This window comes from Streptomyces atroolivaceus, assembly GCF_000717025.1.
GTDB lineage: Bacteria > Actinomycetota > Actinomycetes > Streptomycetales > Streptomycetaceae > Streptomyces > Streptomyces atroolivaceus.
This window is the reverse complement of the sequence record NZ_JNXG01000011.1, coordinates 229,876-321,784: the sequence shown is the minus strand read 5'-3', so window position 1 is coordinate 321,784 and position 91,909 is coordinate 229,876. Positions and strand designations below refer to the sequence as shown.

Below are 91,909 nucleotides of genomic sequence, written 5' to 3'. Positions count from 1 at the left end.
ACGAGGACTTCGACGCCACCGCGGCAGCCGAACGCTCCATGGCCTTCGAAGCCCTCGACCAGCTCGCCATGGAACACCTCATCGGCGCCCGCTGACACCTGCCCGGGGGCACCCGGCGGACACCGCCGGGTGCCCCCGGCTCCAGCAGGACCGGTCGTCAGGCGTCCACGGACACGGGCGGGGCGTACGCGACCGGGTCGGCCAGCACGTCCTGCACCACCAGCGCCGCGGCGCCGCGCGCCGCGTCACCGGCGACGGACGAGGCTCGCAGCCTGCCCCCGCCACGGGACCACAGGCCGGACACCACCCGGCCCGTCAGCTCCTCGTCCGCGGGCGGCGAGAGCCACGGCATCAGACCGCGGTATATACCGCCGAGCACCACCGCGTCGGGGTCGAACAGATTGACGGCGCCCGAGAGCACCTGGCCCAGCATCCGGCCGGCGTCGGCCACGGCGGCCAGCGTCACGGGATCACCCGCCTGCGCACGACGCTCCAGCTCCATCACCCCTGCGGCCCCGCCCCCGGCCCCGCCGATTCCGGCGGCGCGCAGCAGCGCCGACTGGCCCGCGTACTGCTCCAGGCAGCCGCGCGAGCCGCATCTGCACTCCGGACCCGCGGGGTCGACCACCACATGCCCGATCTCCCCGGCGAAACCGTGCGCGCCGCGCAGCAGTTCGCCGTCGAGCACCAGGGCGCCGCCGACACCGATCTCGCCCGTCAGGTAGAGGAAGCTGCGGACCGTGTCGAGCCCGCCGAACCACAGCTCGGCCAGTGCCGCGAGGTTCGCCTCGTTCTCGGAGCGCACGGGCAGCGGTGCCGTGCTCGGACGCAGGCCGGCGAGCGCCTCCGCGAACAGCCCCTCGGCGGGTACCTGGTTCCAGCCCAGGTTCGGAGCCTGGCGCACCGAGCCGCCCGAGACGAGTCCCGGCAGCGCGAGCGCGGTTCCGACCGGGCACAGTTCCTGTTCCCGCGCCGAGTCGAGGGTGCGGGCGGCGATCCCCGCCGCGCGGGCCAGGACCTCCTCCGGCGGGGCACCGCGGTTGTCCAGGTGCTCGGTCTGCCGGACCCGGCCGGTGCCCGCCAGATCCACGACACACACCGACACGTAGTCGATGTTGATCTCCACGCCGAGCCCGGCGGGCCCGGTGCGCGCCACCTTGAGGGCCGTACCGGGGCGTCCCGCCTGACCGCTGAAGGTCTTGCCCGACTCCGTCAGGAAGCCGCTGTCCAGCAACTGCTCGACCAGTGAGGAGACCGCGGCCCGGGTGAGTCCGACCCGGGCGGACACCCCGGCCCGGGTCGCCTCGCCCGCCTCGCCCTCGTCCCGCACGGCGCGCAGCACGAGGCTCAGGTTGTGGCGTCGCACGGTGTCCTTGTCGGCCTTGGACCCCAGGGGCGTGAGGTAGCTCTTCATATCGTCGACGAGCCTATGCGATGTCCCTGGGGCCCCCGCCCCCGGCACGGAGGGCCCGGCCGGGCCCTACATGTCCGCCGCCTCCGTCACCGCGCCCAGGTCGACGAACTTGAAGCCGGTCGCCTCCCGGCCCTCCTCGCCACCCGACGCGGAGGTCTCGTGCCCGTCCTGGACCACGAGCAGCCCGTTCGGATAGCGGGAACCCAGAGGCTCGTTGAGCACCGCGGCACCGTCGCACTCCTCGCTGCCGTCGAGGTCGGCCGACACGGCGGTGACGCGGAAGCCGCCCTCGTACTCGTTGCCCTCGGAGACCTCACGGTCGTACAGGGCGAAGCTGTTGTCGCCCTGGCCGGACGCCATGAGGTAGCCGTCGCCACCGGACTCGCGGAAGAGGGTCAGACCCTCCACGTCGGCCGCCAGCCGCTTGCCGCCGAAGCCCGGGTCCGTGCCGGGCGCGCACTCCTCGGTCTCCGGGTCGTACGTCCCCGGGACGCCGTACTCCCGGACCTTGTCCACCAGGACCGGACGCCCGTTCAGCGCGGCCGGCAGGCGCCAGATGCCGACGTCCTCCTGGCCCGCGTAGAGCGTGCCGTTCTCCGGGTCGACGACCATGCCCTCGACCTGGGGAAGCTCACCGGGCTCACCGCACGGCGTCCACGACGTGCCGTTCGGGAGCCGGAAGGACGAGGGGAGCGAGAGGGTGCGCACCAGGCGGTAGCCCACCGTGCCCGCGGCGGTCGGCCGCAGCTCCAGCAGCGCCAGGTCCGTCGTGTTGCGCCGGCTGACGAGCGCGTACGAACGTCCCGTGGAACGGTCCTGCCAGGTGGCGAGGCCGTACGCCGTCCGCTGCTCGTTGATCTCGGCCTGACCGGACGAGAAGACCGGGGCGGCACCGGGATCCGTGACGTCCTTCAGCGGGCCGCCGGGCTGCGAGGGGTCGACACGGTAGATGCGGAGGCGGTCGTTGCCCCGGTCGCTGACCACGGCCACATCGGCGCGGCCGGACGGGGTGCGCAGCCCCGTCACCAGATCGACGTTGTTGAACCTTCCTGGGGCGTCGTCCTCCGCCGCAGGCGACGGTGGTGCGACCGTCTGGACCAGGGACGCGTCCAGACCGTAGACGCGCAGCCCGCCCTCCTTGGCGGTGGCGACGACGAGACTGCGGCCGGGATCGGCGTCGTTGCGCCAGATGGCCGGGTCGTCGGCGTTGGCGTTGCCGCCCGCCTCGTCGTCGTACAGCGCTGCCGTCTCGGCCGTCGGGCCGACGGACGGCAGGGACCGGGCGTGGGCGGGGGACAGCGGGACGAGAGTGATCAGCGCCGTGCCGAGGAGGGCGGTTGCCGCCAGGCGAGGGGAGCGGTGCATGCGCACGGATGCTTCCTGTCGTGAGAGGGACATGTCCATGACTCGTCAGGAAGTGTCGGGCGCTGGAGGGCTGCTGGGGTGTCGCGCCCATGAGGGGGACATGGGCGCCAGGTGAATTCGCGGTGCCGCGAGGGCGGGCGGGTCCGGCGGCATGTGCCACCGGACCCGCCCGTGCCGGCCCGTACCGGGGTCAGGGCTTCGCGCCCCTGGCCCTCAGCATGTCGGCCATGAGCGTGATCTCGGACTCCTGGGCCCGGACCATCCCCGCCGCCAGACCCCTGATCTCGTCCGTGCCCGCCGAGCCGGCCGCGGCCTGGGCCATGTCCGCCCCCGCGCGGTGGTGGACGGTCATCAGCCGCAGGAACAGCACCTCGGCGCTCCTGCCCTCCGCCGCACGCAGCCGGTCCAGCTCCGTGTCCGTCGCCATGCCGGGCATGAGGGAGCCGTCGGAGGGGGTGACCGGGTGGCCCATCCACTCCATGGGCGGCCGGTCCGAGCTCTTGGGCCTGTCCCAGACCTCCAGCCAGCCCAGCATCATGCCCCGCTGGTTGGCCTGGGTGTTGATGATGTCGTACGCGAGCCGGCGCACGTCCTCGTCCTCGGTGCGGTCCCGGACGAGGAACGCCATCTCCACCGCCTGCTGATGGTGGACCGACATGTCGCGGGCGAAGCCCACGTCGGCCGAGCTCTCCGTGGGGACGGAACCGGCCGCCCCCGACGAGGAGGCCGCGGAGGGCCGGACGACCATCAGCAGGACGAGTCCCATGGCGACGACGAACACGGCTGCCCCCGCCCACACCAGCGAACGGGGGGCGCGCGCGGGCGGTGTCACTTGGCGACCCCGCCGGAGCAGGCGGCTCCCGGCTCCGGGGTCTGTGCGCCCTGGACGTACTTGGTGAAGAACTGGGCGACCCGGGCGTCGGTGGCGCTCTTCACGGTGAGCTGCTTGCCCCAGGCGCTGAGCATCAGCGGGTCCTTCTGGTCGGCCACGGGGCTCATCAGCGAGTAGGGCGTCTTGGAGACGCGCTCGGAGAGCGCCTTCACGTCCGCTTCCTTCGCCTTGTCGTTGTACGTGACCCAGACGGCGCCGTGCTCCAGGGAGTGGACGGCGTTCTCGTTCGGTATCGCCTCGGTGTAGACGTCGGCGTCGCAGTTCATCCAGACCGGGTTGTGGTCGCCCCCGACGGGCGGGTTCATCGGATAGTCGACGGGAGTCTGGACGTGTTCCTGGGCCAGGTCGTCCCAGGTCTTCTCGCCGGTGACGGGCGAGGTCCTGGCCTGTTCCTCCGCCTTGTCCTGCTCGTCGGCGGCCGACATCAGGTAGCCGCCCCCGGCGACCAGGCCGGCGACCACGACGACGGCCGCCGTGATGGTGATGATGCGGCTCCGGCGCTCTCGGGCACGCTCCTTACGGCGGGCCTCCTCGAGCTTGGCGCGGCGCGCGGCGGCAGAGCTGTTCTGGTTCTTGGCGGAAGCCATGTCAGGTCCTCGGGTTCAGCGGAATCGCGTGCGCGGAAGGCGCGCCACGCGGGGGCGAAGGCGTACGGACGGCCCGTCTCCGGCGCTCGGGCGGCTCGGAGGCGGATCCGGGTGCGGCCTAGATCCGCTGGACCTGGAGGCGTAGCTGGTCGACGGCGCCCACGGCGTCGTTGGTGGGGCCCCGGATGGCCGCGGCTCCGGTGAGCGGGGCGGCCCGGAACGCCTCCGAGGGGCAGGGCAGGGCGAGGGGAGCGGGGTGGCCGGGCAGTACGACGGCTGTCGAGTGGTCAGCCGTTCCATGACAGGAACTGCCGACCCCTCGTTCGTCCGGGGCGTCGGCCACGACGACCGACACAGCTGCCGCCGGCGTCGGGGTGAAAGCCCTGACGGCGGTCGGGGAAGGGGCCTCGGCGCGGGGTGAGGCCGTTCCGGCCGGGGAGCAGCAGAGGAACACGGCCACGAGCATCAGTGCCCAGACCGGCGCGGCGGCCAGGGCGAAGCCGCCCCGTCGCCGGTCCGTCCGCCCGCTCGCTCTGGTCATCGCCGCCATCGTAGATGGTGTGTGAATGTTCAATGAGTTCAGCCCACAACTTGGCAGGATAGTGTGCCCCGGTGACGACGCAATCGAACATACCTGCGGGTTGGCATCCCGATCCCCACGGGGCGCCTCAGCTGCTGCGCTATTGGGACGGCGTCAACTGGACCGAGCACACCCACCCGGTTCAGGCACAGGCGCCGGTGGCCGCCCAGCCGCAGGGAGCCCAGCCGCCCACCGCCCAGCCGCCCACTGCCCAGCCGCACGGGGCGGTGCCGCCCCGGCAGCAGTTCGCTCCGCAGCAGGCAGGCGCTCAGCAGTTCGTTCCGCAGCAGGGCGCGCCCGGCGCCGGCTCACTCTTCGGTCAACAGGTCCTGGTCGTGAACCAGAAGGCCAAGCTGATCGAGCTCACGAACGAGTACAGCGTCTTCGACCAGCAGGGCAACACCGTCGGTTCGGTCGTGCAGGTCGGCCAGAGCGGCCTGCGCAAGGCGCTCCGGTTCGTCTCCAGCATCGACCAGTACCTCACGCACCGACTGGAGATCCGCGACGCCTACGGGCAGCCGCAACTGCTCCTCACCCGCCCGGCGAAGTTCATCAAGTCGCGGGTGGTCGTGCAGCGCCCGGACGGGCGGCCCGTGGGCGAGATCGTCCAGCAGAACGCCATCGGCAAGATCAACTTCGCCATGGTGGCCGACGGGCAGCGGATCGGTGCGATCAGGGCCGAGAACTGGCGCGCGTGGAACTTCGCCGTCGTCGACCACAACGGGGCCGAGATCGCGAGGATCACCAAGACGTGGGAGGGCCTGGCGAAGACCATGTTCACCACGGCGGACAACTACGTGCTGCAGATCCACCACCAGCTCCCCGAACCGCTGCTGAGCCTCGTCGTGGCGGCGGCACTGACCGTCGACACCGCCCTCAAACAGGACGCCCGAGGCTTCGGCTGATCCTCCGGCAGGCTGCCCCCTCGGCCGGCAGGATGATCCGTATGCCGGTTCCGGTGTCTCCTCGCGTCCCTCCGGGACGGCTCTCGTCGTCCCCGGATTCGAGCGCCTCGAGCTCGTGCTCTCGGTGCTGAACGAGGCGTCCTGCCGGGTCGCGGTCAAGCCCGGGTTCTCCTTCGAGGGCGTCCGCAGGCGCGGAAACCTGCACGCCGACGGATGGCACGACATGCACGTCCACGCCCGGGTGCGTGGTGACGGTCAGTCCGGCTGGACGCCGTCCCGGTCCGGCGCCTGAGCCGGCCCGTCCAGCTCCGCCAGCACCCGCTCGGCCACCGCGAACGCCGAGTTCGCCGCCGGGACCCCGCAGTAGACCCCCGTCTGGAGGAGGGCCGCGCCGATCTCGCGCGGGCTGAGACCGTTGCGTACCGCCGCGCGTACGTGCATGGCCAGCTCGTCGTGGTGACCGTGGGCGACCAGGGCGGTCAGCGTGATCAGGCTGCGCTCGCGCCGGGACAGGGTCGGGTCGGTCCAGATCTCGCCCCAGGCGTAGCGGGAGATGAAGTCCTGGAACGGTGCGGTGAACTCCGTGGTCCTCGCCTGTGCCCGGTTCACGTGCGCGTCGCCGAGAACCTCGCGGCGCACCGCCGTCCCGCTGCCGCGCTCCCGGGGCGCGAAATGGGCGCGCAGGGCCTCCCGTACGGCCTCCGGACGTTCGGCGGGCGCCAGGTGTGAGGCGCGCGGCAGCTCGGTCAGTGCCGCGCCCGGAATCCCGTCGGCGATCTCCCGGGCGTGCGCGGGCGGTGTCGCCGGGTCCTCGCGGCCCGCGACGACCAGCGTCGGCGCCCGCACCTCCGACAGCCCGGGCCGCAGGTCGCAGTCGGCGAGAGCGTCGCAGCACGCGGCGTACGCCGACGGGTCGGTGCCCAGGAGGTCGTCGAGCAGCCGGGGCTCGGTGAATCCCGGCGTGAACCATCGGCCCGCCGCGCTCTCCGCGACCCTGCCGAGGCCCTCCGCGCGCACGAGGGCGGCCCGCTCCCGCCACGGCCCCGGGTCCCCGAAGTGGGCGGACGAACAGACGACGGCCAGCCGGTCGACGCGTTCCGGGTGATGGACGGCGAGCCAGAGGCCCACCGCGCCGCCGAGCGAGACCCCGGCGTACGAGAACCGCTCCAGGGACAGCGAATCGGCGAGCGCCAGGACCAGGACGCCGAGATCGGCGATTCCCGCACCCGGGCCGATCAGGCCGGGCGCCGAGCCGCCGTGCCCGGGCAGGTCCCACCGTACGACCCGGTGTGCGGCGGAGAGTTCGGGGGCCACCTGGTCCCAGAGCGCGGTGGAGGTGCCGAGCGACGGGCCGAGCAGGAGCGGGGGAGCGCTCGCCGGCCCTTCGGCGCGGTGGTGGAGGAGACGGGCGGGTGTCGTGGTCATCGGCGCTCCAGAGCGCGGTCGGTGAGGGGCCCGGCGCTGCCGGTGTACCGGGCGGGGTCGGTCAGTTCCGCGAGATCCAGGCCGTCGAAGGCCGGCTCCCCGGCGAGGATCTCCGCGAGGGATCCGCCCTCGTCGCGGGCCCGGCCGGCCGCCCCGGTGAGAAGCTCCTTGGCACGGGCACGGCCGACCCGGTCGGCGGCGACGGCGGCCAGCCGTTCCGAGACGATCAGCCCGCCGGTCGACGACAGGTGGCTCCGCATGGCCGACGGGAACACCTCGAGCCCCTCGGCCAGCTCCACCGTGTCCCGCGCCGCGCCGCCGACCAGGCGCAACAGATCACGCAGCGGCTCCCATTCGGCGTGCCAGGCGCCGGCCGGCCGTTCGTCCCCGGCGACGAGCGAGCCGTACAGCGTGGCAGCCGCCCCGGGTGCGCGGCGGGCCGCGGCGGCGATGAGGGTGGCGCGGACCGGATTGGCCTTGTGCGGCATCGCGGAGGAGCCGCCACCGGATCCCTCCGCGAGCTCGGCGATCTCGGTACGGGACAGGATGAGGACGTCGGCCGCCGCCTTCCCGAGCGCGCCCGCGGTGAAGGCGAGCGCACCGGCCAGGTCGGCGACCGGGGTGCGCAGGGCGTGCCAGGGCAGCAGTGGTTCGGCAAGTCCCAGCTCCCGGGCGTAGGCGCCGACGAGTTCCAGGCCCGCCCCGTCCCCGCCGGCGGCCGAGAAGGCGGCCAGCGTGCCCGCCGCGCCGCCGAGCTGGACGGGGAGCGCGTCGCGCACCGCCCGCAGCCGGTCCCGCGCGTCGAGCGCCAGCGACCGCCAGCCCGCGGCCTTGAGGCCGAAGGTGGTCGGCACGGCGTGCTGCGTCAAGGTACGGCCGGGCATCGGGGTGTCGCGATGCCCGGCCGCAAGCCGCTCCCATGCCTCGGCGGAGCGTCCCAGGTCGTCGAGGAGGATCGCCAGGGTCCGGGACGCCACCAGCATCGCCGCCGTGTCCAGGATGTCCTGGCTGGTCGCGCCCTGGTGGACGAAGGGCCGCACGTCGTCGTCGACCGCCGCGGAGAGGGCGGAGACCAGTGGGATCACCGGGTTTCCGCCGGAGCGGGCCCGCAGCGCCAGGTCACGCACGTCGAACCGGCTCGCGTCCGCCGCCGCGGTGACCGCCCGACCGGCCTCGGCGGGTGCGAGCCCGGAGGCTGCCTGGGCCCGGGTGAGCGCGGCCTCGGCGTCCAGCAGCGCCTGCAGGAAGGCGTGGTCTCCGGTGGCGGCCTCGGCGGCGGAACCGGCCCGCCCGGGGGCGAGGAGCCCGGCATCGCTCTCGTGCATCAGCTGAACTCCAGGAAGACCGTCTCGTCGTCGCCCTGGAGACGGATGTCGAAGCGGTAGGTACGCGGATCGGTGCGTGTCGCGATCAGTGTGGCGCGCCGTTCCGCGTCCAGCGACTGCAACAGCGGATCGGCTGCCTCCGCGCCCTCGTCGAGCAGGTCGGGGAGGTACACGCGGGTGTAGAGGTGGTGGACCAGGCCGCGGGCGAACACGGCCGCGCAGAGGTACGGGACGCCGCCGGGCGGGAGCGTACGCACGAACCAGCGCCCCGCCGCGTCGGTCGGCGTACGGCCGAACCCGGTGAAGTCCACCCCGTCGCGTCCGATCACCTTGCCCGACGAGGGGTCGCGGCGCAGCGACCCCGGCAGGCCGGTGCGCGATCCGTCGGGCGCGGGCTGCCACGTCTCGACGATCGCGTCCGGCACGGGACTGCCCAGGCCGTCGAGCACGTATCCGTGCACCGTGACCGTGTCGGGGTGCCCGGCGGGGGCGACCTCGCTCCCGCCGGGGAACGGCAGCGCGTAGCCGTAGAAGGGGCCGACGGTCTGGGAGGGGGTGGGGGCGTGGGACATCAGGCGTCGCCTTCTTCCTCGGTCCAGGTGGCGCACGGTCCGTCCAGGACGATGTCCCAGCGGTAGCCGAGGGACCACTCGGGAACGGACAGGTCGTGGTCGTACGTCGACACGAGCCGCTCGCGGGCCGCCTGGTCCGTGACCGAGCGGATCACCGGGTCGTAGGGGAGGAGCGGATCGCCGGGGAAGTACATCTGGGTGACGAGCCGCTGGCTGAACGACGTGCCGAACAGCGAGAAGTGGATGTGCGCGGGGCGCCAGGCGTTGGTGTGGTTGCGCCACGGATAGGCGCCCGGCTTGACGGTGGTGAACGAGTAGCCGCCGTCGTCGTCGGTCAGGCATCGTCCGAACCCCGTGAAGTTCGGGTCGAGCGGCGCCGGGTGCTGGTCGAGCTGGTGGGCGTACCGCCCGGAGGCGTTGGCCTGCCACACCTCGACGAGCTGCCCCCGCACCGGCCTGCCGGCCCGGTCCAGCACCCGGCCGGTGACGGTGATCCGTTCTCCGAGCGGCTCACCGGCGTGCTGTGCGGTGAGGTCGCGGTCCAGCGCGGTCACGTCCGTGACGCCGAAGGCCGGCCCGGACAGTTCGACCGCCTCCGGGTCGCGCACGGGTATGAGCGAGCGGTGCGGATGGCGGAAGTGACTGCTGCGGTACGGGGGATAGTCGCGCGGGGGATGGTGGGCGCCCGGCTCGGCCGCCGCCTGGGCCCTGGCCACCTCGGAGTCGATCTCCTGCTGGCTCAAGCCGTCGGGCAGCGGATGTGCGGGAAGGTCACGTGCGGTCATGTCACGGCTCCGTGAAGTGTGGCAATGCTCAGTACACTGAGTAAAATGCGATGACCCTGAAGCTATACAGGCCCCGTCGTCAGGGTCAAGGCCCTCAGTACACTGTGTATCTTCGGTATCCCGGCAGAGACGGAGCCGGCGGACGGAGAGGGCGGTGCCGTGCAGGCGGTCGATCTGAGCAGCCACCCCGGGCATCTGGCCCGGCGTCTTCAGCAGGCACACCACCTGCTGTGGAACGCGATGGTCTCCCAGGAGATCACCTCCCCCCAGTTCGCCGTCCTCAACGCCCTCACCGCCGAACCGGGTCTCGACCAGCGGACGGTGGGGGAGCGCGTCGGCCTCGACCGGTCCACCGTCGCCGAGGTGATCACCCGGCTGCTGCGCCGGGAGCTGCTGGACAAGGAGCGCGACCCGGCCGACGGGAGGCGCTTCCTGCTCCGTCTCACGGACGAGGGTTCCCGCACCCACCGGCGGCTCGCCCTGCGCACGGTCGGGATGAACCGGGTCTTCCTGGGGCCGCTCTCCCCGGACGAGCAGCAGGCGCTCCTCGGCCTGATGCACAGGGTCGCGGACGCGGCCGAGGCCTTCCGTCTGCCGGAGGACGCCGGGTCGCCCGCCGGCCCGTGACGGCGGCCTCAGGGCGTGAGGAGGCCGAACCGCGCACCCTGGGCGTCACGGAGCGTCGCGACCCATGGCCCGCCCGGGACGCGGGTCGGTGGTGAGAGGGGCTCGCCGCCCGCGGTCAGGGCCCTGGCCGCGGTGGTCTCGGTGTCGGGCACCGTGAAGTAGGGCAGCCAGTGCGGCGGTACATCGGCCTGTTCGTCGTCGTCCTGCTCCTTCATGCCGCCGAAGTCGGCCCCGCCCACGCCCCAGTGGGTGAAGTGTGCCGAGACGTCGACCGTCCAGCCGAAGACGGCCGGGTAGAAGGCGAGGGCTGCTTGCGGGTCCGGGGTGCGGAGCTCGGTCCACCCCAGGGTCCCCGGCTCGTTGAAGCGCCCGGCGCCCGGGAAGGCCCGGGCCTGCCAGAGGGAGAACACCGCGCCGGACGGGTCCGTGGCCACCGCGAATCTGCCGTGGTCGAAGACGTCCGTCGGCCCCATCAGCACCGTGCCGCCCGCCGAACGCACGGCGTCGGCCGAGACGTCCGCGTCGTCGGTGGCGAACGAGACGGTCCAGGACGGGTGCTGCTCCGGTCGGTGGAGAGGGGTGAAGGCCGCTACGGCGTCCTCGCCGACGCGCGCCGTCGTGTACCCGCCGGCCTCGGGCCGCGGATCGGTCTCGGACCGCCAGCCGAAGAGTCCCGCGTAGAACGCCTGGGCGGTTCGCACGTCCGGGGTGCTCAGCTCGACCCAGCAGGGCCCGCCGGCAACCGGTTTCGTGAGCTCCATCTGATTCCTCCCGAGGCGTACCACCGGTCGCGTTCCCGCGCTGTTGTCCAGCACGCTAGGGCCGGACCGTGGTGGCTGCTACCGGGGCGGTCCGGTCCACGGGAGAATCTTTTACATGTGTAACACCTGTTAAAGTAAATGAGTGAGTGATACAGCCATACGACCCCGGAAGCCATCCGTCCACAGACTGCCGGTCACCGATGTCCTGCGGCTCAAGAGCCCCGCGGAGATCTGGTACAAGCCCGCGCTGAGCGTGGTGGTCGCCTCGGTCGTCCCGAATCTGCTGCTGTACTCCTCCGGCCGCCTCGACCTCATCATGTACACGATGGCGGGCTCGCTCTGTGCGCTCTACGGCCACAACCTGCCGTACGCCCGCAGGGCCCACACCGTCCTCCGCGTGGTCCTGGGGATGGCCGCGGGCCTCGCCGTCGCTCTGGCCACCGCCTCGGTCACCGACTCGACCGCCGTGCTGATCGCGGTCGGCGCGCTGCTCGCGGCCGTGCAGAAGACCTTCTGCGACGCGACCCGCATCGGCCCGCCCGGCAACGTGATCTTCGCCTTCGTCACCTCGGCCGCCCTCTTCGCCCCGCAGGAGCTCCGGCAGGTACCGGGGCACATGGCCCTGATGCTGGCCGCGGGCACCTTCTCCTGGCTGGTCACCACCGGCCCGGCCCTGTGGCACAGGGAAGGGCCCGAACGCCTCGCCACCGCCCGCGCGCTCGACGCCGCAGCGGTGTACGCGGCGGATCCCGACCCCCGGTCCCGGCACGCCGCGGCCGCGGCGGTCCAGGCGGCCTGGCAGGCACTGCTGGCCGCCGGACGCCCCACCCCCGTACGCCGGGAACTCGAGCGGCTGGTGGTCCACGCCGAGCGGGCCCTCGCCGCCACCTCGGGGGACGGTCAGGTTCCCCGCGCCGATCCTGCCGAACTGCACCGCTGGGCGACGGCTACGCGCGCCCGCGGCCCGGTGCCCGGCCCGGCGCCCGCACCGGGCACCGTCGAAGAGGTCTTCGGGATCGACGCCGAACGGGCCGGACGGCGTATGCGGCGGGGCAGGCGCGAGGCCCGGCGCAGGCTGCTGCGCGCACTCGGCCCCGGCTCCCCGGTGCTCCCGGTCGCCTTCCGCACCCTCGTCGGGTGCGCCCTGGCCGGCTATGTGTCCTCGGCCCTCGGTGTCGGCCATCCGTACTGGGCCGTCGTCACCGCGGCCTCGGTCTACCAGCCCAACCTCGCTCTCTCCTGGAGCAGGGCCCTGCAGCGCACCGTCGGCAACCTTCTCGGTGTGCTGGTCTTCGCGGCCGTGATCCCGCTCGCCCGGGTCGGTCCTCTCGTCCTCGTCCTGTGCGTCCTGTTCTTCAACTTCGCCGCCGAGGCCCTGATCACGCGCAACTACTGGCTCGGTTCCGTCGCCGTCACCCCGATGGCCCTGCTGATCCTGGAATTCGGCGGTCTCCAGCCGGCGGGCGAGCTCATCGCCGACCGCGCCCTGGACACCCTCGTGGGTGTCGCGGTCGGATTCCTCGCCGCGATCGCCGTCACCAACCGCAGGGCGTCCGGCCGTGTGGAGCGGGCCCTCGCTTCGGCGGGGGAGGCCCGGGACCACGCCGAACGGGCGGTCGCCGACCCGGAGGCCGGCGCCCTGGCACTCGAAACGGCCCGCAGGAGGCTGACCGCGGCCCTCGTCGAGCTGCGCGACGCCAGTGACGTCGCATCGGGTGAATGGTGGCAGCGCGCCCTGCCCGAGGAAGAGCTGCTGACGGCCGAACAGGCGGGACACCGTACGCTCGCGGCGACAGCACAACGGCAGGGGCTGATCACCCTGCCCCCGGCGAACGGAGCGGTGTGACCGACGACATCGTGGCCTCGGTGGTACGGCAGTGGCAGGCCGTCAACCCGGGGCTCGACACCGGACCGATGGAACTCATCGGCCGCATCAACCGCTGCGCGGCCCTTCTCCAGCAGGCCGAGGACGCCCCTCTGCGGGCCGCCGGGCTGAACCGCGCCGAATTCGATCTGCTCGGCGCGATGCGGCGCACCGACCGCGAGCTCACCCCCGGGGAGCTGGCCCGGGAGACGTTCTCGTCCGGAGCGGCCGTGACGAAGAGGCTGCGCGCCCTGCAGGAGTCCGGCCTGATCGGCCGCCGCAGCGATGCCAGGGACCGCAGGGTCGCCCACGTCGGGCTGACGGAGGCGGGGCGTGACCTGGTGGACCGTCTGCTGCCCGAACAGCTCGCCTACGAGCGGTCGGTGCTCTCCGGGCTCGACGAGGAGACGCGCAGCGGGCTCAGCGGACAGCTCGGTGAGCTGCTGGTGCAACTGGAGGGCCGCCTCGGCGGCGGCCGTCGCTGAGGACGCGCCCCTCCGGCGGACGGAGGGCCCGCCGGACCCTTTTCCGGCGGCTGGGCGGTCCGCTCGGCCGGGGCGGCCTCACTGACGGTGAGGGACGCGGGAGGCGGGGATCGGGCGCGCCCTCGGGGGACCGGCGACCGGTGACGCCGCGCTGCGGCACCGTGGGTTGGGTGCCGAAACATTCGTACACTTGTCCGTCGCTCAGGAAACTGCGCCTTTCGATCCGATTCGATCGCATGTGCCCCTGTCCCTCTCTGAGGTGCGTAGGCGTGTGAACGTGTAGACGATTTCCGTTCGTACGTATGCAGGATTCTCTGTCTGTCCTGGAGATCGAGGGTCTTCGGGTGCGCCTCCCTGAGAGCACCGTCCCGCACAGCGGGACATGAGCGTCCACTTTCTCCCGATTCCCTCGTTGCGTCACTCCCTGCACACGCTCGGCGGCGGTGAGTGCGAAAACTGGCGAGTGTATTACCGCCGTCGCGCTCGCGCAGGGGGTTGGGTGAATATGCCGAAGCTCTGTTCTGATCTGGCTAGGCTCACGCGCAGTGAAGTCGAGTTGCTACGAATTCGAGCACTTGCCCACAACTGTCCGCGCAAGTGCGTATACCTCCCGAATCAACCGCCAGAGGGTTTAGATGGTCCGTGTTGAATCACCGCCGACCAACAGAGACATCCCCGCAGTCCGCGCCGCGCTCCTGCCCGTAGTGCTGATGGCCGGCGCCACAGCCGCAGGCGCGGTGCCGGTCACCGGCGCCACGCGGGCCGCAGTCGTCTGGTGCGGTGCGATCGCCACAGTGGTGGTCGCCGCGCTCGCCGTCGTACTGAACCGCCGACGACGGGCGATGCGCGTCCAACGCGCCCAGTACGAACAGCGCATCGCCGTCCTGGAACACCGGATCGCCGTGTACGACCAGGAGACCGAACGGCTCAGCAAGGAACTCCTGCCCGCCGCGATCCGCCGGCTGCGCGCCAGCAACTCGCCGCAGGAAGTGATGCGCGACATCGTCGACGCGGACGAGTCGTACCGCAACCTCCCCAAGGCGCAACGTGCCCTGGTCCTCCAGGTCCTCGACATCATCGACAACGAGGAAGCGATGCGTGACTCCGCGCAGCGCGCCTTCGTCAGCGTCGCCCGCCGCGTCCAGGCCATCGTCCACCGACAGGCCAGTGAACTGCGGGAGATGGAGGACCACCACGGCCGCAACCCCGACGTCTTCGACGACCTGCTCCGCATCGACCACGGCACCGCGCTGATCGGGCGGCTGGCCGACTCCATCGCCGTACTCGGCGGCGCCCGCCCCAGCCGCCAGTGGCCCAAGGCCGTACCGCTCTTCAGTGTGCTGCGCGGTGCGATGTCCCGGATCCTCGAGTACCAGCGTGTCGATCTGCACTCGATCGCCAAGGTCGCCATCGTCGGCACCGCGGTCGAACCGCTCATCCACGCCTGCGCGGAACTGCTCGACAACGCGACGCGGTACTCGCCACCCCAGACCCGGGTGCACGTCACCGCGGTCGAGGTGCAGACCGGTATCGCCATCGAGATCGAGGACGGCGGCGTCAGCCTCAGCGAAGAGGCCCGTGCGAGGGCCGAGAACATGCTCGCCCAGGCCCAGGCCGGCATCAACATGAACGACCTCGGGGAGTCCCCGCGCCTCGGCATGGCCGTGGTCGGCCGGCTCGCGCGCATGTACCAACTCCAGGTCTCCCTGCGGCAGTCCGCGTACGGAGGGGTCCGGGCCGTCCTCATCGTGCCGCGCGACATGATCACCACCGGACCCGCTCCCGGCATCGCGCACGGCATCGGCGCCACCTCGCGGCCCCAGAGTTCGCTCGACATGTCGCAGATGCAGCACGTCGTCCCCCCGCGCGGCAAGCACAAGGCGCGCCCGGCCGCGACCGGGCCCGTCCCGTCGCTCGCGTCCCCCGCCCCCGCCCCGTCCCCGGCCCCCCTGGCCTCCGCGGCACGGTCCGCACCGGCGGCGGCAGCCATGGGTGACGACGAGATCGTCGTGACCGAGTGGACCGAGGGCGGGCTCCCGCAGCGCCGCAGCCGGGGGCGCGCACCCCTCGGCTCGCACAACCTCCCGCAGCAGTCCGCGTCGGCCGCGGAGTCCGTCGCGCGCAACGGGCACAACGGACACGGCGGTGGCGGTACGGCGCCGCCCGGTCTCTGGCTGGAGGCATTCACCCAGGCCGTCAACGGTGTGCCGGACGAGCCCAGGAACGACCCAGACTCTGACGACGCGTGGGACAAGGGAGACCAGAAGTGATCCAGCAGCGGGGAAACATGGACTGGATGCTCAAGGAGCTGGCCGACGACGTACCGAGCATCCACCAGATCGTGGTGCTCTCCGCCGACGGCCTTCGCATCGCCCGGCACGGCGGCGACCCCGACGTCGCCGACCGCCTCGCCGCGGCATGCGCCGGTCTGCAGAGCCTGGCCGCGGCCGTCGCCACGGAAATCCCCTACAGCGACGGTCTGATGAAGCTCGTCGTCATCGAGGTGACCGGAGGGTTCTTCTACCTCATGGCCGCTGGCACCGGGGCCTACCTCGCGGTCCTGGCCGGCGAGACGGTGGACGCCGGGCTGGTGGGCGCCCGGATGCGCGACATGGTCGTCCGTATCGGGGCGCATCTGACGAGCCCTCCGCGCCACGACGGGCAGTCCGGATGAGTCCTCCCCGACGAGAACGCCGAAAGGCCGACCCGGCGGTGAGCGACCCGGAACGGCTGTATGTGATCACCGGTGCTCCCGACGGTGAAAGAGCGGAGCTCGACCTCGTGACCATGGTGGTGGCACAGGCGGAGCCGTCGCCGACGGTCCAGCCCGAGCAGGCCGCGATCCTGCGGCTCTGCAAGGCGCCGTTGTCCGTCGCCGAGATCTCGGCCTATCTGAGTCTCCCCTTCAGCGTGGTCACCTCGCTCCTGACAGAACTCCTGGCGACCGAACTGATCGAGTCGCGCGCGCCCATCGTCCGCGCCGCGCTCCCGGACCGGTCCCTCCTCGAAGCGGTGATGCATGGACTTCAGAAGCTCTGACACGATCGCGGGCCCTCGCAGCGAGGACGTCCTTCCCAGTACGGCCACAGCCGCGGTGAAGGTCGTCGTCGTGGGCGGGTTCGGGGTCGGCAAGACGACCATGGTCGGCTCGGTGAGCGAGATCCGGCCCCTGACGACCGAAGAGACCATGACCCAGGCCGGTGTCGGCGTGGACGACAACGTGGGGGTGGAGACCAAGACCGCCACCACGGTGGCCATGGACTTCGGCCGGATCAGCCTCAGCGAGGAACTGATCCTCTACCTGTTCGGCACCCCCGGCCAGGAACGCTTCTGGTTCCTATGGAACGGACTCTTCGAAGGAGCGCTCGGAGCCGTCGTCCTGATCGACACCCGGCGGCTCCAGGTCAGTTTCGACGTCATCGGCAGGCTGGAGGAGCGCGGCGTGCCGTTCGTCGTGGCCGTCAACACCTTCCCCGGTGCACCGCGCCACCCCGTGGAGGCCCTGCGCAACGCCCTGGACCTGCCGGACGAAGTTCCGATGATCGACTGCGACGCCCGGCTGCGCGCCTCCAGCCGCGATGTGCTGATGACCCTGATGCGCTACCTGCACAGCCTTGCCGTGCCGCTCGCCTGACAGCGGTACGCACCTCTGCCTCTGAACGGGCCCTGTCCCCACCGGCCCGGTCCCGGAACGTCTTATTCCTGGAGCCACAGTGACAACCCCCTTCCACCATGAGCCCGGATCGGCCACAGGCCCGGTGCCGCCCCCGCAGTGCCCCGCGCACGGCATGGGCATCGGCCCCGGCGGGCTGCGCCGGCTGTACGGCCCCGAGGCCGAGGCGGACCCCGCGGGCCTCTACGAGAAGCTGCGTGCCGAACACGGCACGGTGGCACCTGTCCTGATGCACGGGGACGTCCCGGCCTGGCTGGTGCTCGGACACAGCGAGAACCTCCACATGACCCGCACCCCCTCACAGTTCTCCCGCGACTCACGCCGGTGGCGTGCGCTGCAGGAGGGCAGTGTGGCCCCGGACCACCCGCTCGCCCCCGTCTTCACCTGGCAGCCGGTGTGTTCGTTCGCGGAAGGCGCCACCCACGAACGGCTGCGCGGCGCGGTCACCGACAGCATGGCGCGCATCGACACCCGTGGCGTGCGCCGCCACATCAACCGCTACAGCAATCGTCTCGTCAACGACTTCTGCCAGGAAGGCCGGGCCGAACTGGTCAGCCAGTTCGCCGAGCGGCTGCCGATGATGGTGATGTGCGCGATCATCGGCATGCCGGAGGAGTACAACGACCGTCTGGTGCAGGCGGCCCGTGACATGACGCGAGGCTCGGAGACCGCGGTCGCGAGCAACGCCTACGTGATCGGTGCCCTGGACCGGCTGGTCCAGCGCCGCAGGGAGGCGCCGGCCGAGGATTTCGCCACCTGGCTGGTCGAACACCCCGCGGCACTCACCGACAAGGAGGTCAGCGAGCACCTCCGGGTGGTTCTCATCGTCGCCTACGAGACGACCACCAACCTGATCGCCAACGTGCTGCGCATGGTGCTCACGGACCCGAGGTTCCGGGCCAGGCTCAGCGGCGGGCACATGACCGTGCCCGAGGCGGTGGAGCAGACCCTGTGGGACGAGCCGCCGTTCACCTCCGTCCTGGGACGCTGGGCGGTGGGCGACACCGAGCTGGGCGGGCAGCAGATCAAGGCCGGCGACGCCCTCATCGTCGGCATCGCGCCGGCCAACACGGATCCCGTCGTACGGCCCGACCTCACCGCCAGCATGGAGGGCAACCGCGCCCACATGGCCTTCAGCAGCGGCCCTCACGAGTGCCCCGGCCAGGACATCGGACGCGCCATCGCCGACGTCGGCGTCGACGCCCTGCTGATGCGTCTCCCCGATCTGGAACTCAGCGTCGGGGAGCACGAGTTGCGATGGACCGGGAACTTCGTGTCACGGCACCTCGTGGACCTGCCGGCGCACTTCGCCCCCAGTCCGGAACAGGAGATCGACGCGGAACCCCTGCCGGCGGTGTCCCGGTCCCGGTCGCAGGCCGACTGGGAGGTGTCGTCGCCCGCCACCCCCCGGCGCGGTACCGCGCTCCCGGCGGCCCGGGTCCCGGCCGGAGAGCAGCACACGGCACCCGGAGCGGGAGCCGTCATCCCGGCGCAGCGGAGCGGGCCGGGGAAGATCTGGCAGGCCGTCGTCCGGTGGTGGAGCGGCCACTGACACCTGCGCCGTGCGGCATGCCGGGTGTCCCGGGCCGTAGGGTCCGGGGCGCCCGGCTTCCCGCCCCGTACCATCGAGCAGCGTGAAGCTGACAATTCTTGGCGGCGGCGGATTCCGGGTGCCTCTCGTGTACGGGGCGCTGCTCGGCGATCACGCCGAAGGCCGCGTCTCGCGGGTGACCCTGTACGACACGGACGCGGACCGGCTCACCGCCGTCGCACGGGTCCTCGCCGAACAGGCGGCCGGCATCGACGACGCCCCCGTCGTCGTGGCCACCGGCGATCTCGACGAGGCCCTGCGGGGCGCGGACTTCGTCTTCTCCGCGATCCGGGTCGGCGGCCTGGAAGGCCGCGCCGCCGACGAACGTGTCGCGCTCGACGAAGGCGTCCTGGGCCAGGAGACGGTCGGGGCCGGCGGCATCGCCTACGGGCTGCGCACCGTCCCCGTCGCGACGGACCTCGCCCGCCGCATCGCCCGGCTCGCGCCTGACGCGTGGGTCATCAACTTCACCAATCCGGCGGGTCTGGTCACCGAGGCGATGGCCCGGTACCTCGGTGACCGGGTCATCGGAATCTGCGACTCGCCGGTGGGACTGGGCCGGCGGATCGCCCGCGTCCTGGGCGCGGACCCGGACCGGGCACGGATCGACTACGTCGGACTCAACCATCTGGGGTGGGTCCGTGGCCTGTGGGTCGAAGGCCGCGACGAACTCCCGCGCCTGCTGGCGGACCCGGCACTGCTCGGCTCCTTCGAGGAGGGCAGGCTCTTCGGATCCGAGTGGCTGCGCTCGCTGGGCGCGATCCCCAACGAGTACCTGCACTACTACTACTTCAACCGGGAAGCGGTCCGCGCCTACCAGGACGCCGAACAGACCCGCGGCGCCTTCCTCCGTGAACAGCAGGAGGGCTTCTACGCCCGGATGAAGGACCCCGCCGCCCCGCCACTGGCCACCTGGGACCGTACGCGCGCCGAACGTGAGGCGACGTACATGGCGGAGAACCGTGACGTGGCCGGCGCCGGAGAGCGTGAGGAGAGCGATCTGGAGTCCGGGGGGTACGAACAGGTGGCGCTCGCCCTGATGCGCGCCGTCGCCCGCAACGAACGCACCTCGCTGATCCTCGATGTGCGTAACCGGGGCACCCTCCCGGAGCTCGACGCGGACGCCGTCGTCGAGGTGCCGTGCCTGGTCGACGCCAACGGCGCTCATCCCGTCGCCGCCGACCCGCTCCCCTACCACGCGGTCGGGCTGGTCACTGCGGTCAAAGCCGTGGAGAGGGCGGTGCTCGAGGCGGCGGAGAGCGGATCACGGGCTGCGGCTGTCCGTGCGTTCGCCCTGCACCCGCTGGTCGACTCGGTGTCCGTCGCGCGTCGGCTGGTGGAGGGATACACCAGGGTCCACCCGGGGCTCGCGTACCTCGGCCGGTCGTGAGCGGGGCCGGCCGCTCCCGGCGGCCGGGAGTCCGCTGCTGACCAGGATGTGCGGCCGAGCCTCCAGCCGGGCGGCGGCCTCGGCCGTGTCGAGCGTGCCCGATGTGGCCGGGAACGCCCGCAGCAGTGCCGCGGCGTGCGCCGGTCCGGTCCGTGACGGGGCCGTGGCGGCTACGTCGGTACTTGCGCGGGCCGGAGCGGAAGGACGGCGCAGTCCGCTGTTCGCCACCGCGGCGAGGGCGCGGGGGCGGAGTGTCCGCTGCCGGCCGGCAGACAGCACGAAGGTGTTCTCGTCCGACAACGCACCCGGGGAGCCGCACCCGCGGCGGCGGGTCAGGGAGCGGGTACGGCCCTCGGCCGGCCGGACGGGTCCCAGGAGGGCACGACCCCCGTGACCTGGCACACCATGAGGAAGAGCGGGATGGGCGGTGTGTAGGGCGTACGGCTGTCCGGCGCGTGGATCAGCCGTGGGCGCCCGGCGGGGACGTAGGCCCCGGTGGCGTACGAGGCCTGCTCCGGCCAGTCGAGATCGAGATCCGAACCCGACGGGACGATCCACCACCACTGGTCGGCGTCGGCGAACACGCAGCCGGCGCGCGGCAGATGCGACATCAGCCGGAAGCCGTAACGCGCCGGCACGCCCACCGCGTCGCAGCCGAGACTCGCGGACAGGGCGGGCGGCAGCGGAAGCCGGATCCTGCCAGGGGCGGCGCCGTCCTCCTCCTCGGGACGGGCGCGACGCCCGCCGAGCAGCTGGGACAGGGCGTTCCTCAGCATGTCCGCTCCGGGCCGTAGGGGAGTTCGGCCCACACGATGCGTCCCGAGTGGTTCCCCGCGGCGTGGGAGCCCCAGGCGGCGCTCATGGAGTCGACGAGCAGCAGTCCGCGCCCGTGTTCCCCCTCGACGGTGAGGGACAGCCGCGGACCGCCGGGCTGGTGCCCCTGGTCCTGGACGGACACGCGCAGCCGGCCGTCGTCGCAGCGGAGCTCGCAGACGACGCGGGCGCTCGCGGTGTGCACCACCGCGTTGGTGACCAGCTCGGAGACGATCAGCACCGCCGCGTCGTAGGCGTCCCCGGTCAGCTGCCAGTCCGCCAGCCGGGCGCGTGTGAGGCGCCGGGCACCGGCCACCGACTCGGGGTGCGCCGGCAGCGCGAAGCAGTAACGGAGCGCTTCCGTCCCGGGGCAGAGGTCCATGAGCCGGGGGATGAGCGCACTGCCAGGTGCCACGACCGATTCCTCACAGTGGGGGCTGTGTCACGCCTCGCGACGCCCCGGAAGGGCGGACGCGATCACGCGAACTTGGTTCGGTCACCAACTCTCCCCCTGACAAGAACACTTGGCAAGAGGCACTCTGAAAAATTCAGAGTGACTGTGTCCCTGGAGCCGTGCGCATGGCACACTGCTGGCACACAGCGCATCGGGAGGTCTGAAGTGAGCGAACCGCGGTCCGCCCCGACCGTGGGCCAGGTCGTTCTCGGCAAGCGTCTGCAGGACCTGCGGGAGCGCGTCGGCCTGAGCCGCGATCAGGCGGCGAAGGTGCTCCGTGTCGCCCCGGGGACCATACGCAGGATGGAGACGGCCGAGGTCGGCCTGAAGATCCCGTACGTCCAGCTCCTCCTCAAGGCCTACGGGATCTCCGACGACGAGACGGACGCCTTCGTCGAACTCGCCGAAGAGGCCAACAAACCCGGCTGGTGGCAGCGCTTCCACGACGTGCTCCCCGACTGGTTCAGCATGTACGTCAGCCTGGAGGGCGCCGCGAGCCTCCTGCGCACCTACGAGCCGCACTTCGTCCCGGGGCTGCTGCAGACCGAGGACTACGCGCGGTCCGTCCTGCGCACCGGTGCGGTCGGCCAGACCCGGCCCGCGGACATCGAGCGCCACGTGGCGCTGCGGATGGAACGGCAGTCGCTGCTGACCAAGGCCGAGGCGCCGAAACTGTGGGTGGTGATGGACGAGACCGTCCTGCGCCGCCCCGTCGGCAGTCCCGACGCCATGCGTGCCCAGGTCGACCGCCTGCTCGAGGCGACCGACCTGCCCAACGTGACCCTCCAGATCGCCGAGTTCGCGACCGGCCATCACCCGGGCACGTACGGCCCGTTCGTCCTCTTCCGCTTCGCGGTCCCCGAACTCCCCGACATGGTCTACAGCGAGTACCTGACCGGCGCCGTCTACTTCGACGCGCGCCCCGAGGTGGCTTCCTATCTCGAGGTCATGGACCGCATGGCGGCTCAGGCCGCGACTGCACAACGCACGAAGGAAATCCTCAGGGACTTCCGCAAGGAGCTGTGATGAACCACATATACAACGGCATGCCGGCCGCCGACCTCGGCACCGAAGGCTGGTACAAGCCGTGGAGCGGTGGTAACGGGGGCAACTGCGTCGAGGCCATGAAGCTGGCGGACGGCAGGGTGGCGGTCCGCCAGTCCGAGGACCCCGACGGCCCCGCGCTCATCTACTCCAACGGAGAGATCGCCGCCTTCATCCAGGGCGCCAAGGCCGGGAAGGCCGATTTCCTCCTCACCTGACACACAGCCACACGCAGTCGCACCACACGCTGTTCGCCGAAGCCACCGACCAACGGAGTGCGTCATGACCGGGCAGGATCCCCGAGCGGCTGAGATCGACACCAGCAAACCGCATCCGGCGCGGATGTACGACTGGTTCCTCGGCGGCAAGGACAACTACCCGGTCGACGAACAGATGGCCCGGCAGCTGCTCGCCCTGGACGCCCGGGGCCGGGACATGGCCCGCGTCAACCGGGCGTTCATGCACCGGGCCACCCGCTGGCTCGCCGAGAACGGCGTCCGCCAGTTCCTCGACATCGGCTCGGGCATACCCACCGAACCGAATCTCCACCAGATCGCCCAGCGGGCCGCCCCGGACGCACGCGTCGTCTACTGCGACAACGACCCCATCGTGCTCGCACACGCGGCGGCGCTGCTGTGCTCCACCCCCGAGGGCGCGACCGAGTACATCCAGGCCGACGCCCTCCGGCCCGACGCCATCCTGGAGGCGGCCGGCAAGATCCTGGACTTCGACCGGCCGATCGCCCTCTCCCTCCTCGCCCTGCTCCACTTCGTCGACGACGAGGACGGTGCGGCCGAGCTCGTGGACCGGCTCGTCGAGCGGCTTCCCTCGGGCAGCTACCTCGTGCTCTCGCACACCACGGGTGACTTCGACCCCGAGGGCGCGGCCAAGGCCCGTGCCATGTACAAGGCGCGGGGGATGACGCTGAGGCCCCGGTCCCGCGCCGAACTCACCGCGTTCTTCCACGGCCTCGAACTGGTGGAGCCGGGCGTCTCGCTCTCCGCGGACTGGCGTCCTGAGCTCGGCGAGGCCATCGAGGTCCCCGGCCACGAGCCGATCCCCGGTTACGCGGGTGTGGCCCGCAAGCGCTGACCACCCCGCCCTCACTGCCGGCTGACCGACCGGGTGATGCCCGCGGCGATCGTGGTCGCGAGCAGCCACCCCGTCACGATCAGCAGGTACGAGAGCCACTGGTACCAGCCCTGGGGGCTGAACGCCTTCTCCTGCCCGAAGTCGATGATCGGCAGCAGCAGGTCCAGGGTGTAGAAGAGCGGGTTGAACGACGGTGCCTCGTCGGCCTTCAACGCGCGCGGATGGTGCGTCGCGTACGTCACGGAGCCGGCCAGCAGCAGCGAGAACAACCAGGCCGCCGCCCGTACGGGCCGGAAACCGTAACGTCAACCCCGGCCGCCCGCGGGCGCGTTCAGGTACCCGGCCGTCGCGACAGCCCGCACCGGCGGGCTCGGCGCGTCCACCGGCCCCCGCGACCGGCTACGCCGCGGCACCGGCCTCACCCCGGCGCGTACCGCCGACGGCGCTCCCCGGTTCGCCGGGCGGTCCGGACCGCAGGCCACAATGGACGTATGTCACGACGTACCTCACGCCCGCGCAGGCCGGACACCGTCACGGTGCGCTCCCCGCGGACCGACCCGGCCTCGCCGTGCCCGTGCGGGCTCCCGGCCACCTACGAGGAATGCTGCGGCCGATTCCACGCCGGCTCCGCCGCCCCGACGTGCGAGGCGCTGATGCGCTCGCGGTACACCGCCTTCGTCGTGCGGGACGCCGCCTACCTGCTGCGCACCTGGCATCCCGGGACCCGGCCGCCGTCGGTCGACTTCGACCCGGCGATGCGCTGGACGGGCCTGGAGATCCTGGACACGACGGAGGGCAGTGCCTTCCACACCACCGGCACGGTCACCTTCCGCGCGCACTACACGGACGACGGCCGCCCCGACGCACTCCATGAGAAGAGCCGGTTCGTGCGCCACGACGGGGCATGGGTCTACGCGTCTGCGGTCTTCATCGACTGAAACCCGTCGTACGGCCGCGCCCGTCCCTCGTGGCCGGCGGGGATCCGAACCCGGGCGCGCGGCCTCAGACCGCGGCCGGCGCCCGCTCGGACGGGGCCAGCTGCTGCGCCAGGTCCTCCGCGAGCAGCCGTTTGGCGATCACGTCGACCGCGGCCCGCAGCTGCCGGTCGTCGGGCCGGGCGCCGTCCTCGGCCAGCCGTTCGTTGAGCCAGCGGCCCCAGGCCGCCGAGATCGTGGCCGCCTCACGGCTGCCCGCCGCCGTGTGGGTGAAGAGGTGACCGTTCCCCGTGAGGTAGCCCTCCTCGATCATCCGGTCGAAGACGGGCACCAGCACCTCGGGCGGGATCCGGTGCCGGGAAGCGATCAGCCTGAGTCCCGCGTGGCCGACCATCCGGGTGAAGAAGTCGACCTGCATCACGGCCCAGGCGCCCGCCGTGTCGAGCCGGGTGTCGGACTCCGCGACGATGCGCCGGGCCGTGTCGGGCCCGGCCCGGCGCAGGATCCTGGCCACCGAGGCTTCGAGCACCTTCGTCGCGTCCCCGGTGCTCGGCTGGGCGAAGCCCTCGCCCATGTCGGTCGAGCCGGCCCGGGCGCTGTCGCGAAGCTTGACCTGCTTCAGGAAGAGCGAGACGACGAACCCCAGCAGGGCCACCGGCACCGTCCAGAGGAAGACCGTGTGCAGGGTGTCCGCGTAGGCCTGGGCCAGGGGCGCGGTCTGTCCGGCGGGCAGGGCGTGCACGGCCTGCGGACTCTCCGCGGCCCGCGCCAGCGACGCCGGATCGCCGCCCGCCAGCGCCGCCTGCTCGACGCCCTGCGCCAGGTTCGGCCGTAGCGCGTTGGCGTAGATCGTGCCGAACACCGCCGTGCCGAACGAGCTGCCGAGCGTACGGAAGAACGTCACGCCGGACGTGGCGGTGCCCAGGTCCGAGTAGTCGACCGTGTTCTGCACGGCGATCGTCAGCACCTGCATCGAGAGGCCGATGCCGATGCCCAGCACCAGCATGTACAGCGACTCCAGCCATACCCCGCTGCCCGGGCCCATGCGGGACAGCAAATAGAGCCCCGCCGCCATCACGAGCGAACCGATGACGGGGAAGAACCGGTAGTGGCCGGTCTTGCTCACCACGTTGCCGCTGAAGATCGAGGCGGCCAGCAGGCCCAGCACCAGGGGCAGGGTCCGCACCCCGGACAGGGTGGCCGAGTCCCCGTCCACGTACTGCAGATAGGTCGGCAGATAGATCATCGCGCCGAGCATGGCGAAACCCACGATGAAGCTCAGGATCGAGCAGCCCGCGAACACCGGGTTGCGGAACAGCCGCATCGGCAGCATCGGTTCCTTCGCCCGCGTCTCCACGAGGCAGAAGAGCGCCAGGGCGACGAGGCCTCCGACGAAGAGAGCGATGATGACCGGCGAGCCCCAGGCGTACTCGTTGCCACCCCAGCTCGTGCCGAGGATCAGCGCGCTGGCGCCGAGCGCGACCAGCGCGATGCCCAGGTAGTCGATGACCGGGCGCCCGGCCGCGCGTACGGACGGGATGTTGCGGGCGGCGGCGATGACCACGACGATCGCGATCGGCACATTGACGTAGAACGCCCAGCGCCACGTCAGATGGTCCGTGAACAGGCCGCCCAGCAACGGTCCGACGACCGTGGCGACGCCGAAGACGGCGCCGATCGCCCCCTGGTACTTGCCCCGGTCGCGCAGCGGGATGACGTCCGCGATCAGCGCCATCGAGGTGACCATGAGCCCGCCCGCACCGATGCCCTGAAGACCGCGCCAGATGATCAGCAGCAGCATGTTCGACGCGAGGCCGCACAGGAACGAGCCGGTGATGAAGATGACGGCGGAGATCTGGAAGATCAGCTTCCGGCCGAAGAGGTCGCCGAACTTGCCGACCAGCACCGTCGCCACGGTCTCCGCCAGCAGATAGGCCGTCACGACCCAGGACATGTGCTCCGCGCCGCCGAGGTCCGAGACGATCGTGGGGAGCGCCGTCCCCACGATCGTCTGGTCCAGCGCGGCGAGCAGGATCCCCAGCACGATCGTGGCGAACACGATGTTGCGGCGCCGGGGGTCGAGGACGGGTGGCGCTGCGGCACTCTGCGCGGCGGGGACGGTCTCGCTGGCAGTGGTCACCCTCGCACCCTCACACCCGTCCCTGCCCCACGCATGCGGGGGCAGGCCGGACGGGTCAGGCCAGCAGTTCCCGTACGGAGTCCTTCATCCGGTCCACGAACGCCTCGCGGAGCTCTTCCGGAATCCGGTCGAGCGACAGATACGGATTGAGGTCCTCCAGCTCCACCAGCAGCAGGTCGCCCTCAGGAGTCCGGCAGGCGTCCACCCGCTGGATGCCGTGCGTGAGGGTGTTCCACTCGACGAAGCGGTGCGCGAAGTCCAGGTCCGCAGAGGCCGGTGCGTACGGTTCGAGCACCCAGCGCCTCTCCGGACGGGGTGCGTGCAGGGCGTACTGGAAGTCGTGGTCGACGAAGTAGAAGGACACCTCGTAGCGGAAGTCGATCCGGGGCTGTACGAGCAGGGTGCCGTCGGCGCCCTCGGGAAGCTCCGGCTCCTCGGTGAACCGCAGCCCCACGGAGTCCGCCCCGAGCTTGGGCTTGACCACGTACCCGGCCGACCGGGGGAGCAGCCCGAGATCCGCCGCGCGGTCCACGGTCGGGATCACGGGGAAGCCGGCCCGGCTCAGATCGACCAGGTACTTCTTGCCGGCCATGTCCGCACGCCCGTCGAGCGTGTTGTAGACGCGGACCCCCGATTCCCGCGCGCGGGTGCGGAACGCGTCGTACGCCTCCTGATAGTGCAGTACCGGACCGCTGTTGCGGACGACGACCGCGTCGAACCCGTCCAGCAGCGACGCGGCGTCCCGGGGGTGACAGAGTGCGACGTCGAAGGTCTCGCGGAGCCTGGACGTCAGGAAGATGTCCTCGTCGCAGTAACGCCTTCCGCGCGCCTCATAGGCGAGATCGGTGACGAACAGGACGGACGGACGTGGTGCGCCGGACGAGGCGATCAAGAAGACTCCCAGGGGGTTCGGTATCGGGCCGGCTGTCGACGACGTGCTGGTGCTGCCCGTCCACCGCCGTGAGGCACCCTGATCTCTGCCCCGCAGGAGTCACACGTGTCACACGTGTCCCAGGCGTCGTCACCGCCCGACATTCTCTCTCCCGCCGTCGCCGCCGGTCCCTACGGGGCCTGCCGGGCGATGCGCGAGAGCGCCCCGCTGATCCACCACGCCGGCGCCACGGCGTTCTCCGCGGCCACCGCCACCTCGCGTTCGCGCTGGGCCGGCCCTTCTGCGTGGGTGCGCTGCCGGCCAGGCCGAGGCCGGGGCCGGGGTGAACCGGCTGCGCGACGCGATCTCAGCCGATCCGCGCGCACAGGTCGTCGGCCAGGACCCGCTGCACCACCTCGTCCACCACCGGCTCGGTGTGGACCGGGACGTCGCAGCGGGCGCCGGCCGGCAGGTCGTAGGGCGGAGCCGGGGACGGCTCCCAGCCGTCGGGCCCGGACGAGGCCGACACGGGGGCCGTCCCCAGGGCCATGGTCACGAGAACGGCCGCGGCCAGGCTCGCGCGTCGCATGGGGCCTCCGTCCGGGGAGGCGCGTCCGGCACGGCGGACCCGCCTCCCCGGACGGCCCGCCGCATCGCACGATCGTGCCCTGTACGGCCGTCAATGTCAGCGGATGTGACGCCCCGAAATGGCCCTGGCGATGACCAGTCGCTGGATCTCGCTCGTGCCCTCGAAAATCGTGTAGATCTTGGCGTCGCGGTACATCCGCTCCACCGGGTGCTCCCTGCTGTACCCGGCGCCGCCGAGAATCTGGACCGCCTTCTCCGTCGCGGAGACGGCGAGTTCGCCCGCGCGGAGCTTGGACATGGAACCCTGGCCGGCGTCGAAGGTCCGGTCGTTGCGGGCCATCCACGCGGCCTGCCAGATCAGCAGGCGTACGGCCTCGATCTCCGTACGGATGTCCGCGAGGGCGAAGGCGATCGACTGGTTCTCGATGACGGGCCGGCCGAAGGCCTCGCGCTCTCCGGCGTACTCCAGCGCGTACTCGTACGCGGCCCGGGCGATGCCCAGCGCCTGTGCGCCCACGGTGGGGCGGCTGACCTCAAAGGTCGCCATCGCCGCCTGGCCCTTGGCGTTGCCGCCCTCACGGGCGCGGGCGAGCCGGGAATCCAGCTTCTCCTTTCCGCCGAGCAGACAGTGCCCCGGGACGCGTACGTCGTCGAGGAAGACGTCCGCCGTGTGCGAGGCGCGCAGGCCGAGCTTCTTGACGGTGCGGCCCGCCTCCAGGCCCCTCGTGCCGGGCGGCACGATGAACGCGGCCTGTCCCCGGGCGCCGAGCGAGGGGTCGACCGAGGCGACCACCACATGGATCTCGGCGATCCCGCCGTTCGTGATCCACGCCTTCTGGCCGGAGAGCACCCACTCGTCCTTGGCCTCGTCGTAACGGGCCCTGGTGGCCATCGCGGAGACGTCGGAACCGGCCTGTGGCTCGGAGACGCAGAAGGCCGCCACCTTGGGGTCGTCCTCGTCGCCGTAGCACTGCGGCACCCACTCGGCGAGCTGGTCGGGCGTGCCGGAGGCGAAGATGCCGGCGACCGCGAGCGAGGTGCCGAAGAGAGCCATGCCGATACCCGCATCGCCCCAGAAGAGCTCCTCGTTGGCGATCTGGAGGGAGAGCCCGCTCGGGTCCCCGTACATGTCGGCGAGCGACTCGAACCCGTACAGACCGATCCTGGCGGCCTCCTGGATGACCGGCCACGGGGTCTCCTCGCGGGCGTCCCATTCGGCCGCCGCGGGGCGCACCACCTGGGCGGCGAAACCGTGCACCCAGTCGCGCAGGTCCTGCTGTTCCGGTGTCAGGGCGAGGGAGAAGTAGCTCATGGGCTCAGGCCTTCGGGATGTCGAAGTAGCGGGTCAGGCCCGAGGCCAGGCCGACGTCACCGGCGACCTTCAGCTTGCGCATCATGAACATCGTCACGGGATTGCCGTTGCCGGAGACCAGTTTGAGGAAATCGGCGTCACCCATCACCAGGGTCGTGCGGGGCTCGGCTCCGGAGCGGCCGGCGCTCACCGTGCAGGCGCCGTCGGCTATGGAGGTCTCGTAGACCTCCTCGCTCTCGCCGGTGATCTTCCAGCGGATCAGGGCCTTCAGCTGCCCGGCCGCCTCCGGACGGAACTGCTGCTTCATCCGGCCGAAGACCTCGCTCAGCACCCGGGCACGCAGGTCACCGTGCATGACCTCGCCGAGCTCCCTGGCGGACAGGCCCTTGACGATCCGCGCGAACTCCTCCGGGGAGACGGCGGCGAAGTCGAGCCCGGACAGTTCGTCGGAGAGGTTGCCGCTGCTGTTGTCGGACACGCCAAATCCTTACTCCAGAGTAAACTTACTTCTGAGTAAGGTAAGGCGGCCGCAGCCGCTTCGCAAGGAGCGTCAGAAGGCGCTGTCCGGATGCACCGCGAGATGCGGGTGATGGGCGGACAGCACCTTGTTGGCCCAGGCGAGCTCGGACAACGCCTGCTCGCGGTCCGCCTGGTCCTCGATGCCGAGCCTCGGTCCCCGGAACCTGCGCACCTCGCGGGCGGCGCAGTCGGCGTCGAACTCCGCCTGCAGGATGTGCGGCGGAGTGCAGGAGCCGATGAGCGCGGCGACCCGGTCGGGGATCGGCACGGGGACGAGGAGGTGCGAGGCGGTCATGGGGGGTTCCCTCTCGGATGGTTGGCCAGGAGGTGGTGCTCCGCGACGGCCGGTGGGCCGCCGCTCCTCCCTATGTAACGGGACGCAGTTCCGGGTTTCTCGTTGAGAACGTCTCCGTGTCGCAACCGTTTGGGACTGACCGTCTATTTCGCGTTACCTGGCGGTAAGTTGACTCCGCGTGCTGCGTGTGATGCTCCCTCAGTTGAGTGACTGGCCGCTGCGCTCCCGTAACTTCAGGGCGCGTAGCACCGCTTCGGTCGAGAAGCGGCTCTCGGGGTCGGTGAGCTGGTCCCCGAAGATGGCTTCGAGGCTGCGCATCCGGTAGCGGACCGTCTGCGGGTGCACATCCAGGAGTTCACCCATCTGAGCAGCGGTGCCACGGGTGTCGAACCAGATCCGCAGCGTCTCGATCAGCCGCTCGCGCCGTGTGGTGCTGATGCCGGAGACGGCGGACAGCTCACGCTCGGCGAGCTGGTCCAGGAGCGCGGTGTCCGAGAGCAGCCAGAGCGTCACGAGGTGCTCCTCGCAGAGTATGACGGGCGCGTCGTCGATGACCCCCGCGTCGACCAGTTCCAGCACGCGGCGGGCCCAGCGGATCGAGTCGGCGGCGAGCGCCGTGGGCACGGTCAGCCCGATCGCGGCGCCCCCGCCCGGGATCGTCCGGTCGAGCATCTCTCTGCGCGCGTCGTCCATGGGCCCGGGTATCAGCAGGTGCGGCTGCGGGTCGCCGGGGTCGATCAGGACGTCGTGGTCCGCGCTGATCCGGTCGAGGCCGGACGGTGCGCGCACCGCGACGAGAGTGACCTGCTCGGGCATGGTCCATCCGGTCTGCTCGCACAGCTCGGCAATGGCGCTGCGGGGCACGGGTCTGCCCGTGAGGATCAGATGCAGCAGCCGGCGGCGTACCGCCTCGCTCTGCTGGTCGGACTGGGCCTGCACCTCCAGGTAGCCCTCGCGGGACAGTGACTCGAGCTCGTCCACGTACGCGAACAGCGCGTCGGCGAAGCTGAGCATCAGCGCCGGCGAGAAGTTGTAACTCCGGCCCACCTTCTTCGCCCGCCGCAGCGCGACGCGCGCGCCCAGCCGGTACGCGCCCTGCAGGGCGTCCATGGTGCGGCCCTCGTACGCCTCGAACCTGCCGAACCTCCGGCACATGTCGTCGCGCAGGACCGTGGGGGCCGTGGGTTCGGCGACGAGATCGACGAAGGAGGAAAGGCTCTGTTCGACACCCAGCCGGATCGAGGCGCCGTTCGGTCCGTTGAGCAGACGCGCGTATTCCGGATAGGCACGGGTCACCTCCATGCCTATCTCTTTGATCAGGCTCGGCAGTTCGGGCCGCATGATCGCGGCGAACTCCTGGGGGAGGGGCCCCAACGGGTCTCCGGTGTCCAGCGGCTGGATAAGTCTCGGCATGACCGTCCCCTCGCTTTCCTGGGCCCGGCGTGGGTGGAGCAGGTGGGGGAAAGCGCTCCCACGGACCGACAGGTGTATACCAACATCGGCGCCGAAGATAGACCAAGTCGGGCAGGGTGCACACCGTCTGGACAAGATCGAAGTGCATGGGGCACACAACATGGCCCCGGTGTGAGGCTTCGGTGCAGGTGGGACGGTAAATGCTCACTTCCGGACAATGTTTTCGGCCGTGGGCTGTGCCAGGGGTGCCCGTGCGGCGCTCCGGCAGCCGCACCGCCGGCCGTCCTGGACGGTTCTGTATGCCCCTCGCATGCACCCTTTGATCATGTCCAGGCGTCCCGGGGCGCGGTCGCGCCGAGTCGGGCGATCCCTGCCCCACACGACATTTCCGAGGGATATTGCGCACCAAGTGACAAGTGGGCGGGGTGAATTAGTGACCTACTGACGAGGAAAAAAAATCGCCGGACCAATCTTGACGCACAGGATTGTGCTCGAAGTTTCCCGCAAGTAACGTCACGCCCTGTCACAGAACGTGTGTGGCTGAAAGCGCAGCACGGCCCCCACGCAACACGATTCATCGCGGCACTCCCTGCGCCTTTGCAGGAATTCGGGTGCCTTCCCCGCAACAGTGCACACGCACTGGCGAATCGGAGGAACTCACTGTGCGCAACTCCCTCAGAAAGATCGCGATCGCGGCCGGTGCCGCCGCAGCCGCTGTAACGCTCGGCGCCACCACCGCCACCGCCGGCGTGGCCGCCCCGACCTGGACCGTCACCCCCGCGCCCTCGCCGGTGGCGGTCTCGGCCACCAACTCCGGCACCGTCTCTCTCAGCCTCAACGGCATCCCGCTGACGTGTACGACATCGGCGGCCAACGCCGTGCTGGCGACCGCCTCCGGTACCTCGAACGTGACGGTCGGCACCATCGCTCCGCTGACCTGGAGCGGGTGCACCAGTCCGTTCGGACCGGTGACACCGACCGCCAACACCTCCCCGGCGTGGCAGCTGAAGGCGAACAGCTACAGCGCCGGAACCACCACCGGTTACATCTCCGGAGTGAAGGCCACGCTGACGGTCCTCACGTGCACCTTCACGGTGACGGGCAACGTCACCGCCGGCTACAACAACACCAGCGGTCAGCTCACGATCGGCAACAACGCCACCTACCAGCTGACCGTCGCCACCGTCACCCCGGGTTGCGCCGGCATCGCGGCCGTGGGCCAGCACCCGACCTACACCGCCAAGTACAACGCGGTCAAGACGGGTACCACCATCAAGCCCGGCATCGTGTACACCCCCTGACCCGGTCACGAGCCACTCAGGAATGAGCAGGAATCGCACGGCGGGGTCCGCCCGCCGTGCGATCCCCGTGCCCACCAGCCCGTTACCGGAACGGAGGAGCCGGCTGTGCACAGATCTCCCGGGACTCTCGCCACGGCGGCGGGTGCCGCCGTCGCCGCGGTCACCTTCGCGGCACCCGCCGCCACGGCGGGCGTCGCGGCGTCGACCTGGACCGTCGGCCCGAGCTCGGTGCAGACCTTCTCCGCCGACTCCGGGGCCGTCCGGATCCAATGGGGCCTCAGCGCCGGCATTCCTCTGGCGTGCAAGTCATCGGCGGCGCGGGGCGACCTGGCGTCAGCCTCCGGCACCGCAGACGTGCAGATCGGCACCATTGCCCCGATGACATGGAGCAACTGCTCCAGCCCGTTCGGCCCAATGAACCCTGTGGCTGACACATCCACCCCGTGGAAGTTGATGGCGAACAGCTACACCGCCGGTGTCACCAGGGGATACATCTCGGGTGTGAAGCTCAGGTTGCAGATGCTCACCTGCACCATGGTGGTCTCGGGCCGACTCGCCACCACCTACACCAACTCCACCGGGCAGCTGCAGGTCGACAACGACGACACCTACCGGCTCACGGTGGCCACGACCACTGCGGGGTGTGCCGGGCTCGCCGCGGTGGGCGACAACTGGGTGTACGAAGCCCGCCATTCGGTGACCACGCCGAGCGGCGGCAGCACCAGGCCGAGCATCGTGTACACCCCCTGATCCGGCCGCACACCAGTCCTGAGCGAGCAGGCATCCCGTTGCGGGTCCACCCGCCGCGCGATGTACGTCCGACCGGTCCGAAAGGGGACATCGTCAGTGAGAGGCACTCGTACGACGGGAGCACGCAGGCGCACGGCGCGGGGCGCGGCGGTGGCCACCGCGGTGCTGCTGGGAAGCATGGTCCCCGGTGCGCAGGCCGCAGTCGGTGTGCAGGATGTCGATACGGAGCTGGCTTACACTTGCGGCCTTCCGGAGGGCGAGCAGCCGGTGAAGGTCGTCGTCACCGCCAAGGTTCCCGAGTCCGCTCAGGCAGGACAGACGATCCAGCCCGAGGACCTGGGGCTGGACCTGACGCTGCCCGAGGGCGCGGCGGCCGCACTTTCCGGCTCCGGAGCGGCGACCGTGAGTGCGGAGGCGCAACTCTCGGTAGACGTCGTCCAGGGGGATCAGCGCGCCCGGACGGAGTGGATCGGGAAGACCGCCGATCCGGCACCGGTCCCCGAAGCGGGCGACCTGGCGCTGAGTACGTCGGGGAGCGTCCCCTACGTGAAGCCCGAGGCGCCCGGTGACCTGGCATTCGAGGCGGGCGCCCTCTCCGTGGAACTCGCTCTCAAGAAGGCCGACGGGGCACCGGCCGAGCCGCCGGCCCTGTCCCTGAGCTGCGCGTTGGACGCCGGGCAGGAGGCCACGCTGGCAGAGGTGCCCGTGAGCGGTGGGGGCGGGGAGCCGGGGGCGGAGCCCACCCCGACCGGATCCTGGCCCGAGGAAGAGGTAACAGGCGGAGACGAGGACCTCCCGAAGGTCGGAACTCCGGCGCGGCCCGCTGCGGCCGATGCGCCTCCGTGTGCGGGCGATCCGAGTGACTACATGGGCATGGTCGCCTTTGTCACCGGCTACGCCAACGTGGCAAAACTCAAGGGGGCGACCAAATTCCCGTTGGCCTGTGCGCGGATCACGCAGGGCGAAAGCAGGGTCGTACCCGAGGGTGAGTTCCTGCACGTGTACCAGGACTCGGCGGTCGACCTCGACCACGAGGGGAAGCCACAGCTCCCGCCTGCATCCGGCACCTTCTTGACGTTCGGATTCATGCCGACGACCGCGACGCTGGAAATGACGCAGATCCCCCCGAGAACCAACCCTGACGGGACTCGTGTCCCGAACATCAAGTCCGACCTGGCGATCAACATCGCCGAGGGCTCGACCAAGGCCGTGACGGCGGTGACTCTCGAGCTGATGCTCAGGCTCCGTGACGTCGAGGTCAACGGCGTGCCCTTGGACGTGGGTGACAACTGCCGCACCAGTAAACCCTTCACCCTGAGACTGGAGGGGCACATGACGCTGAAGGACGGAGTCCAGGTGGGGTACACCCTGGCGACCGGGGGCGAGCTGACCGGAGCGGTGACACTGCCTCCCTTCAGCGGGTGCGGTGCCGACGAGGACCTGGACAACATCTTCACCGCGTCCCTGTCCGGAGTGCCCGGCTACGTCAAACAGGTGCAGGGGGCTCCTTGTGCGCCCTCTCAGCACACGCCCGGTGCCGGTGGCGTGTGCACGGACGCCTACGAGCCGACGGACACGCCCGAAGCCAGCCGTTGACCCGAATCCGCACGACCAACCGCACCAACACAGCAATCCCCCGACCCGCCTCACGAATTGAGGGAACGATGAGATCTGCCTCGAAGACCTGGATCAAGGCCACCGGCGCCGTCGCCGCGTCCGCCGCGCTGGTCATGCCCCTGACCGCGTCGCCGGCCGGTGCCGCCCCTGCCGCAGCGACCCAGCTCAACGGCAGCTGGGCACCGTTCGACCGCTGTCCGGTGGATGCCCCCGCGATGCTCGCGGCGGACGGCGACACGGACGTCCCCCTGTGCGTGACGTCGACCTCGCCCAACGGGTCGATCAAGCTGGGCAAGACCGAGGCGACGACCGGCTCGACGAACCTGCAGTTCGGTGTCATCCAGCACCCGGCCGACGGGACCTACACGGTCGTCCCGCCGCCGGCCGGATCCCTCATCACCGGCAAGACCACCATCCCCGGCGGGCTGCTCGGCATCATGTGCCCCAGCAACGTCCCCGTGGTCTCGGCCGTCTGCGGGCAGATCACCAACGCCACCCTGAACAAGGTGACCGCGACGGTCGAGTCGGCCGGCACGCCGACCGACTTCAGCCTGGTCGCGGGCATATCCTCCGGGCCGATCGTCAAGCTGCCCGTCAAGATCCGCCTGGAGAACCCGCTGCTCGGCTCCAACTGCTACATAGGAAGCAGCAGTAACCCGGTGCTTCTGCGTCCCGGAAACATCAGCGCCCCCAGCTTCGCGGCCTCACGATTCAACGCTGACGGCACGGCGAACCCGGACGAGGGCTCGCTGATCCAGATCGCCCTGTCCGGGGCGGCCCAGGGTGACAGCCAGTTCTCGGTGCCGAAGGCGAGCGGCTGCGGCCTCGGCGGACTTCTCAGCTGGGCGATCGACCTCAAGGTCGGCCTGCCCGCCGCCGCCGGCTCGAGCAACCTCGTTCTCAACGACGCCAAGACCTACACGGCAGGTCTCACCGCTCCGGGACTGTCGGTGCCCGACGCCGGCAAGGAGCTCTCCGAGAGCTGGCACTCCGCGGTGAAGTAGCCGCACGGAACGGTGCGGGCGCCGCAGCCGGCTTCTTGTCATTCCGTGCGTCCCGCCCTTGAGTGCCCAAGAGCCCGCCCCGACCGAATGAACCCTGGTCGGGGCGGGCTTCGGCGTGTCCGGGGCGGGGCTCCGATGCCCGCGGCTTCGGCCCGCAGGTCCTCACTTTTCGATAGGTTTCGCGTCCTGATTGCTCATTGCTTCACAAGAAAACGGTGCTGTGCAATTACCTGGGAGAAAGTTCGTGAAGTGCTATTGCGGACTTAGGTTACCGGCCCGTAGCGTCCGGCTTGAGCAGATCGGAAAGGCGTCCGTACCTGCTCGTTCGACGCACGTGGAGTCCTGGTCGTGCCCCCTTGACCCGGGATTCCTTCGGGAGTTCCCCCGGTCCTGAACCCTCTCGCCGGGGCGGGGTGCTCCCAACTGCTGGGGTCTCGTGGCTCCGGCCCCCCTGGGCCGCGGGACCCCGGTGCAGTCGGAGAGCTTGCGCAGAATCCGACAAAGTCGCCGGGCGGGTTTGTCATTCGGTGACAAATGATCCACCCGGAGATCCACTTCCGCCGATTCCCGCTGTTCAACGGCTTGTCCTGGCGGATTCGACGGACTTAACGTGCGCCTCCTGGTGCATGTGTGACGAGTCGCCATTGCTTTTACCGGAGCCGGAGCGCTGACAGATGACGTCGTTCACCACCACTTCGAGGGAGGGCCGATGGGTATCGAAGTAGTCGTCGAAGGCCTGACGAAGTCCTTCGGCAAGCAGAACATCTGGCAGGACATCAGTCTCACGCTGCCGGCCGGTGAGGTGAGTGTCATGCTCGGGCCTTCCGGCACCGGGAAAACCGTGTTCCTGAAGTCCATCATCGGACTGCTGAAACCGGAAAAGGGCCGTGTCCTCATCAACGGCGTCGACATGGTGAACAGCCCCGAGCGCGAAATCATGGAGACCCGGAAACTCTTCGGCCTCATGTTCCAGGACGGCGCACTCTTCGGCTCGATGTCGCTCTTCGACAACATCGCCTTCCCCCTGCGTGAGCACACCCGCAAGAAGGAGTCCGAGATCCGCCGCATCGTCATGGAGCGGATCGACATCGTGGGACTGCTGGGCGCCGAGGGAAAGCTGCCGGGCGAGATATCCGGCGGCATGCGCAAGCGGGCCGGTCTCGCCCGTGCCCTCGTCCTGGACCCGCAGATCATCCTCTGCGACGAGCCGGACTCCGGGCTCGACCCGGTGCGTACGGCCTACCTCTCGCAGCTCCTCATCGATCTCAACGCCCAGATCGACGCGACGATGCTCATCGTCACCCACAACCTCGACATCGCGGCCACCGTCCCCGACAACATGGGGATGCTGTTCTGCCGCAACCTCGTCACCTTCGGCCCGCGCGAGGTTCTGCTCACCAGCGACATGCCCGTCGTCTCGCAGTTCCTCGCCGGACGCCGCGAAGGCCCCATCGGCATGTCCGAGGAGAAGGACGCGGCCACCCTCGCAGCGGAGCAGACCAACGGCTTCGGTCACACGGCCGGGCCGCGCACCGTCGTACCGCAACTGGAGCCCTCACCCGGACTGCCCGTACGGCAGGGCGCCCTGCGCCGCCGGGAGCGCGTCCTCTCCATGATGGGCCAGCTGCCGGACGCCGCCCGTACGGCCATCATGAACAGCTACACGCCGACCTTGGACGGTGGGCGCCGATGACGGCACCGCTGCCCGTACGGCCGCCCGAGCCGGCCGCCGAGGAGGCACGGGAGAAGACACCGCGGCAGAGGCCGCCCTCGCGGCTCCTCGCGCCGCTGCGTCAGACCGGCCAGCTGTTCGCCCTCGCCCTGGCGGTCGCCCGGGCCATCTTCCGGCGTCCTTTCCAGGTAAGGGAGTTCATCGAGCAGTTCTGGTTCGTCGCCAGCGTCACCATCCTGCCCGCCGCCCTCGTCTCCATCCCGTTCGGCGCGGTCATAGCGCTCCAGGTCGGCTCCCTCACCGAACAGCTCGGCGCCCAGTCCTTCACCGGTGGGGCCAGCGTCCTGGCCGTCATCCAGCAGGCCAGTCCGCTCATCGTGGCGCTGCTGATCGCCGGGGCGGCCGGCTCCGCCATCTGCGCCGACCTGGGTTCCCGCAAGATCCGCGAGGAGCTCGACGCCATGGAGGTCATGGGCGTCTCGCCCATCCAGCGACTCGTCGTCCCCCGGGTGCTGGCCACCATGCTCGTCGCCGTCCTGCTCAACGGCCTGGTCTCCGTCGTCGGCACCCTCGGCGGCTACTTCTTCAACGTGATCATGCAGGGCGGGACCCCCGGCGCCTACCTCGCGAGCTTCTCCGCCCTGGCCCAGCTGCCCGACCTGTACATCGGTGAACTCAAGGCGCTGATCTTCGGTTTCATCGCGGGCATCGTCGCCGCGTACCGGGGACTGAACCCGCGCGGTGGCCCGAAGGGCGTCGGGGACGCGGTCAACCAGTCCGTCGTCATCACCTTCATGCTGCTGTTCGCCGTCAACATGGTCCTCACGGCGATCTACCTGCAGATCGTCCCCCCGAAGGGGGGCTGAGCGATGTCGATGCTCGGCTGGCTGGACCGCTCCGGCGAACAGCTCACCTTCTACGTACGCGCCCTGATCTGGATCCCGAGGACCCTGCGCCGCTACCTCAAGGAGGTGCAGCGGCTCCTCGCCGAGGTCGCTTTCGGAAGCGGCGGTCTCGGGGTCATCGGCGGAACCATCGGCGTGATGATCGCGATGACCCTCGCCACCGGCTCGGTCGTCGGTCTCCAGGGGTACGCCGCCCTCGACCAGATCGGCACCTCCGCCTTCACCGGCTTCATCTCCGCCTACTTCAACACCCGGGAGATCGCCCCGCTCGTCGCGGGCCTCGCCCTCTCCGCAACCGTCGGCGCCGGCTTCACCGCCCAGCTCGGCGCGATGCGGATCAACGAGGAGGTCGACGCGCTGGAAGCGATGGGTGTGCGCTCCATGCCGTACCTCGTCACCACACGCATCATCGCCGGCGTCGTCGCCATCATCCCGCTCTACGCGATCGGGCTGCTCTCCTCCTACCTGGCCTCCCGCTACATAACGGTCCTGTTCAACGGGCAGTCGGCGGGCACCTACGACCACTACTTCAATCTCTTCCTCTCCCCGGACGACGTCCTGTTGTCGGTGCTCAAGGTGCTGATCTTCAGCGTGCTGGTGATCCTCGCCCACTGCTACTACGGCTTCCACGCGACCGGCGGCCCCGCCGGCGTCGGAGTGGCCGTGGGCCGGTCGGTGCGGAACGCCATCGTGCTCATCAGCGTCACCGACTTCTTCCTCTCGCTCGCCATCTGGGGCGCGACGACCACGGTGAAGGTGGCCGGCTGATGTCCTCCTCCACGGCGCAGACGGTGCGCCGCAGACTCGCGGGCGTGACCTTCGTGCTCGTGCCCGCCGTCCTCGTATGGGTGTCGGTCTCGGTGTACGAGAAGGACTTCGCCGACGACGCCACAGTGACGGTGCGCACCGGAAGTGTCGGTAACGAGATGCACGACAACGCCGAGGTGAAGCTGCGCGGCGTCGTGATCGGCGAAGTGCGCCACATCGCGGCCGACGGTGACGGGGCCCGGCTCACCCTCGCCATCCAGCCGGACCGGCTCGGCCGGATCCCGGCCGACGTCACCGCCCAGATGCTGCCCACCACCCTCTTCGGGGAGAGGTACGTGGCTCTCGTGCCTCCCGCGGTCCCCTCCGCCGAGACCCTGCGGGCCGGGGCGGTGATACCGCAGGACCGCTCCAGCAACGCGATCGAGCTGGAGGAGGTACTCGACAACGTCCTGCCGATGCTGACCGCCGTCAAGCCGGAGAAGCTCGCCGCGACCCTGGGCGCAGTGTCCCAGGCGCTCGAGGGACGCGGTGACAAGCTCGGCGACACCTTGGTCACCCTCGACGCGCACCTGAAGGAGTTCAACCCCCAACTCCCCACGCTCAACGCGGACATCAAGGAACTGGTCAAGGTGAGTCATCTCTACGCCGACGCCGCCCCCGACGTCCTGGAGGCGCTCACCGACTTCACCACCACCAGCGGCACGATCGCCGAGCAGCAGGCGGAACTGGCCGACCTGTACGGATCCACCACCGCCTCCGCGAACGACGTCACCGCTTTCCTGCGGAAGAACAAGGACAACCTCATCCGTCTCTCCGCATCCGGCCGCCCGACACTGGAACTCCTCGCCGAGTACTCCGACTCCTTCCCCTGCACCCTGCGCACGATGGCCGGGTTCGTCCCCGCCATGGACAAGGCCCTCGGCAAGGGCACCGACAAGCCGGGACTGCACGTCACCGTCAAGGCGGTGGAGTCCAAGGGCAAGTACGTGGCCGGCAAGGACACCCCGGTCTACGACGCCACCGGCGGCCCGCACTGCTACTCGGTGCCGTACACCGGCAGGGCGGTCCCGACCGCCGACGCGCGAAAGGTCTCCGACCCGCCGCGGAACACAGGTGACGCGGGACCGGCCGAAGCGCCCGCAGCCACCGAAAGTGCGCTCGGCATGCCGAACTCTCCCCAGGAGAGCCGGCTCGTCAACGAACTCGTCGCCCCCTCACTCGAAGTCCAGCCGCGGTCCCTGCCCGACTGGAGCAGCGTGCTCATCGGTCCGGCCTTCCGCGGCGCGGAGGTGAAGCTCAAGTGAAGCGCCGCTCCCTCGCGGGACCGCTCGCGAAATCCCTCGTCTTCGTGGTGGTGACCGCACTGGCCACCACCGTCCTCGGCCTGTCCATCGCCAACACCGGCGTCGGCGACACCACCTCGTACAAGGCCAGGTTCACCGACGCCACCGGACTGGTCGTCGGTGACAGCGTCAGGATCGCGGGCGTCAAGGTCGGGCAGGTCGAGTCCATCCGGGTCGCCGACAGACGGCAGGCCGAAGTCGGCTTCGCCGTACGCAGGGGCCGCGAGCTGCCCGCCTCGGTGACCGCGTCGATCAAGTACCTCAACATGGTCGGCCAGCGCTACATCGACCTCGACCAGGGCGCCGGGCCGGTGGGGGCGACCTTCGGATCCGGGGCGACGATCCCGCTCTCGCGGACCACGCCCGCGCTCGACCTCACCCAGCTCTTCAACGGCTTCCAGCCCTTGTTCGAAGGACTCTCCCCGCCGGACGTCAACCAGCTCGCCGGGTCCATCGTGCAGGTCCTCCAGGGCGAGGGCGGCACCGTCGACAGCATCCTCTCCCACGTCGGATCACTGACCGGCACCGTCGCGGCCAAGGACAAGGTGATCGGTGAGGTGATCAAGAACCTCAACACGGTCCTCAAGACCGTCAACGACCGCGAGGCCGGCTTCGACGACCTCGTCGTCACCCTCGAGAAACTCGTCAAGGGCTTCTCCGGCGACCGCAAGCCGCTCGGCGACGCGGTCACGGCGATGGGGGCACTCACCACCGTCACCGCGGACCTCCTCCAGGACGGCCGTGCACCGCTCAAGAAGGACATCGCGCAGCTGGGCCGGCTCACCGGACAGCTCGACAGGAACGCACCGAAGATCGAGAGCTTCCTGGAGAAGACGCCCGCCAAGATGGAGGCGATCACCCGTCTCACCTCCTACGGGTCCTGGCTCAACCTCTACCTCTGCGAGGCGAAGGTCACCGGTGTGACGACCGAGGACGGCAGCGCCCCGCCCACCGGCATCACGATCGGCGGATCGAGGTGCACGGGATGAGGATCAAGCCCGTACGGGAACGCAACCCCGTCGCCATCGGCGTCATCGGGCTCGTCGTCCTGGCCCTGGTCGGCCTCGCCGCCTACCGGGCCGACGCACTGCCCTTCATCGGCGGCGGCACCGCCTACAGCGCCGACTTCAGCGAGTCCGCCGGTCTGGACACCGGCGACGAGGTGCGGATCGCCGGCGTGAAGGTGGGAGAGGTCACCGGAGTCTCACTCAACGGCGCCAAGGTGAAGGTCGACTTCAAGGTGAAGGACGCCTGGATAGGCAACTCCTCCACCGTCGGCATCGCCGTCAAGACCCTTCTGGGCGAGAAGTACCTGGCGGTGGACCCGCTCGGCGACGCCCCGCAGGACCCGGACTCCCGCATCACGTCGAGCCGCACGACCTCCCCCTACGACGTCACCCAGGCGTTCAACGGGCTCGGCGAGACCATCGAGGAGATCGACACGGCCCAGCTCGCCCAGAGCTTCCGGACCATCTCGGACACCTTCAAGGACTCGCCGCCCGACGTACGCAGCGCCGCGGAAGGGCTCTCCGCCCTGTCCAGGACGGTCTCCGAACGCGACGCGCAGCTCGCCACCCTCCTCAAGGGCAGCAAGCAGCTCACCAAGACGCTCGCCACCAAGAAGAGCAGCTTCGAGACCCTCCTGGAGGACGGCAACCTGCTCCTCGGCGAGATCCAGGCCAGGCGCGACTCCATCCACCTGCTGCTCACCGGCACCCGGGACCTCGGCACACAGCTCACCGGTCTCGTCACCGACAACAACAAGCAGCTGCAGCCCACCCTCGATTCGCTGGGGCGGGTCACCACCGTCCTGGTGAAGAACCGCAAGAGCCTCGACAAGGTGCTCTCCATGGCCGGCACCTACAACCGGCTCGTCGGCAACACCCTCGGCAACGGCCGCTGGTTCGACAACTACGTGTGCGGGGTCGTCCCGAAGGACTACCTGCCGAAGGGCACACCCCCGAAGAACGACTGCATGCCGCCGAAGCAGGGGGGCCGCTGACATGAGACGCACCCGCATCACCGGCATCGGCGCCGGACTCGCCGTCGTGGCCGTGGCCGTCGGCTCGGGCGTGACGGCCATGGAGCAGGAGGGCACGACCACCATCACCGCCTACTTCGACCGGGCCACCGGTGTGTACCCGGGGTCGGACCTTCGGGTCCTCGGGGTGAAGGTGGGGACCGTCGAATCGGTCGACCCGCGCGGCGAGGAGGTCCGGATCACGCTGCGGCTCGACGAGGGAGTCAGTGTTCCCGCGGACGCGCACGCCCTCGTCGTCGCCCCCAGCCTCGTCGCCGACCGGTACGTGCAGCTCGCTCCGGCCTACACCGGGGGAGCGCGGCTGGAGGGCGGTGCCGTCCTGCCCGCCGCCGGCAACGCCACACCCATCGAGGTCGACCAGCTCTACGAGTCGATCACCGAGCTCTCCACGGCACTCGGCCCCGACGGCGCCAACGCCGACGGAGCGCTCTCCGAACTCCTGAAGACCGGCTCCGAGAACCTCAAGGGCAACGGAGAGGCGATCGGGGACTCCATCGAGCAGTTCGGCAAGGCGACCAAGACGCTCGACAGGAGCAGCGGAAACCTCTTCGGCACGCTGTCCCACCTCCAGACCTTCACCACCATGCTCAAGGAGAAGGACGGTGAGGTGCGGGCCGCGGAGCAGCAGCTCAACTCCGTCACCGGCTTCCTCGCCGAGGACAAGGAGAACCTCAGCGCCGCGCTGAGAGAGCTCGGCACCGCACTCGGCCAGGTCAAGAGCTTCATCCAGAAGAACCGTGGTGCGCTCAAGAAGAACGTCGACCTCCTGGTACCGCTCACCCAGACCCTGGTCGACCAGCGTGCCTCGCTCGCCGAGTCGCTCGACACGCTGCCGCTCGCGGCGGGCAACGTGCTCAACGCGTACGACCCGGCGAACCGCACCCTCAACGGGCGCACGAACCTCAACGAGCTGTCGATGGGCGGCCCGCTCCTCGAACCCGGGACGGGAACCGCCGGCCTCGAAGGGCTGGCCCCGGTGGACGCCACCCGGCAGAAGGTCCTGCCCGTCCTGCCGCTGCCCGCCGTCGGCACCGTCTACGGCACCCCGGCGGACACGGGGGCCGCGAAGAAGAAGTCCGGCAAGGGCGAGAAGAAGGAGACGGACCGATGAGCCCCGCCCTGCGCAGACCCGGCACCCGCACGGTCACGGGCCTCGGCGCCCTGGTCGCCGCAGGCGTCGGTCTCGTGCTCGTCGCCACGACCACCGGTCTGCCGTCGTTCTCGGGCATCGACCAGCTGCCGCTGCCCGGCGGAGCCGACCTCGGCGACCACCCGTACGAGATCACCGCCGAGTTCGGGGACGTCCTCAGCCTCGCGCCGCAGTCGTCCGTCAAGGTCAACGACGTAGCCGTCGGACGGGTCACCAAGATCTCCCTCACCCCGGGCAGCTGGACCGCCAAGGTGACCATGCGCGTCAACGGGAAGATCAGGATGCCGGCCAACGCGTACGCCCACCTCGAACAGTCCAGCCTCCTCGGCGAGAAGTACGTCCAGCTCTCACCGCCCGCCGAGGGCACGGCGAAGGGCTCACTGTCCGACGGTGACCGGATCCCGCTCGTACGCACCAACCGCAACCCCGAGGTCGAAGAGGTCTTCGGAGCCCTGTCCATGCTCCTCAACGGCGGGGGCGTCGCCCAGCTGAAGACCATCACCACCGAGCTCAACAGAGCACTGGCCGGACAGGAACCCCAGATCCGCTCGATGCTGAGCCGCGTCGACACGCTGGTCACCAACCTGGACGAGCACAAGGAGGACATCACCGACGCGCTCGACGGAGTCAACCGGCTCGCCGCCACGCTCGCCACCCGGAAACAGGACGTCGGAACCGTACTGACCGGACTCAGCCCGGGCCTGAAGGTCCTGGAGAAGCAGCGTGGATCCCTCCTCACCATGCTGCGCTCGCTCGACACGCTCTCCACCGTCGCCGTGGACACGATCGACAAGAGCAAGGCGGACATGGTCGCCGACCTCAAGGCTCTCGCCCCCACCCTCACGGCTCTCGCCGACTCGGGGAACGACCTCCCCGACTCCTTGCAGGTGCTGCTCACCTACCCGTTCACGGACGAGGTGCTGCGCGGCGTGAAGGGCGACTACCTCAACGTCTACCTGGACGTCACCGCCATGCCCGGCACCCAGATCATCCCCGCACTCACCCCGGACGCCCCGCCGGCGACCGGGACCCAGCAGAAGTCCGGCTCGGCACTGCCCCTGCCGCTTCCGTCGGTCACCGCATCCGGCACGGAGGGCACCCGCTGATGATCACCCTCGCCACCCGGCTCAAGAACATCGCCTTCCTGATCATCGCGGTGCTCGTCCTCGGCTACCTCGGCGCCCGCTACGCCGACCTCGGCCACTACGTGGGCCTGCGCAGCTACTACACCGTCACGGTGCAACTCCCGCAGACGGGCGGTCTGTTCACCCACTCCAACATCACCTATCGAGGTGTCTCCGTCGGCAGGGTCGGCCCGATCGAGCTCACCGACGACGGCGTCGAGGCCGAGCTGCGCATCGAGAACGACGCGCCCCGCATCCCCGACAGCCTGCAGGCCGTCGTGGCCAGCCTCTCCGCGGTCGGCGAGCAGTACATCGACCTGCGTCCCACCCGCGAGGACGGGCCGTTCCTGGAGAACGGCTCGGTCATCGACCAGGCCGACACCACCATTCCGGCGCCCGTCACCGACGTCCTCACCAGTGTCAACGACCTCACCGCCTCCGTCGACGCCGAAGCTCTGCGTACCGTGGTCGAGGAGTTCGGTGCGGCGTTCGAGGGACGCGGCGACGACCTGCAGGTCCTGCTCGACACCGGCAGCGACTTCGTCGAGGCCGCCGACGAGGCCCTGCCGACCACCACCAAGCTGATGGCGGACGGCGAGACGGTCCTGCGTACCCAGGCCGAACAGGGCGAGGCGCTCAAGGGATTCGCGTCCGGCGCCGAGGAACTCGCCGCCGAACTCAAGGGATCCGACACCGACCTGCGCCGGCTGATCGCGACAGCGCCCGGTGCCACCGCCCAGATCAGCGGACTCCTGCGCGACCTCGAACCCGGCTTCGGAGTCGTCGTCGCCAACCTGCTCACCACCTCCGAGGTGGCGGTCACCCGGCAACGGGGCCTGGAGGAGCTGCTGGTGAAGGTGCCCGCGGTCGCGGCGGCCGGTGCGAGCATCATCGACGAGGACGGGAACGCCCGGTTCGGGATGTCCGTCACCTTCTTCGAGCCGCTGCCCTGCACCGCCGGATACGGCTCGACCACCTACCGCCCGGGCAAGGACGTCTCACCCGCCCCCGCGGTCAACGACAAGGCTCGCTGCGCCTCCTCGCCGGGCAGTGGCATCAACGTCCGCGGCAGCGCGAACGCACCCGGGGGCGGCGGCGTGCCGGAGCCTGCGGTGCCCGGCTCCCCGCTCTCCGGTACCGACTCGGCCGGACTGCCCGGAGCCCTCGGTGCCACCGGAGAGGCACCCGGGGCCGGCGGCATGGCCGGCCTGCTCGGCCTGGGCGGTGGCGCGTGAATCCCCGTGCGAAGAGCCTCAGCGGATGGGCCGTCATGCTCGCGGCCGTGCTGGTCTGCGGACTCGGCGGCTGGTCCTACGCGCAGGCGCGCGGCGACGACACCCTCGCGTACGCCAAGGCGCGTGACGCCGCGCTCGCCGACGGCAGGAGCCGCCTCGCGCGGCTGAACAGCATGGACGGCGGGAGTGCCGCGAGCGTGAGGTCCGGTCTCACGGCCTGGCTCGCCGCGTCCACGGGGCCGCTGCACGACCGGCTGGAGAGCACCCGCAAGAAGGACACCGCCGAGCTCACCGGGTCGGGGGCCACCGCACGCGGCAAGGTGACCGACGCGGCGCTCACGGCACTCGACGACCGTGCCGGTACGGCGATGCTGATCGCCACCGTGGAAGTCGAGATCACCCCGCGCAAGGGCGCGGGCGGCACGGAGCGCAAACGCTTCGAAGCGGCCCTGGCCCGGACCGGGGACGGCTGGAAGATCAAGGCACTGGACGCGATACCGGTCGGGAGCGGCGGATGAAACAGGCCGGAGGTACCACGGTCGAGGACGCCTCCTCGAACCCGGACGCAGACGTCCAGGACGCGGGCACCGAAGCCACCGAGGAACCGGGTGCGCCCCGCCGCACGGCGTGGCGCCGGATCCTCGCGGCGGTGACGGCCGTCGCCCTGCTGGCCGCCGGTGCCGTCCTCTTCGTGAAGGCGCAGCAGTTGCGTGACACCCCCGCCACCTCGAACCGCGCGCTGACCGACACCGCGGAGACCACCCGGGTCGCCGGCGACGTCAGCAGCGCGCTGAGCAAGGTCTTCTCGTACAGCCCGCAGAGCACCGCCGCCACCAAGGAGTCGGCGAAACGCCTCCTCGCGGGCAAGGCGCTCCAGCAGTACGCCGCCCTGTTCGGTCAGGTCGAGAAGCAGGCGGCCGACCAGAAGCTCACGCTCACCTCGCAGGCCGTACGCGCCGGAGTCACCCGGCTCGGCACCGGCAGCGCCCACCTCCTCGTCTTCCTCGACCAGGTGTACGAGCGCGAAGGAAAGGCCGCCACCACGGCGGCGGCCCAGCTCTCGGTGACGGCGGAACTGCGCGGCGGCCGCTGGATCATCGTCGACATCACCTCCAGGTAGGGGAGAGGCACCAATGGCACGGGTACGGACGACCAGGAATCCGCTGGTGGTGGCGGCGATCGTACTGACGGTCGCGGCAGCCGGAGCGGCGGGCTGGGGCGGCTGGTCGCACTACGGCGCAGCACACGACGACTCGGCGGCCTACGCCGAGGCCCGCGACGACGCGCTGGCCGCGGGGGAGCAGGCCGTGCAGAACATGAACACGCTCGACCACGCACAGGTGGAGAAGGGGCTCGACAGCTGGGAGGAATCGACCACCGGCGATCTGCACGAGCAACTCGTCGACGGACGGGCCGCGTTCGTCAAGCAGATCGAGTCGGCCAGGACCGTCAGCACCGCCGAGATCCTGTCGGGCGCGGTGACCGAGCTCGACGACAGGGCCGGAAAGGCGGGGGTGATGGTCGCGCTCCGCGTCACGGTGACCGCTCCGGAGGGGAAGCCCGCGGTGAAGGAGAGCCGGATGCTCGGGCAGCTGACCCGCACCTCGGAGGGATGGAAGCTCAGCGCCCTCGGACAGGCGCCCGTCGGCAACACCGCCGGCTGAACCGCACGCACCCGACCCGCCACCCCGGCTCCGAGAGGACCACCCCACATGTCGACGACCCGACACCTCGTCAACCGCCGCCGCCGACTGGCCGTCGTCGCCGCGACGACCGCACCGCCGCGCGCGGACTCGGCCCCGGTGGAGGAGCCGCAGCCGACGGGCCCCACCGAGGCGGAACCGGAGCACACCGCCGGACCCGACGCCGGACGAGCCGCCGAACCCGACGACGCCGGATCCCCGGCGGCGGAGGAGCAGCCGCATGACGGACGCCCCCGCACAGGGTGGCCCCGCCTCCGGATCCGTCTCCCCGCCGTGCTCTGCGCGGCAACCGTCCTCCTCGGCACCTTCGCCGCCTGGTCGTTCACCTCCGCCGCGGAGCTGCGCGACGACCCCACCCGTCAGAACACGGCGCTCACCGACATCAGCCGGACCAGCGAGGTCAAGGGACAGATCGCCGACGCCGTCGGTGCGGTCTTCTCCTACAACTACGCGGCGCCCGCGAAGTCCGACCTGGCCGCGCGGAAACACCTGACCGGCAAGGCGGTCCAGCAGCACAAGGAGATGCTCGCCGAGGTACGGGCCCAGGCGCCGGAACAGAAACTCGTACTCACCACGACCGTGACCGAGAGCGGCGTCGAACAGCTCGACGGCGACCGGGCCCGGCTGCTGGTCTTCGCCGACCAGAGCAACACCCGTACGGGCAAGGAGGAGGAGACGACGTACGCGGCGGCCATGTTCGCCGTGGACGCCGTCCACCGCGGGGACACCTGGCGGATCGCGGCCATCGACACGTTCACCCGCTGACCCGGGAGAGGGAGGACACATGAGGTTCAACGGAAGTATGCGCCGCGGGCTCAGCGGCACGGCCACAGCCGTCGCCGCCATGGCGGCGCTCACCGCGTCCCAGGCATCCGGGCTCGTCGGCGACGGTACGGCCGACGACATGAAGAACGTCGCATCGGACGACGTCATCTGGACCGAGGCTCCCAACGACGACAGCTACCACACCGAGCTTCCGCCGCTGGAGTCACCGGAGCCACCGAAGAGCACCGGGAAGAAGCCCGGCCCCGCCGCCGTCCAGACCCGGGCCGAGGCGGGCATACCCGTCACCGTCCTGGCCGCCTACCGCAAGGCGCAGAGCGCCCTCGGCCGGACCGACCCAGGGTGCCGGCTCACCTGGCAGCTGCTCGCGGCCATCGGCAAGGTGGAGTCGGGCCATGCGAGCGGGGGCCGGGTGGACACCGCCGGCACCACGCTCACCCCGATCCTCGGCCCCGTCCTCAACGGTGCGGGCTTCGCGAACATCCCGGACACGGACGGCGGCGCGTACGACGGCGACACCCGCTACGACCGGGCGGTCGGCCCCATGCAGTTCATCCCGTCCACCTGGGCGCACTGGGGGAAGGACGGCAACGGCGACGGCCGCAAGGACCCCGGCAACATCGCCGACGCGGCACTCGCCGCCGGCCATTACCTCTGTGCCGGACCACGCGACCTCTCGGTGCGCGGTGACCTCGACCGCGCGATCCTCAGCTACAACCACTCGGACACCTATCTGCGCACGGTCCTTTCGTGGCTGGAGTACTACCGCAAGGGGGCCCACCCCGTCGCCGACGGCAGCGGCGTGATCCCGACGAGCCCCGGCGCGGGGAGCCCCCACGCGCCGAAGGCCCCGGTCGGAGGCCCCGGCAGCCCGGGCGGACCCGGCCAGGAGGGCGGCGGCATCATCGTCGGCCCGCAGCCCGGCGGCACGCCCGGCCCCTCCACCTCACCCACCCCCACCCCCGCTCCGACGGACACCGGCAAGCCGGACCCCGGCGGATATCCGAGTCCTCCAGGCCCCGGACCCAGCCCCGACCCCACCGACAGCGGCCCCACGGATCCCACGACCCCTCCGGACCCCACCACGACGCCGGACCCGACCCCGACGCCGGACCCGACCACGACACCCGATCCGACCACGACGCCGGACCCGACGGCATCCCCCGACCCGGACCCCGGTACCACGGGCACCGGCTGCCCCACGCCCCCCGCGGAGACGGCAGGTCCGGCGGCCCCGGCAGACGAGCCGTGCTCCACTCCGGCCACCTGACGGGTCAGCCGCCGTCGAGTACCTCGGACAGGTCGTACCGCACCACTTCCTCCAGCTGCGCGTAGGTGCAGCCGGCGGGGGTGCGGTCCGGCCGCCACCGCCGGAACTGGGTGGTGTGGCGGAACCGGTCGCCCTCCATATGGTCGTACGCCACCTCGCAGACCCGCTCCGGCGCGAGCGCCACCCAGGACAGGTCCTTCTTGCCGGACCAGCGGCTCGGCGCGCCCGGCAGCCGTGACCCCTCGTGCGCCGCCGCGTCCGCCCAGGCCGCCCACGGGTGTGCGCCGGGATCGATGCGCAACGGGTCCAGCTCCTCCAGGAGTTCGGCGCGCCGCTTCATCGAGAAGGCCGCGCACACCCCCACATGCTGGAGGGCGCCCCCGGAGTCGTACAGACCGAGCAGCAGCGAGCCGACCACGGGCCCGCTCTTGTGGAAGCGGTAGCCCGCCACCACGCAGTCGGCGGTCCGCTCGTGCTTGATCTTGTACATGACGCGCGCGTCCGGCCGGTACGGCAGGTCGAGCGGTTTGGCGACCACCCCGTCGAGCCCGGCGCCCTCGTAGTGCTCGAACCACTCCCGCGCGAGGGCGGGGTCGGTGGTCGACGGAGCGAGGTGGACGGGTGCCGAGGCACCGGCCAGGGCCCCCTCCAGGACCGTGCGCCGTTCGGTCTGCGGGGTGGCGAGCAGAGAGGTGTCGTCCAGGGCGAGGATGTCGAAGGCCACGAGACTCGCCGGCGTCCGCTCGGCCAGCATCCGCACCCGGGAATCGGCCGGATGGATGCGCTCGCTCAGCCGGTCGAAGTCCAGCCGTCCCTCGTGCGGCAGGACGATCTCACCGTCGATCACACAGCGCGGCGGCAGATTGTCCCGCACGGCGGTGACCACTTCGGGGAAGTAGCGGGTGAGCGGCTTCCCCGTCCGGCTGCCGATCACCACCTCGTCGCCGTCCCGGTGCACGATCGCCCGGAACCCGTCCCACTTCGCCTCGTACTGCATTCCGGGGGGAATCGCGGACACGGACTTGGCGAGCATCGGTTTCACAGGAGGCATCACCGGCAGGTCCATGGCCCGATTCTCGCTCACCACACGGAGCGCGTCCTCCGATATGCGGCATATGTGGGCCCGGCCTACGGTGTCCGACATGGGAGCAGGAGCAGCGGTGGAGCTGGACGTGGACGGGCGGGCGGTCCGGCTGTCCAACCCGGACAAGACGTACTTTCCGGAGAAGGGGTACACCAAGAAGGACGTGGCCGACTACTTCCAGGCCGTGGGGCCCGGGATCCTGCGCGCCCTGCGCGAGCGGCCCACCACCCTGCAGCGGTTCGTCGACGGGGTGGAGGGCGACTTCTTCTACCAGAAGCGGGCACCGAAGAACCTCCCGGACTGGACCCCCACCGCCCGGATCGAATTCCCCAGCGGCCGGCACGCCGACGAGATGTGTCCCACCGAGCTGGGAGCCGTTCTCTGGGCGGTCAATCTCGGCACCCTGACCTTTCACCCCTGGCCGGTGCGCAGGGCGGACACCGACCACCCCGACGAGCTGCGCATCGATCTCGACCCGCAGCCCGGCACCGATTACGCCGACGCGGTGAGGGCCGCCCACGAGCTGCGCTCGGTACTGGAGGACAACGGACTGCGCGGATGGCCCAAGACCTCCGGCGGGCGCGGTATCCACGTCTTCGTCCCGCTCGTCCCGGAGTGGACGTTCACACAGGTCAGACGCTCCGCCATCGCGGTGGGGCGGGAACTGGAGCGCAGGATGCCGGACCGGGTGACCACCGCCTGGTGGAAGGAGGAACGCGGTGAGCGGATCTTCGTCGACTACAACCAGACGGCCCGCGACCGTACGATCGCCTCCGCCTACTCCGTACGCCCCTTTCCGCACGCGCCGGTCTCGGCCCCGCTCCGCTGGGAGGAGATCGACGACGCCGAGCCGCGCGACTTCGACCTCCGGACCATGCCCGTGCGGTACGCCGAGGTGGGCGACCTGCACGCCGACATGGACGACCACGCCTTCCGGCTCGACCAGTTGCTGGAGCTGGCGACGCGGGACGAGCACGAGCACGAGCTCGGCGACCTGCCGTATCCGCCGGAGTACCCGAAGATGCCCGGCGAGCCCAAGCGCGTGCAGCCCAGCCGCGCCCGGCAGGACGACGGCGGCGCATGAGTAGCGACGACGGGACGGAGCACCCCGCGCACGGGGCGCACGGCAGACCCCCGACCCGGGCCGAGAAGTGGGCGTCGTACAAGCAGTCCCCGTACGTCCCCGCGATCGTGCTGCTCTTCATCCTCGCCGCCGCGGCCGGGCTCTTCGCCGGTTCCTACACCTACACCATGGCCGACCCGACACCGCGCCGGATTCCGGCCGCGGTGGTCGAGGGCGTCGAGGCCCAGGGCGGTGAGGAGTTCATCGCGGGCATGGAGAAGGCCCTCGACGCCTCGCTCCAGTTGCACCCCTACGCCACACGGGCCGGGGCGCGCCAGGCCATGGAGGAGCAGCAGGTCTTCGTGACGCTGCGGCCGGGGCGGCGTGGGGTGGCGATGGACATCGCCGGAGCCGGCGGGGCCACGGTCGCCGAGCTGCTCGCCGAGACGGGCGCGAAGGTCGCCGAGGCCACCGGGGTCCCTGTCGCGATCACCGATGTCAAACCGCTCCAGGAAGGTGACCCGCGAGGACTGGCACTCTTCTACATCTCGCTCGCCGCCGTCATCATCGGCTTCGTCGGAGCCATCCAGCTCAGCGTGCACGCGCGAGCGCTGAACCCGCTCGAACGTATCCTCTTCACCGTCGCCTACGCCCTGCTCGGCGGATTCGCCATCGCGGCGGTGGTGGACTGGTGGCTCGGTGCGCTGGATCTGCCCTTCGTCGAGTCCTGGCTGATCCTGGCGTTCACGATGTTCGCCTCGGGCATGGTCTTCACCATGTTCAACACCATCATGGGGCGCTGGGCGATGATCCCCACCTGGGGGCTCATGGTGCTGCTGGGCAATCCCTCGTCCGGCGGCGCGGTCTCCTGGCCGCTGCTGCCTTCGGCGCTCGGACAGATCGGACGCTGGCTGCCGCCCGGTGCCTCGGTCAACGCCCAGCACACCGCGGTCTACTACCAGGGCCACCAGTACGCCTTCCCGTTCCTGGTGCTGGCCGCCTGGTCGCTGGTCTCGTGCACGGTCTTCTGGGTGTGGCGCCACCGGCACCCCGGAGGCCGTGGCCGCATGCCGGAGCATGCGGCCACGGCCTCCTGAGTGTGCCCCGTCCTACAACTCCTGGATGCGGATGTCGCGGTACGAGATCACGTCCGTGGTGCCGTGGACCTGGAGCCCGATGTGGCCGGAGGCGTAGCGCCGGCCGTCGGTGCCCGGGTCGTCGCCCCGCGGCGGCTCGAAGAGCTGACCGCCGTTGTTGTCGAACTCGTTGATCAGGACACCGTTGCGGTAGACCGAGTAGTGCTGGTCCACCACCCGGATCTCGTAGTCGTTCCAGGTGCCCTTGGGCGTGACCCCGGCGCCGCCGAGACCGACCCGGTCGAATCCGTAGACGGACCCGGTCTTGTACATGTCGCCGTCGGGCCGGTCGTTGACCTGGATCTCATGGCCGTACTTGATGGCGACCCACTCCGGACGGGTCTCCTCCGGGTGGTCGTGGACGTTCGGGAAGCGTACGAACACCCCGCCGTTGGCGTTGCCCGCCCCGGGGGCGTCGTCGCGCCACTGGAGCTTCAGCGAGAAGTCCCCGTACTGCCGGGCCGGGAACCACAGCATCCCCATGCCGTCCACGGTGGTGGAGCTGGTGATCGAGCCCTCCTCCGCGTTCAGCCCGAACTGCCCGCCGCCGACGTGCTGCCACTTCGCGAGGGACTCGGCGGTGCCGTCGAACAGCTTCCGGTACCCCTCGTCCTGGCCCGGCCTGCCGATGCCGGACTGCTTGGCCGCCCTGTAGATCTTCTTGTGCTCACGGGCGTCGAGGACCCCGTCGGTGAGCAGCTTGTCCAGGACCTTGTCGACGTGCTTGAGGAACAGCGCGTGCGAGGACCAGTCCTTCTCGTCCTCGATCAGCTCGTTGATCGTGCAGCGGTTGCCCGTGAGCCGGTTGGGGACCCCCGTGTCGACCGTGCCCACGATGACGGTGAGCCTCTCGTCGAATTCGGGGCAGTTGGGCGCCGGCACGCCACCGCTCTGTGCGACGGTGAACGAGACCCGTTTGGCCTCGGAGGTGTTGCCGGCCTTGTCCGTCGCCCGGTGGGCGAGGGTGTGGTGGCCGACGCGGTCGACGATCACGGGGGAGACGTAGGCCAGGTACGGCCCGCCGTCGAGGGAGTACTCGACCTTGTCCACGCCGGAGTCCGCGTCGGTCGCGCCGACCGTCGCCTCGGCACTGGTGATGAACGCGCCGTCCGAGTTCTTGTCCCCCGTCACCACCACGGTGGTCACCGGCGGTGTCTTGTCCTGCGACGGCGGCTCGACGACGGTGAAGTCGGTCTTCTTCTCCGCGGCCGTGTTGCCGGACTTGTCGGTGGCGCGGTAGCGGACGGTGTGGGTGCCGACCTCGTGCACCATCACGGGTGCGGTGTACGGCTGCCAGGCCCCGTCGGCGCCGATCGCGTACTCGATGGTGTTGACGCCGGACCCGGTGTCGGACGCGGTCACGGTGACCGTGGCCATGCCGAGGTAGGCGCCCGCGTCGTCCTTCTCACCCGCCACGGTCGCCGACGTCTCCGGCGGGGTCTTGTCGTCCGTCGGCGGCGCGGCGACGGTGAAGTCGGTCTTCTTCTCCGCGGCCGTGTTGCCGGACTTGTCGGTGGCGCGGTAGCGGACGGTGTGCGTCCCCACCTCGTTCACCACGACGGGTGCGGTGTACGGCTGCCAGGACCCGTCCGCGCCGATCGCGTACTCGACGGTGTCGACACCGGATCCGGCGTCGGTCGCCGCCACGGTGACGGTGGCCTGGCCGATGTAGGCGCCGTCGGCGTTCTTGTCGCCGTCGACCGTCGCCGAGGTCTCGGGAGCGGTGGTGTCCTCGCCGCCCCCGCCCTCGGTCACCGTCAGGACACCCTGCATCGAGCCGTGTCCTGGAATCGTGCAGTGGTAGAAGTACTTGCCCGGGGTGAGGTTGACCTCGACGCTGTGCTTGCCGCCCTGGCTGTCACCGGGGTTGGCCAGGATGTTGACCTGGACGTCGTTGTTGTACTCCGGGTCCGAGACGCTGAACGTCAGCGTGTGCGGCATGCTCGTCGTGTTGCCCGTCGCCTCGCTGTTCTCGAAGACGATGGTCGCGGCGCCGGCCACCGCGGTCTCGGGAGCCGTCAGGTAGTGGTCGATGGGATCGCCCGCGGTCCAGGTGAGGACCTGGTCCGCCGCTGCCGACCGGTCGTCGTCACGGCCGTACGCCGCCGTCGACGCCAGCCCGAGGACCATCAGGAACGAACCGAGCAGGGCGAGCCACCACCGGGCGGGCCCGTACCGCCGTCGAGCGAGGAGTGAAGGGTGTCTCACTGCGCTGCCGCCTTCCTGGCCAGATCAGCGGCGGCCGGGGTCGGACCGCCGCCCTTGTACGTCACGCGCCACAGCGCGGACTTGGAGTCGGAGGTGAAGAACCCGCGCCCGTAGTCCAGGACGTAGAGCGATCCGTCCGGAGCGAACTTCCAGTCCATGAGGTTGCGGATGCCGTCCGCCCCGACCGGAATGATCTTCTTCAGGGACTCGGCGTGCGTGGGCAGTCCGCCCTTGCCGACCGTCTTCGGGTCGGTCAGCACGGCGTGCCGCGGCTGGGTGTCGTCGTAGAAGTCACCGACGAACCACTTGCCGTCCCAGTACGCCGGCCACTTGGCCTCGCTCGTGCTCGCCGCGTCGTAGCGGTAGACCGGGCCGTTCATCGTGGCCTGGCCGCCGCCCTTGAGCCAGGGCAGGAGCTGCTTCTGGTCCTCGACCTTGTAGCTGGGGACGCCGTTCGCGTCGCGCGGGTAGTCGACGCCTCCGCCCTGGGGCGAGTACCAGATGGTGTTGCCGGTCACCGGCGGCAGGTTGACCAGGCCGTCGTTGTTGGGCGACTCGTTCTTGGGAGCGTCGCAGTCGTACCAGCCGAGCGGCTTGGACGGGTCGGGCAGGTTGCGGTCCCGGTACGGCTGCTTGTTGCCCATGCAGTACGGCCAGCCGTGGTTGCCGGCCTGGGTGATCGCCGCGAACGTGTCGTACTTCGCGGGACCCCAGGTCGTGCTCGGAGCGCCCGCGTCGGGGCCGACCCAGCCCGCGTACAGCGTGTCGGTCGATGTGTCGACGGAGATGCGGGCGGGGTTGCGCACGCCCATCACGTAGATCTCGCCCCGGGTCTTGCCGCCGCCCTCGTCCGGCTCCTTGCCGGTGAAGAGGTTGCCCTCGGGCAGGGTGTAGGTGCCGTCGTCCTCGGGGTGGATCCGCAGGATCTTGCCGTTGAGGTTGTTGGTGTTGCCCGACGTACGGCGGGCGTCCGCGAACGACACGCCCTTGTAGTTCGGCTGCGGGTTGTTGCCCGAGTAGCCGTCGCTGAAGCCCGAGGAGTTGTTGTCCCCCGTGGCGATGTAGAGGTTGCCCTTCGAGTCCCAGGCCATGCCGCCGCCCGCGTGGCAGCAGCTGTGGATCTGGACCGGCCAGTTCAGCAGCACCTTCTCGGACGCCAGGTCCAGCTTGTCCGTGGCGTGGTCGAAGGTGAAGCGTGAGACCTGGCGCACCGCCATCCGCTTGTCGCGGTCGATCTTCGCGTGCGGGGTGTAGTGCAGGTACACCCAGCCGTTGGTGGCGAAGTCCGGGTCCAGCTCGATCCCGAGCAGGCCCTCCTCCACCTTGACCAGCTCGTCGCCGCCGCCCTTGTTGCCGAAGACGCTCAGCTTGCCGGCGAGGGAGACCTTCTTGGTGGCGGGGTCGTAGACGTGGATCTCGCCGTTGCCCTTGCCGATGTCCGGGTTGTTCCAGTCCGTGACCACCGGCGCGCTGCTGTCGGCGCCGCCACGCCCTATGTAGAAGACCCGCCCGTCCTTCGCGGTCACCAGACCGTGGGGTTCGCCGATCTGGTCGTTCTGCCCGGGCTGGTTGGGCTGCGTGAGCCGTTCGGCCGAGTAGTTGGTGTCGATGGTGGCCTTGCAGTCGGCCTGCGAGATGCGGCTCGTCCAGGCCAGGGCGCCGCGCAGGTGGGCGCGGAAGTCGGTCTCGGCGTAGCTGTCGGCCGTACCGCCCATGGCGGTGTAGAAGGAGCGGCCGCCGTCGTAGTCCCGGCACCAGGAGACCGGGTGGTCCCAGCCGTTGGCGCTCTTCCCGGGGGTGTAGGTGAGCTCGCGGACACGGGCGACGGTGTGTACGTCTCCGGACGGGTTGTCCTTCCAGTTCAGCCACTTGTCCGGGCGCTTCCACTCCAGCGGGAGGCTCTTCGTCGCCGGGTGCTGCCGGTCGCCGATCTCCACGGTGGCGCGCTGGACGTTCGCCGGGCTGTCCGCCGCGGGACGCGCGCCGACCAGCCCCGTGAACCAGTCGGAGTACGGTTCGGTGCGCGCCGCGTCATGGATGCCCAGGAAGCCGCCGCCGGCCTCCATGTACGCCTCGAGACCGGCTTCCTGCTCCGGGTCGAGCACGTCGCCGCCGCCGGTCAGGAAGACGACCGCGTTGTACTTCCCGAGCTTCTTCCCGTTGGTGAAGACGCCCGCGTCGTCGGTGGCGACGGTCTTGAACCGTCCGGCCTCCGGGCCGCTGAGCCCGATCTTCTCGATGGCCGCGATGCCCGCGTCCACGGTCGGCGGCTCCGCGCCCGCCGAAGCGTGGAACACCAGCACCTTGACATCGGTCCCGCCGGGTGGCGAGGGAAGGGACAACGTTGTCGCCACCCGTTCCTTGAGCCCGGGGTCCGGATACGGGCTGGCAGTGGCCGCGTTGCCGCCGAGCAGGGACGCGGTCAGGGCACCCGCCGCCACGGCCGCCGCGATACCGCGGCGCGATCTGGACCTGTGATGTGGTGTGCGCTGCATGTGGTCACCCACCCCTCTTGGTCACTTCTCTGGTCACTTCTCTCGTCACCGCACCTCTGTGGTCACTGCGACAGCGCACGAAGCTAGACCTCTTTTCGTGACTCGCCAATAGGTATGGCAGCAATCGAACGAACTTTGTCCTGAGTGTGGATAAACCAACGCCCCCCGGCTACCGTGTGGGCCGTCCAGGGGAGCAGCTCGTCAGTTTTCCTCTCGCAGTGGGGAGTTCGACATGGACCGAAGGACCTTCAACCGAAGGGTGCTGGTGGGCGGCGGAGTGGCGGCCGCCACCGGCGTGACATCGATGTCACTCGGCGCGGTGCAGGCCACCTCCGCGGAGAACCCGGCCAAGACGGCCCCCGCGGGCGGAGTGGTCCGCCATCTCAAGCTGTACGCCGAGAAGCTGTCGGACGGTCAGCTCGGCTACGGCTTCGAGAAAGGCAAGGCGTCGATCCCCGGACCGCTCATCGAGATCACCGAGGGCGACACGCTGCACATCGAGTTCGAGAACACCACCGACGTCGACGTCAGCCTCCACGTCCATGGCGTCGACTACGACATCGCGAGCGACGGCACGCGGATGAACCGCAGCCATGTCGAACCCGGAGAAACCCGTACGTACACCTGGCGCACCCACGTCCCCGGCCGTCGCAAGGACGGCACCTGGCAGGCGGGCAGCGCGGGTTACTGGCACTACCACGACCACGTCGTCGGCACGGACCACGGCACAGGCGGCATCCGCAAGGGCCTGTACGGGCCACTCGTCGTACGCCGCAAGGGCGATGTCCTGCCGGACAAGACGATCACGATCGTCTTCAACGACATGACGATCAACAACAAGGCGGCCCACGAGAGCCCGAACTTCGAGGCCACCGTGGGCGACCGGGTCGAGGTCGTGATGATCACGCACGGCGAGTACTACCACACGTTCCACATCCACGGGCACCGCTGGGCGGACAACAGGACGGGGCTGCTCACGGGCCCCGACGACCCCAGCCGCGTGGTCGACACCAAGATCTGCGGACCGGCCGACTCCTTCGGCTTCCAGATCATCGCGGGCGAACACGTGGGCGCCGGGGCGTGGATGTACCACTGCCACGTCCAGAGCCACTCCGACATGGGGATGGCCGGTCTGCTGCTCGTCGCCAAGGCCGACGGCACCGTGCCGGGGTACGACCCGCCGCACCACGCGGCAGGTCCGGCCGAGGCTCACGAGCACTGAGACCGCTGCCGTCAGACCTCGGCGGCCAGCCGCAGCTGCTCCTCCTCGACGATGCGGCGGGCGAGCGCCCCGTCCGACACGTCGACGGCGTCCGGCGCCGCCTCGGCGAGATCACTGCGCCGCGCGTACGCGTCGAAGAGCCGGTCCTTGCGCGCGAGGATGTCCAGCATCCGCTGATCCACACTGTCCGCCGCGAGGAGCCGGTGGACCCGCACGGTCCGTATCTGCCCCATGCGGTGCGCCCTGGCCACGGCCTGGTGCTCCATCGTCGGCTTGATCTGCGGCTCGCACAGGATGACGACCGACGCGGCCTGGATGTTGAGCCCGACGCCCCCCGCCTGTATCTGGCTCAGCAGCACCGCGTGGCCGTCCACCGCGCCGAAGGAGTCGACCAGATCCTGTCGGCGTGCGGCGGGGATCCTCCCGGAGACGGGGCCGAACACCCCGTCGCCCAGGGCCTCCTGGACGGTCCGCAGCACCTCGCGGAAGTAGGAGAACACCACGACCTTGAGTCCGTTGCCCTCGGCCTCCGAGACGAGCTCACGCAGCCGGTCCAGCTTCGCCGAGGTCTCGGGACGGGCGTACGCGGCACGGCGCATGCGCATGAAGTGCCCCGAGCCCACGGCCTCGCGGTACGCCTCGAGGTCGGCGGGTGAGAACTCCTCCCACTCGTCGGCCTGCACCAGGGCCGGGAGTTCCCCCAGGACGTCGTCCTGGTTCCGGCGCAGGTAGGCGGGGGCGACGGCCCTGCGGAACGCGTGCGAGCCGGCGACGCCGTGTGTGGAGGTGACCAGCGGTGCCGAGTCGGGCCGCAGCTGGTGCATCAGGCTCCGGAACTCCTCGACCCGGTTCTCCATCGGGGTGCCGGTCAGGAACAGGACCCGGTCGGTGTGCCGCGTCCAGCCGCTCACGGCGCGGGAGCGGCGTGTCGCGGGGTTCTTCACGAAGTGTGCCTCGTCGACCACCACCATGCCCGACCTGACCCCGCCCCCGGGACCGTCCGGCAGCGAGTGCAGCGCGTCGAAGGTGGTGACGGCGACCCCGCCCCGCTCACGCCACTCGGTGAACGCGCCCTGCCGCTCAGGGCCGTGCACCGGCACGGCCCGCAGGGTGGAGCGGGCGGTGATCTCCCGCCGCCAGTTGATCAGGACGCTCGCCGGGCACACCACCAGGAAGTGGGTCTCGCCGCCGGCCGAGAGGTGAGCCAGCGCGGCGATGGCCTGGACGGTCTTGCCGAGCCCCATCTCGTCCCCGAGGATCACCCGCTTCTGGGCCAGCGCGAAGCGCGCGCCGAAGGACTGGTATCCGCGCAACGAAACCCGCAGGTAGGTGTCGTCCAGCCGCATTCCGCGGACCCGGTCCGCGATCCCGGCAGGCAGGAATCCCTGGGCCGCGTCCCGGTCGGGTCCACTGCCGGACAGCTCGGCGAGCAGGCTGTAGTACTCCGCCGAGCGCAGTTCGAAGTCGACCCAGGCCTCGGCCTGCGACGCGGGTGCGCGCAGCAGATCGACCGACACCTGGCCGAACAGCGTGCGCAGTTCACGCGAGGCCGGGTCCCGCACGACCGCCCGTACGGCGGCCAGGGCGGCCAGCGCCCGGTCGCCGGCCGCCCGCCCGGAGAAGAGCATCCGCAGCCGGCTCCGCGCCGGCGCGGCGGCTGCCAGCAGCGGTTCCAGCTCGGCGGTCAGACGCCGGGCGGCATCGACCGCACGGCGTACGTCGGGGCCGGCCTCGACAAGCCGGTGCAGGGCGACGAGCAGAGGGGTCGTGGCCGCGTCCGACGCGTCCACGTCTATCCGCACGGCGACGGTGTCACGGACCGCGTGCGCGATCTGCCGCGCCGCCGCCAGCGCCTGGTCCGCCGTCTGCGCACCGACACCGGGGATCTGGCGGAGCTCGTGACGCCCGGCTCCGTGGACCCGGCCGACCGTCCCGTACCCCGCCTGTTCCAGCGCGCCGAGCCGCAGTCGGCCCTCCGTGACCTCCGTCAGCCGGGAGACGGGGATGGCGGCCAGCCCGTGGTCGACGAGGGAGTCGAGCAGGGGGGCGAGCGCGGCGCGCGCGCTCTCGACGGCGCCGCGGTGGTCGTCCAGCACGGCACGGGCCGATCCGGCGAGCGCCTCGGCGTCCCCGAGCAGCTCGCGTGCGGATCTTCCCGCGGGGACGTCGCCCGTTGGTCCGGCCTGAGTCATGTACGCCCTTCTGCTCCCGCCTCAGCGGTCCGCTGTCGTCGCGGGCCCACCACCGACCGGCTTCATCGTGCCACGAGGCCCGCGCCGTCCCGCACGGCGCGAACTGCGGACGCCGGTGCTCGGTGCCAGACTCGGAGAAATGCGGCATCTCCATGTCCGACGAGACGAGCGGGACCACGGGACTCGCTGAAGGAGCACACCATGCCCGACCCGGCTTTCGTTACCGGCGCCCCCAACTGGATCGACCTCGGAACCCCCGACGTCGAATCGGCCACCTCCTTCTACCACGGCCTGTTCGGGTGGGAACTGGTGCCCGGCGGCCCCGAGACCGGCGGCTACGGGACGTACCAGCTGCGGGGCGAGACCGTCGCGGGCGTCATGACCGTGCCGGAGGACCAGGGGAAGCCCGCGTGGTCGGTCTACTTCCAGACCCCCGACGCCGACGCCACCGCACGGACGGTCGAGAAGGCCGGCGGCACCGCGGCCTTCCCGCCGATGGACGTGCTGGACTACGGGCGGATGGGCGGCTTCACGGACAACACCGGCGCGTACTTCGGCGTCTGGCAGCCCGGTACGAACCCCGGCCTCGGAGTGATCATGGAAACGGGCTCACTGATCTGGTCCGAGCTGTACACCCCGGACGTTCCCTCGGCAGCCGCCTTCTTCCACACGGTCTTCGGATGGCAGACCAGCGAGATGAACTTCCCCGGCGGTTCCTACACGGTCGTGCGCCCCGCGCGCGGTGACGACGACGCGTCGTTCGGAGGGCTCGTCCCCCTCGACCAGGTGCCCAGCGAGGCCGCGGCCGGGCCGCACTGGCTGCCGTACTTCGCCGTCGACGACACCGATGCCGTGGTGTCCACCGCGGAGCGGCTGGGCGGCCGGGTGACCATGCCCGCCACCGATGTGCCGGAGGTCGGCCGGGTCGCCACCTTCGCCGACCCGGCGGGCGCATCCTTCGCGGTGATCAAGCCCGTGCCGATGCCCCAGGGCTGACCTGCGCGAAGGGGCCGGTCCGGAGCGCAGGGCAGCCGGCCGGCCCGGGCGTTGACCCGTCGTTGATCACTTGTTTATCGCGACCGGGCACCGTGTGCCCCATGCCGATCAACACCATGACCGACGAGCTCGCCTGGCAGGAGACCGCGTTGTGCGCGCAGGCCGGGCCCGAGTTCTTCTTCCCGGCGCCGGGCAGCTCCACCCGCGAGGCCAAGCAGCTGTGCAACGCCTGCGAGGGCCGGGTGGCCTGCCTGGAGTACGCACTCGCTCACGACGAGCGCTTCGGCGTATGGGGCGGGCTCTCGGAGAAGGAGCGGGACCGGCTGCGCAGAGGCGGACCCGGCCGGGGCTGACACGGGGGCACGTGAGACCGGTCGCGGTACCCCGCCAGGTCGTTCCGTCCTGTGCCCGGGAGCAGGCGTTCCGCCACGTGCTCCCGGGCAGGGGGTCCCGTCACGTGCTCACCGGACAGGTGGCCCGCCACGTGCTCCCGGGCAGGAGGTCCCGTCACGTGCTCACCGGACAGGTGGCCCGTCACGTGATCCGGAAGGTCTCGCCGTACACCTGCCACACCAGGGGCTTCCTCAGCCCCAGGTTGCCCTCGCGCAGGAACACGCGCTGCGCGGTGTCGATCCGGGTCGTGTCCCGCTGCACCTTCCGGGCCCTGATCGCCGACCGGCTCTCGTCGAGGAAGGCGTCCAGGTACGCGGCCTCGTCACCGCCCTCGGCGGCCGTGTCCGCGGATCCCATCGCGGCGTCGCGGATGCCGTAGAAGCCGTCCGCCCCGACACCGGGCCCGTGCAGGACCATCGCGTCGTAGTAGATGAACTGCCCCAGGGTGCCGAGGCCGTCCATCTTCGCCAGCCGGACCGCCGGCTCGAAGTACAGCCGGTCGCGGGTCGCGTCCTGGGCGGCCCGGAAGGCCGGGTCCTCCGCCGCCTCGCGCCAGGCGTCCGTGAAGCCGGGATCCAGACCCTCGTGCGAGTCGGTGCCGTCGACGGCGCGCAGGGCGGGGAGGAACGGGGCGAGCGGATTGCCCGGATGCTTCTCGGTGTACGCCTCGACCAGCTGCAGCATGTCGTTCGTCCCGGAACAGAAACCGACTATGCCGGCGGTGTAGCCGGTGCCGTCGCCCACGTCCTCGATCGCACCGTACTGGCTGCGCCAGTCCAGGGTGGACGCCTCCGCACTGGCCACCAGACGGGACGCGGTCTCCTTCATCGACGGAGCCGCGAGGCCGGGCGGCAGCGCGTCGATCTCCTCGGTGTGCTCGTCGGCCTGTCCGGCCGCTTCCGGCTTTGCCGTGCCCGGCTTCTCGGGCCCGCTCGTCCGCGTGATCGAGGGCGGTTCGGAGTCGCCGCCACTGAACAGGATCGAAGCGACGATGGCGATCGGTGCACCGAAGAGAACAAGACGCGTCACAGGTTTCACCGGCACAGAGTACGTTCAGTGAAGCCATGGGGTCAGCCTGGCGCGGAGAGGCGACGCGCGCAGGATGGGCGCGCCGCCTCGGTCCGGCGGGTCGGGGAGCGGATCCCGAGCCCGTCCGGGCGGGTGTGAACAGATCAGGCCTGGGCGGCCCTGGCTTCCATGCGGGCCTTGCGGGCCGCCAGCTTCGCGTCGAACTTCGACGCCTCGCTGTCGAGGCCGCTCATGTACAGCCCGAGCTCCTCCTGCGCCTTCAGGCCCTCCGGGCCGAGCCCGTCGATGTCGAGGACCTTCAGGTACCGCAGGACGGGCTGGATCACGTCGTCGTGGTGGATGCGCATGTTGTAGATCTCGCCGATCGCCATCTGCGCGGCGGCGCGCTCGAAGCCGGGCATGCCGTGCCCCGGCATCCGGAAGTTGACGACCACGTCACGCACGGACTGCATCGTGAGGTCCGGGGCGAGCTCGAAGGCGGCGCCCAGCAGATTGCGGTAGAAGACCATGTGCAGGTTCTCGTCGGTCGCGATCCGGGCCAGCATCCGGTCGCAGACGGGGTCGCCCGACTGGTGACCGGTGTTGCGGTGCGAGACGCGGGTCGCGAGCTCCTGGAACGCCACGTAGGCCACGGAGTGCAGCATCGAGTGACGGTTGTCGGACTCGAAACCCTCCGCCATGTGCGCCATGCGGAACTGCTCCAGCTTGTCCGGGTCCACGGCGCGCGAGGTGAGCAGGTAGTCGCGCATCACGATGCCGTGCCGGCCCTCCTCCGCGGTCCAGCGATGCACCCAGGTGCCCCAGGCGCCGTCGCGGCCGAAGAGCGAGGCGATCTCGTGGTGGTAACTGGGGAGGTTGTCCTCGGTCAGCAGGTTCACGACGAGGGCGATGCGCCCGATGTCGGTGACCTTGGACTGGCTGGTCTCCCAGGCCTCCCCGTCCTCGAAGAGGCCGGGGAAGTTGCGGCCGTCGGAGAACGGCACGTACTCGTGGGGCATCCAGTCCTTGGCGACCTTGAGATGGCGGTTGAGTTCCTTCTCCACCACCTCTTCCAGTGCGTACAGCAGCTGGGCGTCTGTCCACGCCTTCGAACTGCCGAGATGGGGAGAGGCGATTGTCACGGGGGCTCCTGGGGACGGGAGAATTACCTACGGCTTCGTAGGTTACGTGACCGTAGGTTAAGGCGGCGGTAAGGGCACAGCCAAGCCCGGTCCTCGCGACGCGTGCTCACCCCCCGTCATCCTCGCAGGTCGAGGGCGTGTACGGGCCGGTGAGCGAGGCATCCTCGACCGTGATCCCGGCAGTGCTGTCCGGGACCACTGTCCCGGGGTCCGGCCCCGTCCGGCTCGGGACGCCCCGCTCAGGAGGCCCCGCCCAACAGGTCGCCCAGATCGGTGTCCAGGTCCATGAAGCGGTACTCGTCACCCACAGGGACCAGGTCCTGCGCCCGTTTCAGGAAACGGCGCAGCTCGGACGTCCGCACGTGCACCATCGCGATGCCCTCGACGGCGTGGAACTCCAGCACCGTGCGGTCGTACCCGAACGGCCGGACCCGCACGTCGCCGACCCCGGCCGGCGCGTCCATGCCTGTGGCGAGCAGCTCGCGGGAGAACTCCCACGAGACCTCGGTGCCTTCCAGGGTCGCCGGAGCCGGGAACGCCATGCGGACGGCGAAGGGGTCCTTGCGGTCGTAGTGCAGAGTGGCCGGCAGGGTCTCCATGCGCGGCGCGGACGCGACCATACGGGCCTGCACGGACTGCTCGATAACGCTGGACAAGACCTGCTCCCTCTCGCCTCGGACGAACGGTTCCCGGCATTGGAGTAGACGACGGAACGCCTTCATCCGTGCACTGGCGGGTGGCGTGAGCTGCGTCACCGCATTCACCGCCCCCTGATCAACTGCCCCGTTTCGCACGGCGCACCCTGGACGTCCGTCCACGGGTGGGTTAGCTTCCAGCGCCATGAGGGCCATGGGGAAGACCAGAAGGCTGTGGGCGCTGGGTCTTTGCGGTGCGGCGGTGGCAGCGGCCCTGGCCGCACCGTCGGCGCAGGCCGTGCCGGAAGGGCACCAGGGCCGTGACCCGGAATGGGCGCTCGCCGCGACGGGAACGGACGCGCGCTTCCGCGGGCTCGCCGCTGTCGGCCGCGACGCCGCCTGGGTCGCGGGCTCCGGGGGCACGGTGCTGCGCACCACGGACGGCGGAAGGCACTGGCGCGACGTCTCGCCGGCCGGTGCGGCCGGACTGGAGTTCCGCGACATCGAGGCCTTCGACAGGCGGCGGGCCGTCGCCCTCGCCATCGGCGAGGGCGAGGCGTCCCGGGTCTTCCGTACCGAGGACGGGGGCGCGAGCTGGACGGAGTCCTTCCGTAACACCGACGAGCGGGCGTTCTACGACTGTCTGACCTTCTTCGACAGCCGTCACGGCCTCGCGCTGAGCGACCCGGTGGACGGGAAGTTCCGCATCCTGTCGACGTCGGACGGCGGGCGGAACTGGCGGGTGCTGCCGGACGCGGGGATGCCCGCGGCGCAGCCCGGCGAGGCGGGCTTCGCGGCGAGTGGCCAGTGCCTGGTCAGCGCGGGCAGGAAGGACGTATGGCTCGCCACCGGCGGTGCGGCGACCGCCCGGGTGCTGCACTCCGAGGACCGCGGCCTGACCTGGACCGAAGCGGCGTCGCGGATCCCGGCCGGTGATCCGGCGCGTGGCGTTTTCGGCGTGGCCTTCCTGGACCGTACGCACGGCATCGCGGTCGGCGGCGACTACCGCGCGGGCCAGGCGTCCCCGGACGCCGCGTCCGTCACCGGGGACGGCGGCCGGAGCTGGCGGAGCGCGGCCGCCCCGCCACCCGCCTACCGTTCCGGGGTCACGTGGCTGCCGCACAGCCGGCGTTCGGCCCTCGCCGTGGGTCCGGCCGGTACCGATGTCACAAGGGACGGCGGGCGCACCTGGCGGACCGTGGACACCGGCTCGTACGACACGGTCGACTGCGCACCGGGCGGCGGCTGCTGGGCGGCGGGCGAGAAGGGACGGGTCGCGCGGCTGCGGTAGCGGCCCGGAGACATCGGTCACCCGCGACCGACGGGGGCCCCGGGTACGGCTGTGCCCGGGGAAGACGGACGAAGGGACCGATCCGCTGTGACGGACGCTCACCAGGAGGAAGTTCTCGGCCGGATCGCCAAGGGGCTCGTGTACACCGAGTCCGAAGCGGCCTTCCTGGCCCCACGGCGCCGCGCGGAGCAGATCTTCGAGTACAACCGGACACCCCCGGGCCAGGAGGACAGGCGTCGGTCGCTGCTCGTCGAGATCCTCGGCTCCGTCGGCGAACGCACGGTGCTGCTGCCGCCGTTCCACGCCGGGTTCGGCAGCAACGTCCACATCGGCGACGACTTCTTCGGGAACGTCAACCTGACGTTCGTCGACGACGTGGACATCCACATAGGCGACGGCGTCATGATCGCTCCCAGCGTGACGCTGACCACCACGGGACACCCGGTGCACCCCTCGCGACGCGCCGACTTCGGCCGGTTCTCCGAACCGATCGTGATCGAGGACAAGGTGTGGATCGGCAGCAACGTGGTGGTCCTGCCCGGAGTCCGTGTCGGATACGGGTCGGTCATCGGCGCCGGCAGCGTCGTCAGCCGCACCATCCCCCCGATGACCGTCGCGCTCGGGGCACCCTGCCGGGTGGTCCGCCCCATCACGGACGAGGACCTGACCACCCGGGGCGCGCTCTAGCCGGGCAGCTGCTGCCGGTACGGCGCGAGGGCGTCCGAGGTCTTCGTCGCCAGGAACTCCGTGATCCGGTAGGCGCAGACCTCGTGGGCCGCGAAGGGGTCGGAGGCCGCGATCCTCTCGATCTCGGCACGGTCGTCACCCACGGCCAGGATCACACCGCCGTCGCGGGGGTTCTTGCGTCCGGAGGCGATGAACACCCCGGCCGCGTACTGGGCGTCCAGCCAGCTGATGTGCTCCGGCATGAGGGCGTCGACGTGCTCGACCGGTGCGGTGTAGGTCAACTCGAGTACGAACATGATCGCAGGCTACCCGGCTGCCTAGACTGGCCCGTCATGACGACTTTCCGGATGCCCGCCGACGAGGCCGAAGCCCGCGCCGTCCAGGACGCGTTGCGCGCACGGGTGGTGCTGGACGAATCCGGGCCGCCGCCGGGGACCGGCCGGGTGACCGGGGTCGACGTCGCCTACGACGACGAGCGGGATCTCGTCGTCGCGGCGGCTGTCGTGCTGGACGCGGCGACGCTGGAGGTGGTGGCCGAATCCACCGCCGACGGCCGTGTGACGTTCCCGTACGTCCCCGGGCTCCTCGCCTTCCGGGAGATTCCGGCCGTCCTGGCCGCGCTGGAAGGCCTGCCGGTGGACCCGGGTCTCGTCGTCTGCGACGGCTACGGGCTGGCCCACCCGCGCAGGTTCGGCCTCGCCAGCCACCTCGGCGTCCTCACCGGCCTGCCGGTCATCGGCGTCGCGAAGAACCCCTTCACCTTCCGCTACGAGCAACCCGGGCCCCTGCGGGGCGACTTCACCCCGCTGATGGACGGGAACGAGGAAGTGGGCCGGGCCTTGCGTACGCAGGACGCCACCAAGCCCGTCTTCGTCTCCGTCGGGCACCGCACGGGCCTGGACAACGCCTGCGCCCACACGCTCGCGCTGGCACGTGACTTCCGTCAGCCGGAGACGACGCGCAGGGCGGACGCGCTGTGCCGGTCCGCTCTCCGGGAGGCGACCGGCTGACGGGGACCCCCCGCTCCGGCATCTGTTGCCGACTGAGTACGAATACGGATGTTGGTTGTCGAACATCAGGGGCAGGCTGGTACACATGATCGACCACCACGCACCTCGGATGAGCACCGGAACCGTACGTCTTTCCCAGCGCGGCGTCGCCGTGGGCATGACCTTGGGCGTCCTGGCGGGAACCGCCTGGACCGTGTCCATGGTCGTCACGCTGGCGTCCTGGATGCTCTGACCGCGGGCGGCCGCCGCCCTCCGTGATCAGCGCACCGCCGCCACCCGGAAGCGCAGCCCGGCCGCCTGCAGCCGCTGCAGCAGGGCATCGCCCATCGCCACGGCCGTCGTGACCTGACCCGACGTCGCCGGGAGGTCGTCGAGTGCGAGGGCCAGCGCCGCCTCGGCCAGCATCTTCGCCGTCTCGTCGTAGCCCGGGTCGCCGCCCGACACCTCCGTCCAGACCTGCCGGCCGCCGCCCTCCCCGATGAAGCGGACCGTGAACCAGCTGCGCTTCCTGCGCTGCTCACCGGGCCCCGTACCGGGTTCGACCCGGGCCGAGAGCCAGTGCCGCGCGGCAGGGACCTGGGCGGCTCCCACCAGCAGCCCCATGGCGGCCGTGCCGCCGAGCGCCACGGGCAGGTGTTTCACCGAGGCGAAGTGCCGGTAGCGGAAGTCGGGACCGTAGCGCTCCAGGCCCCGCGCGGACCGCTCCACCACACGGGGGTCCAGAGTCGGCAGAGGCAGGGCCCAGGTGCCGGTCTCCGGGCTGAAGTGCGGTGCCCCCTGCGGGGCGCGGGCCCGGCGGCCGACCAGGCGCGGCTCGTGCAGACGCCGTTCCCGCGCGGCCCGCATCATCTGTGGGCCGCGGCCCATGGCGGTGAGGGCCGAGGCGAACGTGCCGCCGGAGAAGACGGCGTTCGTGCGGACGTATCCGTCCACGGTCAACGGGACGCCCTCGGGAAGCTGCTTGACGGTGAAGTAGGCGCCGAGATCGTGCGGAACGGAGTCGAAGCCACAGGCATGCACGAGGCGGGACCCGGTCTCGCGCGCCCGGCCGTCGTGCCGCAGGTACATCCGGTCGACGAACTCGGCCTCCCCGGTGAGGTCGGTGTAGTCCGTCCCGGCCTCGGCGCAGGCGGCGACCAGCTTCTCCCCGTACCAGACGTACGGGCCGACGGTCGACGCCACCACGTGCGAGGACTCGGCGAGTTCGCGCAGTCCGCCGGCGTCGTCCGCGTCGGCCGTGAGCAGGGGCAGGTCCGCGCAGTGCGGGTGGCTCGCGGCGAGGCGGTCGCGCAGCTGCTCCAGCTTGCGGCGGCTTCGGCCGGCCAGGGCCCAGCGGCAGCCGTCCGGCGCGTGTGCGGCGAGATATCCGGCGGTGAGCGCCCCCACGAAGCCGGTGGCTCCGAAAAGGACGACGTCGTAAGGGCGTTCTGCCCCGTTCTGCCTGTTCATGCGTGCCTCCGCAGGGGCCGGCGCCGATGTAGCAGGCAGAGGCTAGCGGAGGTGTCGGTGGTGCCGCACGGCCGGTCGGGCTTCGGTGCGAGAGGATCCGGGGAAAGTGCTAAGCGCTTGCTCGGCCAAAAGGGTTGTGCGGATTGCGGTCCGTTCTTAGCATCATCGATGTTACATCAGTTGTGTCACACCGCTGGGGGCTTGATGGCAACGACAGGACACGGACCGCAGGGCCCGCTGACCGGGGTGCGCGTCGTCGAACTGGCCGGTATCGGACCCGGGCCGTTCGCCGCGATGCTCCTCGCCGACCTCGGGGCCGATGTGGTGCGCGTCGACCGGCCCGGTGGCTCGGTGATCGGGATCGAACCCGCCTTCGACCTCACCAACCGCAACAAGCGGTCGGTTCTCGTCGACCTGAAGGCCGAGGGCGGGGCCGGGCAGGTCCTCGACCTCGTCGAGCGCGCCGACGTGTTGATCGAGGGCTACCGGCCGGGGGTCGCCGAACGCCTCGGTGTGGGCCCGGACGCCTGCCTGGAACGCAACCCGCGGCTCGTCTACGGACGGATGACCGGCTGGGGCCAGGACGGGCCGCTGGCCCCGCGCGCGGGACACGACATCGGCTACATCGCCCTCAGCGGCACCCTGTCCATGATCGGCAGATCCGGCGAGGCGCCCACCGTCCCGGCCAACCTGCTCGGCGACTACGCGGGCGGCTCGCTCTACCTCGCCGTCGGCGTGCTCGCAGCCCTCCAGCACGCCCGTACGCCCGGCGGAACCGGGCAGGTCGTCGACGCGGCCATCGTCGACGGATCGGCCCATCTCGCCACCATGATCCACGGCATGCTGGCGGCCGGCAGCTGGCAGGACCGGCGCGGCACCAACCTCCTCGACGGAGGCTGCCCGTTCTACGGGTCGTACGAGACCTCCGACGGCCGGTACATGGCGGTCGGGGCCCTGGAGCCGCGCTTCTACGAGGAGTTCGCCGAGCTCCTCGGAATCGGGGCCGAGGCCCCCGACCGCAACGACTTCGGACGCTGGGAGGAACTGCGCGCCCTGGTCGCCGACCGGTTCAGCACCCGTACGCGAGCCGAGTGGACCGAGATCTTCGAGGGGGCGGACGCCTGTGTGGCCCCCGTCCTCTCGCTCCGAGAGGCACCCCGCCACCCCCACCTCGCCGCCCGCTCCACCTACGTGGAGCACAGCGGCCTCACCCAGCCCGCCCCCGCACCCCGTTTCTCCGCGACGCCCGTCTCCGTACGCAGCGGGCCCGCCCTGCCCGGAGCGGACACCGAGGCCGTCGCCGCCGACTGGGACCTGCCGGGCCTGCTGACCACCGGGAAGGACACGACCGGCTGATGGAACTCTCCCTGCCGCTGAACTACGCGGGTGACCCGCGCGCCGCCTGTGACGAGGTCGCCGCACTCGAGTCCGCCGGACTCGACGCAGTCTGGGTCGCCGAGGCGTACGGCTTCGACTCGCCCACCCTCATGGGCTACCTCGCCGCCCGCACCGAACGCCTGAAGATCGGCGCGGCGATCCTCAACGTCTACTCCCGCACCCCGGCCCTCATCGCCCAGACCGGCGCCGGACTGGACGCGGTGTCGGGCGGCCGCGCCCTGCTCGGACTGGGCGCCTCGGGCCCGCAGGTGATCGAGGGCTGGCACGGCAAGCCCTACGACAAGCCGCTCGGCCGGACCCGGGAGACCGTGGAGCTCTGCCGCCGTATCTGGCGCCGCGAGGTCATCGACCACCACGGCATCACCGACATGCCGCTGCCGAAGGAGAAGGGCGGAAAGCTCGGCAAGCCGCTGAAGATCCTGACCCGGCCGGTGCGTGACACCATCCCTCTCTACGTCGCCTCCCTCGGCCCCGCCAACGTCCGGCTGACCGCCGAGATCGCCGACGGCTGGCTGCCCACCCTCTACATCCCGGAGAAGGCCCAGCAGGTCTGGGGCACGGCCCTGGCCGAGGGGGCGGCGAAGCGCGATCCGCGGCTCGGTCCCCTGCAGACCGTCGCGGGCGGGCTGCTGGCCATCGGCGACGACGCGGCCGCCGTCAGGGACCTCGCCCGCCCGCAGATCGCGCTGTACGTCGGCGGCATGGGCGCGCCGGGCAAGAACTTCTACAACGACCTCGCCGTCGCCTACGGCTACGAGAAGGAGGCTGCCACCATCCAGGAGCTCTACCTCTCCGGGAAGAAGAGGGAGGCCGAGGCCGCCGTCCCGGACGAGTTCTGCGAGCTCATGACGCTCTGCGGCCCCGAAGGCTACGTACGCGACCGCCTGGAGGCCTTCCGTGAGGCCGGGGTCACCATGCTCAACGTCACGCCCGTCGGCCCCGAGCCGGCGCGGCTGATCTCCACCGTCAAGAACTGGCTCCAGGGGGCTTGAAGTGCAGCGGCAGATCTTCACCGAGGAGCACGACGCGTTCCGCGAGACCGTCCGGACCTTCCTTGCCAAGGAGGTCCTCCCGCACTACGAGCAGTGGGAGAAGGACGGGATCGTCTCGCGCGAGGCCTGGCTCGCGGCCGGCCGGCAGGGGCTGCTCGGCCTCGCAGTCCCGGAGGAGTACGGGGGCGGCGGCAACGCCGACTTCCGCTACAGCGCCGTGATCGCCGAGGAGTTCACCCGGGCCGGGGTGTCCGGGCTGGCGCTCGGCCTGCACAACGACATCATCGGCCCCTACCTCACCGGTCTCGGCACCGAGGAACAGAAGCGGCGCTGGCTGCCCCGCTTCTGCAGTGGTGAGACCATCACCGCCATCGCCATGACGGAACCCGGTGCAGGCTCCGATCTCCAGGGCATCCGCACCAGCGCCGAGGACAAGGGCGACCACTGGCTCCTCAACGGCTCGAAGACCTTCATCTCCAACGGCATCCTGGCCGACCTGGTGATCGTCGTGGCCAAGACCTCACCGGAGGGCGGGGCGAAGGGCCTCTCCCTGCTCGTCGTCGAGCGCGGAGCCGAAGGCTTCGAGCGGGGCCGTAACCTCGACAAGATCGGACAGAAGTCCCAGGACACCGCCGAACTGTTCTTCAACGACGTACGCGTCCCCAAGGAGAACCTCCTCGGCGAGCGCGACGGGGCCTTCCTGCACCTCATGACCAATCTGGCCCAGGAGCGCATGGGCATAGCGGTCGCCGGCATCGCCGCCGCCGAGTACCTCCTGGAGATCACCACCCGCTACGTCAAGGAGCGCGAGGCCTTCGGGCGCCCGCTCTCCAAGCTCCAGCACATCCGCTTCGAGATCGCCGAGATGGCCACCGAGTGCGCCGTCACCCGGACCTTCCTCGACCGGTGCATCGTCGACCACTCCGAAGGGACGCTCGATGCCGTCCACGCCTCGATGGCCAAGTGGTGGGCCACCGAGCTGCAGAAGCGGGTGGCCGACCGCTGTCTCCAACTCCACGGCGGATATGGGTACATGACCGAGTACCGGGTCGCGAAGGCCTTCACCGACGGCCGTATCCAGACCATCTACGGCGGGACGACCGAGATCATGAAGGAGATCATCGGCCGTTCGCTCCTCTCCTGACCTCCCTGCCCGCACCGACCCCGAAAGGCAGCCGCCTTGAGTACCGAAGCATTCGTCTACGACGCGATCCGCACCCCGCGCGGCCGCGGCAAGGCCAACGGCGCCCTGCACGGCACCAAGCCGATCGACCTCGTCGTCGGCCTCATCCACGAGATCCGTGACCGTTTCCCCGGCCTCGACCCGGCGGCCGTCGACGACATCGTCCTCGGGGTCGTCAGCCCGCTCGGTGACCAGGGCTCCGACATCGCCCGGATCGCCGCGATCGCCGCGGGCCTCCCGGACACCGTCGCCGGTGTGCAGGAGAACCGCTTCTGCGCCTCCGGCCTCGAGGCGGTCAACCTGGCCGCAGCCAAGGTCCGTTCGGGCTGGGAGGACCTGGTCCTGGCCGGCGGCGTCGAATCGATGTCCCGGGTCCCCATGGGCTCCGACGGCGGAGCCTGGGCGATGGACCCGATGACCAGCTTCGAGACCGGCTTCGCCCCGCAGGGCATCGGGGCCGACCTCATCGCCACCATCGAGGGCTTCTCGCGCAGGGACGTCGACGAGTACGCCGCCCTGTCCCAGGAGCGCGCCGCGATCGCCTGGAAGGAGGAGCGCTTCGCCCGTTCCGTCGTCCCCGTCAGGGACCGGAACGGCCTGCTCGTCCTCGACCACGACGAGCACATGCGCCCCGGCACCACCGCCGACTCGCTCGCCTCCCTCAAGCCCTCGTTCGCCGCGATCGGTGAGATGGGCGGCTTCGACGCCGTGGCCCTCCAGAAGTACCACTGGGTCGAGAAGATCGACCACGTCCACCACGCGGGCAACTCCTCCGGGATCGTGGACGGTGCCGCCCTCGTCGCGATCGGCTCCAAGGAGACCGGCGAGCGCTACGGCCTCACCCCGCGGGCCCGTATCGTCTCCGCCGCCGTGTCCGGTTCCGAGCCGACCATCATGCTCACCGGCCCCGCCCCCGCCACCCGCAAGGCGCTGGCCAAGGCAGGACTCACCATCGACGACATCGACCTCGTCGAGATCAACGAGGCCTTCGCGGGAGTCGTCCTGCGCTTCGCCCGGGACATGGGCCTCTCGCTCGACAAGGTCAACGTCAACGGTGGCGCCATCGCGCTCGGCCACCCGCTCGGCGCGACCGGCGCGATGATCCTCGGCACGCTCATCGACGAACTGGAGCGGCAGGACAAGCGCTACGGTCTCGCCACCCTCTGCGTCGGCGGCGGTATGGGCATCGCCACCGTCGTCGAGCGTCTCTGACCTGCCCCCGGCCCCTTCTGCTTACGGAGAAGACACGCAATGACCGAGAGCACGACCATTCGCTGGGAACAGGACGAGACCGGCGTCGTCACCCTCGTACTCGACGATCCCGCCCAGTCCGCCAACACGATGAACCAGGGCTTCAAGGAGTCCATCGCCGCCGTCGCCGAACGCGCAGAGGCCGAGAAGGACTCCATCCGGGGGATCATCTACACCTCCGCCAAGAAGACCTTCTTCGCGGGCGGCGACCTCAAGGACATGATCAAGATCGGTCCCGAGAACGCCCAGGCGGCGTTCGACGCCGGCACCGCCATCAAGGCGTCGCTGCGCCGCATCGAGACCCTGGGCAAGCCGGTCGTCGCCGCCATCAACGGCGCCGCCCTCGGCGGCGGTTACGAGATCGCGCTCGCCGCCCACCACCGCATCGCCCTGGACGCCCCCGGCTCCCGCATCGGCCTGCCCGAGGTCACCCTCGGCCTGCTGCCCGCCGGAGGCGGAGTCACCCGCACCGTACGCCTGATGGGCATCGCCGACGCCCTGCTGAAGGTGCTCCTCCAGGGGACCCAGTACACCCCGCGGCGAGCGCTGGAGAACGGCCTCGTCCACGAGGTCGCCGGCAGCCGTGAGGAGATGCTCGACAAGGCCCGCGCCTTCATCGACGCCAACCCCGAATCCCAGCAGCCCTGGGACGTCAAGGGCTACCGGATCCCCGGTGGTACCCCGTCGCACCCGAAGTTCGCGGCCAACCTGCCCGCCTTCCCCGCCAACCTGAAGAAGCAGCTCGCGGGCGCACCCATGCCCGCGCCCCGCAACATCATGGCCGCGGCCGTCGAGGGGGCGCAGGTCGACTTCGAGACCGCGCAGACCATCGAGGCGCGCTACTTCACCGAACTGGTCACCGGCCAGGTCGCGAAGAACATGATCCAGGCGTTCTTCTTCGACCTCCAGGCCGTCAACTCCGGCGCCAGCCGCCCGGAGGGCGTCCAGGAGCGCCAGGTCCGCAAGGTGGCCGTGCTCGGCGCCGGGATGATGGGCGCGGGCATCGCCTACTCCTGCGCACGCGCGGGCATCGACGTCGTCCTCAAGGACGTCACCACCGAGGCTGCGGCCAAGGGCAAGGCCTACAGCGAGAAGCTCCTCGCCAAGGCACTCTCCCGGGGCCGCACGACCGAGGCGAAGCGGGACGAGCTGCTGGCCCGCATCACCCCGACCGGAGACCCGGCCGACCTCGCGGGGTGCGACGCCGTGATCGAGGCGGTCTTCGAGGACACCGCGCTCAAGCACAAGGTGTTCCAGGAGATCCAGGACATCGTCGACCCCGACGCGCTGCTCTGCTCCAACACCTCGACGCTGCCCATCACCGTGCTGGCCGAAGGTGTCAGCAGGCCCGTCGACTTCATCGGACTGCACTTCTTCTCGCCCGTCGACAAGATGCCGCTCGTCGAGATCATCAAGGGCGAGAAGACCGGCGACGAGGCGCTGGCCCGCGCCTTCGACCTGGTCCGCCGGATCAAGAAGACCCCGATCGTGGTCAACGACTCGCGGGGCTTCTTCACCTCGCGCGTCATCGGCCACTTCATCAACGAGGGCGTCGCGATGGTCGGCGAGGGCGTGGAACCCGCGTCGGTCGAACAGGCGGCGGCGCAGGCCGGCTACCCGGCCAAGGTGCTGTCCCTCATGGACGAGCTGACGCTCACCCTGCCCCGCAAGATCCGCAACGAGACCCGGCGCGCCGTCGAGGAGGCGGGCGGCACCTGGGCCACGCACCCCGCGGACGAGGTCGTCGACCGGATGGTCGACGAGTTCGGGCGGCCCGGCCGCAGCGGGGGAGCGGGCTTCTACGAGTACGGCGAGGACGGCAGGCGGGGTGCGCTCTGGCCGGGCCTGCGTGAGCACTTCACGAAGCCCGGCACCGAGATCCCGTTCGAGGACATGAAGGAGCGGATGCTCTTCTCCGAGGCACTGGACAGTGTCCGCTGCCTGGAGGAGAACGTCCTCATGACCGTCGCCGACGCCAACATCGGTTCCATCATGGGCATCGGCTTCCCCGCCTGGACCGGTGGCGTGCTCCAGTACATCAACGGGTACGAAGGCGGCCTGCCGGGCTTCGTGGCGCGCGCCCGGCAGCTCGCCGAGCGCTACGGGGACCGCTTCCTGCCGTCCGGGCTCCTGCTGGAGAAGGCGGCCAGGGGCGAGACCTTCCACGACTGACCGCGGCCCCGCGGGCCGTGTTCACTCCTTCTCACCCGTGGTGAACGCGGCCCGCAGCTCCTCCTTCAACGACCGCTGGAAGGCGGTCAGCAGCGCCTGGAGCACCATCGGCTGCATGTGGGCCGAGAGTGACTTCATCGCCTTGACGTGTTCCGGGTCGGACTCGCGCTCCCGGTAGGGGTGCCACACCTCGTCCCGGAACAGCCGGCTCAGCTCGTGGGCGGCCGAGCGGGTGTGCTCCAGCAGTACCGTGCGCGCGGCCAGGATCGTCTCGTGCGCGATGGGCACCTCCAGGAGCTCCACGCCGAGCCGCAGCAGACCGGGGTCCACGCGGAACGGCCCGCCGGGTGTCCGGGGGCGCTCCAGGACCCCCATGGCCGCGAGCCGGTCCACGTCCTGCGCGCCGAGAGGCCTGCCCGCACGTCGTTCCAGCTCGGCGCGCTCCATGTCCTCGGCGGAGTCCGGAGCCCAGGAGGCCACCAGGGCCCGGTGGATCGCGAGGTCCTGCGCGCTCAGGTCGGGCGGCAACTGCTGGAGGTAGCGCTCGATGGCGGCCAGCGTCATGCCCTGGTGCTGGAGTTCCTCGATCAGGGCCAGCCGTGACAGGTGGTCGTGCCCGTAGTGCCCGACGCGCCGGGGCCCGATCACCGGAGGCGGCAGCAGGCCTCTCGTGCTGTAGAAGCGCACGGTGCGCACGGTGACTCCCGCGCGCGCCGCCAGTTCGTCGACGGTCAGCGTCGGTTCGTCCGTCCCGCTCGCCATGGCTGCTCCTTGTCGCTTACAGGCCCGTCCGGACGGGCCTGGGTCGATCAGGTGCAACAGTATTGCTGTCGCACCACTGTTGTGAAAGTGCCCGGCTCCGACGGCCGCCGGATCCGACGACCGCGAGGAGGAGTCTGCGCACGGGGGCGCGGTTCGTTCCACACGTCTGCGGACAGTGTGACGGCCCGCGTGGACGACGCGGGACGGGGGGCCACGAGAGCCGGACGGGACGGGAGGGCCTCCTCGCCCGGAGCCGGGTTGGCCCCGTGGAGTCGTCCCTACCGGCCCTGCTCGGTCTCGAAGAGGCCGAGGGCGTGGTCCGCCGGCCGGTCGTGGACCGTCCCGATTGCGAACCCTCCGCCCTCGAGAGGCCGTTGAGCGGGCCCCGGCGCGTCGTCGCACAGGGGCGGCCCCGTGCACCGAGGGTGTTGTACCAATCAGGTGCAACAGTATTGCTGTCGCACCACTGTTGTGAAAGTGTCCGGCAGCATCGAAGCGCAGTCCCACCCCCGGTACGGACCGCACGGGTCCGGCCGAACGGACAGGAGGCGGCCGTGACCACGATCCTGCGACTTCCCACCGAACCCGAGCGACTCACGATCCCAGCCCTGCTGCTGCGCAACGCCGAGGACCACGGGGACCGCCCGGCCCTCTCCTGGCGCGCGAGGGACGCCGGGGACGACGGCGGATGGACCACCCTCACCTGGCGGGAAGTACGCCACGAAGCGGCCGTGCTCGCCGCCGGCTACAGCGCACTCGGGGTGGAACGCGGCGAACAGGTCCTCATGATGATGGGCAACCGGGCCGAGCACTGGCTCAGCGACCTGGCCCTCACCCATCTCGGCGCCGTCCCTGTCAGCGTGTACGGCACCGCGGCGCCCGGCCAGATCGCCCACATCGCCCGGCACAGCCGCGCCAGGCTCGCGATCGTCGAGGGGGCCAGGGAACGGGAGCGCTGGGAGCCCCTGCTGGCGGACGCCTCCGTACCGCTGGAGGAGCTCGTGGTCGTGGAGCCGGCCGACGCCGGGCAGCACCGGTCGTACGGCTCGCTGCGCGGGACGGGCGAGCGTCTGCGGAGCGAGGATGCCTTCGACAAGGGCTGGCGGGAGACCCGCGCCCAGGACCCGCTGACGGTCGTCTACACCTCGGGCACGACCGGCGACCCGAAGGCCGTCCCGATCACCCACCGCAGCGTGGTGGTCAACGCACTCGCCCTGGACCGGGTGGTGGAGCTCCCGGACCACGTCGAGCACATCTGCTACCTCCCGTTCGCCCACATCGCGGAGCGGATGCTGGGAATCTACCTGCCGGTCTTCCGGGCCTCGCACGTCCACCTCTGCGCGGACGCCGCCGCCGTCGCCGCCACGGCACGCGCCCTGCACCCCGCTCAGTTCTTCGGCGTACCCCGGGTGTGGGAGAAGCTCGCCGCGTCCGTGCGGGCGGCCCTGGCGACGCTTCCGGAGGAACAGCGGACCGCGATCGAGGAGGCGAGCGCGACCGCCCGTGAGCATGTGGCCTGCCGGGAAAGGGGCGAGCGGCCGTCCGCCGGCCTGGAGGCCGCCTACCGGGCGGCCAAGGAGACCGTCCTGGACCCCCTGCTCACGCTGGCGGGGTTCGAGCGGCTGGTGTGGACGGCCAGCGCCTCCGCACCGATGCCACTCGACGTGGTGCGCTTCTGGGCGGGCTTCGGCATCGTCGTCATGGACGCCTGGGGACTCACCGAGACCGTCGGCGTGTTCACCACCAACAGCCCGTCGGCCTTCCGTCTCGGTTCGGTGGGGCGCCCGCTGGAGGGCCTGGAGCTCCGGATCGCCGACGACGGGGAGATCCTCGTCCGGGGCGAGACGGTGTTCACCGGATACCTGCTGGCCGACGGCACGGTGGACGGGGCGCTCGACGCGGACGGCTGGTTCGCGACCGGGGACATCGGCCATGTCGACGACGACGGCTACCTCTGGCTCACCGACCGCAAGAAGGAAATGATCATCACCTCGACGGGCAAGAACGTCTCGCCGGCCCTCGTCGAGAACACGCTCAAGGAACACCCGTTGATCGGACAGGCCCTCGTCCACGGCGACGGTCGTTCCTACCTGGTCGCCCTGCTCGTGCTCGACGCGGAGATGACACCGGCCTGGGCGGCGGCCCGCGGCATCGAGGGCGACCCGGCCGGCCACCCGGCCGTGCTGGAGGAGATCGCGCGCGCCGTCGACGCGGCCAACGCCCGGCTGAACCGCACGGAACAGATCAAGCGCTACCGGGTGCTGGCCGGTGAGTGGGGCCCGGAGACCGGTGAACTGACCCCCTCCCTGAAGCTCCGCCGCCGGGTGATCCGCGACCAGTACGGCGAGGTTCTCGACGCGCTGTACGGGGAGGACGGGGCCTGACCGGCGGCCCGTTGTCAGTGACGGAACATACGGTGGGGACATGTCGGGGATCACGTACGTACGGGGGGACGCCACCGCGCCCCAGGCGAAGGGCGTCAAGCTGATCGTGCACGTCTGCAACGACCTGGGCGGCTGGGGCAAGGGCTTCGTCCTGGCGGTCTCCCGCCGCTGGCCGGGGCCCGAAGCCGCCTACCGGCGCTGGCACCGCGAGCGCTCGGGCAACGACTTCGGGCTGGGAGCCGCGCAGTTCGTCCAGGTCGAGCCGTACGTCTGGGTGGCGAACATCGTGGGCCAGCGGGGGACACGCACCGGCAGCAAGGGTGTGCCGGTGCGTTACGAGGCGATCGACGCCGGTCTGGACAAGGTGGCCGCCAGGGCCGCCGAGCTGGGAGCCTCCGTCCACATGCCCCGGATCGGCTGCGGGCTGGCGGGCGGCACCTGGGCCAGGGTCGAACCTCTGATCACCGAGCGGCTGGTGAGCCGCGGCATCGCGGTCACGGTGTACGACCACGGATGAGGGCCGCCCGGCGGGGTGCCCTCGCGCAAGGGGAGGGCACCCGGTGCGGTGGCCTCAGAGGCCGTAGCTCTTGCCGATGATGTCGCGCTGGATCTCACTCGTGCCGCCGTACACCGTCGACACGACCGCCGCCCGCAGGTGGCGCTCCATGTCGTACTCGGTCGCGTAGCCGTAGCCGCCCATCATCTGCATGCCCTCCAGCGCCGCGTGCCTCGCCGTCTCGGTGGCCTTGAGCTTCGCCATGGACGCCTCGCGGGGGAACAGCTTCCCCGGCTCGGCGTCGCAGGCCGCCGCCACGTCGAAGACCAGGAGCCGTGCACACTCGATCTCGGTCGCCAGGTCGGCCAGCCGGTGCCGCAGGGCCTGGAAGGAGCCGACCGGGCGGCCGAACTGCTCGCGTCCGCGTACGTACGCGACGGTGTCGTCCAGGATCCGCTCCGCCAGACCCAGCATGTTCGCCGCGAGGAAGAGCCGCTCCGCGTTCAGCCCGGCCATCAGCTGGGTCCACGCGCGGTCGGCCGTGCCGACCACGGCGTCGGCCGGCAGCCTGAGATCGGTGAAGAAGACGTCGTTGACCTCATGGCCGCCCATCGTCTCGATCGGCCGGATCCCGATCCCGGGCGTAGCGGCCGGGACATGGAACATGGTCAGCCCCTGGTGCTTCGCGCCGCTCGCGCCGGTCCTGGCCACCAGCAGGATGTGCTCGGCCAGATGCGCGTTGGAGATCCACGTCTTGTGGCCGTTGACCAGCCAGCCGCCGTCCGGCGTGCGCTCCGCCCGGCAGCGCAGCGCCGCCACGTCGGATCCCGCGTCCGGCTCCGACATCGCGATCGACAGCACCTGTCCGGCCACCGCACCGCCGATCGCCGCCTTGCACTGGGCCTCGCTGCCGAAACGCTCGTACGCCTTCGCCGTGATCACCGAGGTGATGAACCCGCCCGCGGGCAGGAGGCCGCGCGAGGTCTCCCGCAGGAAGAGGCAGGCATCCGTCATCCCGCCGCCCGAGCCGCCGTAGGCCTCGGGCAGGCACACACCGAGCCAGCCGAGCTCCGCGAGCCGGGCGTAGAGCGAAGGGGCGTGCGGACCGCCCGCCTCCGCGGCCAGTGCGTCGCGCTGCTCACGCGTACCGCACTCGCGCCGGGCGAAGTCGCGCAGGGCCGTGACGAATGCCCTCTGCTCGGAGGAGAGCGACCGCGGGAGGGCGTGGGTGGTGGACATGGAGGACCTCCGGAAAGGGGGGTTACAAAGAAGCGGACTAGGTAACACTGTTGCGTCGTCGATATGGTTGAGTGGTGACAACGGACGGGGAGGGCTCATGGCGGCATCGGGTACCGACGAGACACTGCTGGCCAGGGCGCTCGGAGAGACGCCACCTTCCGACGCGCTGAGCGAACAGATCCTGGACGCGGCGCGCGAGCAGTTCATGACCTTCGGGCTGCGCCGTTCGACCGTCGACGACGTGGCGAAGCGCGCCAAGGTCTCGCGGGTCACCGTGTACCGCCGGATCGGCAACAAGGACAACCTCGTCTCGGCCTGCCTGCTGCGGGAGTACCGCAGGTTCGTCTCGGACGTCGACGAGGCGGTGGCCGCGCTGCCCACCATGGAGGACCGGCTCGTGGCCGGCTTCGTCGCCGTCCTCAAGCACATCCGCGAACACCCGCTGGTGGGCGGACTGCTGAGGCTGGAGCCGGAGATCATGCTCCCCTTCCTCACGCTGGAGAGCGGCCCCGCCTTCCTGGCGATGCGGGGATATCTGGCGGACCGGCTCCGCCACGCCCAGCGTGCCGAAGGGCGGCCGGAGACGGATCCGACACCGGTCGCCGAACTGATGGTGCGGATCACCGTCTCCTTCCTCCTCAACCCGGTGAGCTGCTTCGAGCTCGACGACGACGAGCAGGTGCGCGCCTTCGCCCGCCGCTATCTGGTCCCGCTGCTCAGCGCCGGGTGACCGCCGTCAGAACCGCGCGTGCAGCTTCCTGCCCAGCTCGACGGCCCGGGCGACCTTCTCCCGGGGCGTCGAGAACGACGTCAGGTCCACCACCGGTGCGAACCGCCGTACGGTGACCGAGTGCGGCGCGGCGAAGGCCCGCAGCCCCTCCTCGCCGTGGATCCGCCCGTACCCCGACTCGCCCGCGCCACCGAACGGCAGTGAGGGGATCGCCGCGAAGCCCAGCACCGAGTTCACCGACACGGCGCCCGAGCCGAGGCGCCCGGCCACGGCGAGTCCGGCTGCCCGGGAGCGGGTGAACACGGCGGCGCCCAGCGAGTAGGCCGAGGCGTTGGCCCGCTCCACGGCCTCGTCCATGTCGCGTACCCGGTTCACCACGACGACCGGGCCGAAGGTCTCCTCCGTCACGGCCGGTGAATCCTCCGGCACGTCCGACAGCACCACCGGCCCGAGCACACTCGCCCTCAGGGCGTCGGGTCCGCCCAGTCTGGCCGTGCCTCCGTCCACCAGGGCCTGCTTCACGTGGCGTTCCACCACACCGAGCTGGGAGGGCAGGGTGAGCGGGCCGTAGGCGTCACCCGGCGCCAGTGCCCGCGCCCGGCTCACGATGCGGGAGCACAGCTCCTCGTGCACCGATGCCACGGCGTACACCCGCTCCACGCCGGCGCAGGTCTGTCCGGCGTTGCCCATCGCACCCCACACGATCGCGTCGGCCGCCGCGTCCAGATCGGCGTCCGCCGCGACCAGCACCGCGTCCTTGCCCCCGCACTCGGCGAGCAGCGGCGTGAGGGTGGCGGCGCAGGCCGCCGCGACCTTGCGGGCGGTGCCGGGCGAGCCGGTGAAGGCGACCTTGTCCACACCGGCAGGTCCATCCGCTCCGGCCAGGGCGGCACCGGTGGAACCCGGGCCGGTGACCGCCTGCAGCAGATCCGCGTGGCCCGGTACGGCCTCCCCGAAGCTGCGGGCCAGCAGCAGCCCCACCCCCGGGGTGAGTTCCGACGGCTTGAACACCACGGCGTTGCCCGCCGCGAGGGCGTAGCCGATCGAGCCCATCGGCGTGTAGAGCGGGTAGTTCCACGGTCCGATGACGCCGATCACCCCGAGCGGGCGGTAGGCCAGCAGCGCCCGCTGGTGGATCGACAGCAGTCCGGACGACACCCGCCGCCTGCCCAGCACCCGGCGGGCGTTGCGTGCCGCCCAGTCCAGATGGACCAGTGTCAGCAGCACCTCGGAGCGGGCGTCCTGCACCGGCTTCCCGGTCTCGGCCGCGATCACCTCGGCGAACTCGTCGGCACGGCCGGCAAGTTCACGCTTCCACAGCAGCAGAGCGGCGCGCCGTTCCCGCCACCCGGACGCGGTCCAGGCCCCGCCGGCGCTCCTGGCCCGCGCAACCGCGGCGCGGATGTCCTCGATGCCGTGCACGGCACGGTCGGTTCCGGTCGTCATGACTTCTCCATGGGCAGGGGTTCCAACGGGCGGCTCTGCGCCCAGTGCGGGCCGAGATCGTCGAGCTGGTATCCGAAGGGGTAACTGCGCGGCCGGGGCCGGGAAGGCAGCCACCGGGGCCGGGCGGGCAGCAGCCGCACGCCGTGCGACCGGGCGCGCACCAGGCGTGGGGCCGCCGCCCGCACCCACCGGGGCTGCGCCGGGAAGCCCAGCGCCCGCAGCAGCGGCTCGTCCAGCAGGGCGAGCGAGAACCTGGCCACCAGGGGGCGGAGCGGAGCCGGGTACCAGGCGGCCATGACCCGGAAGGTGGCGTTGGCGACACGGCGGTTCGCGGGGTCGTACGCGAACATCCGGTCCTCGTAGGAGTCGAGCAGCCGCTCGAACCCCTCGTAGGTGTCCGGTGCCCCCTCGATTCCCATCATCGCGGCCATGCGCCGCCCCACCTCCGCCAGCGCAGCCGCCTCCTGCGCACACAGGGGCCGCCACCCGAACCGGTCGATCCAGCGCTTGGGGCCGACGACCGTGGTCGCCAGTACATAGAGGTAGTCCTCGTTCGGTATGCGGTACTTCCCGTGGATCCGGTTGAGGTGGCGGGCCGCGGCCCGGGCGCGCTCGGAGTCGAAGCCGTCCGCCGCCATCTCGTATCCGAACAGGACGGTGTCGTCGTAGCGTTTCTGGCCGTTGCGCTCGAACTCCTGGGTGCGGTCGAGCAGTACGGAGATCCGCGGTACGCCGTAGTCGCGCAGGAAGGCGACGCTGATGCCCTGACGGTAGTCCCACGGGAATTCGTACTGGGACATCAGCCGGAGAATCTCGGCGCAGTCGCGGGCGGGATCCATCCGGCGGATCTCGCGCAGTCGGCTGTAGCGGCCCATGGTGTGCAACCTCTCCTGTCGGTACGGCCGTTCAGGTACGGGGGCCCGCGGTGAGGCCGGTGCTCGAGATCCCCGAGCCGTTGGTCTCCTCGGCCGAAACCTTGAAGTTCTTCCCGGACACCGCGAACGACGCGGCCAGCGCGCCCTGGGTCAGCGCGATGACGACCGCGCCCACCGACGGGAGGAACATCAGGGCTGATCTCTTCCGGCGGGTGCGACCCTCCGGCCCCAACTCGCCTCCCGTGCCAGTCATTTGCCGGTCCCCTCGCCCCTGGGAGTCAAAGTTACAAATACTATTGACTTGTTTCACGGGGCGCGTCAACACTGCTACACGGATTCGAAGAAGGGAGCCCGCATGGACATGGGCAAGGGCGCCGCACCCCCCTCCGCCGTCAGGGCGCCACTCCGGGGCGGTGCCGCACGGCGCTACTCCGGAGACGCCCGCCCTCGCGAGGAGCGCGCCCCGCGCCGCTTCACCCGGCTGGTGCGGGTGCTCGTGAAGCTGGCCCCGCCGCCCCTGCGGGTCGCCGGCGCGCTCGCGATCGCATACTGGAACACACACGGGCCCGGCACCGGCCCGAGCACCCGCCGACCCTTGGGAGCACCCGCGTGACCAGCACAGGAGAGCCCGTACCGCCCCCGCCGGGCGGCGTCCTGTGGAGCCTCGCGGGCGACATCCGCGGACTGCTGATGCTGCCCGCCGCCCTCACCCTCCAGGTCGCGCACCCGGCCGTCGGCGCCGGCGTCGACGACCACTCGGTCTTCCGTACGGACCCCTGGGGGCGCGGAGAGCGGTCCCTGAGCTCGCTCCAGCTCTGGGTGTACGGGGGAGAGGCGGCCGCCGAGGAGGGGCGCCGGCTCCGTAAGCTGCACCGGACGATCCAGGGGACCGACACCCGGGGCCGCCCTTACCACGCGCTCACGCCCGCGAACTACGCGTGGGTGCACGCCACCGGATTCCCCGTCTACCGGCACGCGTCGCGCTACCTGGTCCGTCCGCTCACCGACGCACAGGAACGCGCCCTGTACCGGGAGTGGCTCCAGGTCGGCCGGATCCTGGGCATCCACGACCGGGACATGCCGCAGACGATCGAGGAGTTCTGGCCCTATTACCGCACGATGCTGGCCGACGAGGTGGAGGCGACCGTCGTCGTACGCGAACTGGTGGCCACGGATGTTCCCGTCCCGCCGCCCGACCGGGGGCCGCTCGTACCGCGGCTGCTCCTCAAGGCGCTGTGGCCGGTGCTCCTGCCGCCCCTGGCGCGGTTCCGCAGCTTCATCACCATCGGGCTGATGCCGCCGGACGCCCGCGACGCCATCGGGCTCGACTGGACGCCGGAGCAGGAGCGCCGCCTGCGGCGCTTCGGTGCCGTGGTGCGGCGCGTCGTGCCCCTGCTCCCCGAGAGGCTGCGCTATCTCCCGCTCGCCCGGTCGGCGCGGGCCGGGTGGAGGGCCGGCGGCGGACGGCCGGGCGGGCGGGCGTGACCCTCCCGGGCGTGTGACCCACCGGCCAGGAGCGAGCCCGCCGCTCGCGGCCGGCCGGACTCCGGGCGGAGCGTCGCGCCGCCGACCGGCCTCGGCACCTCGCACCCGGTCCTCGCCCCCCGCGAGGCGGAACCCTCCCGGGCCCGGCCGGCCGCCGGGTCTCAGGCCGAGGCCCGGCGGACCGGTCCGGGGTCGGCATAGGCCGCTCCTCATGCGCGCGCCTGCCGGGGAACGGCGGAAGCCGGCCGGATCGTCGCGACCGGACTGCGGTTCGGCCCGAACGCGGCCACCCTGACCGCCTGATCCGGGCTGCCGCACAGCTCGTCACCGTCGCGGCACGGGGCACACCCCTGTGCGTGCGGTCCGGGAGGAACGGCTTGTTGGTCCCGGGAGATGCACACAGCGTGTGGTACTGCCTACGGAGAGCGAAATTTCGCACTGCGTGAAAGGTGCCATCTGTGTCACATGACGAGCAGGGAACCGGCGGGCGGGGAGACTATCTCCCCGTCACGGCCGATCTACCCGCCGACCCGCACCATGGCCGGCGCGCCACGACCGACCGGGTGGTCTTCGGCGTCACGGCGGTGCTCACCGTCGCCTTCGTGGTCTGGGGTTCCACGGCCACCGACTCGTTGGAAACCGTCTCCAACAAGCTGCTCAACGGCCTCATCCACAACGGTGGCTGGGCCTTCATGCTGGCCGCCTCCGGTTTCGTGGTCTTCGCCCTCTGGCTCGCGATCAGCCGTTACGGGACGATCTCGCTCGGACAGGAGGGCGAAAAGCCGGAGTTCCGCACGGTCTCCTGGGTCGCCATGATGTTCAGCGCCGGTATGGGAATCGGCCTCATGTTCTACGGCGTCAGTGAGCCGCTGGCCCACTTCACCAGTCCGCCGCCCGGTACCCGCCCCGAGGACGCGGCCGAGGCGATGCAGACGGCCATGGCCACCACCCTCTTCCACTGGACTCTGCACCCCTGGGCGATCTACGCGGTCGTCGGGCTCGCCATCGCGTACAGCGCCTACCGCCGGCACCGGAGGCAGACGATCAGCTCCGTCTTCGTACCGCTCATCGGAGAGAAGCGGGCCCACGGAACGGTCGGCCGGATCATCGACATCCTCGCCATCTTCGCGACCCTGTTCGGCTCCGCGGCCTCGCTCGGGCTCGGCGCGCTCCAGATCGGCAGTGGTTTCCAGGAGCTCAACTGGATGGAGAAGACCGGCACGGGCCTGCTGGTCGCGATCATCGCCGTGCTGACGGTCGCGTTCGTCGTCTCCGCCGTGTCCGGCGTCGAGAAGGGCATCCAGTGGCTGTCCAACATCAACATGGTGCTCGCCCTGATCCTGGTGATCTTCGTATTCATCGCGGGGCCCACCATCATCGTGCTCGACCTGCTGCCCACCTCCATCGGCGCGTACTTCGGTGACCTCGCCCAGCTGGCCGGCCGTACCGAGGCCACCGGGCAGGGCGCGGTGGCCGACTGGCTCGCGAGCTGGACGGTCTTCTACTGGGCCTGGTGGATCTCCTGGACGCCCTTCGTCGGCATGTTCATCGCCAGGATCAGCCGTGGCCGGACGATCCGTCAGTTCGTCGGCGGCGTGATCCTCGTCCCCAGCACGGTCAGCCTGGTCTGGTTCGCCGTCTTCGGCGGATCGGCGATCCGGCTGGAGGACGCGGGCCGGCTCGCGGACGTCGGCGACACCCCGGAGGCACAGCTCTTCGGCGTCCTGCAGCAGTTCCCGGTCGCCACCCTCATGAGCATCCTGGTGATGGTGCTCGTCGGCATCTTCTTCGTCTCCGGGGCCGACGCCGCGTCGATCGTGATGGGCACGCTCTCGCAGAAGGGCGTCCTCGAACCCGCCAAGTGGGTCGTGATCTTCTGGGGCGTCGTCACCGGCGCCGTGGCGGCGGTCATGCTGCTCGTCGGCGACGGCCAGGGCGACGCGCTGGCAGGTCTGCAGAATCTGACCATCCTGGTGGCGGCACCGTTCACCCTCGTCATGATCGGCATGTGTGTGTCCCTGATGAGGGACCTGCGCCAGGACCCGATGATCGTCCGCAGGGAGTTCGGCGTGGAGGCCGTCGAGACCGCGGTCATCCAGGGACACGCCAAGTACGACGGGGACTTCGAGATCCGGATCGGTCCCGGCCCCGCGGACGTCACCAGCGACGAGCGCCACAAGGAAGGACCGGCCTGACCGCGGGCCTGCGGCTCAGCCCACCAGCTGGGCCGCGGCCCGCGCGCAGCCCCGGGCCACCGTCACCCCGGCGCCGCCGTGGCCGTAGTTGTGGACCAGCAGAACGCCGCCCGGCAGCTCTTCCGCCTCGATGCGGACACCGGAGTCCCGGGCCGGCCGCAGCCCCACCCGGTGGCCGATGATCCGCGCCCCGGCGATCTCCGGCCGTATCCGCGCGCAGCGCGCCACGATCTCCCGTGCCGTACGCGGGTCGGGTTCCGTACGCGGATCGTCCACCTCCGCCGTTCCGCCCAGTACCAGCCCGCCCGGCTGTGGGAAGAAGTACGTCGTCGCGCTCGACTCCGGGTCCGCCAGGGTGTACCACTCGTCGATACCCGGGTTCTCCACCACCACCAGCTGGCCCCTGACCGGCCGCACACCGGGATCGGGTACCAGCGCGCGGGCACCGAGCCCCGTGCAGTTGACGACCACCCGTGCCTCGGCCGCCGCCTCCGTGAAGCCGCGCACCGTACGCCGCTCGACCACGCCGCCCGCAGCGGACAGCCGGCCCTCCAGCCAGCGCAGATGGGCCGGCATGTCGATCAGCGGCAGGGTCACGCGCAGCCCCTCCGCCACCTCCGACGCGTGCCGCAGGCTGCCGGCCCACGGCCCCAGCGCGTCCAGGCGCTCGCCCCCGTGCACCCCGACGACCATGCGCACACCGGTCTCCACGGGGGCGGCGGCCAGCTCCTCGTACACCCGGAGGGTCTCCAGCGACCACGAGCCCACCAGCGCCTCGGGCTCGATCCGGTACGGCCACCACAGCGCACCGGCCACGGCCGAGGTCGTGGCCGAGGCCGGGTCCCTGGACCAGACCCGCACCCGCAGGCCACGCTCCGCGAGCAACAGCGCCGTGGTCAGCCCACTGACCCCGCCACCCACCACGATCACGTCCGCCACCGTGCTCACCCCTGTCCGCGCACCGCCCCGTGCCCGCCGAGAAGCGGGACGGGCCATGGTCGCACCCACGCTCCGCGGAAACACGGCCGCCGGAGGTTCGTTAGGATCGTCACCCTGATGACTGCCACTCTCGTCGCCAAGGAACTCGCCGCCGGACACGGCGACCGCACACTCTTCGCAGGACTCGACCTCGTGGTCGCGCCCGGTGACGTGATCGGTCTCGTCGGAGCCAACGGCGCCGGCAAATCCTCACTGCTCCGCCTGCTCGCAGGCCTCGACCGGCCGGAGGAGGGCGAGCTGCGGCTGTCTCCGCCCACCGCCACCGTCGGACACCTCCCGCAGGAGCCCGAGCGCCGCGCGGGTGAGTCCGTACGGGAATTCCTCGCCCGCCGCACCGGGGTCGCCGACGCCCAGGCCGCCATGGACGCGGCGACCCAGGCCCTGGTCGACGGAGCGCCCGGCGCGGACGACGCGTACTCCGAGACGCTGGAGCGCTGGCTGTCCCTCGGTGGCGCCGACCTGGACGAACGTGCCGAGGAGGTCGCCGCCGACCTCGGGCTGACCATCGGCCTCGACCTCCCGATGACCGCTCTCTCCGGTGGCCAGGCGGCCCGCGCGGGCCTGGCCTCGTTGCTGCTGTCGCGCTACGACGTGTTCCTCCTCGACGAGCCGACCAACGACCTGGACCTCGACGGCCTGGAGCGCCTCGAGCGCTTCGTGTCAGGGCTGCGCGCCGGCACCGTGGTCGTGAGCCACGACCGTGAGTTCCTGATGCGGACGGTCACCAAGGTCCTGGAGCTCGATCTCGCCCAGCAGGAGATCAACCTCTACGGCGGCGGCTACGCCTCCTACCTGGAGGAGCGCGAACGCGCCCGTACGCACGCCCGCGAGGAGTTCGAGGAGTACGCCGACAAACGCTCCGCGCTCGAGGGCCGGGCCCAGATGCAGCGCGGCTGGATGGAGAAGGGCGTGAAGAACGCCCGCCGCAAGGCCACCGACAACGACAAGATCGGCCGTAAGTTCCGCAGCGAGTCCAGCGAGAAGCAGGCCGCGAAGGCCAAGCAGACGCAGAGGATGATCGAGCGCCTCGACGTCGTCGAGGAGCCCCGCAAGGAGTGGGAGCTGCGGATGGAGATCGCCTCCGCACCGCGCTCAGGCTCCGTCGTGGCCACCCTGCGCGACGCCGCCGTGGTCCGCGGCGGTTTCTCCTTCGGTCCGGCCACCCTGCAGATCGACTGGGCGGACCGGGTCGCCATCACCGGCGCCAACGGGGCCGGCAAGTCCACACTGCTGGCCGCCCTGCTCGGGAGGCTTCCGCTCGACGCGGGCCACGCCACGCTCGGCTCGGGCGTCGTGGTGGGCGAGGTCGACCAGGCGCGCAAGCTGTTCCACGGCACCGAGAGCCTGCTGGACGCCTTCTGCGCCGCCGTCCCGGACACCGAGCCCGCCGAGGTGCGCACCCTGCTCGCCAAATTCGGCCTGCGCGCCGCGCACGTGCTGCGCCCCGCGACCACGCTCTCGCCCGGCGAACGCACCCGGGCCGGCCTCGCCCTCCTCCAGGGCAGGGGCGTCAATCTGCTCGTCCTGGACGAGCCGACGAACCACCTGGACCTTCCGGCGATCGAACAGCTGGAGTCGGCACTGGAGGCCTACTCCGGGACGCTGCTGCTGGTCACGCACGACCGGCGGATGCTGGAGGCGGTCCGTACGACCCGCCGCGTCGAGGTCTCCGACGGCAAGGTCACCGAGGCGGGCTGACACGAGAACCTGCCCGCCCCTGATGCCGGGACGGGCAGGTGCCGTGCTGTCGGGTGCCTCAGTCGACGTAACTGATCTCGGACGACGAGTAGATGCAGTTGGTGCTGTCCGCACCCGAGCCGATCTCGCTCGGCTCGCCGCTCGTCGTGCCCCTGTACTTGGTGCAGATCTTCATGTCACGGTCGCCGTCCTCGTAGATCGTGACATCCG

87 protein-coding genes and 2 pseudogenes (1 of these 89 cut by a window edge) are annotated in these 91,909 nt (G+C 70.8%); 53 read left to right on the top strand and 36 right to left on the bottom strand.

What is annotated here, in order from left to right; all coding sequences use genetic code 11:
• Nucleotides 1-157: 157 nt before the first annotated feature.
• The 5 genes from OO67_RS22145 to OO67_RS22125 all read right to left on the bottom strand — a co-directional run bounded on the left by OO67_RS22145 (nt 158) and on the right by OO67_RS22125 (nt 4,808).
• Nucleotides 158-1,414, bottom strand: a complete 1,257-nt coding sequence (locus tag OO67_RS22145) for an ROK family protein (protein WP_033302807.1) — start codon at nt 1,412-1,414, stop codon at nt 158-160.
• A 66-nt stretch (nt 1,415-1,480) separates the two neighbouring features.
• Nucleotides 1,481-2,779, bottom strand: coding sequence for a phytase (locus OO67_RS22140; RefSeq protein WP_033302805.1), 1,299 nt, complete (start codon nt 2,777-2,779; stop codon nt 1,481-1,483).
• Between the two features lie 190 nt (nt 2,780-2,969).
• Nucleotides 2,970-3,545, bottom strand: coding sequence for a DUF305 domain-containing protein (locus OO67_RS22135; RefSeq protein WP_382056025.1), 576 nt, complete (start codon nt 3,543-3,545; stop codon nt 2,970-2,972).
• Nucleotides 3,546-3,607: 62 nt separating this feature from the next.
• Entirely contained in the window at nt 3,608-4,258 is a 651-nt protein-coding gene (locus OO67_RS22130) for a DUF3105 domain-containing protein (protein WP_033302802.1), read from the bottom strand.
• Nucleotides 4,259-4,376: 118 nt separating this feature from the next.
• Nucleotides 4,377-4,808 carry a hypothetical protein gene (locus OO67_RS22125; RefSeq protein ID WP_033302800.1) on the bottom strand — a complete coding sequence of 144 codons (432 nt, stop codon included), beginning with the start codon at nt 4,806-4,808 and terminating at the stop codon, nt 4,377-4,379.
• Between the two features lie 62 nt (nt 4,809-4,870).
• Here OO67_RS22125 and OO67_RS22120 point away from each other — a divergent pair, with 62 nt between their 5' ends.
• Entirely contained in the window at nt 4,871-5,743 is an 873-nt protein-coding gene (locus tag OO67_RS22120) for an LURP-one-related family protein (protein ID WP_033302799.1), read from the top strand.
• Between the two features lie 255 nt (nt 5,744-5,998).
• Here the strand turns inward: OO67_RS22120 and pcaDC are convergent, their stop codons facing one another.
• Genes pcaDC through pcaH form a run of 4 tightly spaced genes read right to left on the bottom strand, consistent with a single transcriptional unit; the run spans nt 5,999 to nt 9,850 of the window.
• Nucleotides 5,999-7,168 carry a bifunctional 3-oxoadipate enol-lactonase/4-carboxymuconolactone decarboxylase PcaDC gene (gene pcaDC, locus OO67_RS22110; protein WP_051709659.1) on the bottom strand — a complete coding sequence of 390 codons (1,170 nt, stop codon included), beginning with the start codon at nt 7,166-7,168 and terminating at the stop codon, nt 5,999-6,001.
• Nucleotides 7,165-8,493 carry a 3-carboxy-cis,cis-muconate cycloisomerase gene (pcaB, locus tag OO67_RS22105; RefSeq protein ID WP_033302797.1) on the bottom strand — a complete coding sequence of 443 codons (1,329 nt, stop codon included), beginning with the start codon at nt 8,491-8,493 and terminating at the stop codon, nt 7,165-7,167. The genes pcaDC and pcaB overlap by 4 nt, the downstream gene beginning before the upstream one ends.
• Nucleotides 8,493-9,065 (bottom strand): protocatechuate 3,4-dioxygenase subunit alpha, encoded by a 573-nt coding sequence (pcaG, locus tag OO67_RS22100; protein WP_033302796.1) that lies wholly within the window; start codon nt 9,063-9,065, stop codon nt 8,493-8,495. The genes pcaB and pcaG overlap by 1 nt, the downstream gene beginning before the upstream one ends.
• Nucleotides 9,065-9,850 carry a protocatechuate 3,4-dioxygenase subunit beta gene (gene pcaH / locus OO67_RS22095; RefSeq protein WP_051709657.1) on the bottom strand — a complete coding sequence of 262 codons (786 nt, stop codon included), beginning with the start codon at nt 9,848-9,850 and terminating at the stop codon, nt 9,065-9,067. Before pcaH ends, pcaG begins: the two co-directional genes overlap by 1 nt.
• 159 nt (nt 9,851-10,009) lie before the next feature.
• On the opposite strand from pcaH, the gene OO67_RS22090 reads away from it, so the two are divergent.
• Nucleotides 10,010-10,477 carry a MarR family winged helix-turn-helix transcriptional regulator gene (locus OO67_RS22090; RefSeq protein ID WP_033302794.1) on the top strand — a complete coding sequence of 156 codons (468 nt, stop codon included), beginning with the start codon at nt 10,010-10,012 and terminating at the stop codon, nt 10,475-10,477.
• 8 nt (nt 10,478-10,485) lie between these two features.
• On the opposite strand, the gene OO67_RS22085 is transcribed toward OO67_RS22090, so the two are convergent.
• A complete protein-coding gene (locus tag OO67_RS22085; RefSeq protein WP_033302793.1) occupies nt 10,486-11,238 on the bottom strand; it encodes a VOC family protein in 753 nt (250 codons plus the stop codon).
• A 142-nt stretch (nt 11,239-11,380) separates the two neighbouring features.
• Here OO67_RS22085 and OO67_RS22080 point away from each other — a divergent pair, with 142 nt between their 5' ends.
• The 8 genes from OO67_RS22080 to OO67_RS22045 all read left to right on the top strand — a co-directional run bounded on the left by OO67_RS22080 (nt 11,381) and on the right by OO67_RS22045 (nt 20,241).
• Nucleotides 11,381-13,084, top strand: a complete 1,704-nt coding sequence (locus tag OO67_RS22080; RefSeq protein ID WP_208861060.1) for an FUSC family protein — start codon at nt 11,381-11,383, stop codon at nt 13,082-13,084.
• Nucleotides 13,081-13,587 carry a MarR family winged helix-turn-helix transcriptional regulator gene (locus tag OO67_RS22075; protein ID WP_033302791.1) on the top strand — a complete coding sequence of 169 codons (507 nt, stop codon included), beginning with the start codon at nt 13,081-13,083 and terminating at the stop codon, nt 13,585-13,587. The genes OO67_RS22080 and OO67_RS22075 overlap by 4 nt, the downstream gene beginning before the upstream one ends.
• Nucleotides 13,588-14,222: 635 nt before the next feature.
• Nucleotides 14,223-15,857 carry a sensor histidine kinase gene (locus OO67_RS22070; RefSeq protein ID WP_033302789.1) on the top strand — a complete coding sequence of 545 codons (1,635 nt, stop codon included), beginning with the start codon at nt 14,223-14,225 and terminating at the stop codon, nt 15,855-15,857.
• Nucleotides 15,854-16,261: a roadblock/LC7 domain-containing protein gene (locus OO67_RS22065; RefSeq protein WP_033302788.1), complete on the top strand. Its 408-nt coding sequence runs from the start codon at nt 15,854-15,856 to the stop codon at nt 16,259-16,261. The genes OO67_RS22070 and OO67_RS22065 overlap by 4 nt, the downstream gene beginning before the upstream one ends.
• On the top strand, nt 16,258-16,626 hold the full coding sequence (locus OO67_RS22060) for a DUF742 domain-containing protein (protein WP_033302786.1): 369 nt from the start codon (nt 16,258-16,260) through the stop codon (nt 16,624-16,626). Before OO67_RS22065 ends, OO67_RS22060 begins: the two co-directional genes overlap by 4 nt.
• Entirely contained in the window at nt 16,607-17,221 is a 615-nt protein-coding gene (locus OO67_RS22055; protein WP_033302784.1) for a GTP-binding protein, read from the top strand. The genes OO67_RS22060 and OO67_RS22055 overlap by 20 nt, the downstream gene beginning before the upstream one ends.
• Nucleotides 17,222-17,300: 79 nt before the next feature.
• Nucleotides 17,301-18,812 (top strand): cytochrome P450, encoded by a 1,512-nt coding sequence (locus tag OO67_RS22050; RefSeq protein ID WP_033302783.1) that lies wholly within the window; start codon nt 17,301-17,303, stop codon nt 18,810-18,812.
• Between the two features lie 82 nt (nt 18,813-18,894).
• On the top strand, nt 18,895-20,241 hold the full coding sequence (locus OO67_RS22045) for a 6-phospho-beta-glucosidase (protein ID WP_033302781.1): 1,347 nt from the start codon (nt 18,895-18,897) through the stop codon (nt 20,239-20,241).
• A gap of 332 nt (nt 20,242-20,573) precedes the next feature.
• Here OO67_RS22045 and OO67_RS22040 read toward each other — a convergent pair whose 3' ends face one another.
• Together OO67_RS22040 and OO67_RS22035 are read right to left on the bottom strand one after the other, a co-directional pair.
• Nucleotides 20,574-21,017, bottom strand: coding sequence for a hypothetical protein (locus tag OO67_RS22040; protein ID WP_033302780.1), 444 nt, complete (start codon nt 21,015-21,017; stop codon nt 20,574-20,576).
• Nucleotides 21,011-21,469, bottom strand: coding sequence for an ATP-binding protein (locus OO67_RS22035; protein WP_033302779.1), 459 nt, complete (start codon nt 21,467-21,469; stop codon nt 21,011-21,013). The genes OO67_RS22040 and OO67_RS22035 overlap by 7 nt, the downstream gene beginning before the upstream one ends.
• 204 nt (nt 21,470-21,673) lie before the next feature.
• Here OO67_RS22035 and OO67_RS22030 point away from each other — a divergent pair, with 204 nt between their 5' ends.
• The 3 genes from OO67_RS22030 (at nt 21,674) to OO67_RS22020 (ending at nt 23,644) form a co-directional block, all read left to right on the top strand.
• On the top strand, nt 21,674-22,534 hold the full coding sequence (locus tag OO67_RS22030; protein WP_033302778.1) for a helix-turn-helix domain-containing protein: 861 nt from the start codon (nt 21,674-21,676) through the stop codon (nt 22,532-22,534).
• A complete protein-coding gene (locus OO67_RS22025) occupies nt 22,534-22,770 on the top strand; it encodes a DUF397 domain-containing protein (RefSeq protein WP_033302777.1) in 237 nt (78 codons plus the stop codon). Before OO67_RS22030 ends, OO67_RS22025 begins: the two co-directional genes overlap by 1 nt.
• 64 nt (nt 22,771-22,834) lie before the next feature.
• A complete protein-coding gene (locus tag OO67_RS22020) occupies nt 22,835-23,644 on the top strand; it encodes an SAM-dependent methyltransferase (RefSeq protein WP_033302776.1) in 810 nt (269 codons plus the stop codon).
• An 11-nt stretch (nt 23,645-23,655) separates the two neighbouring features.
• On the opposite strand, the pseudogene OO67_RS22015 reads toward OO67_RS22020, so the two are convergent.
• Nucleotides 23,656-23,946, bottom strand: a pseudogene (locus tag OO67_RS22015) (membrane-associated oxidoreductase); the annotation flags it as partial.
• 189 nt (nt 23,947-24,135) lie between these two features.
• Here OO67_RS22015 and OO67_RS22010 point away from each other — a divergent pair.
• Entirely contained in the window at nt 24,136-24,582 is a 447-nt protein-coding gene (locus tag OO67_RS22010) for a YchJ family protein (protein WP_033302773.1), read from the top strand.
• Nucleotides 24,583-24,646: 64 nt separating this feature from the next.
• Here OO67_RS22010 and OO67_RS22005 read toward each other — a convergent pair whose 3' ends face one another.
• From OO67_RS22005 to OO67_RS21975, 7 genes are all read right to left on the bottom strand, one after another.
• Nucleotides 24,647-26,719, bottom strand: a complete 2,073-nt coding sequence (locus OO67_RS22005; RefSeq protein WP_033302772.1) for an MDR family MFS transporter — start codon at nt 26,717-26,719, stop codon at nt 24,647-24,649.
• A gap of 55 nt (nt 26,720-26,774) precedes the next feature.
• Nucleotides 26,775-27,611, bottom strand: coding sequence for an ATP-grasp domain-containing protein (locus tag OO67_RS22000; RefSeq protein ID WP_033302771.1), 837 nt, complete (start codon nt 27,609-27,611; stop codon nt 26,775-26,777).
• A gap of 346 nt (nt 27,612-27,957) precedes the next feature.
• Nucleotides 27,958-28,179: a hypothetical protein gene (locus OO67_RS39075; RefSeq protein ID WP_051709654.1), complete on the bottom strand. Its 222-nt coding sequence runs from the start codon at nt 28,177-28,179 to the stop codon at nt 27,958-27,960.
• 96 nt (nt 28,180-28,275) lie between these two features.
• Nucleotides 28,276-29,490 (bottom strand): acyl-CoA dehydrogenase family protein, encoded by a 1,215-nt coding sequence (locus tag OO67_RS21990; protein WP_033302770.1) that lies wholly within the window; start codon nt 29,488-29,490, stop codon nt 28,276-28,278.
• Nucleotides 29,491-29,494: 4 nt separating this feature from the next.
• On the bottom strand, nt 29,495-29,968 hold the full coding sequence (locus tag OO67_RS21985; protein WP_033302769.1) for an SCP2 sterol-binding domain-containing protein: 474 nt from the start codon (nt 29,966-29,968) through the stop codon (nt 29,495-29,497).
• Between the two features lie 72 nt (nt 29,969-30,040).
• Nucleotides 30,041-30,304, bottom strand: a complete 264-nt coding sequence (locus OO67_RS21980) for a hypothetical protein (RefSeq protein WP_033302768.1) — start codon at nt 30,302-30,304, stop codon at nt 30,041-30,043.
• Between the two features lie 198 nt (nt 30,305-30,502).
• Nucleotides 30,503-31,717 carry a PucR-like N-terminal domain-containing protein gene (locus tag OO67_RS21975; RefSeq protein WP_033302767.1) on the bottom strand — a complete coding sequence of 405 codons (1,215 nt, stop codon included), beginning with the start codon at nt 31,715-31,717 and terminating at the stop codon, nt 30,503-30,505.
• Nucleotides 31,718-32,379: 662 nt separating this feature from the next.
• Here OO67_RS21975 and OO67_RS21970 point away from each other — a divergent pair.
• From OO67_RS21970 to OO67_RS21885, 18 genes are all read left to right on the top strand, one after another.
• Entirely contained in the window at nt 32,380-33,018 is a 639-nt protein-coding gene (locus tag OO67_RS21970; RefSeq protein ID WP_033302766.1) for a hypothetical protein, read from the top strand.
• 105 nt (nt 33,019-33,123) lie between these two features.
• Nucleotides 33,124-33,768 (top strand): hypothetical protein, encoded by a 645-nt coding sequence (locus tag OO67_RS21965; RefSeq protein ID WP_033302765.1) that lies wholly within the window; start codon nt 33,124-33,126, stop codon nt 33,766-33,768.
• Nucleotides 33,769-33,864: 96 nt separating this feature from the next.
• Nucleotides 33,865-35,364: a DUF6801 domain-containing protein gene (locus OO67_RS21960; protein ID WP_033302764.1), complete on the top strand. Its 1,500-nt coding sequence runs from the start codon at nt 33,865-33,867 to the stop codon at nt 35,362-35,364.
• 68 nt (nt 35,365-35,432) lie between these two features.
• Complete coding sequence (locus OO67_RS21955; protein ID WP_033302763.1) at nt 35,433-36,389, top strand: hypothetical protein; 957 nt, start codon at nt 35,433-35,435, stop codon at nt 36,387-36,389.
• Between the two features lie 709 nt (nt 36,390-37,098).
• Nucleotides 37,099-38,082 carry an ABC transporter ATP-binding protein gene (locus OO67_RS21950; protein WP_033302762.1) on the top strand — a complete coding sequence of 328 codons (984 nt, stop codon included), beginning with the start codon at nt 37,099-37,101 and terminating at the stop codon, nt 38,080-38,082.
• Nucleotides 38,079-38,927 (top strand): MlaE family ABC transporter permease, encoded by an 849-nt coding sequence (locus OO67_RS21945; protein ID WP_033302761.1) that lies wholly within the window; start codon nt 38,079-38,081, stop codon nt 38,925-38,927. Before OO67_RS21950 ends, OO67_RS21945 begins: the two co-directional genes overlap by 4 nt.
• A gap of 3 nt (nt 38,928-38,930) precedes the next feature.
• A complete protein-coding gene (locus OO67_RS21940; protein WP_031094766.1) occupies nt 38,931-39,734 on the top strand; it encodes an MlaE family ABC transporter permease in 804 nt (267 codons plus the stop codon).
• Nucleotides 39,734-41,038: an MCE family protein gene (locus tag OO67_RS21935; RefSeq protein ID WP_033302760.1), complete on the top strand. Its 1,305-nt coding sequence runs from the start codon at nt 39,734-39,736 to the stop codon at nt 41,036-41,038. The genes OO67_RS21940 and OO67_RS21935 overlap by 1 nt, the downstream gene beginning before the upstream one ends.
• Nucleotides 41,035-42,066, top strand: coding sequence for an MCE family protein (locus tag OO67_RS21930; protein ID WP_033302759.1), 1,032 nt, complete (start codon nt 41,035-41,037; stop codon nt 42,064-42,066). Before OO67_RS21935 ends, OO67_RS21930 begins: the two co-directional genes overlap by 4 nt.
• On the top strand, nt 42,063-43,079 hold the full coding sequence (locus tag OO67_RS21925) for an MCE family protein (RefSeq protein WP_033302758.1): 1,017 nt from the start codon (nt 42,063-42,065) through the stop codon (nt 43,077-43,079). The genes OO67_RS21930 and OO67_RS21925 overlap by 4 nt, the downstream gene beginning before the upstream one ends.
• A 1-nt stretch (nt 43,080) precedes the next feature.
• A complete protein-coding gene (locus tag OO67_RS21920; RefSeq protein WP_033302757.1) occupies nt 43,081-44,229 on the top strand; it encodes an MCE family protein in 1,149 nt (382 codons plus the stop codon).
• Nucleotides 44,226-45,374: an MCE family protein gene (locus OO67_RS21915; protein ID WP_033302756.1), complete on the top strand. Its 1,149-nt coding sequence runs from the start codon at nt 44,226-44,228 to the stop codon at nt 45,372-45,374. The genes OO67_RS21920 and OO67_RS21915 overlap by 4 nt, the downstream gene beginning before the upstream one ends.
• The gene (locus OO67_RS21910) at nt 45,374-46,627 is read left to right on the top strand and encodes an MCE family protein (protein WP_033302755.1); all 1,254 of its coding nucleotides are present in this window, start codon (nt 45,374-45,376) and stop codon (nt 46,625-46,627) included. Before OO67_RS21915 ends, OO67_RS21910 begins: the two co-directional genes overlap by 1 nt.
• A gap of 35 nt (nt 46,628-46,662) precedes the next feature.
• The gene (locus OO67_RS21905; RefSeq protein WP_382056023.1) at nt 46,663-47,145 is read left to right on the top strand and encodes a hypothetical protein; all 483 of its coding nucleotides are present in this window, start codon (nt 46,663-46,665) and stop codon (nt 47,143-47,145) included.
• Nucleotides 47,142-47,747: a hypothetical protein gene (locus OO67_RS21900; protein WP_033302753.1), complete on the top strand. Its 606-nt coding sequence runs from the start codon at nt 47,142-47,144 to the stop codon at nt 47,745-47,747. Before OO67_RS21905 ends, OO67_RS21900 begins: the two co-directional genes overlap by 4 nt.
• 13 nt (nt 47,748-47,760) lie before the next feature.
• The gene (locus OO67_RS21895) at nt 47,761-48,291 is read left to right on the top strand and encodes a nuclear transport factor 2 family protein (RefSeq protein WP_033302752.1); all 531 of its coding nucleotides are present in this window, start codon (nt 47,761-47,763) and stop codon (nt 48,289-48,291) included.
• A 48-nt stretch (nt 48,292-48,339) separates the two neighbouring features.
• Nucleotides 48,340-49,095 (top strand): hypothetical protein, encoded by a 756-nt coding sequence (locus tag OO67_RS21890; RefSeq protein ID WP_033302751.1) that lies wholly within the window; start codon nt 48,340-48,342, stop codon nt 49,093-49,095.
• A 19-nt stretch (nt 49,096-49,114) separates the two neighbouring features.
• A complete protein-coding gene (locus OO67_RS21885) occupies nt 49,115-50,383 on the top strand; it encodes a lytic transglycosylase domain-containing protein (RefSeq protein WP_033302750.1) in 1,269 nt (422 codons plus the stop codon).
• Nucleotides 50,384-50,387: 4 nt separating this feature from the next.
• On the opposite strand, the gene OO67_RS21880 is transcribed toward OO67_RS21885, so the two are convergent.
• Complete coding sequence (locus tag OO67_RS21880) at nt 50,388-51,449, bottom strand: ATP-dependent DNA ligase (RefSeq protein ID WP_033302749.1); 1,062 nt, start codon at nt 51,447-51,449, stop codon at nt 50,388-50,390.
• A 94-nt stretch (nt 51,450-51,543) separates the two neighbouring features.
• Between OO67_RS21880 and ligD the strand changes: the two genes are divergently transcribed.
• A complete protein-coding gene (gene ligD, locus OO67_RS21875; RefSeq protein WP_033302748.1) occupies nt 51,544-52,551 on the top strand; it encodes a non-homologous end-joining DNA ligase in 1,008 nt (335 codons plus the stop codon).
• Nucleotides 52,548-53,627, top strand: coding sequence for an ABC-2 transporter permease (locus tag OO67_RS21870; protein ID WP_033302747.1), 1,080 nt, complete (start codon nt 52,548-52,550; stop codon nt 53,625-53,627). The genes ligD and OO67_RS21870 overlap by 4 nt, the downstream gene beginning before the upstream one ends.
• 12 nt (nt 53,628-53,639) lie before the next feature.
• On the opposite strand, the gene OO67_RS21865 is transcribed toward OO67_RS21870, so the two are convergent.
• Complete coding sequence (locus tag OO67_RS21865) at nt 53,640-55,874, bottom strand: OmpL47-type beta-barrel domain-containing protein (protein WP_033302746.1); 2,235 nt, start codon at nt 55,872-55,874, stop codon at nt 53,640-53,642.
• Entirely contained in the window at nt 55,871-58,369 is a 2,499-nt protein-coding gene (locus tag OO67_RS21860; RefSeq protein WP_244300284.1) for a ThuA domain-containing protein, read from the bottom strand. The genes OO67_RS21865 and OO67_RS21860 overlap by 4 nt, the downstream gene beginning before the upstream one ends.
• Before the next feature lie 232 nt (nt 58,370-58,601).
• On the opposite strand from OO67_RS21860, the gene OO67_RS21855 reads away from it, so the two are divergent.
• Entirely contained in the window at nt 58,602-59,591 is a 990-nt protein-coding gene (locus OO67_RS21855; protein ID WP_033302745.1) for a multicopper oxidase domain-containing protein, read from the top strand.
• An 11-nt stretch (nt 59,592-59,602) separates the two neighbouring features.
• Here OO67_RS21855 and OO67_RS21850 read toward each other — a convergent pair whose 3' ends face one another.
• On the bottom strand, nt 59,603-61,783 hold the full coding sequence (locus OO67_RS21850; protein WP_033302744.1) for a DEAD/DEAH box helicase: 2,181 nt from the start codon (nt 61,781-61,783) through the stop codon (nt 59,603-59,605).
• A 201-nt stretch (nt 61,784-61,984) separates the two neighbouring features.
• Here OO67_RS21850 and OO67_RS21845 point away from each other — a divergent pair, with 201 nt between their 5' ends.
• Both OO67_RS21845 and OO67_RS21840 read left to right on the top strand, forming a co-directional pair.
• Entirely contained in the window at nt 61,985-62,779 is a 795-nt protein-coding gene (locus OO67_RS21845) for a VOC family protein (RefSeq protein ID WP_033302743.1), read from the top strand.
• A gap of 101 nt (nt 62,780-62,880) precedes the next feature.
• On the top strand, nt 62,881-63,132 hold the full coding sequence (locus OO67_RS21840) for a WhiB family transcriptional regulator (RefSeq protein ID WP_033302742.1): 252 nt from the start codon (nt 62,881-62,883) through the stop codon (nt 63,130-63,132).
• A 181-nt stretch (nt 63,133-63,313) separates the two neighbouring features.
• On the opposite strand, the gene OO67_RS21835 is transcribed toward OO67_RS21840, so the two are convergent.
• From OO67_RS21835 to ssgD, 3 genes are all read right to left on the bottom strand, one after another.
• The gene (locus OO67_RS21835; RefSeq protein WP_382056000.1) at nt 63,314-64,216 is read right to left on the bottom strand and encodes a chitosanase; all 903 of its coding nucleotides are present in this window, start codon (nt 64,214-64,216) and stop codon (nt 63,314-63,316) included.
• Between the two features lie 128 nt (nt 64,217-64,344).
• Entirely contained in the window at nt 64,345-65,322 is a 978-nt protein-coding gene (locus OO67_RS21830) for an acyl-ACP desaturase (protein WP_033302740.1), read from the bottom strand.
• Between the two features lie 239 nt (nt 65,323-65,561).
• Nucleotides 65,562-65,978, bottom strand: a complete 417-nt coding sequence (ssgD, locus tag OO67_RS21825) for a spore wall synthesis regulator SsgD (RefSeq protein ID WP_033302739.1) — start codon at nt 65,976-65,978, stop codon at nt 65,562-65,564.
• 184 nt (nt 65,979-66,162) lie between these two features.
• On the opposite strand from ssgD, the gene OO67_RS21820 reads away from it, so the two are divergent.
• Complete coding sequence (locus OO67_RS21820) at nt 66,163-67,248, top strand: WD40/YVTN/BNR-like repeat-containing protein (protein ID WP_033302738.1); 1,086 nt, start codon at nt 66,163-66,165, stop codon at nt 67,246-67,248.
• A gap of 87 nt (nt 67,249-67,335) precedes the next feature.
• Complete coding sequence (locus tag OO67_RS21815) at nt 67,336-67,935, top strand: sugar O-acetyltransferase (protein ID WP_033302737.1); 600 nt, start codon at nt 67,336-67,338, stop codon at nt 67,933-67,935.
• Here OO67_RS21815 and OO67_RS21810 read toward each other — a convergent pair.
• Nucleotides 67,932-68,231, bottom strand: coding sequence for a YciI family protein (locus OO67_RS21810; protein ID WP_033302736.1), 300 nt, complete (start codon nt 68,229-68,231; stop codon nt 67,932-67,934). The two genes, OO67_RS21815 and OO67_RS21810, sit on opposite strands and share 4 nt — an antisense overlap.
• Nucleotides 68,232-68,267: 36 nt before the next feature.
• Here OO67_RS21810 and OO67_RS21805 point away from each other — a divergent pair, with 36 nt between their 5' ends.
• Both OO67_RS21805 and mmpA read left to right on the top strand, forming a co-directional pair.
• Nucleotides 68,268-68,945, top strand: coding sequence for an endonuclease V (locus OO67_RS21805; RefSeq protein WP_033302735.1), 678 nt, complete (start codon nt 68,268-68,270; stop codon nt 68,943-68,945).
• Nucleotides 68,946-69,030: 85 nt separating this feature from the next.
• Nucleotides 69,031-69,177, top strand: coding sequence for a morphogenic membrane protein MmpA (gene mmpA / locus OO67_RS40515; protein ID WP_382055998.1), 147 nt, complete (start codon nt 69,031-69,033; stop codon nt 69,175-69,177).
• 26 nt (nt 69,178-69,203) lie between these two features.
• On the opposite strand, the gene OO67_RS21800 is transcribed toward mmpA, so the two are convergent.
• Entirely contained in the window at nt 69,204-70,394 is a 1,191-nt protein-coding gene (locus OO67_RS21800) for a saccharopine dehydrogenase family protein (RefSeq protein WP_033302734.1), read from the bottom strand.
• Nucleotides 70,395-70,598: 204 nt separating this feature from the next.
• On the opposite strand from OO67_RS21800, the gene OO67_RS21795 reads away from it, so the two are divergent.
• Genes OO67_RS21795 through OO67_RS21775 form a run of 5 tightly spaced genes read left to right on the top strand, consistent with a single transcriptional unit; the run spans nt 70,599 to nt 77,390 of the window.
• Entirely contained in the window at nt 70,599-71,750 is a 1,152-nt protein-coding gene (locus tag OO67_RS21795; protein ID WP_051709651.1) for a CaiB/BaiF CoA transferase family protein, read from the top strand.
• Nucleotides 71,750-72,784 carry an LLM class F420-dependent oxidoreductase gene (locus tag OO67_RS21790; RefSeq protein ID WP_033302732.1) on the top strand — a complete coding sequence of 345 codons (1,035 nt, stop codon included), beginning with the start codon at nt 71,750-71,752 and terminating at the stop codon, nt 72,782-72,784. Before OO67_RS21795 ends, OO67_RS21790 begins: the two co-directional genes overlap by 1 nt.
• Nucleotide 72,785: 1 nt before the next feature.
• Nucleotides 72,786-73,928 (top strand): acyl-CoA dehydrogenase family protein, encoded by a 1,143-nt coding sequence (locus OO67_RS21785; protein WP_033302731.1) that lies wholly within the window; start codon nt 72,786-72,788, stop codon nt 73,926-73,928.
• 36 nt (nt 73,929-73,964) lie between these two features.
• Nucleotides 73,965-75,179, top strand: a complete 1,215-nt coding sequence (locus tag OO67_RS21780) for an acetyl-CoA C-acetyltransferase (protein ID WP_033302730.1) — start codon at nt 73,965-73,967, stop codon at nt 75,177-75,179.
• Between the two features lie 39 nt (nt 75,180-75,218).
• Nucleotides 75,219-77,390 carry a 3-hydroxyacyl-CoA dehydrogenase NAD-binding domain-containing protein gene (locus OO67_RS21775; RefSeq protein ID WP_033302729.1) on the top strand — a complete coding sequence of 724 codons (2,172 nt, stop codon included), beginning with the start codon at nt 75,219-75,221 and terminating at the stop codon, nt 77,388-77,390.
• A 21-nt stretch (nt 77,391-77,411) separates the two neighbouring features.
• Here OO67_RS21775 and OO67_RS21770 read toward each other — a convergent pair whose 3' ends face one another.
• On the bottom strand, nt 77,412-78,152 hold the full coding sequence (locus OO67_RS21770; RefSeq protein ID WP_033302728.1) for a MerR family transcriptional regulator: 741 nt from the start codon (nt 78,150-78,152) through the stop codon (nt 77,412-77,414).
• 554 nt (nt 78,153-78,706) lie between these two features.
• Here OO67_RS21770 and OO67_RS21765 point away from each other — a divergent pair.
• Together OO67_RS21765 and OO67_RS21760 are read left to right on the top strand one after the other, a co-directional pair.
• A complete protein-coding gene (locus OO67_RS21765) occupies nt 78,707-80,536 on the top strand; it encodes an AMP-dependent synthetase/ligase (RefSeq protein ID WP_051709648.1) in 1,830 nt (609 codons plus the stop codon).
• Between the two features lie 40 nt (nt 80,537-80,576).
• Entirely contained in the window at nt 80,577-81,053 is a 477-nt protein-coding gene (locus OO67_RS21760; RefSeq protein ID WP_033302727.1) for a macro domain-containing protein, read from the top strand.
• A gap of 54 nt (nt 81,054-81,107) precedes the next feature.
• Here the strand turns inward: OO67_RS21760 and OO67_RS21755 are convergent, their stop codons facing one another.
• A complete protein-coding gene (locus OO67_RS21755) occupies nt 81,108-82,271 on the bottom strand; it encodes an acyl-CoA dehydrogenase family protein (RefSeq protein WP_033302726.1) in 1,164 nt (387 codons plus the stop codon).
• 97 nt (nt 82,272-82,368) lie between these two features.
• On the opposite strand from OO67_RS21755, the gene OO67_RS21750 reads away from it, so the two are divergent.
• The gene (locus OO67_RS21750; RefSeq protein ID WP_033302725.1) at nt 82,369-83,001 is read left to right on the top strand and encodes a TetR/AcrR family transcriptional regulator; all 633 of its coding nucleotides are present in this window, start codon (nt 82,369-82,371) and stop codon (nt 82,999-83,001) included.
• Between the two features lie 6 nt (nt 83,002-83,007).
• Here the strand turns inward: OO67_RS21750 and OO67_RS21745 are convergent, their stop codons facing one another.
• The 3 genes from OO67_RS21745 to OO67_RS36945 are packed head-to-tail and all read right to left on the bottom strand — an operon-like array spanning nt 83,008 to nt 85,575.
• Nucleotides 83,008-84,447, bottom strand: a complete 1,440-nt coding sequence (locus OO67_RS21745) for an aldehyde dehydrogenase family protein (protein WP_033302724.1) — start codon at nt 84,445-84,447, stop codon at nt 83,008-83,010.
• A complete protein-coding gene (locus OO67_RS21740; protein WP_033302723.1) occupies nt 84,444-85,322 on the bottom strand; it encodes an oxygenase MpaB family protein in 879 nt (292 codons plus the stop codon). The genes OO67_RS21745 and OO67_RS21740 overlap by 4 nt, the downstream gene beginning before the upstream one ends.
• A 31-nt stretch (nt 85,323-85,353) precedes the next feature.
• Nucleotides 85,354-85,575: a hypothetical protein gene (locus tag OO67_RS36945; RefSeq protein WP_208861059.1), complete on the bottom strand. Its 222-nt coding sequence runs from the start codon at nt 85,573-85,575 to the stop codon at nt 85,354-85,356.
• Between the two features lie 102 nt (nt 85,576-85,677).
• On the opposite strand from OO67_RS36945, the gene OO67_RS21735 reads away from it, so the two are divergent.
• The 3 genes from OO67_RS21735 (at nt 85,678) to OO67_RS21725 (ending at nt 89,002) form a co-directional block, all read left to right on the top strand.
• Complete coding sequence (locus OO67_RS21735) at nt 85,678-85,935, top strand: hypothetical protein (protein WP_033302722.1); 258 nt, start codon at nt 85,678-85,680, stop codon at nt 85,933-85,935.
• A complete protein-coding gene (locus tag OO67_RS21730) occupies nt 85,932-86,807 on the top strand; it encodes an oxygenase MpaB family protein (protein ID WP_033302721.1) in 876 nt (291 codons plus the stop codon). The genes OO67_RS21735 and OO67_RS21730 overlap by 4 nt, the downstream gene beginning before the upstream one ends.
• A gap of 458 nt (nt 86,808-87,265) precedes the next feature.
• Complete coding sequence (locus OO67_RS21725; protein ID WP_033302720.1) at nt 87,266-89,002, top strand: BCCT family transporter; 1,737 nt, start codon at nt 87,266-87,268, stop codon at nt 89,000-89,002.
• 15 nt (nt 89,003-89,017) lie between these two features.
• Here OO67_RS21725 and OO67_RS21720 read toward each other — a convergent pair whose 3' ends face one another.
• A complete protein-coding gene (locus tag OO67_RS21720) occupies nt 89,018-89,950 on the bottom strand; it encodes an FAD-dependent oxidoreductase (protein ID WP_033302719.1) in 933 nt (310 codons plus the stop codon).
• Nucleotides 89,951-90,058: 108 nt separating this feature from the next.
• Here OO67_RS21720 and OO67_RS21715 point away from each other — a divergent pair, with 108 nt between their 5' ends.
• A complete protein-coding gene (locus tag OO67_RS21715; RefSeq protein ID WP_033302718.1) occupies nt 90,059-91,699 on the top strand; it encodes an ABC-F family ATP-binding cassette domain-containing protein in 1,641 nt (546 codons plus the stop codon).
• Nucleotides 91,700-91,757: 58 nt separating this feature from the next.
• Here OO67_RS21715 and OO67_RS39990 read toward each other — a convergent pair.
• Nucleotides 91,758-91,909, bottom strand: a pseudogene (locus OO67_RS39990) (pectate lyase) (its annotated part continues 538 nt past the right edge of the window); the annotation flags it as partial.

What these genes read in the sequence shown, in the direction of transcription:
- OO67_RS22145 (WP_033302807.1), bottom strand. Translation starts at nt 1,414, where the DNA reads ATGAAGAGCTACCTCACGCCCCTGGGGTCCAAGGCCGACAAGGACACC.
- OO67_RS22140 (WP_033302805.1), bottom strand. Translation starts at nt 2,779, where the DNA reads ATGCACCGCTCCCCTCGCCTGGCGGCAACCGCCCTCCTCGGCACGGCG.
- OO67_RS22135 (WP_382056025.1), bottom strand. Translation starts at nt 3,545, where the DNA reads ATGGGACTCGTCCTGCTGATGGTCGTCCGGCCCTCCGCGGCCTCCTCG.
- OO67_RS22130 (WP_033302802.1), bottom strand. Translation starts at nt 4,258, where the DNA reads ATGGCTTCCGCCAAGAACCAGAACAGCTCTGCCGCCGCGCGCCGCGCC.
- OO67_RS22125 (WP_033302800.1), bottom strand. Translation starts at nt 4,808, where the DNA reads ATGGCGGCGATGACCAGAGCGAGCGGGCGGACGGACCGGCGACGGGGC.
- pcaDC (WP_051709659.1), bottom strand. Translation starts at nt 7,168, where the DNA reads ATGACCACGACACCCGCCCGTCTCCTCCACCACCGCGCCGAAGGGCCG.
- pcaB (WP_033302797.1), bottom strand. Translation starts at nt 8,493, where the DNA reads ATGCACGAGAGCGATGCCGGGCTCCTCGCCCCCGGGCGGGCCGGTTCC.
- pcaG (WP_033302796.1), bottom strand. Translation starts at nt 9,065, where the DNA reads ATGTCCCACGCCCCCACCCCCTCCCAGACCGTCGGCCCCTTCTACGGC.
- pcaH (WP_051709657.1), bottom strand. Translation starts at nt 9,850, where the DNA reads ATGACCGCACGTGACCTTCCCGCACATCCGCTGCCCGACGGCTTGAGC.
- OO67_RS22085 (WP_033302793.1), bottom strand. Translation starts at nt 11,238, where the DNA reads ATGGAGCTCACGAAACCGGTTGCCGGCGGGCCCTGCTGGGTCGAGCTG.
- OO67_RS22070 (WP_033302789.1), top strand. Translation starts at nt 14,223, where the DNA reads ATGGTCCGTGTTGAATCACCGCCGACCAACAGAGACATCCCCGCAGTC.
- OO67_RS22060 (WP_033302786.1), top strand. Translation starts at nt 16,258, where the DNA reads ATGAGTCCTCCCCGACGAGAACGCCGAAAGGCCGACCCGGCGGTGAGC.
- OO67_RS22055 (WP_033302784.1), top strand. Translation starts at nt 16,607, where the DNA reads ATGGACTTCAGAAGCTCTGACACGATCGCGGGCCCTCGCAGCGAGGAC.
- OO67_RS22040 (WP_033302780.1), bottom strand. Translation starts at nt 21,017, where the DNA reads ATGCTGAGGAACGCCCTGTCCCAGCTGCTCGGCGGGCGTCGCGCCCGT.
- OO67_RS22025 (WP_033302777.1), top strand. Translation starts at nt 22,534, where the DNA reads ATGAACCACATATACAACGGCATGCCGGCCGCCGACCTCGGCACCGAA.
- OO67_RS22020 (WP_033302776.1), top strand. Translation starts at nt 22,835, where the DNA reads ATGACCGGGCAGGATCCCCGAGCGGCTGAGATCGACACCAGCAAACCG.
- OO67_RS22010 (WP_033302773.1), top strand. Translation starts at nt 24,136, where the DNA reads ATGTCACGACGTACCTCACGCCCGCGCAGGCCGGACACCGTCACGGTG.
- OO67_RS39075 (WP_051709654.1), bottom strand. Translation starts at nt 28,179, where the DNA reads ATGCGACGCGCGAGCCTGGCCGCGGCCGTTCTCGTGACCATGGCCCTG.
- OO67_RS21990 (WP_033302770.1), bottom strand. Translation starts at nt 29,490, where the DNA reads ATGAGCTACTTCTCCCTCGCCCTGACACCGGAACAGCAGGACCTGCGC.
- OO67_RS21980 (WP_033302768.1), bottom strand. Translation starts at nt 30,304, where the DNA reads ATGACCGCCTCGCACCTCCTCGTCCCCGTGCCGATCCCCGACCGGGTC.
- OO67_RS21975 (WP_033302767.1), bottom strand. Translation starts at nt 31,717, where the DNA reads ATGCCGAGACTTATCCAGCCGCTGGACACCGGAGACCCGTTGGGGCCC.
- OO67_RS21955 (WP_033302763.1), top strand. Translation starts at nt 35,433, where the DNA reads ATGAGATCTGCCTCGAAGACCTGGATCAAGGCCACCGGCGCCGTCGCC.
- OO67_RS21950 (WP_033302762.1), top strand. Translation starts at nt 37,099, where the DNA reads ATGGGTATCGAAGTAGTCGTCGAAGGCCTGACGAAGTCCTTCGGCAAG.
- OO67_RS21945 (WP_033302761.1), top strand. Translation starts at nt 38,079, where the DNA reads ATGACGGCACCGCTGCCCGTACGGCCGCCCGAGCCGGCCGCCGAGGAG.
- OO67_RS21940 (WP_031094766.1), top strand. Translation starts at nt 38,931, where the DNA reads ATGTCGATGCTCGGCTGGCTGGACCGCTCCGGCGAACAGCTCACCTTC.
- OO67_RS21935 (WP_033302760.1), top strand. Translation starts at nt 39,734, where the DNA reads ATGTCCTCCTCCACGGCGCAGACGGTGCGCCGCAGACTCGCGGGCGTG.
- OO67_RS21925 (WP_033302758.1), top strand. Translation starts at nt 42,063, where the DNA reads ATGAGGATCAAGCCCGTACGGGAACGCAACCCCGTCGCCATCGGCGTC.
- OO67_RS21920 (WP_033302757.1), top strand. Translation starts at nt 43,081, where the DNA reads ATGAGACGCACCCGCATCACCGGCATCGGCGCCGGACTCGCCGTCGTG.
- OO67_RS21915 (WP_033302756.1), top strand. Translation starts at nt 44,226, where the DNA reads ATGAGCCCCGCCCTGCGCAGACCCGGCACCCGCACGGTCACGGGCCTC.
- OO67_RS21910 (WP_033302755.1), top strand. Translation starts at nt 45,374, where the DNA reads ATGATCACCCTCGCCACCCGGCTCAAGAACATCGCCTTCCTGATCATC.
- OO67_RS21905 (WP_382056023.1), top strand. Translation starts at nt 46,663, where the DNA reads ATGCTCGCGGCCGTGCTGGTCTGCGGACTCGGCGGCTGGTCCTACGCG.
- OO67_RS21900 (WP_033302753.1), top strand. Translation starts at nt 47,142, where the DNA reads ATGAAACAGGCCGGAGGTACCACGGTCGAGGACGCCTCCTCGAACCCG.
- OO67_RS21895 (WP_033302752.1), top strand. Translation starts at nt 47,761, where the DNA reads ATGGCACGGGTACGGACGACCAGGAATCCGCTGGTGGTGGCGGCGATC.
- OO67_RS21890 (WP_033302751.1), top strand. Translation starts at nt 48,340, where the DNA reads ATGTCGACGACCCGACACCTCGTCAACCGCCGCCGCCGACTGGCCGTC.
- OO67_RS21885 (WP_033302750.1), top strand. Translation starts at nt 49,115, where the DNA reads ATGAGGTTCAACGGAAGTATGCGCCGCGGGCTCAGCGGCACGGCCACA.
- OO67_RS21880 (WP_033302749.1), bottom strand. Translation starts at nt 51,449, where the DNA reads ATGGACCTGCCGGTGATGCCTCCTGTGAAACCGATGCTCGCCAAGTCC.
- OO67_RS21870 (WP_033302747.1), top strand. Translation starts at nt 52,548, where the DNA reads ATGAGTAGCGACGACGGGACGGAGCACCCCGCGCACGGGGCGCACGGC.
- OO67_RS21860 (WP_244300284.1), bottom strand. Translation starts at nt 58,369, where the DNA reads ATGCAGCGCACACCACATCACAGGTCCAGATCGCGCCGCGGTATCGCG.
- OO67_RS21855 (WP_033302745.1), top strand. Translation starts at nt 58,602, where the DNA reads ATGGACCGAAGGACCTTCAACCGAAGGGTGCTGGTGGGCGGCGGAGTG.
- OO67_RS21850 (WP_033302744.1), bottom strand. Translation starts at nt 61,783, where the DNA reads ATGACTCAGGCCGGACCAACGGGCGACGTCCCCGCGGGAAGATCCGCA.
- OO67_RS21845 (WP_033302743.1), top strand. Translation starts at nt 61,985, where the DNA reads ATGCCCGACCCGGCTTTCGTTACCGGCGCCCCCAACTGGATCGACCTC.
- OO67_RS21840 (WP_033302742.1), top strand. Translation starts at nt 62,881, where the DNA reads ATGCCGATCAACACCATGACCGACGAGCTCGCCTGGCAGGAGACCGCG.
- OO67_RS21820 (WP_033302738.1), top strand. Translation starts at nt 66,163, where the DNA reads ATGAGGGCCATGGGGAAGACCAGAAGGCTGTGGGCGCTGGGTCTTTGC.
- OO67_RS21810 (WP_033302736.1), bottom strand. Translation starts at nt 68,231, where the DNA reads ATGTTCGTACTCGAGTTGACCTACACCGCACCGGTCGAGCACGTCGAC.
- OO67_RS21805 (WP_033302735.1), top strand. Translation starts at nt 68,268, where the DNA reads ATGACGACTTTCCGGATGCCCGCCGACGAGGCCGAAGCCCGCGCCGTC.
- mmpA (WP_382055998.1), top strand. Translation starts at nt 69,031, where the DNA reads ATGATCGACCACCACGCACCTCGGATGAGCACCGGAACCGTACGTCTT.
- OO67_RS21800 (WP_033302734.1), bottom strand. Translation starts at nt 70,394, where the DNA reads ATGAACAGGCAGAACGGGGCAGAACGCCCTTACGACGTCGTCCTTTTC.
- OO67_RS21795 (WP_051709651.1), top strand. Translation starts at nt 70,599, where the DNA reads ATGGCAACGACAGGACACGGACCGCAGGGCCCGCTGACCGGGGTGCGC.
- OO67_RS21790 (WP_033302732.1), top strand. Translation starts at nt 71,750, where the DNA reads ATGGAACTCTCCCTGCCGCTGAACTACGCGGGTGACCCGCGCGCCGCC.
- OO67_RS21775 (WP_033302729.1), top strand. Translation starts at nt 75,219, where the DNA reads ATGACCGAGAGCACGACCATTCGCTGGGAACAGGACGAGACCGGCGTC.
- OO67_RS21770 (WP_033302728.1), bottom strand. Translation starts at nt 78,152, where the DNA reads ATGGCGAGCGGGACGGACGAACCGACGCTGACCGTCGACGAACTGGCG.
- OO67_RS21760 (WP_033302727.1), top strand. Translation starts at nt 80,577, where the DNA reads ATGTCGGGGATCACGTACGTACGGGGGGACGCCACCGCGCCCCAGGCG.
- OO67_RS21755 (WP_033302726.1), bottom strand. Translation starts at nt 82,271, where the DNA reads ATGTCCACCACCCACGCCCTCCCGCGGTCGCTCTCCTCCGAGCAGAGG.
- OO67_RS21750 (WP_033302725.1), top strand. Translation starts at nt 82,369, where the DNA reads ATGGCGGCATCGGGTACCGACGAGACACTGCTGGCCAGGGCGCTCGGA.
- OO67_RS21745 (WP_033302724.1), bottom strand. Translation starts at nt 84,447, where the DNA reads ATGACGACCGGAACCGACCGTGCCGTGCACGGCATCGAGGACATCCGC.
- OO67_RS21740 (WP_033302723.1), bottom strand. Translation starts at nt 85,322, where the DNA reads ATGGGCCGCTACAGCCGACTGCGCGAGATCCGCCGGATGGATCCCGCC.
- OO67_RS36945 (WP_208861059.1), bottom strand. Translation starts at nt 85,575, where the DNA reads ATGACTGGCACGGGAGGCGAGTTGGGGCCGGAGGGTCGCACCCGCCGG.
- OO67_RS21735 (WP_033302722.1), top strand. Translation starts at nt 85,678, where the DNA reads ATGGACATGGGCAAGGGCGCCGCACCCCCCTCCGCCGTCAGGGCGCCA.
- OO67_RS21715 (WP_033302718.1), top strand. Translation starts at nt 90,059, where the DNA reads ATGACTGCCACTCTCGTCGCCAAGGAACTCGCCGCCGGACACGGCGAC.